We start from the raw sequence: 92,148 nt of genomic DNA on the forward strand, positions 1-92,148 counted from the left end.
CCACTACCGCGAAGCCGCGACCCTGCTCCCCGGCCCGGGCCGCCTCGATGGCGGCGTTCAATGCCAGCAGGTTGGTCTGCTCGGCGATGCCGCTGATGGTGGCCAGGATGCCGCTGATCTTCTGGGCATGGCCATCGAGCTCATGGATGGTCTGGCTGGCATCGGCTACCTCGTCCGCCAGACCTGTGATGCTGCGCTGGCTCTGGCCGACCTGGGACTGACCGGCCACCGCCAGTTTGACCGCATCCCCTGCGGTGGTGGCGGCAAACTCGGCGTTGCCGGCTATCTCCTGGGTGGCGGAGGCCATCTCGGTCACCGCGGTCGCCACCATGACGATCTCGTCCTGCTGCTCGCGCACCCGCTGGCTGCGAGCCTCGGCCCCCGCCGCCTGGGTCCGCGACTGGGCCGCCAGTTCGACGGTGACGTCCCGCAACCGGCTGACGATGCCGTGCAACCGGGCCACGAACAGGTTGAAGTTCTGGGCCAGCAGCCCCACCTCGTCCTTGCTGTTGGCCGTTATCTGTACCGTGAGATCCCCCTCGCCATGGGCGATGGCGGCCAGCGCCTTCGACACCCGGCCGAGATCGGCGAACAGGTAGTTGAACATGGCGATGAGCAGGGCGCTGAACACCAGCAAGAGCACCAGGGTCAGTCCCACCAACTGCCACAACAGGGTGGCAAACGGCGCTTCCAGCACCTCCTTGTACATCACCATGGCGAGCAGCCAGTCGGTACCGGGCACAGCTTGCACCGAGAGCAGTACCTCACGTCCGTCCAGGGTGGCGCCATGCAGCTGATTGCTGCTCTCGCCCCACTGGCGGAAGGTAGCGGCAGAGAGGCCGGGGGCCAGCTCTGCCACCGGCTTGAGGGCCAGATCCTTGTTCGGGTGACCGACGATGAGGCCGCTGCTGTCGAGCAGCATGGCGTACCCCTCCCCCTGCACCTTCATGGCCAGCACCTCGTCGATCAACGTATCGAGGGCCAGGTTGGCCCCCACGGCCCCCACCAGCGCCCCCTGATGCCGCACCGGCTCGGCCAGGGTAACCACCAGTTTCTGCATGGTCACGCTGACGTAGGGGGCGGTGACGATCAGCCTGCCCGCCTTGACCGCATCCTGATACCAGGGGCGCTCACGGGGGTCATAGTTGCCTGTGTTGAGGGAAGGATCCTGCCGCGTCATCACCCCCTGGGTGGAACCGAAGTAGGTGAGGCCAAAGCCGCCCGAGGTGTAGGCCTGCTTCAGGTGGGGCACCAGGGTCGCCTGGGGATTGTCGGCGATGACGGCGGTCAGGGCCTCGACCGCGTGCTTGCGATCCGCCATCCAGTTGCCGATGGCCACCGAGTGGGCATGGCCATAGTTGACCGCCTCGCTCTGGATGGCACTCATGGTGCGGGATTTGAGGGTGTGGAAGGCAACGATGCCGAGCAGGGCCGCCATCAGCAGCACTACCCCCAGGCTGGTCGCCAGCAGCTTGCCGCGCAAAGAGAGAGTCATGACTACGGATCCTTGTGGTGACGGGAGGCGAGAAATACCCCCATCTTGTCAGAGGATATCGGCGCGAACGAGGTGGGACTTTAGTGGATCCTTGTATTTTCATCTTTATCAACAAGGACGAGAGTGGCTCCAGACGCAACCAACCAAAAGAGGCCGCCCGCAGGCGGCCTCTGACATCAGCCCGGCAAGGGCTTACCTGACCCGGGCCAGGGCCGTATTCACCCTCAGGTTGGTCGCCTCCAGCCCGGGGGTCTGACCGTAGAAGTCGAACGCCAGCTCGACCCCGGGACGGAACACCAGGCAGTGGGTGGAGCCGCCGAAGTGGAACATGCCGAGCTGATCTCCCTTCTTCACTCTGTCCCCCGCCTGCACCGTGATCTCGCAGCTCGATACCTCGGCCATGCCCACCGGCACCACGCACATCAAGCCTATCTTGGGGTTGTCGGCCTCGATGAAGATGAGCGCCCGGGTCGCCACCGAGGTGAGGAAGGGCTGGGAGTTGTTGGGGGCACTGGGATCGGCACCGTCGGGATCCTGGAATCCCTGATACTGGTTGCCCAGATAGTAACTGCCGTTGACGACCCGCACCTTGCGGATGGTGCCGCTCACCGGGCTGTGCCAGCGGTGATAGCTCAGGGCGCTGAGGAAGGCCTGATAGACGGTGCCCCCCTCGAAACTGGGCGCAGTCTCATCAAAATCCAGCATGTTTTCCAGCGAGTAGGCCTGCCCCTTGAGCCAGAAGGGCTGGCCGAGGCTGACCCCGGTCTGCACCTGCAGGGGAGCCGATTCGCAGGCATTGACGATGACGTCCTCGTCCGCCGGGGACGACACGGGGCGCACGCCGGGGCGGAAGGTGCGGGTGAAAAAATCATCCCAGCTGGCGAAGCCCTCGTAGTCCGGCCGCCGGATCACATTCGAAGATCTGCTCGAAGCTATCCGGGGTCCGGTTGACCCCCTCACCCAGGGCACCGTCTGCCACCTGCACCATCTCCCGCTTGGCCAGCTCACCAAGCCAGGGCACCACCAGGGTGTCGGGATCCAGCAGGCTGGCCCGCTCTGTCAGCACATAGCGGGATGCCGGGCTCTGCAGGAACAGGGACCAGTAGCAGAGGATTTTCTTGAACTGCTGATTGATCAGGGCGTTGGAGAAGAACAGGTAGCCGGATCCCGTCGCCAGGGGCCAGTTGAGCAGGGCGTTGACGGGAAAGCCGATGAGGCCGGCGGGAGACTGGCTCTGCACATCCTGATACGCCTCCGGCGCCGTGGTCATGATGCCATTGAGCAGGATGAGGAACTCCTCGAAGGTGCGTACCTGGGCCTGACCCAGGGGAGTCTCGTGCTCCCGTTGCCACGCCTCCTCGAACATGGCCTGAGCCTGGGCCAGCAGCAGAGGCGTGCTGGCAACCAGGTTCTTCAGCTCGGCAATGGGCGGGACAAGCGCCCTGGGGGTGGCGGCGACATGGGCCCTGAGCCGCTGGAGCCAGCGGGCGACATGGGCCTGGTCCATCGGCATCCAGCCTCCGGGATGGGACTGGGTCAACTGGGTAGCAACTGCATTGTTCATGGTCTGCTCTCCTTGGCAGAGCCGCCCGCAGGGACGGCTCACACTGGTTTCTCCCCCATACACAACCATTGCGACCACCTAATGAGGTAGGGGAGATTTACCATGGCCAACCGGGTGATGCTATTGACACAAATAACAGTCAATAGCCACGGCTCGCCTCTGGGGACCATCAGCACCCATGATGACGCTGGAACGGCGATGCCCGCGGGCAAGCAGGCGATGAAAATCAGAGGAGAGAGAGCGAAGGCTGAATGGCGGGCACAAAAAAACCGACTCAAGAGTCGGCTTTTTTGGAAATTTGGCAGGGGCGGAGGGATTCGAACCCCCAACCATCGGTTTTGGAGACCGCTGTTCTACCAATTGGAACTACGCCCCTGCAACAAACGAGGCGAATTATACAAAGCCGGGATCAAAGGTAAAGGCTTTTTTTAGGATTGTGACGCGATTGCACGATTGCTGTACAACGAGGTCGATTTTGCTACCCCATGAAGGATAACTGGCTGTATTTGCAGCGGGAGCCAACTAGGAAAGTCACAGAATAGGGATTAGGGTAGAGGGTGAGCAGGGAGGTGCACATATGCTCAACTATCGACTATTGCAGCTGCTGGCCCCGCTCAACTTCAGGGATGAGCGCAGGACTGAGCCCCTGCCCGACTATCTGGCCCGGGTCGTCCCCCTGGTCCCCGCCATTCCCGAGAATGTGCTGGCTCAATGGATTTACCGCCATTGGCGCGGCTTTGAGTCCAACTGGAGTTTTCTCGATCTCGCCAGCCACCGGTTCGAGTGCGAGCACTGGCCCACCGACCGTATCATAGAGCAGATAGACTCCCGCCATATGGAGGTGATAGCACGCTGGCAGGAGCTCTTTTGCCACAACCGCTATGTGCGTCGCTCCTGGCTGGGCGCCGACATGCTGAGCCGGGGCAGCTGGCCCGAGCCCATCATAGTGCTCGCCTCCGGGGTCGACAGCCGTTATTCGGATGACCCGCTGCTGCCGCAACCTTATTGTCTGCTGGAGGGACACCACAGACTGGCCTATCTGCGCGCCATGGTCGCCGAAGGGGTGCCGCTGCAGCCCTGCCACCAGGTCTGGATTTGTCGACCCGTTCACGGCAGTTAAACGTTTTTTTGCCGATAAAATGCCTTGAAAATAAATTTTTGACAATTCAAAAACCAGCCCTATAATCGGTGCGGTTTTGAAAAAGGTCGGGACAGAACAATGCCGTTTTTGATGAGAAAAGCAGCCTTGCAGACGGGTGGAGCGCACCAGAGCGGCCCCGTTGTTTCCGGTTCCCGTCCCTCAGATCCCCCGTTTTTTTTGAAAAGAGCCCCTGTTTCAGGGGCTTTTTTTTGTGCCGGAAAAACCTTCATTGATGCCAAAGGGAATGCAGACGATGACCAATCCACTCTATAACAAACACGTCATCTCCATCTCGGATCTGACCCGGTCCGACATGGAACTGGTGGTCGCCACCGCACAGCGGTTGAAGGCCGAACCCGACAGCCGCCTGCTGAAAGACAAGCTGGTCGCCAGCTGCTTCTTCGAAGCCTCCACCCGCACCCGCCTCTCGTTCGAGACCGCGGTACAGCGCCTGGGCGGCAACATCATCGGCTTCGCCGACGGCGGCAACACCAGCGCCAAGAAGGGCGAGACCCTGGCCGACTCCATCAAGATCATCAGCTCCTACACGGATGCGGTGGTGATGCGCCACCCGAAGGAAGGGGCCGCCCGTCTGGCCTCCGAGTTCTCCCGGGTGCCGGTCATCAACGGCGGTGACGGCTCCAACCAGCATCCGACCCAGACCCTGCTCGACCTCTTCTCCATCCACGAGACCCAAGGCAAGCTGGACGGCCTCAACGTCGCCTTCGTCGGCGACCTGAAGTACGGCCGCACCGTCCACTCCCTGGCCCAGGCCCTGAGCCTGTTCAACTGCCGCTTCTTCTTCATCTCCCCGGAAGCGCTGGCCATGCCGGACTACCTCTGCGAGGAGCTGGAAGAGAAGGGCATCCGCTTCAGCGTGCACGAGACCATGGAAGAGGTGATGCCGGAGCTCGACATCCTCTACATGACCCGGGTCCAGAAGGAGCGCTTCGACGAGACCGAGTACAAGCACATGGCCGCCAAGTTCGTGCTGGAGCTGGCGACCCTGGAAGGGGCCAAGCCCACCATGAAGATCCTCCATCCCCTGCCCCGGGTCGACGAGATCGAGGTCGCCGTCGACAAGACCCCCCACGCCTACTACTTCCAGCAGGCGGAGAACGGGGTCTATGCCCGCCAGGCACTGCTGGCACTGGTACTGAACGAAACCGTCTAAGGGAAAGGGGAACATCATGTCTGACAAGAACCAACTGCAAGTCGAAGCCATCCGTCACGGCTCCGTCATCGACCACGTCCCCGCTGGCCAGGGCATCAAGATCCTCAAGCTGTTCCAGCTGATCGAGACCCAGGAGCGGATCACCGTCGGCTTCAACCTCAAATCCGGTGCCCTGGGCAAGAAGGATCTCATCAAGATAGAGAACACCCGGCTGACCGAACAGCAGGCGAACCAGCTCGCCCTGTTCGCCCCCAAGGCGACCGTCAACATCATCGAAGACTTCGTGGTGGTGAAGAAGCACCAGCTGGCACTGCCGGAGTTCATCGAAGGGGTCTTCCACTGCCCCAACTCCAACTGCATCTCCCACAACGAGCCGGTGGAGAGCTACTTCCGGGTGCGCGAGGTGAAAGGCGCGGTGCGGATGAAGTGCAAATACTGCGAGAAGTCCTTCACCCAGGACATCGTCAGCGAGCGTTACTGATGCCACCGCCTCCTGGCGAGGCTGGCACGAACGGATCTGATATTGGGCCCCGAGGGGCCCATTTTTGATGCGGGTCACAGCCTGTGCTGGCCCATTGGTTATAATTTGCCACCTCTGCCATGGTTAGCACCATGGATCCACTACCCGATACGCTCTCGTCAGTCGATCCCGCCAGTGTCACCGTACCCGTTCGCAGATCTCGCTGATGATAAAGCCAAAGGATACCTACCTTGGTCAAGACCCATCCCCATCCGGCGGAGCAGGAGACCGACACGGCGCAGCTCGATGCCTGTCGTCGCATCGTCGGCCAGCACTGCTTCAGCACCCAGGAAGAGATCCGCACCGAGTTGGCTCAGCAGGGTTTCGCCGACATCAGCCAATCCACCATTTCCCGCCTGTTGCGCCGCCTCGGCGTCGCCAAGGCCCAGAACGCCAGCGGCAAGAAGGTCTACACGCTAGTGGAGGATCAGCTGGAGCCCGCAGGCTGTCGCCGCTCGGTGCACGACATGGTGCGCTCCGTGGATCACAACCGCCAGCTGGTGCTGATCCACACCACCCCGGGGGCCGCCACCGTGGTGGCGCGCCTGCTGGATCGCCACGCCAACCCCGAGATCCTGGGGGCCGTGGCCGGCAACGACGTGGTGCTGGTCGCCCCGCGCCACGTCAGCCGTACCCGTCAGGCGCACGAGGCCGTGCTGCGCACCCTGGCCCAGGCCCGCTAGCCAGACAGCACTATGGCGACAACACAGAGGCGATCTTGGGTCGCCTCTGTGTTGTCCGGCATCGCAGGGCGCAGAGCGCGCAACGAAGAAGGGAGCCCGAGGGCTCCCTGTTTTCCATGACTGGCGGCCACTCTCGTCAGAGGCTGGCCCCCAGGCTCAGGCATACCACGATCAGCAGAGTCAGAATGCCGAGCAGCGGCGCCACCCATTTGAGCCAGCGCACATAGGGTACCTTGGCGATGGCCAGGCCCCCCATGACCACGGCGGAGGTCGGGGTCACCAGGTTCACCAGGCCGGAGGCGGATTGGTAAGCGGTCACCACCAGCTCGCGACCCACGTTGGCGAAGTCGGCCAGGGGCGCCATGATCGGCATGGTCAGCACCGCCAGACCCGAAGATGAGGGCACCAGGAAGGAGAGCACCACCTCCAGCGCGAACATCACGTTGATGAACACCACGGTGGAGAGACCGGTCACCAACCCCTCCGCGCTGTGCAATATGGTGTGGGTGATCATGCCGTTGTCCATCACCACCACGATACCGCGGGCGATACCTATGATGAGGGCCACGCCCAGCAGATCACGGGCACCGTCGATGAAGTTGCTGGTCAGCTCCTCTTCGCTCATGCGGGCGATGAGGCCCACTATGATGGCGGACGCCAGGAAGACGCCGGAGATCTCGGCCATCCACCAGCCCAGCACGGCCACCCCGTAGATCATCACGGCGAAGGCGGCGACGAAGATGCCCAGCACTATCTTGCGAGTCAGGGTGAACTCCAGCATCTCATCGCTCCGGTTGCCGAGGAAGTGGGCCCGGTTCTCCTCCCACTTGTCGGCCACCAGGGACTTGCTGGGGTCGTTTCTCACCATCTTGGCGTAACGCATCACGTAGGCAACGCACAGCAGCCAGCCGGCGACCAGCATGGCGATCCGCAGCCAGATGCCGTCGGTGAAGGAGATGCCGGCGGCGTTGGCGGCGATCACGGTGGCGAACGGGTTGATGGTGGAGCCGAGCGTCCCTATACCGGCGCCCAGCAGCACGGTTGCCGCCGCCACCACGGGGTCGAAGCGGGCGGCCATCATCACCGGCACCAGCAGGGTGTAGAAGGGCAGCGACTCTTCGGCCATGCCGTAGATGGTGCCCCCTGCGGCGAACAGCGCCATCAGGATGGGGATCATCCACTCCTCGCGGCCGCGCAGGCGGTCGGTGACGCGCTCGATACCGGCATCGATGGCGCCGGTCTTGGTCACTATGCCAAGGAAGCCGCCGATGATCAGGATGAAGAGGGAGACGTCGATGGCGCCTGCCTCATAGGTGTCGTGGTTGTAGAGACCATCGATGGGTGCCAGCAGCACGTCGACGATCCCCTGGGGATTGGCATCCACCAGCTGGTAGGTACCGGCCACCGGCACCTCCTTGCCGAGGGCTTCGTTCATGGCCATTTCATATTTGCCGGCCGGCACTATCCAGCTCAGGGCGGCGACGAACGCGATCAGCACAAACAATATGGTGTAGGCTGACGGGAACTTGAATTTTGTCATGGTCCAACATCCTTCTGTGGGGTGGTATCCATGCAGGCTGCGGGTAGGGTTAGAGGTATTATGCCGCTGTCACATGGTCGAAAAACCGGGGGTCGCCCCCCGGCACCACTACTGCGACCTCAGTCGCCCAGCGTAGCCACCATCACTGCCTTGATGGTGTGCATCCGGTTTTCCGCCTCGTCGAAGACGATGCTGTGCTCGGATTCGAACACGTCCTCGGTCACTTCCAGACCCTTCATGCCATATTTGTCGGCCACTTCCTTGCCCATGGTGGTCTCGTCGTTGTGGAACGCCGGCAGGCAGTGCATGAACTTCACATCCGGGTTCTTGGTGGCGTTGATGACGTCCATGTTGACCTGATAGGGGGTCATCAGCTTGACCCGTTGATCCCAGGCTTCCTTCGCTTCACCCATGGAGACCCAGACGTCGGTATAGAGGAAGTCGGCACCCAGCACGCCCTCTTTCACGTCTTCGGTCAGGTGAATGCGCGCACCTGTCTCTTCGGCGATCTGGCGGCACTGGGCAACCAGCTCCTCTTCCGGCCAGAAGGCTTTGGGCGCGACCAGGCGGATGTCCATGCCCATCTTGGCGGCGCCGACCATCAGGGAGTTGCCCATGTTGTTGCGGGCGTCGCCCAGGTAGGCGAACTTGATCTGATCCAGGCGCTTGCCCTTGCCGTGCTCCAGCATGGTCATGAAGTCCGCCAGGATCTGGGTCGGGTGGAATTCGTTGGTCAGACCGTTCCAGACCGGCACGCCGGCGTGGGCACCCAGCTCTTCGACTATCTCCTGGCCGTAGCCACGGTATTCGATGCCGTCATACATGCGCCCCAGCACACGGGCGGTATCCTTCATGGACTCCTTGTGGCCAATTTGGGAACCGCTCGGGCCGAGGTAGGAGACCTGGGCGCCCTGGTCGAAGGCCGCCACTTCAAAGGCGCAGCGGGTACGGGTGGAGGTCTTCTCGAAGATGAGGGCTATGTTCTTGCCGGTGAGGTGCTTGCGCTCATAGCCACCGTATTTGGCTTTTTTGAGGTCGATGGCCAGATCGATCATGTATTGGATTTCGCGCGGGGTGAAGTCCAGTAGTTTCAGGAAGTTACGGTTACGCAGATTAAAAGCCATGATGAGTTCTCTCTCTATTTGTTCAGACCAATTCGGGCAGTGTTGTTAACTACGCAGTGATTCAACGACTCAAGCATTCACGGTATGGGTGGCGACGATATTGGTGCCGGCTTCCCCCTTGAGGATGGCGAGGCCATCTTCCAGGGAGCCTATGCCGACCATGCCGCCGGTTGCCTTGACGAATTCACAGGAGGCTTCGACCTTGGGCCCCATGGAGCCTGCGTCGAACTTGACCCCGGCCAGCTCGTCCGGGCTGGTGACTCGCAGCGGGTGCTGGGTCGGCTTGCCCCAGTCCAGATAGACGGCATCGGCGTCGGTCAGGATCAGCAGGGCGTCGGCCTTGATCTGCTTGGCCAGGTAGGCGGCAGACATGTCCTTGTCGATGACGGCTTCGATGCCGGTCAGGCTCTGGCCATCCCAAGTCACCGGGATGCCACCACCACCGGTACAGATGATGAGGTGGCCCTGGGCGATCAGGGTTTCGATGGCATCGCCTTCGACGATGCGCCGGGGCAGCGGGGACGGCACCACGCGGCGAAAGAAGTTGCCGTCAGCCTTGACCACCCAGTGCTTCTCGGCCGCCAGGGCGCGGGCTTCAGCCTCTTCATAGACGGGGCCGATGAACTTGGTCGGATTGGCAAACGCCGGATCCTTGGGGTCGACCTGCACCTGGGTCAGCAGGGCGGTGACGTTGCGGCTCGGCATCAGGTTCTTCAATTCCTGGATCAGCATGTAGCCGATCATGCCCTGGGACTCGGCTCCCAGTACATCCAGTGGATAGGGGGAGACCTTGGTGTAGGCACTGTTCTGCAGGGCCAGCAGGCCCACTTGCGGGCCGTTGCCGTGCACCAGCACCACGTTGTACTCCTCGGCAATCCGGGCGATGGTCTTGGCGGCGGTGGCGATGTTCTTGCGCTGGATGTCGGCCTCGAGGGGCTCACCACGGCGGAGCAGGGCATTGCCCCCCAGGGCGACGACGACAGTTGGTTTTTTCATGGTCTGGTTCTCGTTTCGCTGGAGAAGTGGCGCCCGCCTCTGCCGGCGCCACACCTTGTTGTCAGATGCCGTCACGTTCCATCGGGCAGCTCATGCAGCGGGCACCGCCGCGGCCACGGCCCAGCTCGTTACCCGGAATGGAGAGCACTGTGATGCCGGCCTTGTCGTATTTCTCGTTGGTGTAGGTGTTGCCCTCGTAGCCCACCACCACGCCGGGGCGCACGGTCAGCACGTTGTTGGCGTCGTTCCACTGCTCGCGCTCGGCCTCGAAGCTGTCACCGCCTGTGGTGATGAGCTTGAGCTGATCCACCCCCAGCGCCTGCTCGATGGCGGTGACGAAGTAACCCTCTTCCTTGATCTTCATACCGGTGGCGCCACCCGGGGTCAGGCTCCAGCAGTTCACATCCTTGCGGATCACTTCCGGATAGACGGAGAAGGTGTCTATGTCCATGTGGGTCATGACGGTATCCAGGTGCATGCAGCTGCGGTGTTTCGGCAGTTCCATGGCGATGACCTGCTTGGCCTGGCCATGCTTGAACAGGCTGCGGGCCAGGTGTTCCACCCCTTGCGGCGTGGTGCGCTCGGACATGCCGATCAGCACGGCGCCGCGGCCTATGACCAGGACGTCGCCCCCTTCGATGGTGGCATTGTCATAGTCGCGATCCTCGTCACCGAAGTATTTGATGAAGTCCTGACCGGCGAACTGGGGATGCCAGCGGTAGATGGCCTTCACATGGTTGGTCTCGCGGCGGCGGGCGGCCTTGGCCATGGGGTTGATGGAGACGCCGCCATAGACCCAGCAGGAGGTGTCACGGGTGAACAGATGGTTGGGCAGTGGCTCTATGATGAAATCGCTCGGAGCGTGCATGCCCACCACCATGTTGACGCCGCTGAACGGCATCTCGCCGTAGGTCAGGCCGCCGGAGAGGATGCGGGCCAGCTCGCGATGGGGCATGTCCGCCAGGAAGCAGCGCACGTCATTGGCAAGGGAAGGTCCGAGACGATAATCGGAGATCTGATGTTGCAACAGCCAGGCCTTGGCTTCCGGCACATCCAGGGTCTCGGCCAGCAGCTTGGTCAGCAGGAACACCTCGACATTCTGATCCCGCAGCACCTGGGCGAACTTGTCATGCTCTTCACCGGCCCGCTCAACGGAGAGGACATCGTCAAACAGCAGATCCTGGCAATTGGAAGGGGTCAGGCGCTTGAGGCTGAGATTGGGGCGATGCAACATGACGCGGCGCAACTGGCCAACTTCAGAACCTACATAAAATTTGCTCATGGTTATATTCCGTCTCTTGGGGTCCATGCGAGTGATTGAATAGACTCCTTCTATTCTTTCTCATGGCTCAGGCGGGATATTCTTTATATAGGGTACTTGGCTTGTGCTCTATCCTGCCTATGCCTTTCGAGATAGAGGTTAGGCCTGCAAAAACACCAAAACTTAGAGATGGGTCACATTCAGTCCAGGTTGAATAAAATGCAGTGTGTTTGTTTGAAGCCACCGACATAACTGTCAATTCATCCAGCTCAGCCTCCGCATTCATATTCATTTATTCATCATTTTATTCTTTTCTTCGCAGTCACCCCCCTCCAGCAAACCAGTATCAAACAAGCAACAAAGGATAGCATTACCGTTTAAATACAATGAATTAGATATAAATTGGCGAGGTGCGCAGCTTTATATGCAAGCCTTTGCATTTTTCACTCGGAATCACGGGGAAGATGTCGGGATAAAAAGTCATCCCTGTGGGGTTTGGTGCATAGATATTTTCTTGTCCTGGATCAAGGCAAAGGGATCAGACCAACGGGGAGAGGCATGTCCGCCCCAGTCCCCAGGGGGCTTCGCGGCTGGCTATGCAATAAAATCGCATCTTGTCGGCGCGACGCTTCGCGACCCCCCTCTCAACTATTTTGAAACTTTTTTCATTAGTTGAATTTATGCCAAATCCTTGCGGTGAGGTCCGGCTCAACTTAACTAAAAAAGTGATCCGGATCACAACGGTATCCATATGACGTTAACGCTTCCGTCATCAATGTCATCAAGGAGAGCTCCATGAACATCAAACCCCTGCTTCTGCTCGTCGCCCTGGTTCTGCCCATGACCCCCACCCTGGCTCGGGCCGACGGCGCCCAGGCCATGCCGCTGGTGGTCTGCCATGTGGACAATAAGCCACAGATGCTGGTGCCCGAGTATGTCTGCATCTGGCACGGCGGGCGCCAGCACTACTAAGCAAGACAAGGGGAGGTTCGCCTCCTCTCTTGTCCCCAGCCTCTCTTTCCTTCTTCCCCTTTTCCGCTTCGCCGTTTCGACGCCAGACCAGGACCATATAGCCGCTCTGTCGCGGCCCTTGTCACGGATACCCCCAGATCTTCCCTCTGTTCCGATCACTGCCATGCACCTTCCCCGGCCTCTCTCCCGCCATCCTGAGCCAAGGGTGAGTCCAGGCGATCTGACCCGGCTTGGGCGAGCGCGAGGGGCGTGTAAGACATTCGCCATTCGTGGCGAGAGAGATCGCCCTGCCGCCAGGCTGTCATAATCGGATTGATGCGTGTTAAATGCGCCGGCAAGAATCATTAACCACATGATCTTGTTGATATAAAGTGCATTACATCGGCCAATGAGAACGAATCCATCAAAACGTTTTTCAGTATGGCGTTGTGGGCGGGTCGAAAATCCTTATAGTTACTCCTGCACGGACGCAGTCGAAGTCAATCAGGAAGATTGGCTGCCAGGGTTAGGCAAATGGACTCACCACAGGATGTGGTAAAGGACACCTCCCAGGACGGAGAAAGTGCGACGGGAATGGATGACTCGTCAGGCCATGATGGCTAAAGGACACCCCAAAGGATTGGGAAGGGGAAACCTAAAGGAAGAGGTATAGTCAGGGATTGCAGGGAGCAACTTCGTTCACGGATATGAACGATAAGACTATCGGGGGCGACGCAAGTCGCCCCCATCTTTTTGCCTCTTTTTTCGCCCATCCCCTGCCGCGACACCGATGCCGCAAACCGCCGGCATCCCATTGGCTTTTCCCCGCCCCCCTTCCTGCGACACCGATGCCGCAAGCCGCCGGCATCCCATTGGCTTTTTCCCGCCCCTTTTCCTGCGACGCCGATGCAGCGAGCCGCCTGCACCTGTTTATCCCCTTGTCAGCTCCTGCCACGGCGCCAATGAAAAGGGCAGCCTGGGCCGCCCTCTCGTCTCCTGTTGTCGATTTCCGCCCCATGGGGACGGCTGCCTCATGCCAGCCGAAAATGCGCCACTATCCGGCCCAGTCGGTCATAGGTCTGCCGCATCGCCCCCGCGCTCGCCACCGTGTCCTCGCCATTGCCCTTGAGCTGGCGGATCACCTCGGCGATGGCCGTCATGTTGCGATTGATCTCCTCGGCCACCGCGCTCTGCTGTTCGGCGGCGGTGGCAATCTGGGTGGTGAGGCCATTGATCGCTACCACCTCCCCCATCATCACATCGAGCGAGTCATTGACCCGGGTGGTGTTCTCGGCCGCACTCTGACAACGCTGACGCGTCAGCGACATGGCGTCGACCAGGCTCGCGCTGCCCCGCTGCAACCTGGTCAGCATGGTCTGGATCTCCGCCGTGCTCTGCTGGGTGCGCCCAGCGAGGGAGCGTACCTCGTCGGCTACCACTGCGAACCCACGGCCCTGTTCACCGGCCCGGGCCGCCTCGATGGCGGCGTTCAGCGCCAGCAGGTTAGTCTGCTCGGCGATGCTGCCGATGACCCCCAGCACCGAGCCTATCTGCTGTACTTCCTGCTGCATGGCCTGGACCGATCCCGCCGTCGCTTCCACCTCCGCAACCAGCGCCATCACGCTGTTCATGGCACCATCCACCACCTCCCGCGTCGCGTTCGCCAGCTGCTCGCTCTGCATGGTCAGGTGCGCCGTGTCGGCGGCGCTGCGGGAGACGGAGGCAGCGGTGGCGCTCATCTCGTTGACCGCGGTCACCACCTGCTCCGTCTCGTTGACATGGGTCATGAGCAGCTGCTGGGCGGTTCGGGTCTGGCCGGTCAGACCACCTATGTCGTCATGGAGCTGGCCGCTGGCCTGGCTCACCTCCTGCATCCTCTCCTGCAACTGGGCGATGAAGCGGTTGATGCCAGCGGAGATCTGGCCGAGATCATCCTTGCTGGTCACCGCCAGACGGCGAGTCAGATCACCATTTCCCTCACCGAGGGCCAGCACCAGCCCCTTGAGGGAGAGGATGGGTCGGTAGGCGAGGTTGAGCGCCACCATGGCCAGCGCCATCACCACCAGGGCGACGGCGAGCAGGGCCAGGGTGATCTTGCCATTGATGGCCTGGGTCATGGTGCGGATATAGTCGAGATCCACATAGCCGGTCAGGGTCCACTGGCTGCCACGAATGTCCAGCTGGTTGGGACGAGACTCGCTCTCTCCCTTGGGCTTGCTGCTGTAGAGCAGCTGGCCCTGGCTGTCGGCCAGCGCGAAGGAGCGCCCCTCCCCGCTCATCTCTGCCAGCAGGCGCTGGAATTCGCTCATGTCGAGGTAGTAAAGGTAGGCAGAGTCGGCACCTCGGGGCACCAATATGGTGATGACCGGCTTGCCATCCAGCTGCTCCAGCGGGCTGACGGTGATCCGGTTGTTGGCCTCGGGGATCAGCTTGCGCAGGGCATCGACCCTGGCCTTGTCGTTGATGACACCGTTCACGTCGAAGGCCATGTCGCCGATCACCTTGACGATGTTGTGAAAGCCGGTCTCTTCCAGGGTCTTCTTGACGTTGGTCACCCCGAAGTTGAGGTTGGCCGCCAGCAGGATTTTCTGGTTGATGTCCCCCGCCAGCTTCTCCTTGACCAGGGCTATCTGTTCATTGATGTTCTGGGTGGACTGGGTGCGGATGTAACCACTGATGAAGTGGTTCACACTGAGCCAGGCGGTGGCGATGGTGACCAGAATGGCCAGCAACAGGAGTGCATATATCTTGATCTTGAACGCCATGGAACCTCCAACAGAAAACGCAGGCTCAGCCTGCGTCTTCAACTTATCCCCTGTTTACTTCTTCTTGGCGTACTTCATCGAGTCCAGCGCCACCGCCAATATGATGATGCCGCCCTTGATGATGAACTGCCAGTAAGGGCTGACCCCGATATAGGTCAAACCGTAGTTGATCAGGGTGAAGATGAGCACGCCGGTGATCACACCCGCGACCGTTCCCACACCACCGGCAAACGACACGCCGCCCACCACGCAGGCCGCGATGGCGTCCAGCTCGTACATGAAGCCGAGGTTGTTGGTGGCACTGCCGACCCGGCCCGCCTCCAGCATGCCGCCGAAGGCATAGAAGACCCCGGCCAGGGCATAGATGATCACCAGGTTCACCGCCACGTTGACCCCGGAGACCTTGGCCGCCTCAGGGTTGCCGCCGATGGCGAAGATGTTCTTGCCAAAGCGGGTCTTGTTCCACAGCACCCAGACGAAGACGCTGGCGATGGCCGCGTAGAAGGTCAGGTACGACAGCTTGAAGCCACCTATCCGGATGAAGCCCTGGGCAAAGCTGGAGAAGCGGGGGTCGAAACCGGCCACCGGCGACGCCCCTACCGAGTCAAAGTAGAGGGAGTTGATGCCGTAGACGATGATCATGGTGCCCAGAGTGGTGATGAAGGGCGTCACGTTCAGGTAGGCGACGATCAGGCCGTTGACCAGGCCAATCAGGGCACCCACGGCACACACCAGCAGGATCACCGCCGGGATGGGCACCTCCCCCAGGCTGGGGAACACCTTGTTGACGTTGGTCAGGGCCTGCAACATGGTGGCGGCGATGAGTGCCGCCAGACCGACCTGGCGGCCGGCCGAGAGATCCGTCCCCTGGGTGATGATGATGCCCGCCACCCCGAGGGCGATGATGACCCGCACCGAGGACTGGGTCAGTATGTTGCTGAGGTTGGTGAGGCTGAGGAAGGAGGGTTCCTGGATCACGATGACCATGAGCAGCACCAGCAACACCAGATAGATGGCGTTTTCCTTGAGCGCCTGCATCAGATTGAAATTTTTAGCCGACTCCATAAATGTCTTCCTGTCTCTAGAGGTACAGAGATGCCAGGCGCAGTATCTCGCTCTGGTCAGTTTCTTTGGTGTTGACGATCCCGGCGACCCGGCCGTTGCTCATGACCAGGATGCGGTCGGTGATCCCGAGCAGTTCGGGCATTTCGGACGAGATGATGATGATGCCCTTGTCCTTCTTCGCCAGCTCCAGGATGAGCTGGTAGATCTCGAACTTGGCCCCCACGTCGATGCCGCGCGTCGGCTCGTCCAGCATCAGGATCTCCGGCTGGGTCAGCAGCCAGCGGCCTATGATCACCTTCTGCTGGTTGCCGCCGGAGAGGGAGCCAATCTGGGTCTGCTGGGTCGGGGTCTTGACCCGCATGGCGTCGATGACCCACTGGGTGTCGCTCTTCATCTTGTTGTTGCTGAGCAGCCCCATGGAACCCTTGTAGTTGTCCATGTTGGCGATCAGGGAGTTGAAGGCGATGTCGAGACGGGAATAGATGCCGGTGGAACGGCGCTCCTCTGTCACCAGGGCGAAGCCGTTCAGGATGGCCTCGTGGGCCGTATGGTTCGCCACCACCTTGCCATGGATCCTGATGATCCCCGCGCTGTGGTCGCGAATGCCAAACAGGGTCTCGACGATGTCGGTGCGTTTTGCCCCCACCAGACCGGCGATGCCGAGGATCTCCCCCTTGTGCAGGTTGAAGCTCACGTCCTGGATGGAGGGCTGGTTCTTGGCCGTCAGGTGCTCGACTTCGAGGATCACCTCTTTGGGCTGGTTGGTTTTTTCCGGGAAGCGCTGGGTCAGCTCGCGACCGACCATCATGCCGATGATCTGATCCATGGTCATGCCCTCGAGGGGCTGGGTCGCCACCCACTGGCCATCCCGCAATATGGTGATCTCGTCACAGAGCTGGAAGATCTCCTCCATCTTGTGAGAGATGTAGACGATGCCGCACCCCTTGTCCTTCAACTTGTTGATGATCTTGAAGAGGTGGTTGACCTCCTTCTCGGTCAGGGAGGAGGTGGGTTCGTCCATGATGACGATCTTGGCATCATAGGAGAATGCCTTGGCGATCTCGATCATCTGCATCTGGGACACCGACAGGGTGCCCACCTTGACCCGCGGGTCTATGTCGATGTCCAGCTCGTCGAAGATGCGTCTGGTGTCGTCATACATCTTGTGGTGGTCGACAAACCAGCCCTTGGTGGGGTAGCGGCCGAGCCACATGTTGTCCATCACGGTGCGCTGCAACACCAGGTTCAGCTCCTGGTGCACCATGGATACGCCGTTTTCCAGCGCCTCTTTGGACGAGGTGAAGTTGATCTCCTGTCCCTTGAAGAAGATCTTGCCCTGATCCTTCTCATAGATGCCGAACAGGCACTTGAGCAGCGTGGACTTCCCTGCGCCATTCTCGCCCATCAACGCATGCACAGAATGAGGACGGACCCGTAAATTGACATTATCGAGTGCCTTGACGCCGGGAAAGCTCTTACTGACGTCAATCATCTCCAACAGCCATTCTGATTGTTGCTGTGTTGTCATATCAGCCATCACATCTGGTTGAAGAGAGGGCAAGGGGGTCACCCTTGCCCTGGAGGAGGGGATTACTCGAATTGAGACAGGTTGTCTTTATCCACACCCACGTAGGCTACGCGCACGACCTTGTCGACTATGTTCCAGTTGGTGCCTTCGCCGGCTGGCTTGCCTTCACCCAGATTCCTGGTCAGATCGAAGGTGGCCTTGGCCTGGTTGGCCGCATCGTTCAGCACTGTACCCGCCATGGCACCGCTCTTGACCATGGCCAGGGCTTCCGGCAGGGCATCGACGCCGAACACAGGGATGGCGGTCTTGCCCTGGGCTTTCAGGGATTCAACAGCGCCCATTGCCATGCCGTCGTTGTTGGCGATGACCACTTCGATCTTGTTGGCGTTGGGGCCGGAGATCCAGGCGTCCATCTTGTCTTTCGCCATGGCGGTATCCCACATACCGGTATCCATGTGCAGCTGCTCTGTCTTGACGCCGCCGTCATTCAGGGTCTTGACGACGTAGGTGGTACGGGCTTCCGCATCCGGGTGGCCCGGCTCGCCCTTGAGCAGCACGAACTGGATGACGCCGTCCTTGTTCAGATCCCACTCGGGATGGGCAGCCCAGTGCTTGGCGATCAGCTGACCCTGGATGATGCCTGACTCCTTGGAGTCGGTGCCCACGTAGTAGGCCTTGTCATAGCTGGCCAGATCGGCTGCGCTCGGCTCCTTGTTGTAGAAGACCACGGGGATCTCGTCGGCACGGGCCTTCTCGATCACGACAGGGGCCGCCGCCGGGTCGACCAGGTTGATGGCCAGGGCTTTCACGCCCTTGGCCAGCAGCACGTCGATCTGGTCGTTCTGCTTGGACTGGTCGTTCTGGGAGTCATTCATCAGCAGCTCCACGCCGGGGTTGGCTGCCGCCTCCTTCTCGATGGCCTTGCGAACGACCGCCATGAAGTTGTCGTCGTACTTGTAGACGGTAACGCCCAGACGAGTGTCGGCCTGGGCGCTGGTCCCTGCGGTCAGTCCCATCAGCAGGGCGGCGACTGTCGTGATTTTTCTCATTGTTATGCTCCGATGTGTCTATCTGTTTTGTAGGAAAGCGGTACACCCACTGAACCGGTGTGACGTTAATGTAATCAGGTTGTTGTGATCCTTTCTGTGATCCTGACGACAAAATGAAAACGTTTACACTCTGTTACACAAGGCATTATTTGATATAAAACAAATGGTTATATTAAATTCGCCTCACCAGCCCCGCTGTCGTGGGCCGGGTTTGACCAGGAGGATAGGATTCATACTAGTACACAGTTCCAATGGTATCTCCCTGGCGTCAGCCAATATTCCGGGCGTACGCTCTGGCTCCAGGAGTCATCGCCCCCCACCCCCATGTGAAAGCCATCAAGGCACAGATGAAGCCCACCCTCCGCCACCAGATCGCTCTGATGGCGCGCCTCGGCCAACTGGGCCTGGCGATAGGGACTGAGGCTGAAGTGGAACCCCCCCTCCACCCTGATATCCCCCAGTTGCAGCTCACGCACCTGGCAGCGCAGACCGTTGTCCGTGGGGAAGATATAGGGGGTGTGCAGCTCGGCCAGGGGCAGCTGCCAGCGGCCGATATCGGCGCCGAGGCAACGATCCGGGTAATTTTCATGGGGGCCGCGCCCGAGCCAGTCGACCCGGTCGACCCCATCGACCAGCCAGAGCTGGGCGCCGATACGGGGCAGGGAGGGGATCGCCTCGCTCACCTGGACCTCGATGGCGATCGCCATGGCCCCATCCTGGCTGAAGCTGTGATGCCAGCGGCTCAAGATGAGCAGCCGCTCACCGACGAAGTAGCCATGCTCCACCCGCAGACCGGCCTCCCTCTCCCGCACAATGCCGAGGCAGCGATGTTCCAGATCATTGAGTCCCGCCTCCTGCCAGCGGGCAATCCAGGAGTGGGGATCCTGATGATCCGCCTCGCTGGTGCCTATGTCGTTGTCGAGCGGCGCCCGATAGAAGTGATCCGCCATAGCCCCCAGCAGGCGTTCATGGCCCGCTTTCTGCCAGCTGCAGATGCGACCACTGGCCTTGTCCAGCCGCCAGGTGCTGCCGGCGGTCTGGACCAGCCAGTGATCCGGCAACTCCCTCAATGGGGCGGGTGTCTGGGTGGCGGGCAGTGCCAGGGGCGTCCGCAACATACATTGCTGGCGCGCCACCTCGTGCCCCGCCTCGGACCAGGGAGTGGCAGTGCTCTGCACTATGGCCAGATCCAGCCAGGCGAGCGCCCCCGGCGCAAAGGCGGGCAATCGATCCAGCAGGGTGAGCGTCACGCAGCCACTCGGCCCCAGGGCGAGCTGGCACTCCCCCTGGCTCAGCACCACGCCGTCCTCCAGCAGCTGCCAGCGCAGCACTTCGTTGTCCGTCTCGCGAAACAGGTATTCGCTGCGGATCGCCACCGTCAGCGGCTGGCAGCCTTGCAGGGTCAGCACGAACGGCTGCTGGGCCCGCTTGGCCTCGAACAGGGCGGGATGGGGGCTGCGATCCGGGAAGAGCAGGCCATTGATGCAGAACTGACGATCGTTTTGCCGATCGCCAAAGTCGCCGCCATAGGCCCAGAAGTGGCGACCATCCTCGGTCAACTTGTCCAATCCCTGATCCACCCAATCCCAGACGAACCCCCCTTGCAGCCTGGGGTGATCGCGAAACGCCTGCCAATACTCGGCAAAGCCTCCCAGGCTGTTGCCCATGGCATGGGCGTATTCGCACAGGATCAGCGGGCGCTGCTCGCCGGGCAGGCCGATCCATTTGGCCAGCGCCCACTTGGGCACGGCCGGGAAGGGTTGATCCTGATGGGTGCGGGCATACATGGGGCAGATGATGTCGGTGGCCGGGGTGTCGGCGCCGCCCCCTTCGTACTGCACCGGGCGGCTCGGATCCGTGCCCTTGACCCAGGCATACATGGCATCGTGGGCCGGGCCGTAGCCGGATTCGTTGCCGAGGGACCAGATGATGACACTGGGGTGGTTGAAATCCCGTGCCACCAGGCGGGTGACCCGCTCGAGGAAGGCGCCACTCCAGGCTGGATCTCGCGCCAGCCGCCCCATGGGACTCATGCCATGGGTCTCCAGGTTCGCCTCGTCCACCACATAGAGGCCGAGCCGGTCGCAGAGCCGGTAGAATGCGGGGTGATTCGGATAGTGAGCGCAGCGCACCGCGTTGAAGTTGTGTCGCTTCATCAGGATCAGATCCTGCTCCATATCGGCCGGGGTCACCGCGTGCCCGGTGGCGGGGTGATGTTCGTGGCGATTGGCGCCGCGAATGAGCAGGGGCTGGCCGTTGAGACGCAGCAGCCCCCCCTCTATCTCCACCGCCCGAAAGCCCACGTCGCAGGCCTCGCTCTCGATGGGCTCCCCTCGTTCATTTTGCAGGGTCAGGGTCAGGCGATAGAGGTGGGGGGTCTCGGCGCTCCATTTGCGCGGCGCCGCCACCTCGAGCCAGAGCTCGGCACGATCGTCGTAAGCCCCTTTCTCATCGATGGCTCCGGTGCCGATCCGCTGGCACAGGGTCGCCACCCGCTCATCGCCGTCATAGAGATGCGCCGCCACCGACAGGCCGGCCACATCGGCCCCCTGCAATTCAATCTTGAGGCGAGCGTCCCGATAGCAGGCATCCAGCACCGGAGTAACCCGGACGTCCATCAGATAACGGGCCGGTTTATGCAGCAGGCTGACGGAGCGGAAGATCCCCGACAGCCACCACATGTCCTGATCCTCCAGATAGGAGCCGTCGGACCAGCGCAGTACCAGCACCGCCAGCCGGTTGCGGCCGCTGTGCAGGCAGGGGGTCAGATCGAACTCGGCGGGCAAGCGGCTGTCCTGGGAGTAGCCGACCCAGTGGCCGTTGCAAAACAGATGGCAGGCACTGCTCACGCCGTCCAGGGTGATCCGGATCTGGCCGCTGGCCAGCCAGTCGACAGGCAGACTGAACTCGCGGGAGTAACAACCGGTGGGATTCTGTGCCGGTACCCGGGGCGGATCGCAGGGGAAGGGATACTTGATGTTGGTGTAGATGGGACCGTCCGTCAGGGGCCGCGCCCCCGGATAGGCGGCATCCAGCTGCCAGTTGCCCGGCACCCGGATCAGGCAGGCATCGGCCAGGTCCTGGTGAAGCCACTGCTCGGGCACCCGCTCCGGGGCCTCGAACCAGGAAAAGCGCCAGTCGCCATCGAGGGACAAGCGGGAGCAGGAGGGCAGATCGGCACGCGCCGCCGCCTCGTCACGCCAGCTGGCGAGGGGGGTATGGGCCGCCAGTCGGTTGACCGATGTGATCCCCTGATGCTGCCAGTCCCGGCGCGCCAATATCTCCCTGAGCATGCTTCCTCTCTCCCTGGATCGTTCGTAAAACAGCCGCAGTGTAGTGGAGTTGTCCGAGGGAAAGGGGGATCTTTCTCACAAAGATGTAAACGATTACATTTAGTTTCAGGGGGAGTGACAGGGGCCGTGCGAGCACCGGGGGACGGCGACGGTGCCGTCATGGGTGAAACCAGGAGCAAGGAGGAGGCGCCCTGCCGCCCTCCTCAGGCAGGCGCGGGACAGTGCCACGACAGGGGTGAAACTCAGCCAGGCCAGGGACGCCGCCTGCCCCGCCGGAGGCGGCAGAGCTAGTGGCACTGATCCCGATCCCGGCCAGCACGGGGCCAGGATCGAAGACCCGTCAGTCTCGGGCGGGGGCGGCCGAGTGACGGTTGATCAGGGTCGGCGCATAGATGCGACTCTGCAACGTCTGTGTCTCGCCGGCCGCCAGTTGGAGCGCCAACTTGGCCGCCTGGGACGCCATCAGCTCGATGGGGTAGCGGATGGTGGAGAGCTTGGGTCTCAGGTATCTGGCATAGATGATGTCATCGAACCCCACCACTGAGACCTCCTCCGGCACCTTGAGTCCGTTGTCCGCCAGTACCGAGATGGCCCCTGCCGCCATGGCGTCGTTGTAGGCCACCACGGCCGTGATGGGCAGCCCCTTGGCGAGCAGGTTGAGCATGGCATGTTCTCCCCCCTCCTCATTGGGGGTGCCGCGCTCCACCCGTTCCGCATCCGCCGCCGCCCCGGCCTCGGCCAGGGCATCCCGATACCCCTGCAAGCGGGAGCTGGCATCCTCGATGGCGTGATCCGAACCGATGAAGGCGATGTGGCGATGGCCCAGCCCCAGCAGATGGCGGGTGGCGGTGGCGGCCCCCAGCCGGTTGTCGAGGGAGATGCAGCGCCCCTTCAGCGCGGGAATATCGCGATTGATCAATACCATGCCAGGCACCCGCAGGGCGTAATCGATCAGCTCCTCGTCCGAGAGCGCCTTGCTGTGCACCACCAGCGCCTCGCAGCGTTTGCCGATCAGCAGCTCGATGGCCCCCCGCTCCTGCTCGGCGTTGTGAAAACCATTACCCACCAGCAGGTGCAGACCCTGCTCCACCGCCACGGTACAGACCCCCTTGACCAGGGCGCCGAAGAAGGGATCCGCCACGTCGTTGACCACCACCCCCATGGTGTCGCAGGTGCGATTGACCAGGGCCCGCGCGTTGGCATTGGGGGTATAGCCAAGCTCGGCCATGGCCTGCAGTACCACTTTGCGCGAGGCGGCGCTGGCCTTGGGGGAGTCGTTCATCACCCGTGAAACCGTTGCCACCGACACCTTGGCAAGACGGGCGACATCCTTGATGGTACTCATGCTGTTTTCACTCTTTTCACTGTCCGCGGGCTGGCCATTATAACCAGCAATCCCTTTGATGACAGGGGCGGCACCACAGATTGTCGCGGCAGCTTGTTGCAATTAAGTGTAATCGTTTACACGAATTTGCCGGCCAGCTCACAGTTTGCCCATCGACGGCTCGGCTAGACTCCTGCTCACACCCGTCAAGCACAGGGCAGGGATGAAGACGCCGACCACGGACGACCGCGGCAGCCCGGGTCATCACCCACCTCGCACTGCCGGAAGATGAGGGGCGCCGCCCACGAGCGCGCCCTCTTCCCGACAACCCCATCTATATCATCAGCGAATGAGGAGTGATGATGTTCAATCCGGTTGATCACCCCCACCGCCGCTTCAACCCGCTCACCGGCCAGTACGTGCTGGTCTCCCCCCACAGGGCCAAGCGCCCCTGGCAGGGACAGGTGGAGAAGATAGGCGAGGCGCCCACCCAATCCCACGATCCCGACTGCTTCCTCTGTGCCGGCAACACCCGGGTCAGCGGAGACATCAACCCTGACTACCAGGGCACCTTCGTCTTCACCAACGACTTCGCCGCCCTGATGCAGGACACCCCGGCCACCGACGCGGCGCCGGATCCCCTGCTGCAACTGGAGGCGGCCCGTGGCACCAGCCGGGTCATCTGCTTCTCGCCGGACCACGGCAAGACGCTGCCCGAGCTGCCCCTGCCCGCCATCGAGGGGGTGATCACCAGCTGGATGAGCCAGGTGGCCGAGCTCTCTGCCCAGTGGGAATGGGTCCAGGTGTTTGAAAACAAAGGGGCCGTCATGGGCTGCTCCAACCCTCACCCCCATGGCCAGATCTGGGGCAGCGATTTTCTGCCCAACGAGATAGCCAGGGAGCAGGAGCGCCAGCAGGCCTGGCTGGCCGAACACGGCCGCCCCCTGCTGCTGGACTATGTGGCGCGGGAGCTGGCGGACCGCACCCGCATCGTGGTGGAGACGACCCACTGGCTGGCGGTGGTGCCCTTCTGGGCCGCCTGGCCGTTCGAGACCCTGCTCTTGCCCAAGGCCCATGTGCCCTCCCTGCTGAGCCTGGCCTGCGAGCAGCAACAGGATCTGGCGGTGGCTCTCAAGGAGCTCACCAGCCGCTACGACAACCTGTTCCAGTGCAGCTTCCCCTACTCCATGGGCTGGCATTTCGCCCCGCCCCGCTCCGATTGCCCCGAGGCCTGGCAGCTGCACGCCCACTTCTACCCGCCCCTGCTGCGCAGTGCCACCGTGCGCAAGTTCATGGTCGGTTTCGAGATGCTGGCAGAGACCCAGCGTGACCTCACCCCTGAGCAGGCAGCCGAGCGGCTGCGCGCCCTGAGCCCCCTTCACTACAAGAGCGCCCAAGCATGACCATGACCCCGTTTGAACGCGTGACCGAGGTTTTCATCCGTCACCACGGCCGCCTCCAGGATCTCACCGTCGGGGCGCCGGGCCGGGTCAACCTCATCGGCGAGCACACCGACTACAACGACGGCTTCGTGCTGCCCTGCGCCATCGACTACGAGACCTGCGTCGCCATCGGTCTGCGCAGCGACAACCTGGTACGGGTAATTGCCGCCGACTACGAGTGCGAGCGGGATGAGTTCGCCCTGGATGAGCCGATAACCCATCACCCCCACCAGCGCTGGAGCGACTACATCCGCGGCGTGGTCAAGCATCTGCAGGCGCGCGGCCAATCCCTGCGCGGCCTGGATCTGGTGGTCTCGGGCAACGTGCCCCAGGGGGCCGGTCTCTCCTCGTCCGCCTCCCTGGAGGTGGCCATAGGCCAGGCCTTCAAGGAGGCCCTGGGGCTGCCCATCAGCCAGGCCGAGCTTGCCCAAAACGGCCAGCAGGCGGAGAACCAGTTCGTCGGCTGCAACTGCGGCATCATGGATCAGATGATCTCCGCCTGCGGCGAGGTGGACCATGCCCTGCTGCTCGATTGCCGCTCCCTGGAGACCCGTCTCATCCCCATGCCGATGGATCTCGCCGTGCTCATCGTCAACTCCAACGTGCGCCGCGGCCTGGTGGACAGCGAGTACAACCTGCGTCGCCAGCAGTGCGAAGCCGCCGCCCGCCACTACGGGGTCAAGGCCCTGCGCGACCTCGACACCAGCCGCCTGGAGGCGGACAAGGCCGGGCTGGACGAGGCCTGTTACCGCCGCGCCCGCCACATAGTGGGGGAGAACGCCCGCACCCTGGCCGCCGCCGAGGCGCTCGCCTCGGGGGATCTGGCCCGCCTCGGCGAACTGATGGGTCAGTCCCACGCCGCCATGCGCGATGACTTCGAGATAACGGTGCCCGCCATCGACGGCCTGGTGCAGATCATCAAGGCCGAGATCGGCCGCGAAGGGGGCGTGCGCATGACCGGCGGCGGCTTCGGCGGCTGCGTGGTGGCCCTGCTGCGCCCGGAGCGGGTGCCTGCGGTCATCGCCGCCGTGGCTGCACAATACCCGGCCATCTCGGGGCTGGAGGCGGATTGCTACGTCTGCTCCGCCAGTGCCGGGGCAGGCAGACGATGAGCAGCCCCATGAACGCATTCACGCTGGAAAACGAAGAGGGGCTGCGCCTGCGCGGCATCGAATTTGGCGCCACCCTCACCTCCCTCACCCTGCCGGTGGCGGGAGAGCAACGGGAAGTGCTGCTGGGCTGCGCCGATGAGGCCTATGCCAGCCAGCAGGTGTGGCTGGGGGCGGTGGCGGGGCGCTTTGCCAACCGCATCGACGGCGCCGAGCTGGTGCGAGGGGACGAACGCTGGTCTCTCGACGCCAATCAGGCCCCCCACTGCCTGCATGGCGGGAGCGACGGATTCCATCGCCGCACCTGGCAGATCAGGGAGCAGGAGGCGGACAGGGTCAGGCTGGCGCTCCTCTCCCGGACGGGGGATCAGGGCTTTCCCGGCAACGTACGGGTGACCCTGGAGTACCGGCTGGAGCAGCGGGATCTGGTGGTGGAATTCAGGGCCAGCACGGACGCGCCGACCCCGGTCAGCCTCACCAGCCACGCCTACTTCAACCTGGATGGACATGCCGATGACGGCCATGTGCGATCCGATATTCGCCATCATGCCATCCGCCTCAATGCCGACCGTTTCCTGCCCACCGACCAGAGCGGATTGCCGCTGGCCATGGCGCCGGTGGAGGGCCCCTTCGACCTGCGTCGCGAGCGCCTCATGGGCCAGGAGTGGCTGAGCCATCCCCAGCAGCAACAGGCCGGAGGGTATGATCACGCCTTCGTGCTGAACGGCCCAGAACAGGCGTGGGCGGCCCGGGTGGTCTCGGGGGACAAGCGGCTGGCGATGGAGGTCTACACCAACCAGCCCTCGTTGCAGTTCTACAGCGGCAACTGGCTGGCCAACACCCCGAACCGGGGCGGTCGGCTGCATCGGGACCTCGACGGCTTCTGCCTGGAGGCGCAGCAGCTGCCGGACAGCCCCAACCGGCCCGAGCTCGGCGACCCCTGGCTGCTGCCTGGGCAGACCTACCGCCACCAGACCCGTTATCGCTTTATCGCCGCCGACTAGGCCACCCTTCGTCGCCACAGGGCAGAGTGCCCCTCTTCAAGCAGGAGTCGTTATGGATGACAGCTACCTCGCCGCGCCGGATCGGTACCAGCGCCAGGCCTATCGCCCCGCGGGTCGCCACGGCCTGTGCCTGCCCGCCATCGGTCTGGGTCTGTGGCACAACTTCGGCGCCGGGAGCGATCCCGCCACGGTGAAAGCCATGGTGCATCAGGCCTTCGATCTCGGGATCACCCACTTCGACCTCGCCAACAACTACGGGCCGCCGCCGGGCGCCGCCGAGCTGACCTTCGGCAAGCTGCTCAAGGACAGCCTGGCCCCCTACAGAGACGAGCTCATCATCGCCAGCAAGGCGGGTTATGTGATGTGGGACGGCCCCTACGGCGACGGCGGCAGCGCCAAGTACCTCTTCGCCAGCCTGCACCAGAGCCTGCGCCGCCTCGGCCTCGACTACCTGGACATCTTCTACCACCACAGGCCGGATCCCGACACCCCGCTGGAGGAGACCTGCCAGGCCCTGGCGCTCATGGTGCGCCAGGGCAAGACGCTCTATATCGGCCTCTCCAACTACCCGGCCCCGCTCGCGGCCAAGGCTGCCGCCCGACTGGCGGAGCTCGGCACCCCCTGCCTGGTCAACCAGCTCAAATACTCCCTGTTCCAGCGCGACATCGAGGCGCAGACGCTGCCGGTCTGCCGCGAACAGGGGATGGGGGTGGTCGCCTTCTCGCCCCTGGCGGGAGGCCTGCTGAGCGATCGCTACCTGGCGGGGATCCCGGCGGATTCGCGCGCCGCCAGCGCCAGCCCCTTCCTCAAGCCCGCTCAGATCACCGAAGAGAGGCTCGCCACCGTCCGCGCCCTGCACGTGTTGGCGCAGCAACGGGGCCAATCTCTGTCACAGCTGGCACTGCAGTGGGTGCTGCGCGATCCCGTGGTGAGCTGTGCCCTGATCGGCGCCAGCCATCCCCGACAGATAGCGAGCGCCGTCGACGCCCTGAAGCAGCCGCCGCTGGACGATGAGTTGCAACAAAGGATCCTGGCGCTGCTGGCGTGAAAGGCGGCCCGGGCAGGGCGGCCATGTCAGAAGGTGACGGGGCCGTCATGGCTGCGGACAACATGCTGCAAGCCGTGCCCTGCATGGCCCGCCAACGCCCTGTTCCGGTCCGGACAGGGCGCTGAAATCCCCAATATTCACTGGTTGCCCGCGGGATTTTCCGCCATCATTGGCCGCCCCGACCCTGCTCGGGGCTGATTTTATCCGGCTCCCATCAATCAAGAGATCTGTACCATGACCGAATCCTACGCCCTGTTTGTCGCCTTCGTGCTGGGCATAGTGGAAGGCCTGACCGAATTCCTGCCCGTTTCCTCCACCGGCCACATGATCATCGTCGGCCATCTGCTGGGCTTCGAAGGGCCCAAGGCCGCCACCTTCGAGGTGGTGATCCAGCTGGGTTCCATTCTGGCGGTGGTGGTCATGTTCTGGCGCCGCCTGTTCGGCCTCATCGGCATCCACTTCGGCCAGAAACCAACCCAGGGCCAAGCCACCCTGACACTGATTCATGTCATGCTCGGCATGCTGCCCGCCGTGGTCGTCGGGCTGGCCATCCACAGCTGGATCAAGGCCCATCTGTTTGGCCCAGAGACTGTGATGTACGCCCTGGTGGCCGGCGGCATACTGCTGATCATCGCCGAAAAGTTCCGCCCGGCGGTACGTTCCGAAACCCTGGACGATATCAGCTACAAGCAGGCGTTCGGCATAGGCCTGTTCCAGTGTCTGGCCCTCTGGCCCGGCTTCTCCCGCTCCGGCGCCACCATCAGCGGCGGCATGCTGATGGGCATCAGCCGCCACGCTGCGGCCGAGTTCTCCTTCATCATGGCGGTGCCCATGATGATGGCGGCGAGCGGCCTCGACCTCTACAAGAGCCGCGACTTCCTCTCCATGGCGGACTTCCCCATGTTTGCGGTGGGCTTCGTCACCGCCTTCGTGGTCGCCATGGTCGCCATCAAGACCTTCCTGGCCCTGATCCGTCGCCTCGACTTCATCCCGTTCGCCATCTACCGCTTCGTGGTGGCCTTCGCCGTCTACCTGGTGTTCGTGGCCTGATCCCGAGGGATCGCCTCATGAAAAAAGGGACCTTTATGGTCCCTTTTTTGTTGCCCGACTTTTTTGTCGCCTGGCACGGCTCAGTAGAGGTGCTGGCTGATGCCGTTGAGCAGCCGTGACAGCCCCTTGGTGAACTGCACCGGGGCATCCTGCACCGTGTAGCAGAGGCAGCCGTCCGGCGTATGCGGGCTGTGGGCGTGACGGGCATCGCGCCAGATGAAGTCCCCCGCCTGATAGCAGGTGTCACCATCTTGCATGTTGCCCGCCAGCAGCAGGGTCAGCTCATAGCCCTGGTGAGTGTGCTCTGGGATGCGACCACCGGCCTCGATGTGGAGCAGGCTGGCGCGAGCGCCCATCTCGTCCAGCGGCAGGCTGTGCTGGCGGATGGCGCCAATATGGCGCCATTTGGGGGCATGATGGCGTGCCAGCACCCGGGGCAGGCGGTATGAGTGACCCCCTACCTGCAAGACGGGCGGAGGGGGCGCTGTCCGGGCGAGATCGGCCACCGTCGCCACCGGCTGCTCCAGTATGTCCGCCAGCATGGCATCAAACCCGGCCTCGGTGGGCTCGTCCCTCGTCGCGGACTGCGTCGGTGCATCGTCCACCAGGTAGGCGTTCGCCAGCTCCTCTTCCCAGCCATGCAGGCGCAGGGCACATTCGGGGCAGAGCTCGCAATGGGCGGCCACCCCGACGGCCAGGGGCAAGGGCAGCTCGTCGGCGGCGAAGGCGCGCAACATGGGGTCGCTCGGATGGATCTTAATCATGGCCTTGCTCCACTTGCTCTTTCAGTTTCTGTAATGCCAGCCGCAGCCGGGACTTGATGGTGCCAAGGGGCACGCCGAGCCTGTCGGCCAGCTCCTGCTGGGAGAGCTCCTGCAGATAGATGCCGCGCACCACCTGCTGCTGGGGCTCGGGCAATTCGCCGACATGATGCGCCATCTGGCGGGTCAGCACCGCATCCTCACCGCCGCTCAGGCACTCCTCCTGGGCCCGGAATTCCAGCATGGGCCACAGATCTTCGGCGCAGAGCTCCTCCTTGCTGGCACGACGGCGGCGCAGCATGTCGAAGCACTGATTGCGCATCACTGTGTAGATCCAGGTGCTGGGGGCCCCCTTGTCCGGGTGATAGAGGCGCGCCTTCTGCCACACCAGCAGCATGGTCTCCTGCACCAGCTCCATGGCATTGGCCTCGCTGCCGAGATGGCGCAGACCGTAGTGACGGATCCGGGGGGCGAAATGGTGGAACAGGGCGGCGAAGGCCACCTTGTCGGCGGTCTCGGCGACCCGGATCAGCTGAGTCTTCAGATCCGGGGAGCCTGGGGCTGTGTCCATCTGGGGTGAGATCCTGCTGTGAACCGATTGTGATTGGCCAGTATATGCCATGGCGCCTAACCCTGAATGGGAACGTATCCAGCTATACGCTCGGAAACGGGACCCGGATCACCCTGCCTGACAGGATCAGTGACTGGTCACCAGCAGGTTGCTGAGCAGACGCAGGGCGGGACGGTAATCCTCGCAGGCCATCAGCCACTGCTTCTGCTCCGCCGGAATGGGCAGCACCTCAATCCAGCGCTGGGCGACCCAGCAGGCATCGTCCCAGGCCGGCTCGTGATAGAGGGCGGCATATTCGGGGTAGTCGCTGAAGACCTCCCGCAGGGCCTGGGCCAGATTGCGCTGATCCTGCGGCAGGCGACCACCCTGCCAGGGCGGCAGCGGCTGCGCGTCACACACCCTCAAGCCATCTCCCTCCTGCCAGAGATCCCGGATCCGCAGCCGCTCCACCCCCTGCACCTTGATGCCGAGCAGGCCGTCGGGCAGGCGATCGAAGTCGATGATCCGCACCCGGGTGGCGATGGGGTACATGTTGCGCAGGGCATCGGGCTGGCGGGGATCCAGCATGCAGAGGGCGAACTCCCGCGTCTGGGCCTCGGCGATCATCCGCAGGTACCTGGGCTCGAAGATGCGCAGGGGCATGACGCCGCCGGGCAGCAGATGAGCAGAGAGGGGGAAGAGCGCCAGTTGCATGTCGGTATCCAGTTTCGTGTGCCTTCTTCTGATACGACTACAGAAACGGGCCAGATCATTCAGACCAAGTGGGAATAAAAACCCTGTTTCTATTAGGGGAAAATAGCCTGGACAAGCCGCTTCCATATGCAGTAGAAATGGTTAAGTCGCAGACGACAACGCAATATTCTGCAAACCTGCGCACCACACAGTGAAATATCCGCCGCCCCGGCAGTGGAGGGTCATTCCTATAGTTTTCTCGGCCCGATGCGGGTAAAATTCACGCCCTTATATATCAGTCATATTTCGACGCATAACCTCGGTGGTCAGTCATGAAAGAGCATATTCATCATCTACTTGAACAGACGGTAGCCAATCTCAAATCCGCTGGCATCCTGCCGGCGGAGCTGGAAGCCCGCGTGCTGGTAGATCGATGCAAGGACAAGGCTCACGGCGACCTGGCCACCAACCTCGCCATGCTGCTGGCCAAGCCGGCGGGCAAGAACCCCCGCGAGCTGGCCGCGGCCATCATAGAACACCTGCCCGCCTCGGACCTCGTCGCCAAGGTCGAGATCGCCGGCCCCGGTTTCATCAACTTCTTCTTCAACCAGCAATGGCTGGCCGGTCAGGTCGATGCCATGGTGGCCAGCGCCAACGCCAACGTTAAGCTGCCGACGCCGCAAACCGTGGTGGTGGATTACTCCGCCCCCAACGTGGCCAAGGAGATGGCGGTGCACCACATCCGCAGCACAGTCCTCGGTGACGTGGCGGCCCGCGCCCTGGAGTTCCTCGGCCACAAGGTGATCCGCGCCAACCACATCGGCGACTGGGGCACCCAGTTCGGCATGCTGATCGCTTATCTGGAGAAGATGGAGAACGAGCACGCCAGCGACATGGAGCTCAAGGATCTGGAAGCCTTCTACACCCAGGCCAAGCGCCTGTATGACGAAGACGACGCCTTCGCCGAGCGCGCCCGCAACTATGTGGTCAAGCTGCAGGGCGGCGATGAGTACTGCCGTACCATGTGGAAGAAGCTGGTCGACATGACCATGGCCCAGAACCAGCGCAACTACGACCGCCTCAATGTCTCCCTGACCAACAAGGACATCATGGGCGAGTCCATGTACAACGACATGCTGCCCGCCATCGTCACCGACCTGAAGGCCCAGGGGCTGGCGGTCGAGAGCGAGGGCGCCACCGTGGTCTTCCTCGACGAGTTCAAGAACAAGGATGGCGAGCCCATGGGGGTCATCATCCAGAAGAGCGATGGCGGCTTCCTCTACACCACCACCGACATCGCCTGTGCCAAGTACCGCTACGAGACCATGGGCGCCGAGCGGGTCATGTACTTCATCGACTCCCGTCAGCACCAGCACCTGATGCAGGCCTGGACCATCACCCGCAAGGCGGGCTATGTGCCGGAATCCGTGCCCCTCGAGCACCACGCCTTCGGCATGATGCTGGGCAAGGACGGCCGCCCCTACAAGACCCGCTCCGGCGGCACCGTCAAGCTGGTCGACCTGCTCAACGAAGCGGAAGAGCGCGCCAGCGCCCTGCTGGAGAGCCGCAACAGCGATCTGTCCGCCGACGAGAAGGCCGAGGTGGTCCACGCCATCGCCATGGGGGCGGTCAAGTATGCGGATCTCTCCAAGAACCGCACCACGGACTACATCTTCGACTGGGATTTGATGCTGTCGTTCGAAGGCAACACGGCCCCTTACCTGCAGTACGCCTACACCCGGATCCAGTCCATCTTCCGCAAGGCTGGCGTCGATGCCACCCAGCTCGGCGGCAGCGTCCAGCTCAACGAGGATGCCGAGCTGACCCTGGCCCAGAAGCTGATCCAGTTCTCCGACGCGGTCAACGGCGTGGCCGAGCGCGGCATGCCCCACCTGCTGTGTACCTACCTGTACGAGCTGTCCGGCAACTTCATGACCTTCTACGAAGCCTGCCCGATCAACAAGGACGGGGTCGACCCCCAAGACCGTCAGAGCCGCCTGCTGCTGTGCGCCGCCACCGCCAAGGTACTCAAGCTGGGCCTGGGCGTGCTGGGTATCCACACCCTGGAGCGCATGTAATTCATGGCGACACGGGATTATGTCGGGAGTGGCTCGCGGAGACGGGCCGGTGGTCGCAACGCCAAGAAGGCGCCGCCTCGCCGCCGTTTTCCGCTGATCCCCGTCCTGCTGGCGGGGGGCCTGGTCGCCGGTTTTGGCGCCTTCCTCTACCTCATCAATGGCAAGGGGGATGACGCCCCCACCATCGAAGAGCAGGTGCGCGCCAACAAGCCAAAAGCCAAGGGACATGAACTGCCCCAGGAGAAGTGGAGCTATATCGAGCGGCTTGAGAACAAGCAGGTCGACATCATAGAGCCGCCCCCCCAGCCCGGAGTACTGCCCCCGCCACCGGCGGCAACCTTGACCCTGCAGCCCGAGAAGCTGGCCAAGCCGGTTGCGACCAACATACCCCAGCCGGGCACCCCCATTGGCCAGGTAGCGCCCAAGCCGACCGGCGCGCCGGTTGCCAGCGCCCAGGTGCAGGTGATCGATCGCAAGGCAGAACGGGAGCGGATGGAGCGGGAGCTGCGCGCCGAACTGGAGCGGGAGCGGGCCGCCAAGGCCCAGCCCGCCCCGACGGCGAGCGCAGACACGGGGCGCTACATGATGCAGTGCGCCGCCCTGCGCTCCCAGGATTCCGCGGAATCCCTCAAGGCGCGCATCGCCTTCGGCGCCGGCCTCTCCTCCAGCCTGCAGGTGGTGAACGGGGCCAACGGCGCCGTCTACAAGGTGATGGTGGGCCCCTTCAACGGCAAGGCCGCCGTCGATGCGGCCAACCGCAAGCTGCAAGGCTCCGGCATCAGCGGCTGCATCTCCAGAAAGGGTTGATGAGCGCCGCGCATTCACAGGGCCGAGTGGCAACATCCGGCCCTGTTTCTTTTGGCGCCATCCTGTCCCCGCCCGATCCCTCCTCCGCGATCCGTGCATGGCACAGGCTTGAAAAGCCCGTTTGCCATCCCCATCTTTTCCTCCATGCACAGTCAGGCCGTCATTCGGCTCAAGCGAGGTAAGTAAAGTGACTACCATAGTTTCCGTCCGCCGCAACGGCCAGGTCGTGATCGGCGGTGATGGCCAGGTCTCCCTCGGCAACACCGTCATGAAGGGCAACGCCCGCAAGGTTCATCGCCTCTACAACGGCAAGGTGCTGGCAGGTTTCGCCGGCGGCACCGCCGACGCCTTCACCCTGCTCGAGCGCTTCGAAGCCAAGCTGCAGGCCCACCAGGGCAACCTGGAGCGCGCCGCCGTGGCGCTGGCCAAGGACTGGCGCACCGATCGCGCCCTGCGCCGCCTCGAGGCACTGCTGGCGGTGGCCGACGAACACAAGTCCTTCATCATCACCGGCAACGGTGACGTGGTGCAGCCGGAACATGATCTGATCGCCATCGGCTCGGGCGGCAACTTCGCCCAGTCCGCCGCCATCGCCCTGCTGGAAAACACAGATCTGGATGCCAGGACCATCGTCGAGAAGTCCCTCAAGATTGCGGGCGACATCTGCGTCTTCACCAACGGCAACCACACCATCGAAGTGCTGGACTACAGCGCCAAGTAAGCGCCCCCATTCTCCAGGGGCGGCCACGCCGCCGCCCCCGACACAGGAATCCCATCATGTCCGAGATGACCCCGAGAGAAATCGTCCACGAGCTGGACCGTCACATCATTGGTCAGGCCGACGCCAAGCGCGCGGTGGCCGTCGCCCTGCGCAACCGCTGGCGCCGGATGCAGCTCTCTGAGGAGATGCGCCACGAAGTGACCCCGAAAAACATCCTGATGATAGGCCCGACCGGGGTCGGCAAGACCGAGATCGCCCGTCGCCTGGCCAAGCTCGCCAACGCTCCCTTCATCAAGGTGGAAGCGACCAAGTTCACCGAAGTGGGCTATGTGGGCAAGGAAGTGGACAGCATCATTCGCGATCTGACCGATGTCGCCATCAAGCTGGTGCGCGAGACCGAGATGGAGAAGATGAAATATCGCGCCGAGGAAGCCGCCGAGGAGCACATCCTCGACGCCCTGCTGCCGAACCCGCGCAACAGCTGGGGCGAGGAGGAGAAGGCCGACAACTCCAACACCCGCCAGATCTTCCGCAAGAAACTGCGGGAAGGTCAGCTGGATGACAAGGAGATCGAGCTGGATCTCGCCGCCACCCCCATGGGCGTCGACATCATGACCCCGCCGGGCATGGAAGAGATGGCCAACCAGTTGCAAGGGCTGTTCCAGAACCTGGGCCAGCAGCAGAAGAAGAAGCGCAAGATCAAGGTCAAGGAGGCCATGAAGGCGCTGATCGAAGAGGAGGCGGCCCGCCTGGTCAACCCGGAAGAGCTGAAGCAGAAGGCCATTGCCGCGGTCGAGAACAACGGCATCGTCTTCCTCGACGAGATCGACAAGATCTGCAAGCGTGGCGAGAGTTCGGGCCCCGATGTCTCCCGCGAAGGGGTGCAGCGCGACCTGCTGCCCCTGGTCGAGGGTTGCACCGTCAACACCAAGCACGGCATGGTCAAGACAGACCACATACTGTTCGTCGCCTCCGGCGCCTTCCAGGTGGCCCGGCCGTCGGATCTCATCCCCGAGCTGCAGGGTCGTTTGCCGATCCGGGTCGAGCTGACCGCCCTCACCACTCATGACTTCGAGCGGATCCTGACCGAGCCGAACGCCTCCCTGACCGATCAGTACCAGGCGCTGATGGCCACCGAAGGGGTCAAGATCGAGTTCACCCAGGACGGCATCCGCCGTCTGGCCGAGGCGGCCTGGCAGGTCAACGAGCGCACCGAGAACATAGGTGCCCGTCGTCTGCACACCGTGATGGAGCGGCTGATGGAAGACATCTCCTACGATGCCTCCGAGAAGTCCGGCGAGACCTTCGTCATCGACACCGACTACGTCAACGCCCACCTGGGTGCCCTGATCGAGGACGAGGATCTGAGCCGTTATATCCTGTAACAGCCTGGTCGAAGGTTGGGATTTCGAGCGGTTTCATCCTGCAACAGTCCGATCGAGGACGAGGACTCAAGTGGTTTAATCCTGGAACAGACTGATCGAAGACGAGGAGCCGAGCGGTTTAATCCTGCAACAGACCGATCGAGGACGAGGATCCGAGCGGTTTAATCCTGCAACAGATCGATCGAGGACGAAGACCCAAGCGGTTTCATATCCTGCAAGCTCGCCCCTCCCGATGAAAACGCCTCCCTCCGTGGAGGCGTTTTTATTTCCCCACCCCCCCTCACGCAGCAGTGCAGCTCTTGTTCATTCCCGCCGAACTCTGCTCAAAAAAAGATCTTCCTTATTCTTCGCCGATGATTTATACATACGTATAAATCAGTTCTAAATCTGCACGACTTCAGTCACAGGACAACAGCAAGATGCACCCGACCCGTCAAAAGCTGCTCGATACCGGCCTTGCCCTCGCCGCCGACAAGGGGCTGCGCGGCCTCACGGTACGCGAGCTGGCGACGGCGGCCGGGGTGAACCTCGGCTCCTTCGTCTACCACTTCGGCAACCGCGACGCCTTTATCGACGAGCTGGTGGAGCTCTGGTACAGCCCCCTCTATGACGAACTCAAGGCGGTGGCGGCCAAGGGCTCCTACCCTTCGGCCATCGCCACCTTCGAGGCAACCGTGGAGGCACTGATTGGACTGGTGGCGCGCCAGCGCGGCTTCATCAACCACCTGTTTGGCGATGCCCTGGCTGGCGAGAGCGCCGCCCAGCGCTTTCTGCTGAGCCTGCCGCGCCGCCACCCCCTGCTGCTGCTCGAGCAGATTCAGAAGGCGCAGGCGGAAGGCTCCCTGGTGCCCGGCCACCCCATCCAGCTGATGATCTTCATCATGGGCTCGGTGGGCCTGCCCCTGGTGATCGCCGGCAGCGGTCGCCAGCTCGACTGGCTACCGCCGGAAGCCGCCCCCTTCCTCTCCCAGATAGACAATCCCGAGGCCGCACGGCAACGACTGACATGGGCCCTGCGCGGCCTGCGCCCCACCGACATGCAGGAAGGAGAAGCGGTATGAAACAACGCATCGCCATGACAGCTCTGCTGCTGGCCGTTCTCCGTGGCGGCCTCGGGTGGCAGAGCCACCCTCAAGGAACATCCCTATGAAGCAACGCATCGCAATCGTGGCTCTGCTGCTGACCCTGATCGGTGGCTATCTCTGGTGGCAGGGGCGCCCGGCCGATGGCTCCATCCTCTACGGCAACGTCGACATCCGCGATGTGAACCTGGCGTTCAGAGTCGGCGGCAGGGTCAGCGAGGTGCTGGTCGATGAGGGGGACAAAGTGACAGCAGGCCAGCTGCTGGCTCGCCTCGATCCGGCGCCGCTTATCCACAGCCGCGACAGCGCCCGGGCCAACCTGGCTGCGCTCAGTGCTGCCAACGCTTTGATGCACAAGGGGTATCGCAGCGAAGAGACGGACCGTGCCCGGGCCGCACTGGCAGCCGCCGAGGCCGCCGCCCTGGAGGCCGACCAGCAGTGGCGTCGCCAGAGCGCCCTGGCGGCGACCGGCGCCATCTCCCGCGGCCAGCTCGACAGCGCCCGCTCCCAGCGGGATCAGACCCGGGCCCAGGTAAGTGCCGCCCGCGAACAGCTGGCCCAGCTCGAGACCGGTTTCCGCCCCGAGGAGATCGCCCAGTCCGACGCCGAGCTGGAAGGGGCCAAATCGGCACTGGCCAGCGCCGAACTGGCGCTGGCGGATGCGGCCCTGACCGCCCCGAGCGACGGCATCCTCCTCACCCGCGCCGTGGAGACGGGCAGCATGGTGCAGGCGGGTGCCACCGCCTTCAACCTGTCGCTCACCACCCCGGTCTGGGTGCGCGCCTATGTGGAAGAGCCCTGGCTCGGCCACTTCCCGAGCGGCGCCAAGGTGACCCTCACTACCGACTCTCGGCCGGACCAGCCCTATCAAGGGGTGGTGGGCTTCGTCTCCCCCAGCGCCGAGTTCACCCCCAAATCCGTGGAGACGCCGGATCTGCGCACCCACCTGGTCTACCGGCTGCGCATAGTCGTGCAGGATCCTGACTCTGCCCTGCGCCAGGGGATGCCGGTCACCGTCAGGCTGGCACCATGAGCGTCGCCATCCGGCTCGAGGGGCTCACCAAGCGCTTTGGCGAGCGGGTGGCTCTCAACGCCATCTCGGCCACCATTCCGAGCGGCGGCATCACGGGCCTGGTGGGTCCCGATGGCGCAGGCAAGAGCACATTGCTGCGCCTGCTGGCCGGCCTGCTGGTGCCGGAGGCGGGGCAGAGCCGGGTGCTCGGGCTGGATCCTGTGCAGGAAGGGGATGCCCTGCGCCAGCGCCTCGGTTACATGCCCCAGCAGTTCGGGCTCTACGAGGATCTGAGCGTACTGGAGAACCTCACCCTCTATGCCGACCTGCGTGGCGTACTGGAGCCGGAACGCACACCCACCTTTGCGCGGCTGCTCGCCTTCACCGATCTCGCCCGCTTCACCGCCCGCCCGGCGGGCAAGCTGTCTGGGGGAATGAAGCAAAAACTCGGGCTCGCCTGCGCCCTGCTCGGTCAGCCCGAGGTGTTGCTGCTGGACGAACCCGGGGTCGGGGTCGACCCCATCAGTCGCCGTGCCCTGTGGCAGATGGTGCGCGAGCTCGCTCAGGGGGGGATGACGGTGCTCTGGAGCACCGCCTATCTGGATGAGGCCGAGCTGTGCGATCACGTGCTGCTGATGGCGGACGGCACGGTGCGCACCAGCGGCACCCCGGCGATACTCATGGGCGCCATGGCGAGCCGCTGCTGGCTGCTGGAGGCGGGGCAACTGGATGGCCGGGAGCGACGCGCCCTGCTGCGTCGCGCCCTGGCCCACCCGGCGGTGATGGACGGCGCCGTGGCCGGCGAGCGAGTGCGCCTGCTGCTGCGCCCCGATGCAGTGCCGCCCCCCCTCGGTGAGCTGGGGCTGGCCGAGGGGGCCTTTGTGCCGACGCCAGCACGGCTGGAGGATGCCTTTATCGATCTGCTCGGCGGCGGGCCGGGCGGGGAGTCGAGCCTGGCGAGCGGGATGCGCGAGGCCAGTCTGCCCGAGGGCGTCTCCCCCGAGGCGGTGATCGAGGCTCGCCGCCTCACCAAGCGCTTCGGTGACTTTGTCGCCACCGACGATGTCAGCTTTGCGGTGCGCCGCGGCGAGATCTTCGGCCTGCTCGGCCCCAACGGGGCAGGCAAGTCCACCACCTTCAAGATGGAGTGCGGCCTGCTGCGCCCGAGCGAGGGTCAGGCCCTGGTGACCGGCATCGATCTCGCCCGCAGCCCGTCGGCGGCGCGCCAGCATCTGGGTTACATGGCCCAGAAGTTCTCCCTCTACAAGCAGCTCACCGTGGCCCAGAACCTGTCGTTCTTCGCCGGTATCTACGGCCTGTTCGGCCGTGCCCAGCAGACGCGCATCGACGCCATGGTGGAGACCTTTGCCCTCGGCCCCTGGCTCGATCAGAAGGCGGAATCCCTGCCGCTGGGCCTGCGCCAGCGTCTCTCGCTGGCCTGCGCCCTGCTCCACGAGCCGCCGCTGCTGTTTCTCGACGAGCCCACCTCAGGGGTCGATCCCGTGACCCGGCGGGAGTTCTGGTCCCACATCAATGCCCTGGCCGACCACGGGGTGACAGTGCTGGTAACCACCCACTTCATGGACGAGGCGGAGTATTGCGACCGCATCGCCCTCATCTATCGCGGCAGGCTGCTGGCACTCGGCACCCCGGACGAGCTCAAGGGGCTGGCCGCCAAGGACACCACCACTGCCTTGCCAACCTCTTCATTGCCCACCATGGAAGAGGCCTTCATCACGCTAGTCGAGCGGGCCAGCGAGGAGAACCCATGAGCATCAACCGCCGCCGTCTGCTGGCCCTGTGCCGCAAGGAGTCGCTGCAGATCGTGCGCGACCCGAGCAGCATACTGGTCGCCTTCATCATGCCCGTGGTGCTGCTGGTGGTGATGGGCTACGCCATCAACCTGGACGTGGACCACCTGCGCCTCGGGGTCTGGCGCGCCGACGGCGGGGCGCCGGCGATCCGCTTCGAGCAGGCCCTGCGCGGCTCGACCGCGCTGGAGGTGCACGGGGGTGCCAGCAAGGAAGCGCTGCTGGGGAGCCTGGAGCGCGGCGAGATCCGGGGCCTGCTGGTGATCGATGAGGGCTTCTCCCGCGCCCTGGCCGGCCAGGGGGGCAGCGCGCCGCGCATCGTCCTGCTCACCGACGGATCCGAGCCCAACACCGCGAACTTCGTCACCAACTATGTGCAGGGGATCTGGCAGGGCTGGCTCCTCATTGAGGGCAAGCCCCAGAGCCAGCCGGTGGAGCTGCGCACCCGCGCCTGGTTCAACCCGGCGCTGGTGAGCCGCAACTTCCTGGTGCCGGGCTCCATTGCCGTGGTGATGACCATCATAGGCGCCCTGCTCACCTCCCTGGTGGTGGCCCGGGAGTGGGAGCGCGGCACCATGGAGGCCCTGCTCGCCACCCCGGTGACCAAGGCCGAGCTGCTGCTCTCCAAGCTGCTGCCCTACTACGGACTCGGCATCGCCGCCATGCTCATCTGCCTGCTCTTCTCGGTGGCCGTGATGGGGGTGCCCTGGCGCGGCTCGCTGATCTCCCTGTTCGTGCTCACCAGCCTGTTTCTCGGCAGCGCCCTCGGGCTCGGGCTCTTTCTCTCCACCGTGATGCGCAGCCAGTTCAACGCCGCCCAGGCGGCCCTGACGGCGGCCTTCCTGCCGGCCATGATGCTCTCTGGCTTCGTGTTCGAGATCGCCAGCATGCCGCCTCTGCTGCGGGCCATCACCCACCTCATTCCGGCCCGCTACTTCGCCAGCTCCTTGCAGACCCTCTACCAGGCGGGCAACGTGCTCTCCATCCTGCTGGTCAACGGCGTCTGCCTGCTGCTGCTGGCCGCCTTCTGGCTGGCCCTCACCGCCCGCAAGACGCGGCGCACCCTGGAGTAACCATGCTGACTCGACTCTGGTGGCTGGTGCGAAAAGAGCTCTCCATCCTGCTGGGCAACACCCAGGGACGCTTCCTGCTCATCATGCCGGTACTGCTGCAGACCGCCCTCTTCCCGTTCGCCGCCACTCTGGAGGTGACCGGCAACACGCTCGCCATCTACGACCAGGACGGGGGTGCGCAGAGCCGGGAGCTCATCGAGCGCCTCACCCATATGCCCGCTTTCACGACCGTGCTGCCGGTGGCGGGCGAGACCGGGGTGACGGCGGCCATCACAGAACAGCAGGCCCTGCTGGCGCTGGTCATCCCCGCCGATTTCTCCCGCCGGCTGGCCCGGGGAGAGAGTGCGCCGCTACAGCTCATCGTCGATGGGCGCCGCTCCAACGGCGGCCAGGTGGCGGCAGGCTACATCAGCCAGGTGATCGCCCGCTGGCAGAGCGAGGGGCGCGGCGCCCCCGAGCTGCTTGTGCGCCACCTCTACAATCCCAACATCGAGTTTCGCTGGCACGTGCTCCCCTCCCTGGTGGCCATCATCACCACCATAGGCTGCCTCATCGTCACCGCGCTCTCGGTGGCGCGGGAGCGGGAAGAGGGCACCTTCGACCAGCTGCTGGTCTCTCCCCTCACCCCGGGCTGGATCATGGCGGGCAAGGCGGTGCCCGGCATCCTGGTGGCGGTGGGCCAGGGTTGCATCGTCGCGCTGGCGGCCCGCTTCGTCTATGCGGTGCCGTTTTCCGGCAGCCTGACCCTGCTGCTGGCGGGCATGATCTGCTACGGCCTGGCACTGGCCGGTATAGGGCTCTTCATCTCGTCCCTCTGCTCGACCCAGCAGCAGGCGTTCCTCGGGGTCTTCTCCTTCATGGTGCCGGCGGTGATCCTCTCGGGCTACGTCTCGCCAGTGGAGAACATGCCGCAAGTGTTCCAGTGGCTCGCCGCCATGGATCCCCTCAGCCACTTCATCGTGCTGCTCAAGGGGGTGTTTCTGAAGGGGCTCGGCTGGTCGGCCGCCTGGCCCCTGCTCTGGCCCCTGCTCGCCATCGGCGGCACCAGCCTCTCCTTGGCGCTCGCTCTGTTTCGCCGCCATATCGCCTGACATCGTCAGGCAGTCCGCAACGGGGCGCCCCGGTGAAGGGCGCCCTCGTGAATGAGATAAGTTTTCGTCTTTTCCGCCAGCCGGATAAGACCCCGCTTCCCTTCCCTGTCCCCCTCCCGGGCCACTCCGGCCTGGCACATGAATGCGCCTTGCATATACCCATTTATGTATATGGTTGAATTTCATTGAGTTACCCCTGAAGGGATATATAAATGGACACTTGATTTGCATCAATTGCCCGCCCCCGTCGACTCGGTAGCCTAGCCTCAGATTGATGTTTTATTACTCCAAACTTGAGGCAACCATGAGCAAAGTCAGACTGGTCGTTGTGGGCAACGGCATGGTGGGGCACCGCTTCATCGAAGAGTTGATCGAGCGGGCCGAGCCGGGCCGCTACGAGATCACCGTCTTCGGTGCAGAGCCCCGTCCCGCCTACGATCGCGTCCATCTCTCCTCCTACTTCTCCCACCACACCAGCGAAGATCTCTCCCTCGTCAAACCCGGTTTCTACGACAAGCACGGCATCCGGTTGCTACTCGGCGAAGCGGTGAAAAAAATCGACAGGGCCAACCGCGAAGTGCACTCCAACAAGGGCTCTGTGGTCGGTTACGACAAGCTGGTACTGGCCACCGGCTCCTACCCCTGGGTGCCGCCCATCCAGGGCAGTCAGCACCACGAGTGTTTCGTCTACCGCACCATCGAGGATCTGAAAGCCATCCGCAGCGCCGCCAGAAGCGGCAAGAGCGGGGTGGTGATCGGGGGCGGTCTGCTCGGCCTCGAAGCCGCCGGCGCCCTCAAGGCGCTCGGTCTCGAGACCCACGTGGTGGAGTTTGCTCCTGTGCTGATGGCCGAGCAGCTCGACGGTCAGGGCGGCCAGCTGCTGCGCCGCAAGATCGAATCCATGGGTGTGCAGGTGCACACCAGCAAGAGCACCAGCGAGATCCTGATGCACGGCGGCCGCGACGCCCAGCACCGCCTCGCCTTCGCCGATGGCACCGCCCTGGAAGTGGATGTGGTGGTCTTCTCCACCGGCATCCGCCCGCAGGATACCCTGGGCCGTTATTGCGAACTGGCCATAGCCCCGCGTGGCGGCGTAGCTGTCGACGATCACTGCCTCACCTCCGACCCCGACATCTACGCCATCGGCGAGTGCGCCGCCTGGCAGGGTCGCTTCTTCGGGCTGGTGGCGCCCGGCTACAAGATGGCCCAGATCACCGTCGACCATCTGCTCGGCGGCAACAGCCGTTTCGAGGGGGCGGACATGAGCGCCAAGCTCAAGCTGCTCGGCGTCTCTGTCGGCTCCATCGGCGATGCCCACGGCCGCACCCCGGGCAGCCACAGCTATGTGTTCCAGGATGACCAGGCCGGGGTCTACAAGAAGATAGTGGTGAGCGAAGACAACAGCCGACTGCTCGGTGCCGTGCTGGTGGGTGACGTGGATGACTACGGCAACCTGCTGCAGATGATGCTCAACACCCTGCCGCTGCCGAACCACCCGGACACCCTGATCCTGCCTGCCTACGCCGGTGCCAAGCCGACCCTGGGGGTGGATGCCCTGCCTTCCACCGCCCAGATCTGCTCCTGCTTCGACGTCTCCAAGGGCGACATAGCCCAGGCGGTGGCCGAAGGTCACACCACCCTGGCCGCCATCAAGCAGCACACCAAGGCTGGTACCGGCTGCGGCGGCTGCGTGCCCCTCATCAGTCAGGTGCTCAACGCCGAGCTAGTGAAGCAGGGCATCGAGGTCAACAACCACCTCTGCGCCCACTTCCCCCACTCCCGTCAGGAGCTGTTCCATCTGATCAGGGTGGAGGGGATCAAGAGCTTCGACGAGCTGCTGGCCAGGCACGGTCAGGGTCATGGCTGCGAGGTGTGCAAACCGACCGTCGGCTCCATCCTCGCCTCCTGCTGGAACGAGTACGTGCTGAGCCCGCTCAATACCCAGCTGCAGGACACCAACGACATCTTCCTCGGCAACATGCAAAAGGACGGAACCTACTCGGTCATCCCGCGCATGGCCGGCGGCGAGGTGACCCCGGAAGGGCTGCTGGCGGTGGCCGAAGTGGCCCGCGACTACAAGCTCTACACCAAGATCACCGGCGCCCAGCGCATCGGCCTGTTCGGGGCCCAGAAGGATGACCTGCCCGCCATCTGGCGCAAGCTGCTGGCGGCGGGTTTCGAGACCGGTCAGGCCTACGCCAAGGCGCTGCGCATGGCCAAGACCTGCGTCGGCAGCACCTGGTGCCGCTTCGGCGTGCAGGACAGCGTCGGCCTCGGGGTCTTCCTCGAAAACCGCTACAAGGGGATTCGAACCCCGCACAAGATGAAGTTCGGCGTCTCCGGCTGTACCCGTGAGTGTGCGGAAGCCCAGGGCAAGGATGTCGGCATCATCGCCACGGACGCGGGCTGGAACCTCTATGTGGGCGGCAACGGCGGCATGAAGCCGCGCCACGCCGATCTGCTGGCGTCTGACCTCGACCGCGAGACGCTCATCAAGCTGATCGACCGCTTCATGATGTTCTACGTGACCAGCGCCGACAAACTGCAGCGCACCTCGGTCTGGCTCGGCAACCTGGAAGGGGGCGTCGACTACCTGCGCGAAGTGATAGTCCACGACAAGCTGGGGCTGGCCGACACCCTGGAGCGCGATATCCAGCGCCTTATCGACAGCTACGAGTGCGAATGGTCGCGCACCCTCAACGAAGAGGAGGCACTCAAGCGCTTCAGCCACTTCATCAACAGCGACAAGCGCGACCCGGACGTTCAGTTCGTCGCCGAGCGCGCGCAGCACAGGCCCGCCACCCCGGCCGAGCGCATCCCCGTCTACCAGATCGAGGTGGAAACCAAATAATGAAACTTGCCTGCCAACTCAATGACATCCTGTCGGGCTGCATGGACGTTTGCGCCCTGCTCGATAGCCAGTTCATCTAACTCGAGGTGGAGATTAAGCGATGAAACTTGCCTGCCAACTCAACGACATCCTGCCGGGCTGCATGGACGTTTGCGCCCTGCCCGATAGCCAGTTCATCCAACTCGATGTGGAGATTAAGCGATGAAATTAGCCTGCCAACTCAACGACATACTCCCTGGCACCGGCGTCTGTGCTCTGATCGAGGGGCGTCAGATCGCCCTGTTCCGCCCGAGCGCGGCCGCCGAGGTGTTCGCCATCGACAACCGGGATCCCTTCTTCGCCGCCAACGTGCTGTCGCGTGGCATCGTAGGTGAACACGAGGGTGAGCTCTGGGTCGCCAGCCCGCTCAAGAAGCAGCGCTTTCGCCTGAGCGATGGCCACTGTTTCGACAACCCTGCGATGTCGGTGCAGAGCTATCCCGTTGAAGTGCGTGATCAGCAGGTCTGGGTCGCCGTCTAAAGCCAAATTCACTCTCTTTCGGGCTGCCTGAGGGCTGCCCTTTCAAGGACTCACAAGATGTACACGGAAACCATCAACAAGTGCGCCGCCAACGCGGCCCGCATCAACCGCTTCGAGCGCAGCGACAAGCTCGGCTTCTGGCTCAGCTCCGCCATGGCGGGGGCCTATGTGGGCCTGGGCATCATCCTCATCTTCACCCTCGGCAACTTGGTGGAGCCCACCGTGCGACCGCTGGTGATGGGGGCCACCTTCGGCATCGCCCTGACCTTAGTTGTCATCGCCGGCTCCGAGCTGTTCACCGGCCACACCATGTTCCTCACCTTCGGGGTTAAGAGCGGCAAGATCGCCATGACCGATCTGCTGCGCATCCTGCCGCAGACCTGGGCGGGCAACCTGCTCGGCTCCGTCGTCGTGGCGCTGATCTACTCCTACGGCGGCAGCCTGCTGCCGGACGCGGGCAGTCTGGCCCACAAGGTGGCGCTGGCCAAGACCCTGGCACCGGCCCTGACCCTGTTCATGAAGGGTGTGCTGTGCAACTGGCTGGTCTGCCTCGCCATCTGGATGGCGCTGCGCACCGAAGGGGCCGCCCGCTTCATCGCCATCTGGTGGTGCCTGCTGGCCTTCATCGCCTCCGGCTACGAGCACTCCATCGCCAACATGACCCTGTTCGCCCTCTCCTGGTTCGGCGCCCACTCCGAGGCCTACACCCTGGGCGGCATCGGCCACAACCTGCTGTGGGTGACGCTCGGCAACACAGTCTCCGGCGCCCTCTTCATGGGCCTCGGCTACTGGTATGCCACCCCCAAGGCTGAGCGCCCGGTTGCAGTGAGCGAGACCACCAGCACCGCCAACCAGACCCGAACCGCCTGATCCGGAGGCCCCATGGACTACCTGCCCATCTTTTGCCGACTCGACAACAAACCCGTGCTGCTGGTCGGCGGCGGCGAGGTAGCACAGCGCAAGGCGCGCCTGCTGCTGGATGCCGGTGCTCGCCTCACCGTCGTGGCGCCCGAGCTCGACCCCGAGCTGGCTGAACTGGCTGCCAACGGGAACATCGAATGGCTGGCCGGTGAATTTGCACCGCAGCAACTGGCGGGCAATTGGCTGGTGGTGGCCGCCACCGATCGGCGCGAAGTGCATGCGCTGGTCTACCAGAGCGCCAATCAGGCGGGGATCTTCGCCAATGTGGTGGATGACCCGAAACGCTCCAGCTTCATCATGCCGTCCATCATCGACCGCTCGCCGCTGATGGTCGCCATCTCCTCCGGCGGCAAGGCCCCGGTGCTGGCCCGCTTGCTGCGGGAGAAACTCGAGGCCCTGCTGCCGCAACATCTGGGTGCCGTCGCGGCCTTCGCCGGCAGCCTGCGGGAGCGGGTCAAGGCGCGCTTTGCCAGCATGGGGGAGCGGCGTCGCTTCTGGGAGCGGCTGCTCGGGGCCGACCGGCTCGGGCAGGCATTGGCGCGGGGCGATCACGCCTCTGCCCACCAGCTGGCCGACAACCTGTTTGCCGACGAGAGCAAGGCTCACGGCGAAGTCGTGCTGGTGGGGGCAGGCCCCGGCGATCCCGGCCTGCTCACCCTGCACGCCCTGCGCCAGATGCAGCAGGCGGACGTGGTGGTCTATGACCGCCTGGTCTCGGACGAGGTGATGGCGCTGGTGCGCCGCGACGCCAAGCGCATCTTCGTCGGCAAGCAGGCGGGCAACCACTGCGTGCCCCAGGAGGGGATCAACCAGCTCTTGCTGGAGGAGGCGAAGAAGGGGCAGCGGGTGGTGCGGCTGAAGGGGGGCGACCCCTTCATCTTCGGCCGCGGCGGCGAGGAGCTGGAGACGCTGGTGGGCAGCGGCATCGGCATCCAGGTGGTGCCGGGGATCACGGCGGCCAGTGGTTGCGCCGCCTATGCCGGCATTCCCCTCACCCACCGGGATCATGCCCAGAGCGTGCGCTTCGTCACCGCCCACGGCAAGGGGGGCGCCCGGGATCTCGACTGGCCGTTGCTGGCAAAAGACAAGCAGACCCTGGTGTTCTATATGGGGCTTTCGTCATGCGCCACCATCCGCGAGCAGCTGCTGGCCCACGGCAAGGGGGGCGACACCCCGGTGGCGCTCATCGAGCGCGGCACCCAGCCAAGCCAGCGGGTCATTCGCGGCACCCTGGATCAGCTGCCCGAATTGGCGGTGGGAGTCGAGAGTCCGGCGCTGATCATGGTGGGATCCGTGATAACCCTGGCGGACAAGCTCGCCTGGTTCGGGGAAGCGGCAAGGCAGAGGGCATCGGCCTGATGAGGTCTGGATAGGGGCAGGGCGCGGCGCCAGCAGCCGGGTGACGGGCGCGCCAGCCATTTGTTGTTCAAGGAATATTCATTGAAATGCCAGGCTCAGTCCTTATACTGGATCCACCTGTTTCCAGCGGTGGACTGACACAATGGAATACAACACTTCAGAACTGTGCGACATCTATCAGGACATGGTCGATGTGCTCGAACCCATGCTCTGCTCCTTCGGCGGACGCGCCTCCTTCGGTGGTGTCATCACCACGGTCAAATGCTTCGAATCCAACGGTCTGATCCGTGAGATGGTCAAGGAAAACGGCGTCGGCCGCGTGCTGCTGATCGACGGCGGCGGCTCCATGCGCCGGGCGCTGATCGACGGCGAGATCGCCACCACGGCGGCGGAGAACGAGTGGGAAGGGATCGTCTGCTACGGCTGCGTACGCGAGGTCGACGTGCTGGAAGATCTGGATATCGGCATCCAGGCCCTGGCCGCCATCCCGGTCGGTGCCGATCGCAAGGAAGTGGGTGAAACGGATCTGCCGGTCAACTTCGGCGGCGTCACCTTCCTGCCGGATGACCACCTCTATGCAGATACCACAGGGGTGATCCTCTCCCCGGATCCGCTGGATATCGAATAGGCCGTGCCCGGCCCGAAGAGATGGGAGCCGCTGGCTCCCATTTTTTATGGGAAAATGGCGGTAAAAGAGGGAAAACAGCGGAAATTGGGCAAAAAAAGAGGGCCAGAAATACTGGCCCTATAACTGGAAGCAATGTGAGCAATGTCGTGCTTTCACAAGAAGTCACCATGTTGGAACGAATGGGGCCTATCCCGGAACGCAAGTTAACAATAATCATTCTCATTTGACTTGGCAACTCTTATTTCTCCGATCTTGCAAAAAAATTGACCACCCTGGGGGTGGTCAATATCCATGCCGGAGTCGTCAGGCAACAATCAGATGCCGGAGGTCGCCGACAATCCCTCACCATGGGCAGAACCCACCAGCTTGCGACTGAGATAGCGCAGCAGGACGCCGTAGAGCGGCACGAACAGGCCGAGGCTTATCAGCAGCTTGAAGACATAGTCCACGGTCGCTATCTCGACCCAGTGTTCAGCCATGAAGGGATCCGTGCTGCGCCAGAAGGCGATGCTGAAGAAGGCCAGGGTATCGACCAGGTTGCCGATCAGGGTCGAGGCGGCCGGCGCCACCCACCAGGCCCCGCGCTGCCGCAGCCGGTTGAACACCACCACGTCCATGAACTGGCCCACCAGATATGCCATAAAGCTGGCCAACGCTATCCGGGCAACAAAGAGATTGAACTCCGCCAGCTGACCCATCCCCTGATAGCTACCCTCGAAGAACAGCACGGAGAGCACATAGGAGACCGCCAGCGCCGGCAGCATCACCCTGCGGATGATGGCGCGGGCCAGGCCCGGGCCGAATATCCGCACCGTCAGATCGGTCGCCAGAAAGATTAAGGGGAAACTGAAGGCACCCCAGGTGGTGTGAAAGCCAAAGAGGGTGATCGGCAGCTGCACCAGATAGTTGCTGCTGGCGATGATCAGGATGTGGAACAAAGCGAGGCGCGTCAGCGCCGTCTGGTGCTGAGCAGGGGTCAGATTCATATTGTGACCTTTTTGGTTAATGGGGTTAGGGAACCCATAGCGCCACCATGGCGCTAATCGAGGGGCGGCATTATACGCCCCCACCGCCATAGTTCAATCCTTGTGCTGTCGCGCCAGCCAGCCCAGGGTCGCCCTCCCCTCCCCGTCGTCGGCACTCAGCCAGCAGCCGCTGTGATGTTCGAAGTGCAGCCAGAGGCGACACTCCTCGAACGCCAGCTGCCAACAGTGGCGATCGGCGCCGCTGTCCCGTTGCAAGGCAGAGAGCTCCCACTCGGCCAGCAGACCCTGTGCCAGGACGGGGAAGCTGTCCCAATCCAGGGCTGGATGGCCCAGCAACAGTATGCCGGCCTCCTCATCCCAACCCATCACATGCCAGTGCATTGACATGGCGATCCTCCTCTGGTCCGTACCCGACTCAGCTGCTGCATGAGAGCGCCTCCCCCAGATACCAGTCAGGATGCGGGGTGGCAAACGCCTCGAACTCGGGCTGCTCGTCATAGGGATGCTGCAACGCCGCATAAAGCCGCTCAAACGGCGCCATGTCACCTCGCTCTGCGGCCTCGATCACCCCCTGGGCCAGGGCATTGCGCAGCACATACTTGGGATTGACGGCATCCATCCGCGCCTTGCGAGTCGCGTCCTCGCTCCCCTCCCGGGCCAGGCGCGCCCGATAGGCATCGAGCCAGCCCTGCCAGGGGGTGGCATCCGGCAGCAACGTCAGCAGGGAGGCAGGCCAGGGCCCGCTCGCCTCGACCAGGGCGAGGCGACGCAGGAAGAGGTGGTAATCAATCTTGTCCGCCGCCAACTGCTGGAACATCTGGCGGAACAGGGCGGGGTCTTCATCCTCCCAGGTCTCCAGGCCAAGCCTGGCGCGCATCAGCTCGGAGTAGTGCAGCATCAGCTGATGCTCGTACTGGCCGAGGGCCGCAGCCAGAGCCTCCCCATCCACATGATCCGCCAGGGCCTGGGCCAGCTTCTGCAGGTTCCAGTAACCCACGGCTGGCTGCTGGCTGAGGGCATAGCGGCCACCGCTATCGGTATGGTTGCAGACAAAATCGGGCTCATAACCGTCGATGAAGCCGTAGGGGCCGTAATCCAGGGTCAGCCCCAGGATGGACATGTTGTCCGTGTTCATCACCCCGTGGGTAAAGCCGACCGCCTGCCACTTGGCGATGAGGCGGGCGGTACGGCGCACCACCTCGGCGAACAGCTCGGCGCCGCTCTCCAGTTCGGGGAAGTGGTGACGCAGCAGATAATCGATGAGAGCCGGGATCTTCTCCCCCTGGCCGCTCCAGGCGAAGTACTCGAAGTGACCGAAACGCAGGTGACTGGGCGCTGTGCGCAGCACTGTCGCCCCGCTCTCGACCTGCTCCCGGTAGACGGGTTCGTCACTGCCCACCAGCACCAGTGCCCGGGTGGTGGGGATGCCGAGGGCATGGAGCGCCTCGGAGGCCAGGTATTCGCGGATGCTGGATCTCAGCACGGCGCGGCCATCGCCGAAGCGGGAAAACGGCGTCTTGCCCGCCCCTTTCAGGTGCAGATCCCAGCGTTGGCCATCGGGGGCCTGCTGCTCTGCCAGCAGCAGGGCGCGGCCATCTCCCAGGCGCGGGCTGTAGCCGCCGAACTGATGGCCCGCATAGACCTGGGCCACCGGCTGCATGCCCGGCAACGGCTGCCCCTGGCCGCAGCAGGCCAGCCACTGTTCATCGCTCACCTCCCCCAGCCCCAGCTCGCCGAGCAGCGGGCGGTTGAGGTGCAGCAGGCGCGCGTTGGCCAGGGGCTGGGGCGCCACCGGCTCGCAGGCCCAGGGTAATTCGGTGGCAAAACTATTGATCAGCTTCATGGTGGTGCGATTCGTCCCTGCGTATGCTCGTGTCACTCTGTTATACCGCCGTCGGCCGTTTCCGGCTAACGGGGGATGGTTCTATTTCATTTCAAGGAGAAGAAGATGCAAAGATGGGTATATGCCCTGCCCTTGCTGGCACTGGCGTGGGGGCAGCATGCCAGGGCGGCCGATATCGAGGCGGGCAAGGCCAAGGCGGCGGTCTGCGCCGCCTGTCACGGGGTAGATGGCAGGGCCCAGATCCCCCACTATCCCCATCTTGCCGGTCAGAATGCTGCCTATCTGCTGAAACAGATGAGTGCCTTCAAGGAGGGCAGCCGTCAGGAGCCGCTGATGGCCCCCTTCATGGCGATGCTGACCGAGGCAGACATGGAGAATCTGGCGGCCTATTACGCCAGCCTGAAATAATTCACGGCGTCCGGCCAACGGGCGCCATCCTCTGATGTGCCACCCTTCAGACCTGAGTCTGCCGGATCGATGATGCTTCGCTAATCGACCCTACCGACGGCAGTAGTCGATGATCAGATCCATGAAGGCTTCGCCGAAGCGTTCCAGCTTGCGCTGGCCGACGCCATTGACCGCCAGCAGCTCCGCCTCTGTCATCGGCATCAGCTGGGCCATCTCCACCAGGGTGGCGTCGTTGAACACCACATAGGGGGGCACCTCCTCCTCCTCGGCGATCTGCTTGCGCAGGGCCCGCAGCTCCTTGAACAACCGCTTGTCGTAGTTGGCGTTGTCCAGCAGGCCGCTGCGTTTCTCCTTGCGGCTGGAGATGGGTTGCAGACGCGGCACCGCCAGGGCCAGCCTCACCTCGCCGCGCAACACGGGGCGGGACGCCTCCGTCAGCTGCAACACCAGGTTGCGGGTGATGTTCTGGGTCAGCAGCCCCTTGTGGATCAGCTGACGGATGACGCTCATCCAGTATTCGTGACTCTGATCCTTGCCGATGCCGTAGGTCGACAGCTTGTCGTGACCATGATCCTTGATGCGCTGGTTGAGAGAGCCCCTGAGCACTTCCACCACATAGCCCACCCCGAAGGCCTGCCCCACCCGCCAGACGCAGGAGAGCGCCTTCTGGGCATCTTCGGTACCGTCATAGCTCTTGGGGGGATCCAGGCAGATGTCGCAGTTGCCGCACGGCTTGTCGTTGTACTCGCCGAAGTAGTTGAGCAGTACCTGGCGGCGGCAGGTCTGGGCCTCGGCGAAGGCCGCCATCACATTGAGCTTGTACTGCTCCACCTGCAGCTGCTGGGGGTTCTCGATGTTGTCGAGCAGGCGACGTACCCGGCCTATGTCGCCGGGATCATAGAGCAGCAGCGCCTCGGCCGGGGTGCCGTCCCGCCCGGCCCGGCCCGTCTCCTGGTAGTAGGACTCGATATTCTTGGGCACGTCATAGTGCACCACGAAGCGCACGTTGGGCTTGTCTATCCCCATGCCGAACGCCACCGTCGCCACCACTATCTCGACATCATCCTTGAGGAAATCTTCCTGGGTGCGCTGGCGCTGTTCGAGGGGCAGACCGGCATGGTACGGAGCCGCCTTGCTGCCGTGGCGCACCAGGCGCTCGGCTACCTCCTCCACCCGGTTGCGGCTGGAGCAATAGACGATGCCGCAGTTGCCCTTCTGGCCCTGGACATAGCGCAGCAGCTGCTCAGCTGCCTTGAACTTCTCCACCAGGCTGTAGCGGATATTGGGTCGGTCGAAACTGGCGGTATGGACGAAGGGATCCTGCAGTTCGAGGCGATGCAGGATATCGCGCCGGGTCGCCTCGTCGGCGGTGGCGGTAAGGGCCACCACGGGCACCTGGGGGAACCACTGCTTGAGCCGGCCCAGGGCCGCATACTCGGGGCGAAAGTCATGACCCCACTGGGAGACGCAGTGGGCCTCGTCGATGGCAAACAGGCCGAGGGGCTGCTCGGCCAGCCTGTCCATGAATTCGTGTTGCAGCAGCCGCTCGGGGGAGACATAGACAATCTTGATCTCGCCCCGGCGCATGGCGGCAAAATGCTGGATCAGCTCCTCCCGGCTTAGGGCCGAGTTGATGTAGGCCGCCGCCACCCCGTTGGCCCGCAGGGTGTCGACCTGATCCTTCATCAGGGAGATGAGGGGGGAGACCACCACCCCCAGACCGGGCCGCAGCAGCGCCGGGATCTGGTAGCAGAGCGACTTGCCGCCGCCGGTGGGCTTGAGCACCAGGCCATCGCGGCCCGCCACTATCTGCTCGATGATATCGAGCTGACCCGGCCTGAACTGCTGATAGCCGAACACCGCCTGCAGCAAGGCAAGAGGCGTGTCGGGCAGGGTTTCGGCGATGACGGTCATGGGCTCTCCTTTGGGGTCGCCATTCTAAAGCAGCCGTCGCCCACAATAAACCTGCCATTGCGACTGTTAACAATGTGTTGCAGACTGGTTGGAGTTTTTACTCGGCTTGACCAGGGATGGATCGATGAAGCAGATGATGAAGAAGATGGCGCTCAGTGGCATTGCCAACCTGTTCGCCGAACGGATGCCGTTCAACAAGCTGATCGGCATGGAGGTGACCCACTACGACTTCGACAGGGTCGAGCTGCGCATCAAGATGGATGACAAGCTGGTCGGCAACCCCTTTCACCACATACTGCACGGCGGCGTGACCGCCACCCTGCTGGACGTGGCGGGCGGCATGATAGTCGCCGCCTCCTGCATCGACGAGCTGGAGGAGTTCTCCCCCAGCTACCTCAAGGAGCGTTTCTCCCGTCTCGGCACCATAGACCTGAGGGTCGACTACCTGCGCCCCGGCCGTGGCGAGCTGTTCATCGCCACCGCCCACATCATACGGGCCGGCAGCAAGGTCGCGGTTGCCCGCATGGAACTGCACAACGAAGCGGGCACCCACATCGCCTTCGGCACCGGCACCTACCTGGTGGGCTAAACGCCGAGACTGCATAAAAACCGAACTTTTAATCAATCTTTAATCATTGGATTAATTACCCCCTCACCATCATCCGGTCCATACTGGAGGTCGGGATTGTGATGCAGATAGGGAGAGATTGATGAGTGCGAGTCTGGCGGTCGCTTCACCCAGTGTCTTGTTGCAGCAACTTGAATCCATGCGCAACGAGGTGCAGATACCCGAATGTCGTCACTGGCTTGAACAGGAGCTTCAGGGTTATGCCCCGGACGCTCAACTGCCCTGGTACCGCATCATCGCCTGTCGGCAACGTGGTCACTTCTTGGATCTGAACACAGGACGCTATCTGACTTGCCATATCGGCAGTCAAACGCTGTGCCAACGCGATTTGGCCCATATTCAGTTCATCTATGCCCGCGCACCTGCCGCTCACTACCTGTTGCACCCCAGTTCCGATATAGAGCCTTGGCCCGACGATCTCAAGGAGCAATACCAGGCCTTGCTGATCCCTGGCTACCTCTGCCTGCAAGCCTGGCACGAGCCCGTTTCTTCCTTGCGGTTACGCTTGATGGAGGGTATTGAACAGTTCATCAACGAGTACCCCAAACACGCGGCTCTGCAACCTCAACACAGCTTCAAGGCGTTGCAGCACAGTCATTGGCATATCTGAGAGAGCGCCCGGCGCGCAAGGAGGGCACCATAGACAAGACCCATAGCGAGCTAGTGACAATCTGAAAGATCACGGGATCAGCAACAGATCTCACCCAGGGCCACCGAGCGGTGGCCCGCTTTTTTATGGCGAGCCACCCTCTGACAAGAGGAAGAAGAGGGAGAGAGGGGAAGACGACTGCCCATGAAGGACCCATACCGGCGTTCAGAATGCGAAAAGGCCGCTCTGTTGAGCGGCCATTTTCTAATATGGTCGGTGTGAGAGGATTCGAACCTCCGACCCCTTCGTCCCGAACGAAGTGCGCTACCAAGCTGCGCTACACACCGATGTCTGCGGGGCGAGAATTTACCTAAACACCGCACTGGGCACAAGTCTTTTTTCAGTTGAGCCGCAAAAAAAGCGCCATTCGCTCAACTCTTGGGCGATTCGGGCCATGTGCTGGAAAAACCTGTCCGCTCCGCGACTTGGCGCCGCCTTATTGCAGCAGACGGAACTCCGCCGGCCCCAGCAGCCGGCGACTCCAATCCGCCACCCGGCCGTGCTCCAGCCAGTGAGCCGCATGCTGCCGCCAGCCCGGTGACAAGGCCTGGGTGTCGGTCAGCAACAACAGATCGTCTTCGTTGCGTACCCCGTTGAACAGGATGTCGGCGCAACGCTTCACACTCAGACCTGGATAGGGACGATCGACCAGGGTCAGATCGGCATCGGGGACCACCATGCCCTCCTCCAGCACCCGCATCAGCCAGCCGCAGCGACCGCTGAGCTGCATCACCTGGGAGAGCTGGCCATAACCAAACCGCAGATTGAGCTTGAAGCAGGGAGAGCGTGGCTGACTGATCTGGATCAGCGCCTCGCCGAGCCGGTAGACATCGCCGATGCAGGCCTGGCCCTCGGTCAGGCCGAGACCGGACAGGTTCTCGCCAAAGGCAGCCGGTTGCCAGGCGATGGCGGGTTCGGGCAACGCCATGGCCTGTTGCCAGGTCTGCCACCAGAGATAGTGCTCAGCAGGGTAATAGTGCAGGGCGCGTTCCATGCCGCCGTGGTGACGTGTATCGCTCTGCTCGTCTCCGTCCAGCCCCACAAAGGAGCAGAAAACGGGATCCGTGACGATGGACTTGTGGATGGCACTGGTGAGGGTCGGGGTCAGCGCCGAGCCCTGGCCACGAAAGAGGGATATCCGCATTCTCATCCTCCTGATTGACGAGAGAATGCGGATATTATCAGACTCAGGTCACCGACTGCATCTGCAGCATCTGGGAGATTTCCGCCCGGCGCCGCTTCTCGGCGCGGGCCATCAGGAACCAGCTGGTGAAGGTGAACAGCGACACCGACAGCAGAATGAGACTGGCCACCGCGTTGATCTCGGGTTTGACCCCCAGGCGCACCGCGGAGAACACCTCCATCGGCAGCGTGGTGGAGCCAGGGCCTGAGACGAAGCTCGCCAGCACCAGATCATCCAGCGACAGGGCAAAGGACATCATGCCACCGGCCGCCAGGGAGGGGGCTATCATGGGGATGGTGATCAGGAAGAACACCTTCCATGGTTTGGCCCCCAGATCCATGGCCGCCTCCTCGATGGAGAGATCCAGCTCCCGCAACCGCGCCGATACCACCACGGCCACATAGGCGGTGCAGAAGGTGGTATGGGCGATCCAGATGGTCATCATGCCTCGCTCGGCGGGCCAGCCCACCAGCTGGGCCATGGCCACGAACAGCAGCAGCAGCGACAGACCCGTGATCACCTCCGGCATCACCAGGGGGGCGGTGACCATGCCGCCAAAGAGGGTACGTCCCTTGAAGTTCGGGATCCGGGTCAGCACGAAGGCGGCGACCGTCCCCAGGGCCACGGCGGCGATGGCGGTGTAGAAGGCGATCTCCAGGGAGCGCATCACAGCCGTCATCAGCTGGGTGTTGTCGAGCAGGCCGAAATACCACTTCAACGACCAGCCGCCCCAGACGGTCACCAGCTTGGAGGCGTTGAAGGAGTAGATCACCATGATGACCATGGGCAGGTAGATAAACAGCAGACCCGCCACCAGTATCAGACTGGGAAAATTGATGCGTTTCATGCTTTACCCTCCAGCTCTTTGGCCTGGTTGCGGTTAAAGAGGAATGACCGGGGCAGGATCAAAAGTTCAGTCTTCATGCCTTGCCCTCCAGCTCTTTGGCCTGGTTACGGTTAAAGAGGAATGACCGGGGCAGGATCAAAAGTTCAGTCTTCATGCCTTGCCCTCCAGCTCTTTGGCCTGGTTACGGTTAAAGAGAATGATGGGGACGATCAGCACCGCCAGCATCACCACCGCCAGGGCAGAGGCCACCGGCCAGTCACGGTTGTTGAAGAACTCCTGCCACATCACCTTGCCGATCATCAGGGTCTCGGGGCCGCCGAGCAGCTCGGGGATGACGAACTCGCCCACCACAGGGATGAACACCAGCATGCAGCCGGCAATGATGCCGTTCTTGGAGAGGGGCACCGTTATCTTCCAGAAGCTGTTGATGTTGCTGGACCCCAGATCGGAGGCCGCCTCCAGCAGGCTCATGTCATGCTTCACCAGGTTGGCGTAGAGCGGCAGTATCATGAAGGGCAGGTAGGAGTAGACCACGCCTATATAGACCGCCAGGTTGGTATTGAGGATCTGCAGCGGCTCGTCGATCAGCCCCAGGCTCAGCAGGAAGCCATTGAGCAGACCGTTGTTGCTCAAGATCCCCATCCAGGCGTAGACACGGATCAGGATGGCGGTCCAGGTCGGCATCATGATCAGCAACAGCAGTACCGTCTGGTTCTCCTTGTTGGCCCGGGCGATGGCATAGGCCATGGGATAGCCGATCAGCAGGCAGATGAGGGTGCTGAAGAAGGCCATCTTGAGGGAGCCCAGATAGGCGGCCAGATAGAGCTCGTCGTCGCCGAGCAGCACATAGTTGCCCAGATTGAGCAAGATGGTGAGCTGATCATCGGCCCAGCTCACCACATCCGTGTAAGGCGGTATGGCCACGTCCGCTTCGGCGAAGCTTATCTTCACCACTATGATGAAGGGCAGCAGGAAAAAGAGGAACAGCCAGAAGAAGGGGATGCCGATCACCAGCCGGCGCCCCCCCAATCGCTTCATTCGTCTCAATGCCATCATGATTGCAGCACCACGCCACTGTCATCTTCCCAGTAGAGGAACACCTGATCATCCCAGGTTGGCCGCTTGCCGTGGCGTTCGGCATTGGCGATGAAGGCCTGCACGATTTTGCCCGAGGGCAACTGGATGTGATAAACGGAGTGACCGCCCAGATAGGCGATGTCATAGACCAGCCCCTTGGTCCAGTTGAAGTCGGGGTGTTCGAGATCGGCCGGCTTCTGGGTGCTCATCAGCAGCTTCTCGGGACGCAGGGCGTAGGTCACCTTCTTGTTCTCGGCCCGGGAGCTGATGCCGTGCCCCACATAGATGGGCTGCTCCAGATCGGCGCAGGCGATGGTGGCGTGGTCCTGCTCGTCTTCCACCAGCAGGCCGTCAAACAGGTTGACGTTGCCGATGAACTCGCACACCAGGCGGCTGGCCGGGGTCTCGTAGATGTCCATGGGGCTGCCAATCTGCTCGATGCAGCCCAGGTGCATGATGGCGATGCGCTCGGCCATGGTCATGGCCTCTTCCTGATCGTGGGTCACCATGACACAGGTCACCCCGACCCGCTCGATGATCTCCACCAGCTCCAACTGCATCTGGGAGCGCAACTTCTTGTCCAGCGCCCCCATGGGTTCGTCCAGCAGCAGCAGCTTGGGACGCTTGGCCAGGGAGCGGGCCAGGGCCACCCGCTGGCGCTGGCCACCGGAGAGCTGGTGCGGCTTGCGCTTGGCGTACTGGTTCATCTGTACCAGCTTGAGCATCTCCTCCACCCGGGCATCTATCTCCGCCTTGGGCAGGCCATCCTGCTTGAGGCCGAAGGCGATGTTCTGGGCCACCGTCATGTGGGGGAACAGGGCATAGGACTGGAACATCATGTTGATGGGGCGCTCATAGGGCGGCATGTCGGTGATGTCGACCCCATCGAGAAAGAGCCGTCCCTCGGTCGGGCGCTCGAAGCCGGCCAGCATCCGCAGCAGGGTGGATTTGCCGGAGCCCGATCCCCCCAGCAGGGCGAAGATCTCCCCCTTGTTAATGGTCAGCGAGACGTTGTCGACCGCCAGGGTCTCATCGAACTGCTTGCTGATCCTGTCAATTTTTACCAGCACCTCCTTGGGTTGCTGGCTGCCCTCGAGGGCTTTCTTATAGGCACTGGAGGCTATTGCCATTACCACTCACTCCCGACTTGAAATAGTGACCAGAGGGTCATTCCATAAAGCAACTGGCGCCCGGGCGGGCGCCATGGTTAAGTGCCGGACTTGATTTTTGTCCAGCTCCGGGTCATCAGGCGCTGTATCGCGCGGGGATGCGCCTCCTGCACATAAAGCCGCTCCAGCACCGCCTGGGGGGGGTACACGGACGGGTTGTCACGCACGCTCTCATCCATGAAGGGACCCGCCTTGGCATTGGGGTTGGCGTAGCCCACGTAATCGCTCACCTTGGCGATCGCCTCCGGGGTGAGCAGATAGTTGATCAGGGCATGGGCCTCCTTCACATTGCTGGCGTCGCTCGGGATCGCCAGCATGTCGAACCAGAGGTTGCCCCCTTCCTTGGGAATGCTGTAGGCGATCTGGATCCCCTTGCCCGCTTCCTCGGCCCGGGAGGCCGCCTGCAACACGTCTCCCGAGAAGCCGGCGGCGACGCAGATGTTGCCGTTGGCCAGATCCGAGATGTACTTGGAGGAGTGGAAGTAGGTGACATAGGGCCTGACCGCCAGCAGCTTCTGCTCCGCCAGCTTGATGTCGGCGGGATCATGGCTGTTGGCATCCTTGCCCAGATAGTTGAGCACGGCCGGGATCATCTCGTCGGCAGAGTCGAGGAAGGCCACCCCGCACTGGGTCAGCTTCTTCATGTTTTCCGGCTCGAACAGCATCGCCCAGGAGTCTATCTTGTCGACCCCCAGCACCTGCTTTACCTTGTCGACGTTATAGCCGATGCCATTGGTGCCCCACAGATAAGGGATGGCGTACTGGTGGCCCGGATCCACCTTGTCGAGCTGACGCATCAGGGTCGGCTCCAGGTTGACCATGTTGGGCAACTGGGACTTGTCCAGCTTCTGGAAAGCCCCCGCCTTGATCTGCTTGGCGAGAAAGTTGTTGGACGGCACCACCAGGTCGTAACCGGTGCGCCCTGTCAGCAGCTTGCCTTCCAGGGTCTCGTTGGAATCGAACACGTCATAGACGGTATCGATGCCGGTCGCCTTCTGGAAGTCACTGAGGGTGGTCTCACCTATATAGTCAGACCAGTTGTAAAAATGCACCACCGGCTGGGCCAGTGCCGCGTTCGCCAACCCCAGCGTCAGGGTCATGGTTATCATCTTGGAAATATGCACGTCTTAACTCCTTTATGTCCTTGGAAATTGAGATTCCGCATCCATACGGCGTCTATGTCTGCCCACTCCCGTGGGTGCCCTCCCGGCCAAACGGCGGACCGGGAGGGGTATTGCGGTTACTTGCCGGATTTGATCTTGGTCCAGCTGCGGGTCATCACGCGCTGTACCTTGGCCGGCAGATCCGGGAAGGTGTAGATCTTCGCCAGGGTCTCGTCACTCGGGTAGATGCCCGGATCGGTGCGGATGGCCTCGTCCACCAGTGGCGTCGCCGCCTTGTTGCCGTTCGGGAACTGCACAAAGTTGGTGATGTTGGCGATCACTTCCGGCTTCATCAGATAGTCGATGAAGGTGTGGGCGGCCTCGGTATTCTTGGCATCCGCCGGGATGGCGATCATGTCGAAGAAGCTGCCTGCCCCCTCTTTCGGGATGGTGTAGGTCAGCTTCACGCCATTGTTGGCTTCCACCGCCCGCGCCTTGGATTGCTGCAGGTCACCCGAGTAGCCGACGGCCACACAGATGTTGCCGTTGGCCAGATCCGAGATGTACTTGGAGGAGTGGAAGTAGGCGGTGTAGGGGCGAATGGAGAGGAACAGCGCCTCGGCCTGCTTCAGCTCCTTCGGATCCTGACTGTCTGGCTGAAAGCCCAGGTATTTCAGGGCGGCCGGCAGCATCTCGGTCGGTGAATCCAGGAAGGAGACACCGCACTCTTTCAGCTTGGCCATGTTCTCGGGCTTGAACACCAGATCCCAGGAATCGACCGGCGCATCCGCCCCCAGGGCCGCCTTCACCTTGTCGATGTTGTAGGCATAGCCGATGGTGCCCCACAGGTAGGGAATGGAGTACTGGTTGCCCGGATCGCTCGGTTCGAGCGCCTTGAGCAGGGAGGCATCCAGGTGCTGCCAGTTCGTCAGCTTGGCCTTGTCCAGCTTCTGGAACACGCCCGCCTTGATCTGCTTGGCCAGGAAGGGGTTGGACGGCACCACTATGTCATAACCCGAACTGCCCGCCAGCAACTTGGCTTCCAGCACTTCGTTACTGTCGAACACGTCATAGACGACCTTGATGCCGGTCTCCTTCTGGAAGTTCTCCAGCGTATCCGGCGCGATATAGTCGCTCCAGTTATAGACGTGCAGAACCTGGTCATCGGCCATGGCCCCGGCACTGAACATCCCCAGCGCCATGGACGCGGCCAGCATTCCCGTTTTGAAAGACATCATCCTTGTCTCCTAAGCAAATGTATGCGCACGACCATCGGGCCAGGTGCCTCCTAGCCTGCCAGCGCTTCCGCCGTCAGATCCAGACTGCGCCTGGCCAGATCGATCAATTCATCAACCTGTTCCTCGGTGATGACCAAGGGGGGCGATATGATCATGGTATCGCCGACTGCTCTCATCACCAAGCCATTGTTAAAGCAGAACTCTCGACAGGTCATCCCCGCATTGGCCGAGGCCGGGAAGCGGGTATTCGTCCCCTTGTCCTGCACTATTTCCAGCGCGGCCACCAAGCCCTTGCCCCGGGTTTCCCCGACGATGGGATGATCGGCCAACTCGCGCCAGCGCCGCTGCAAATAGGGGCCGATATTATCATGCACTCGCTTAACTATGCTCTCGTTTTGCATAAGGGTAATGTTGGCGATGGCCACGGCGCAGGCGACCGGATGGCCGGAGTAGGTGAAGCCGTGGTTGAACTCGCCGCCCTGCTCGATCAGCACCTCGGCAACCCTGTCACCCACCATGACGGCTCCCATCGGCAGATAGCCTGAGGTGATCCCCTTGGCCAGGCACATGAGATCCGGTTTGATGCCAAACCCTTCGCTGGCAAACCAGTGGCCGGTACGGCCGAAACCGCAAATCACCTCGTCGGCGATGAGCAGGATGCCGTACTTGTCACAGATGCGCTGGATCTCGGGCCAGTAGCTGTCGGGAGGAATGATGACGCCGCCGGCCCCCTGGATGGGTTCGCCGATGAAGGCTGCCACCTTGTCCACCCCCAGCGCCAGGATCTTCTCCTCCAGCTGGCGGGCTCGCGCCAGCCCGAACTCGTGGGGGCTCATCCCCTGACCCTCACCGAAGTGATAGGGCTGATCGATGTGCTCTATGCCCGGGATCGGCAAGCCGCCCTGGGCGTGCATCCCCTTCATGCCCCCCAGGCTGGCTCCCGCCACCGTCGAGCCGTGATAGGCGTTGTGGCGGCTGATGATCACCTGCTTGTCCGGCTGCCCCTGGCAGGCCCAGTAGTGGCGCACCATGCGCAGCACGGTATCGTTGCACTCCGAGCCCGAGCCGGTGAAGAAGACATGGTTGAGGTGGGGTGGCGTCACCTCGGCCAGCAGGGTGGCGAGCTGCGCCGCGGGCGGGTGGCTGGTCTGGAAGAAGAGGTTGTAATAGGGCAGCTGCTGCATCTGGCGGGTGGCGGCGTCCACCAGCTCCTGGCGGCCATACCCCAGGTTGACGCACCACAGGCCCGCCATGCCGTCGAGGATCTTGCGCCCTTCGGAGTCTTCGAGATAGACCCCCTGCGCCCCGGTGATGATGCGGCTGCCCTTCTGGTTCAGGGCCTGAAAATGGGTGAAAGGGTGTAGATGGTGGCTGGCATCCTGTTGCTGCCACTCCCTGGTATTGGACATGAAATGCTCCTCGGTTCCTTCGATATGAGCAGGGGAAGCCGCGGCTTCCCCCAAAGCAGGGTCAGACGTTCAGCAGCAGGAACTCTCGCTCCCAGCGGCTGATCACCCCGAAGTAGGTCTCGTACTCCTTGCGCTTGACCGCGACGAAAGCCTGGACGAAACGCTCCCCCAGCATCTCCTTGATGGGGTCGCACTGTTCCAGGTGGCTCAGGGCCTCCTCCAGGGTGCGGGGCAGGCTGTAGGGCAGGTCATAGGCGCTGGTCTTCATCTCGGGCAGGGGCTGCAGCCGCTCCTGGATGCCGAGATAGCCGCAGGCCAGGGTGGCGGCCAGGGCCAGATAAGGGTTGGCGTCGGCCCCGGCGAAGCGGTTCTCGACCCGGCGCGCGTTGGCATCGGAATAGGGCACCCGCAGGCCGCAGGTGCGGTTCTCCACCCCCCACTGCACGTTGCGCGGGGCGCTCTCGCCGAAGGTGAGACGGCGATAGGAGTTGACGTTCGGTGCCAGCAGGGCCGTCACCGCCGGGGTGTATTTCTGCAAGCCGGCGATGAAATGCAGGAAGAGCTCGGTGTGTCCGCCATCCTCGGTGCCAAACAGGTTGCGCCCCTCTCCATCCACCAGGCTCTGATGGATGTGCATGGCGGAGCCCGGCTCGTCGCTCATGGGCTTGGCCATGAAGGTGGCGTAGATGCCGTGACGATGGGCGGCCTCGCGCATGGTGCGCTTGAACAGGAACACCTGATCGGCGAGATCGATGGCGTCCCCGTGCAGGAAGTTGATCTCCATCTGGGCGGCGCCGGACTCGTGCACCAGGGTATCCACCTCCAGGTTCTGGGCCTCGCAGTAGTCGTACATGTCTTCGAAGATGGGGTCGAATTCGTTGACCGCATCTATGCTGAACGACTGGCGCGCCGTCTCCGGGCGGCCGTTGCGGCCAATGGGGGGCACCAGGGGATAGTCGGCATCCTCGTTGCGCTTGACCAGGTAGAACTCCAGTTCGGGGGCCACCACCGGCTTCCAGCCCTGCTTGTCGAAGCAGGAGAGCACCCGGCGCAGCACGGAGCGCGGCGCTATGTCGATCAGGTTGCCGCTGGTGTCAAAGCAGTCGTGGATCACCTGGGCGGTGGGCTCCAGCGCCCAGGGCACGAAGCGAATGGTGTTGGGGTCGGGGAAGAGATGCATGTCCCGCTCCAGCGGATCTATCATGCTGTCGTCGTCCGGGTAGTCGCCGGTGACGGTCTGGATGAAGATGACTTCGGGCAGGCGCATGCCCCCCTCACGCAGAAACTTGCTGGCCGGAATGATCTTTCCCCGGGCGTTGCCGGTGAAATCCGGGATCAGGCACTCCACTTCCGTGATGCGGTTGGCATCCATCCAACCCTTGATACTGTCCATGTTAAACCCCGACTTGACGGTTGCCGTTGGCAGGAGTGTCTAATATATGGAACACCCCTGTTGCAGATATGTAATGTCCGCCTCCATAAAAGCCCGCCGTTGTGGCGCCTGTCAAGGTGCTCTGTTTAAAAAAGCACAAGTCATTGTCTGAATAACGGCCATATCGATACAAAATACTAAACACCCTACCAGGAACAGGCAGGGGCACATCTCCCCGCCGACGCGGCTCGTCGCAGCCCGCCATCCTCAGTCAGAACCCGTCTTCTCCCCGCCGATTATTTGCAAGGGCGCACACTCTTCGCGCACTGTGCTTTGCTTGCTGGCGTTTTTTTGGTACAAGGCCCGCCCTGATTTGCACGCTTTTCGTCACCATCTGCGGCAAATCGAGGACACAGGGCTTGGACTGGATGCAGACCGCCCCCATAACTACGGAAAATTGGGTTAGTAAACTGACTGGTAAACCTTATGTGTGATTTCATGACAGAAGACCAACTGGCCTACTACACGGGACAGATAGAGGGGCACATCGCCGAGCTCGAAGAGCGCCTCAACTCCCAGGCCAGCCAGGCCATCGCCACCGATACCAACGAGATGGCCGATGAAATTGACCGGGCCAGCATCGAAGAGGCCCGCCGCCTGGAACTCAATCGCATCGAGCACGACAAGCTGCACCTGCGCAAGCTGAGGGCGGCGCTGCGCCGCATCAACGAAGGTGACTTCGGCTATTGCGAGTCCTGTGGCGAGCAGATCGCCCTCAAGCGTCTGCAGGCTCGCCCGGAGTCCCGTTACTGCCTCGAGTGCCAGAGCACCAAGGAGTTCAACGATACTCACGTGTTCCGCCGCGTCGCCTGATGCGAGCGAGGCTCCCGGCTGCCAGCCGGGGGCCTGGCCATGTGGCCATTCTCACCCGACTCCCTCCCGATTTGTCCATGCCGCCGCCCTGGCACGAGGCGATGACCCGTTATTCTGTTAGACTCCGGACTGTTTTCAGGTTGCTTCAGGAGTGCACACAGTGAAATGGCTCATCACCCTGTGTCTGTGCCTGCCCTTGCTGGCGCAGGCGCAAGATCTCGTGGTCAAGATCCCCAAACGTCCCGTCAATCAGCTGGACGGCGACTACCAGCTCAAGTTGCTGGATCTCGCCCTGCGCCACGCTGGCCAACCGTTTAGGATAGAGCAGGTCGATGTGGATCTGAACCAGTTCACCCTGCAACAGCAGCTGCGGGAGGGCAAAACGATCAATGTGTTCTGGATGGGAACCTCCAGCGCCCTGGAGTCGGCCCTGCTGCCCGTGCCCGTGCCGCTGTTTCGCGGCCTCGAAGGCTTGCGGATCGCCTTCATCCACGAGAAGGATCAGGAGAAGTTCAGCCAGATAACGAACCTGGAGCAGCTCAGGAAGATGCGGGCCGCCCAGGGCATCGGCTGGGCCGACAACCGGGTCTATCAGGAGGCGGGCATCCCCACCTACATGACCCGCTTCACCAACCTGTTTCGGCTGATGAACGATGGCGGCCGGCTCGACTTCTTCCCCCGCAGCCTGGTGGAGATCTTCGCCGAGCAGCGGGAGCTCGCCAGCCAGTATCCCAACCTGGTGGTGGAGCAGCACCTGCTGATCCGCTACCCCTTCGCCGAGTTCTTCTTCGTCAGCCCCCAGCACCCCAAGCTGGCCAAGGCGCTGACCCGGGGCCTGGAGTCCGCCTATGCCGACGGCAGCTTCCTGCGCTTCTTCCGGGAGAGTCCGGCCATCCGCTCCGCCCTGGCCAGCGCCAACCTGGCTGGCCGCACCACCATACAGCTGGCCAACCCCGACATGACCCCCTTGCTGCGCAGCATTCCGGCCCACTACTGGGACTATCCTCCCGTGCAGGGTCAATGAGGCCCAGTCCCTGGCGACAAGGGATCAACCCGCGCCATGGCAGCGCCGCCCTGTCCCTTGCCCCGCACCGCTCACGGTGCGCGCCGCCCCCTTCATCCGCCCCGACAAGGAGAGAGACATGCGTTTGCTGACCCCCCTGCTGAGCTGCGCCCTGCTGCTGCCCGCCCTGGTCCACGCCAAGGCCGACACCATCGGCGAGGTGAGCACCGCCTTCAAGTTGCTCGGCCCCAACCACAAGATAGTGATAGAGGCCTTCGACGATCCTGACATCGCCGGCGTCACCTGCTACCTGGCCCGCCCCAAGACGGGGGGCGTCAAGGGCGGCCTCGGCCTGGCCGAAGACCCCTCCCACGCCTCCCTCTCGTGTCACCAGACAGGTCCCATCGCCGTGCCGGACAAGCTCAGGCAGGGGGAAGAGGTGTTCGACGTCAACACCTCCCTGGTGTTCAAGGAGCAGAAGGTGGTGCGCTTCCTTGACAAGAGCCGGGGCAGCCTGGTCTACCTCACCTACAGCACCAAGCTGATCGATGGATCCTACAAGAGCGCGGTCAGTGCCGTGCCCATCATGCCCTGGGGCTGAGCCGCCGGGCCTGTCACATTCACATCAAGGAAGTTGCATATGTATCGGACCATATTGGTGACCGGCGCCACCAGCGGCATAGGGTATGCCCTGGTCGAGGAGCTGACCCGGCTCGGCTACCAGGTGTTTGCCACCGGCCGCAATCAGGAGGCCCTAACCCGCCTCAAGCAGGCGACGGGCTGCCTGGGGGAGACCGCGGATCTGGCCGACCCCGCCGCCCTGCTCGCGCTCTACGCCAGTGCCGAGCAGGCCCTCGGCCCCATCGACGTGCTGGTCAACAACGCCGGCATGAACAGCCGCAAGGCTCCCCTAGTGGAGACCAGCCTGGAGGAGTTCGACCAGCAGTACGCCATCAACCTGCGCGCCCCCTATCTGCTGGCCCGGGAGGCCCTCAAGTCGATGCAGCCCCGTGGCCGTGGCTACCTGATCAACGTGGTGAGTACGGTCGCCAAGCGCAGCAGCGAAACCATGGGCATCTACACCGCCATGAAGCAGGGCCTCGCCGGCCTGAGCCAGGTGATGATGAAAGAGGCCCAGCCCCACGGCATCAGGGTCACCACCCTCTTTCCGGGCGGCACCGACACGGGTTTTCGCCCCCAGGCCAGGCCGCAATACATGCAGCCCGCCAGCGTGGCGCGCACCCTGGTCCATCTGCTCACCCTGCCGGAAGACGTGGTGATGCACGAGATGACCTTCCGCCCGCCGGTGGAGCTGGAGTGAGTCTGGGCCGCCGCCCCCGGCATCCCGCCTTGTCTGGCCGATGCTTATCCTGAGGCGACCCGCCGTTCGTCCCGGGGACGGCCCGGCGCCGGTTTCTGGTGCCGCGCCCGCCGCCTTGTTGTAAATTAACCACAACCCTCACGTTGTTGGAGAACCGCCATGCGCGTTGCCCTATTCAGTACCAAGAGTTACGACAAGGAACACTTTCACCAGGCCAATGAGCAATACGGCTTCGACCTGGAATTTTTCGATGTGCGGCTGGAGGCCAAGACGGCCCGTCTCGCCCACGGCTTCCCCGTGGTGTGCCTGTTCGTCAACGACGATGCCGACCGGGAGGTGCTGACCGAGCTGGCCCAACACGGCACCCAGGTGATCGCCCTGCGCTGCGCCGGTTACAACAACGTGGATCTGGTGGCCGCCAGGGAGCTTGGGCTGAAAGTGGTACGGGTGCCCGCCTACTCCCCCGAGGCCGTCGCCGAGCACGCAGTCGGCCTGATGATGACCCTCAACCGCCGCATCCATAAGGCCTATCAGCGCACCCGTGACGCCAACTTCTCCCTGGAAGGGCTGGTGGGCTTCAACATGTATGGCCGTACCGCCGGCATCATAGGCACCGGCAAGATAGGGATCGCCACCCTGCGCATCCTCAAGGGCTTCGGCATGCGCCTGCTGGTGAGCGACCCCTACCCGAACCAGGCGGCCATCGATCTCGGCGCCGAGTACGTGGACATCGACACCCTGCTGCGTCAGTCCGACGTCATCAGCCTGCACTGCCCCCTGTTCAAGGAGAACTACCACCTGCTCAACCAGGAGGCCTTCGCCAAGATGAAAGACGGGGTGATGATCATCAACACCAGCCGGGGCGGCCTGCTCGATGCCAACGCCGCCATCGAGGCCCTCAAGACCTCCCGCATCGGCGCCCTGGGGCTGGACGTCTACGAGGAGGAGGAGGATCTCTTCTTCGAGGACAAGTCCAACGAGGTGATCACAGACGACGTGTTCCGCCGCCTGTCGGCCTGCCACAACGTGCTGTTCACCGGTCACCAGGCCTTCCTGACCCGCGAAGCCCTGCACGCTATCGCCGACACCACCCTGGGCAACATTCAGGCTATCAGTCAGGATGGACGCAGCGACAACGAAGTAGAGTCCTGAGCCCGCTTCGCCGCCAGCACCGCCCCTCCTGCCTGTTTCCAATATCCTGCGCCGACTTGTGAGAGTCGGCGCAATTCGTTAGGCTGTCCGGCCCCTTTTTGCACAGGAGCCCGCCCCCCATGTTTATCGGATTCGATTACGGCACATCCAACTGCGCCGTCGCCGTGATGGAGCAGGGCAATCCCAGGCTGCTGCCCCTCGGCGCCTCCCACTATCTGCCCTCCACCCTGCACGCCCCGCATCGGGATGCCATCGCCGGCCTGCTGGCCGAAGGCCTCTGCCCGGCCCAGCAGCAGGGCTACCTCAAGCTGCGGGGCACCATGGTCCAGCGTGCCCAGTCGGTGCGTCGCCAGATGCGCGACGAGGGGCTCATCGACGAGCTCAGCTTCGGCGCCGCCGCCCTGGACCGTTATCTGGAGGCACCGGACGAGGGTTACTACATCAAGTCGCCCAAGTCCTTCCTCGGCGCCTATGGTCTCAAGCCGCCCCAGATCGCCCTGTTCGAGGACATCGTCTGTGCCATGATGCTGCATGTGCGCCAGCAGGCGGAGCAGCAGCTCGGCCAGCCGGTGCGCAGCGCCGTGATCGGCCGCCCGGTCAACTTCCAGGGGCTGGCCGGGGAGGATAGCAACCGCCAGGCCATCGCCATCCTCGGCGAGGCGGCCCGTCTGGCCGGGTTCGAGCAGGTGGCGTTTCTCTATGAACCGGTGGCGGCCGGTTTCGAGTTCGAGGCGCGCCTCACCCAGGATGCCGTGGTGCTGGTGGTGGATATCGGCGGTGGTACCACGGACTGCTCCATGCTGCGGATGGGGCCGAGCCATCGTCACCGGCTCGAGCGTGACGACGATCTGCTCGGCCACAGTGGCCAGCGCATCGGCGGCAACGACTTCGACATCCGCCTCACCGTCGAGGGCATGATGCCGCTGCTCGGCATGCACGAGACCCTCAAGACCGGCAAGCCGCTGCCCCATCCCCTGTTCTGGGATGCGGCCGCCATCAACGACGTCAGCGCCCAGAGCCGCTTCTACAGCCTGGAGACGGCGCGCTCCCTGCAGGATCTGCAGCTCGACAGCGCCCCCGACAGCAAGCTGCCCCGCCTCGCCCGGCTGCGGGCCCACAAGCTCAGCCACCAGCTGGTCTGGCGTGCCGAGCAGGGCAAGATCCAGCTCTCGGACCAGGAGCACAGCCAGCAGCCGCTCACCGAGCTGGAGCGCGGGCTGCACGCCCAGCTGCACCGCGATCAGCTGGCCCAGGCGTCTGCCCCCCTGCTGGAGAAGATAGGAGAACTGATGGATGACGCCATCCAAGCCGCCGGGGTGGCGCCTGACCGCGTCTTCATCACGGGAGGCAGCGCCCGATCCCCCCTCATCAAGGCCTATATCAAGGACAAGCTGCCCAACCTGCCGGTGGACGGCGGCGATGACTTCGGCTCGGTCGCCTCGGGTCTGGCCCGTTATGCCGAACGGCTGTTTGGCGCCTCGCGCGGCTGATCCGCCCCGAAGTCCCATCCAGAAGAGGCGGTGACCCAGGGTCGCCGCCTCTTTTCTTTGCCCGAGGTCATGGGCCGGAAGGCACGGGCCGGCAGTCATTGACCGAGAACCAGGCCCCATCGGCGCCGGATTGGCCCATATTCCGACCCTGCCGACTCCCCTACGGCCCCGGGACGACAGAAGCGGTCGGGGAGGCGCCCCCGGCCCCTGCCCCCCCGGGCCCGGCGACGCTATCCTTGAGACTCCCACTACCGGAGCCCTCCCATGTACAGATTTTTGCTGCTGGTGCTCGCCCTGCTGTTGCTTGGCGGTTGCAGCTCGGCCCCCCAGTTCAGCCGCCAGGACCTGATGCACCATCACTGGGTGCTGGACAGACTCGATGATGAGCTCATTGAGCTCCCTGCCCGCAACCGACCGGATTTCGAGATAGGCGAGCACTTCACCGTCAACGGCATCGCGGGATGCAACCGCTACTTCGGCCAGGGCCACCTCAAGGGGGACAGGCTCAAGGTCAGCAACCTGGGCAGCACCAGCATGGCCTGTCCGCCCCCCCTCGACACCATAGAGCAGGCGGTGCTCGACACCCTGCAACAGGGCGCCACCCTGACGGGAGACACCCAGCGGCTGATCCTGCAGGGAAAACGGCACCGTTTGGAATACAAGTTGCGAGACTGGGTCTACTAAACCGCCCCAAGACCACGAAAGGGACGCCACAAACAGGAACAGGGCCCTTGCCTGTGGCACAATATGGGCAGTGCACGCAACGGAGGCGGCCCCCATGTCGATGGATCACCTGTTTGACAAGATCAAGCAACTGCCCACCATACCCCAGCTGCTTCACGAGCTGATGCAGAGCTTCGGCGACGAGAATGCCCAGATAGACAAGATTGCCGCCCGGATCGCCATGGATCAGGTGATCAGCGCCAAGGTGCTGCGGCTGGCCAACTCCGCCGCCCTGCGTCGGGGCCATGACATCACCTCCATCGAACAGGCGGTGATCCGCCTCGGCTTCAACCGGTTGCGCTCCCTGGTGGTGGCTTCCGGCATCATTGGCAGCTTCAAGGCGCCTCCCAGCTTCGACAAGCATGCCTTCTGGACCGAGACCTTCCGGGTCGCCACCATAGCACGGCTCCTGGCCCAGCACGCCAGGGAGATGGATCCCGAGACCGCCTTCACCTGTGCCCTCATCCACAACATCGGCGAGCTGCTGATCCAGAGCACCCTGCCCGAGGAGGCCGAACTCATCCATCTGGCGGTGCAGCAGGGGACCAGCCGGGTCGATGCCCAGCGCCAGATGCTGGGCTACGACTATGCCCAGCTTGGCGCCGAGCTGGCCCGACGCTGGCAACTGGCTCCCGCCTTCGTCACCGCCATCGCACAGCAGCTCGATCCCCTGGCCCACCAGCCCGTCAGCCGGGATGCCGTGCTGATCCGGCTGGCGGTTTTCGTCTCCTTCGCCTGGCATGCCGGGGTTCCGGCCCAGACCATCATAGCCCGTTTCCCCATGCCCCTGGCCGAGCCCCTGGGACTGGATACCAGCCGGCTGGCCGCGCAACTCGAGACCCTTCACGAGCAGGGCAACCCCCTCGACGAACTCCTGACCCAATGAACGACATGACCCAAGATATCCCGTTTCTGTTTCACCCTCAGGCGGCCCCCTGGTTCCAGGAGGAGTCCGACTCCCTGCTACTCACCCTGTTCTGCGAAGAGGGGGCCCGGATCCACGAGGTCTGGCTGCGCCACGAGCCGGACAACGAGGAGTACCTGCTGGCCATGACCCGGGTGGCGACCCGGGAGCGGCTGGGGATCTGGCAGGCCAGACTGCCCCTGGCCCTGGGCCAGGATCTGCAACTCTATTGCTTCAAGTGCCTCACCCATGAGGGTCAGTGGTGGCTGCACGGCGCCGGCATCAGCCCCGCCATGCCGCCCCGCGAGCAACATTTTCGCTTCAACACCCGTCACCAGCCGCCGGCCTGGGTACAGGATCAGGTGTTCTACCAGATCTTCCCCGACCGCTTCTGCAATGGCGACCCGTCCCTGAGCGTGCGCCATCACGAGTACGAGTACGGCGGCAAGGCCGTCATCAGCAAGGCCTGGGGCGAGCCGGTCAGCCAGCAGGGGGAAGGCACCGCCAGCAGCGAGTTCTATGGCGGCGACCTGGCCGGCATCGACAGCAAACTGCACTATCTGCAATCCCTCGGGGTAACGGCGCTCTACCTCAACCCCATCTTCGCCTCGCCGAGCAATCACAAGTACGACACCCAGGATTACTACCGGGTGGACCCCCATCTGGGCAGCAACGAGCGACTGGCCGAGCTGACCCGCCACCTGCGCCAGCGCGGCATGAAGATCATCCTGGACGCCGTGGTCAACCACACCTCGACCCAGCACCCCTGGTTCTGCCCGCCCAGGGGGGCCATGGGCAATCCGGATTCGGCGTTTCGCAAGTTCTATACCTTCGATCAGGAGGGGGACTATGTGAGCTGGAAGGGGATCCGCAGCCTGCCCAAGCTGGACTTTGCCAGCGAACAGGTGCAGGACGCCGTCTACCGCGCCGAGGACGCCATATTGCGTTACTGGATGCGCCCGCCCTACCAGATAGACGGCTGGCGCTTCGACGTCATCCACATGCTGGGAGAGCGGGGCACCGCCGAGGGCAATCCTGGTCACGTGCGCGCCATTCGCCACACCCTCAAGCAGGAGAACCCGGAGGCCTATGTGCTCGGCGAGCACTTCTTCGAGGCGAGCCAGTGGTTGCAGGGGGATCAGGAGGATGGCGCCATGAACTACTATGGCTTCGCCCACCCGATCCGCGCCTTCCTGGCGGGGCAGGACATCGCCTACCACCCCATACGGATCAGCGCCGCCGAGCTCGATGGCTGGCTCAAGCAGGCCCGGGCCCATATCCCGTTCAAGAACCAGCTGGCCCAGCTCAACCTGCTGGACAGCCATGACACGGCCCGCTTCCTGCACCTGCTGGGAGAAGACAGACAACGCATGATGCTGGCCGCCACCCTGCTGCTCACCTATATCGGCGCCCCCTGCATCTACTACGGCGACGAGGTGGGGCTGTCAGGGGGCAACGACCCGGACTGCCGCCGCTGCTTCCCCTGGGACAGCACGGCCTGGGACCATGTGCTGCACGAGCACTATCGCCGCCTCACCCAGATCCGCCGCCAGCGCCCCTCCCTGCGCCGGGGTGACGCCCAGACCCTCTACGCCGGGGCTCACAGCTATGTGTTCGCCCGCACCCTGCAAAGCGATCAGGTGGTGGTGGCCTGCAACCGCCACCCCACGGAGCCCCGCACCATCAGCCTGCCCCTGTGGCAGACCGCCAGCCCCGCCAGCCGCTTCACCGACGCCTTCAACGGCGACAAGTTCGAGGTGGTGCAGGGGGAGGTGCAACTCACCATCCCGGCCAACTCGGCCCGGGTGCTGCTGTCGAGCTGATCCTCGTGGCGATGTGATGAGAGTGATGAGAGTGATGAGAGTGATGAAGAAATAATATGAAATTTATCAGTTTCTTAGCGGCTTAATCGCCGTTACTCGCTGAGCCATGTACCATGGGGGCTTATCGAGCCCCTGTTGCCATATCAGTGCCTGGGCGCGCGGCTCGGAGGCCACGCCAGATGAACGATGGTTTTCGAGCAAAAACAACGTAAACGACACCGGGCTGAGGCCGGTGCCGGGTGCATGAATAAACTACCAATATCATTCTCTGCCGTTAGCTTTCAGGCATCGCTGAATATTTCAACATTGTCATATGTCATGCCGCAGCCATGCATTGTCTCAAATATTTCCTTGTAGAAACTTGATGCTACGACCAGATTATTGATATGCGTATCTTTAATGTCGCCATAATAGTTTACATGCAAGTTTACGCCAGGAATGGTAAGGTTTGATTTTTTCAAATCGCCATCAACAACAATTATCCTGGTATTATCCAGAATATCTCTATCAATACCGTTTAAAAGTATGACAGATGCAGAACCAGCACCCCACCAGAAAACCGTTTCTTTCCCTCTAAGGAAATCATTCACCCTGTTACGATACGACTCACAATGAAGTTTCACTCTCGCCAAGTCAGATATATACCCCGCCTTATCAAACTCCATATCGAACTCACGATACAATGTGTTTTCATGCTTGGCAAAGACCACTCTCAGGCTGTCATTCTCAATGCAACAGTCTATTATTTTTAAACCGTTGTCACGAGACAACCTCTGCATGAAATAGACATTGTAATAGAACAGATGTTGCACATGGAAACCGCCAAAGTCAGGCACTTCAATGACAATTTTCCCTGTCTCGTTCAATGTCCGCGACATCAGACTGAAGATTGAGAAAGGATCCTCAAAGTGCTCGAACACATGCATCAGGTAATAACCATCAACTTTATGTTTGGCATGGCTGGCATCGAAATATCCTTTTATGACGTTGAGCCCTAATGCCTTTGCGCTATCGGCCTGAGGACCAGGCTCAATACCGGTCAGATTTGAAAAACCCATATCCGTGAGCTTTTTCAGAAGATACCCTTCTGAGCAGCCAACCTCTATTATTTCATCATCAACACTGAAGTGATTTATGATAGTACCAATCATTCCATCGTACTTGGTTGCCCCAATGTTATTCAACGGGGAAATATATGAGTAGTTGTCATATATTTCTGTCAGTTCTTCCGAGGATAATTTTTTCGATGCAAAGCCGACCAGGCAATCCTGACAAGCACTGACCTGCAGCTCTGCCACCTTCACGGGAAAATCACCAGAATATGCAGATAAAATCGTCGGCATTTTCCGTTCAAGGAAAACAAATGTATTATCACCATGACAATATGGGCATTTCATTATTTTCTCCTCACAGCATAACCAGGATAGATGGCGTGTTTTTCCATGCCACGCCCTGGTACTGATATTCGATAGTGCTCTGCCATATGAGGACCTGGATACTCATTGCCCCATACACCCGAAATCAATGCTTTCTCAATGCCCATGTTCAGAAACCGAACTGTGTCGACGCAGCAATCCTGCGTCCACAAGAGATCTGGCGATGGGCGCTACCCGCCAAAATGGTACATCAATGATCTCGGCAATCTCGAACAGGGTCAGATGGCCGTCGCTATACGCCAGTAAATTCATCATGTCCCGTACTTGCACCCCTGAATCACGGGTTGAAAGATTCGGATAGAGACCACGCTTACCTAGCTGGGGCTCACCCAGCACAGTCACTTGATAGCATTCATTCCACTCCAGGCACTCTATGGCTCGGCGCAACGCCAAAAAGCTGCCCGCCAGACCCACCGGAGTGACCAGGGACAGATCATCCAATGAGGTGTGATATTCACCATAACAGCCGTATTTACTGCGCATCATGGTGGTGATTGGCAAGTCAATGCCAGGGGCACAGAGCTGACGCTCGTTGGAGCCTCGATCAAGATAGCTATAAACCCTGTAATCAGGATCCGTATGCCCCAAAACATGGCGAGCAATGCGATCGGCCAGAGAGTTTTCCTGCCGAGAGGGCAAGAAAGAGTAACACCTCTCGTCCCCCATGCAGGTCAGGTTGAAACCGGCCACGGTATGGCGCTTTAAGTGATCTAGATGGCGGGATAAATAGACAATGGCCCCCAGCGTCTCTGGCACCAGCATCAATCGATAGCTATAACGGCGTCTAGGCAACGAGGCGAGCCAAGCCATCAAGAATATCCCCACCCCTGGACCGGACAGTTCATTGTTGGCCATTGAAGGGTGACAGATATAACTGGACAGCAAGATCTCCTGCTCGCTCTCTCCTGGCAACACCCAGTCGGCATAAGTCAGTGAGCCTGGCTGCAACGTTGCATCGATCACCACCTCATAGTGCCCCTCCGGTAGCGCCTCTCGTACTTTATGGGGCAAACAAAAGCCCCAGCGACGCTGATAATAAGAAGTGACATAGGGGATGGCATCCGGTAATTCAGGCAATGAATACAAGTGTGCCTGTAGTTCTGCCAAGGAGAGAGTACAGCGCACCGGCTCGGAATAACCCACCAGATGCAGGTTGTTATCCTTGAAGTCAACCACCTTGTGTCCATCAGGACCTTTGATGTAGGCCGCTCTGACATTCCACTCATCCGGCACGGTCCAATCGAAAAATTGACTGCCACTGGCGACTTCATGGATCTGCAGTTCAGGTAAACAATGCTCACGAAGCAGGGCCAATGTTTGCCTTACACCCTCCCCCGTCAAACTGCGGTTGAGTGGAAACAGCAGGGTCAACAAACGATGCAATTGCTCACCGATTTGAGTCTGATCATTCCAGTCTGCGGGCAGATAACCAATGTCATTCACAGGTATCACACGATTCCCTCAATCAACTCGACGATATGCCCCAGCGGGCTTAGAAAAAACTGGACATGAGACCCACCAAAGGCGATGGCAGGCTGGCTGGGCCCCAGGGGAAGGTGACGCTGTTCACGCAGTCTGGCGGCGCTCTCCGGCAGACTGGCCACCCGATAGGCAAGATGATTGATCACATTGCGCCGGCTCTTGAGCACCTGGGTCACCGGGCTCTCCTCACCTGCGGGGGCGACCAGCTCGTAACACAGGCCATGGTCATCATGCACGAACTGAACCCAGACCCGTTGCAGCGGGTCTTCCACCGCCACCGAGAAGTGGCTCAGCCCGAGCACGTCGCGGCAATAAGCCTCACCGCTGGCCAAGTCAGGCACCACCAGTCCGATGTGATCAAACTGCATGGGGTTCTCCTCCCGCCTGGATCAAGGCATATGGCGCCATCGTCAGCAAGTCATCGGCGGCCCGCATGAAATCGCGACACGATACCGCCCAGACCGGCACCCGCTGGCACAGCGCCTGGCGCCAGGCGCCCCGCTCCTGCAGCACGGCCACCAGACGGGAAAGGTCGATCTCGCTGGCCAGCGTCAGATCGCGCACATAATAGTCGGCCTGCCAGTCGCGCAAGGTGCCGTCAACGCACACCTGCCCCTCGAACAGCTTGTGATAGCGGTAGGCAACGGCAAGCCGCTGCTCTACGTAGTGGGTGAAGGTGATGCGGTCAGGGTGACAACCCAGTCCCAGCAGCCAACCGTCCTGCTCCGCCAGCCAGCCGAACGGGCTCTCCTGACCGAAACAGTCGTGACACTCCCTGGCCACCAGCGCTGGCCCCTCAGGGCCGCTGATCGCCATGCTGAAAATGGGATCCCGCGTGCGCACCACCCCTTCGCGCTGCCGGAACAGCTCCGTCATCAGCCCCACCTTGCTCGGGGTCAGTGCAGGATCGAAGCACTCTCCAGCCATCGGACTGTAGCTGAAGGTCGGCACCAGCAGATGACCGTCCAGCCACTGCTCGAGGCATGTCCAGAATGCGGTGATGCCCGCCGCGTTGCCCATGCCGGCAAACTGGGCCACCACCATGGCATCCGAGTGCACCATCAGCGCCCCCCCTCTCGGGAGGCCCAGCTCGGTCAGCACCTGCTCGAGCGCCTGCTTCACACGGCGACTCCTTTGCGAAGCAGAGCCTGTCTGATGTCATCCAGGCTTTTCAGCTCGGCCAACTCATCCGGTTCGAAACGCACGGCATAGTGTTGCTCGATCAGCAACAGCAGGTTGAAGTGGCCCAGAGAATCCCACTCGGGAAAACTGCCGAGGGCTGACTGCTCGTTGATGCTGGCCTGGGGGAACTGCTGGCGTACCAGCGCGATAAGTTCATTCATTGGCGTAAAACTCCAAATACGGGAGAGAAAGAGAAGGAAGATCCAGACTGAGAAACACCTCATCCACCAGCGGTATCAATCCTGCTGGAGTGGTTATCGGCCGGGTTGGCAGGGTCGCCAGAAAATCCCGTGCCGGCTGATTGCGTTCCGTGGCAACCAGACTGATGACCAGCTCCGTCACTCCTTGCGCGAGCAAACGGCTCGCCAGTTGTGCCAACAGCCAGTACTCAAAGCCACGCCCCAGCACCCGGCAACTGATGGCCAGGGTATCCAGCAATACCTTGCCGTCATCGAGCGGGCGTACCACCAGCAGGGCCGTCATGCCATGATCGGCAAACTTGTCTCGCAAGCTGGCCAGCCAGACCTCGCCCCCTTCGGTAGCCAGTCGGGCCAGCTCTGCCGCCTGATAGCGACGGGCAGAAAGATTGAACTGATTGGTCTTCTGGCTGAGCTGTTCGGCTCGCAACTGATTGCCCGAGGAGAGCGGCTGCCAGCCACCATGCAATGCCAGCAGCTGCAAGAAGGCGTGTTCATCCCCCAGTTGTCGGAGCTCCACCTCTGCCTGAGCCTGCGCCTGATAGGAGCGCTGGCGCAGGCCGTCATCCCGGCTCTGGTGGCGACTGCACAGGGCTGGCAGCGTCATCAGGGCATCCGGCCATGTCCAGAGGTCGGCCGGAGGGGTGACCACCATCACCTCGGGGCAGTTGGCCCGCACCTCGGCCCGCTCCAGTTCGCTGTCATCCCAGAACACCAGGCTGTCCAGCCCGACATTGAGCCGTGCAGCCAGTCGCCGCAGCCCCTGGGATTTGGGCCCCCAACCGATGTCGGCGGCAACGATGTGATGACGGGCCAGCACCATGCCCTGGTGTTCATCAAACAGTTGCCACACATCATCGGCCAGATTCTTGGAGCAGAGCGCCAGCATGATGCCCTGTTCGTGCCAATGACAGGCCGCCTGCTGGAAGGCCTGGTAGAGTCGCCCCATCCCGTCCTGCCCCAGCAGGACGCCACCGACCCCGTCTTCGCCAACCACGCCGCCCCACAGGGTGTTGTCACAATCGAGCACCAGCACCTTGTGGGCGGCTCGCTGCAACCGCTGCAGCAAGGGGGTCATCCACTGCGCCAGACTGGCCAGACCGGCCATGGAGAAGGGGCAGGACATCAGATAGAGGTTGCGCCGATCGAAACAGTGCTGGCGGCCATGCTGTTGCAGCCAGAGTGGCAAGTGCAGGTCATCCAGACCGGGCTGTTGCTGTCGCAGGCAGGCAAGCTGCCGTTCGAATTCTCGTGCCAGCAGAGCCAGCGCGCCTGGCACCGGGCCGTATACGGAGAGCGGCGCATGGCTGCATGCCCCGACCAGCAGATGGTCCTGCGGGCGGCGTTGCAGATGCAACGAGAGAGGCTGGCAGAGTGATTGCACGAAGGCGGCCACCGCCAGCTGTTGTTCCTCTTCCGGCAAGCGCCCCCATGCCAGCAGCGTCCGGGTGGGCACCAGATCCTCCCACAACCAGACAATGATGTGGGTCTGGGGAGCGGCATCGACGGGCTGGTTCATCAAGACCTGCAACCACTGGCCATGGGGGGCTACCTGCACCTCGCCATATTCAGCCAGGGTTCGCCACGCCAGGTTGCCCGGCATCAAGAATGAGCTGCCACTGAGATGAATCATAAAGATGACCTCCTCCACTCAATCATTGGCATCTCCCGAAAAATCGAGTTGCATCATTGTCTTTGATACTTATCAACATAAAAAGCCATGTTAGCCATACCCATCAGTAGTTGATGCTGACGTAGGGGACCTCGGGCACATTCCAGGCCTGCTTGAGGTAGACGGTGAGCACGAAGAAGAAGTTCGCCAGCAGGTTGGCGAACCGGGCCAGTATGGGGTCATAGCCGACACCGCTCTCCTCGAGGCGCACCAGCAGGCGCACCACCTTCTTGCTGGCGCAGCGGCACAGGTGCAGGGCCGGGATCGGCTGGGGGCCTCGGGGCAGCACGAAACCGGTCACCCGGCCGCGGCTCGCCTCGTTGTAGTGATCGTAACGCCCCTTGAGCCAGTCCAGATCCGCCTCGAAGATGCCGAGCCTGCCGCGTACCGAGCCGTTGAGGTTGTAGATGAGCCGTTGCAGGGTATCGAGATCGGCGAGGATGGCCGCCTCCCCCTCGCCGGGGGGCGCCGGCAGCATGGCCATGACAACCCCCACCTGGCAGCAGAGCTCGTCGGTCGCTATCTCGTAGTCGCACTGCAACTGGGTCTCGTAGATGAAGGGGTAGCAGAGCTCCCGTATGTCTTTCGGGCGTTTGTGGCTGCGCTGGCGCGCGGCAGGGGCGCTGGCCTGCGCCTCGTCGGGGCCGGATTCGGGCTGCTGATCCATGGGGTTCTCGCTCGCGGGGAAAGTCGCAGTGTGCCAGCCGGGGGCGCCTCAGGCAAACAGGCGCGCCCGACCGGCAAAGGCAGGGCGGCTACCGTGCCAGGCAGACGATAGATATCCAGCCGGCAACGGTGGGGTCATCCGGGCTCAGACCGTTCCCAATAGACGGTAGGCATCGAGCAGACGGCGGTTGGTGGCGGCGAAACGGGCGCCTTGTTCCCCGTCATCGCCCCGCGCCGCCAGCACGGCCGGGGTCAGCGCCTGCTGCTGACCCTGCGCCAGCACGCCGTCGGCCTGCTGCTGCCAGTCGGCCAGCCTGGGCAGATAGTCCGCCAGGGGCGCCAGGCTCTGCTGCAAGGCGCTGTTGCCCTGATAATGCTGGCCCAGCCGACTCGATTGCTTGAGGCGCAGGGAGTAGGCCACCAGCTGACCGTCATCCAGCCCGGGCAACTGACCGGCATCCAGGCTCTGATCCAGCTTGCCGTGGAAGAAGCTGTCTGCCAGCGAGTCGAGCCCCTTGACCAGATCGCCGATGGCCGCCAGCTCGGCATCCCCCAGGTTCCCCTCGAGGGAGAAGCTGAAGTTCTGGCTCAGCTTGAGGCTGAACTGGCTCGCATCCCCCTGCTCCCGTGACTTGAGCTGCCAGCTGTCATTGAAGCGCAGCAGCACCTTGTCCCCCTCCCTGGTCTCTATTTCCAGGATCCCCTGCTGGCGACTGGCCATCTCCGCCGACTTCATGTCCAGATCGGACACCTGGCCGAAGAAGGTCTGCTCGAACTCGTCCAGCCCCTGCTGGATCAGCTTGTAGCTCTGATCGATGCCGGTCTTGACGTCCTCGTTGTCGGTCGCCGTGTCGCCAAGCTGCTTGCGCGCGTCGGCGAAGCCCATTTCCACCCCCTTGCGGGCCTGGGCCATCATCTCGGTCAATTGGTCATCGGACTTGCCGTCGGCCCGCGCCGCGCCGAGGCGGCCGCTGACGAACTGCAGCACATTGTCCGCCACCGCCTGGAAGTCAAACAGGGTCTGCGGGGTGATCTCCTCCGGCGGCTCGGCCCTGGGCGCCTGATAGCCCTTGCCGTTGAGCTGCAGGTGGAACTGCAACGCCTGCTGTACCAGGGCCTGGGCCCAGCGGGGCGCCCGGCTCAGGATCACCTCCTCGTCCAGCCCCTTGCCGCCAGTCTCGCGCGCACGCTCAGGCTTGCCCCCGGCCTCGCTCTCCCTGCCGTGGCGCACCTCGTCGCTGCGCGCCTCCCCTTTCATCCCTTTGGGCTGACCTGCCCCCACGCCATCTAGCCGCATCCCCTGCTCCTCGTGCAATTCCAGTTAGCCGCTTATCGGCCTGACTGGCGACTTCTTGACCATAAAAAACTGGACAATCTACCCCTGACTTTTAAAATCAGGCCCCTTTGGGTGGCCTTGAGTCACCCCCAGGTTTCTGTCCGGCCCCGCCGGCGTGCATCAGAGGTATGTCATGACCCCATCCGAGCGAACCCCGGCCGCCTATCAGGCCCAGTTGGCGGCCAAGGCGCAGCGCCTTCAGGCCCTGTTTGCCGGCTTCAATCCCCCCGCCATCGAGGTTCACGCCTCTCCCGCCGAGCACTACCGGATGCGCGCCGAGTTCCGCCTCTGGCACGAGGATGACGATCTCTATCATGTGATGTTCGATCAGGAGACCCGCCAGCGTATCCGGGTGGATCAGTTCCCGGCCGCCAGCGCCCTGATCAACCGGGTGATGCAACCCCTGCTGGACGAACTGCGGCCGGTCAAGGCGCTGCGCTTCAAGCTGTTCCAGATAGACTATCTCTCCACCCTCTCCGGTCAGCTCGTCATCACCCTGCTCTACCATCGCCGTCTCGATGGCGACTGGCAGGCCGCAGCCGAAGGACTGAGAACCAGCCTGCAGGCCCAGGGCTTCGACGTGCGCATCATTGGCCGCGCCCACAAGCAGAAGATCTGCCTGGGGGACGAGTTCGTGGTCGAAACCCTCAAGGTACAGGGGCGCGAGCTCATCTATCAGCAGGTGGAGAACAGCTTCACCCAGCCCAACGCCGAGATTAACCAGCTGATGCTGGGCTGGGCCCTGGACGTGACCCGAGGTAGCGAAGGGGACTTGCTCGAGCTTTACTGCGGCAACGGCAACTTCTCCATCGCCCTGGCCCAGAACTTTCGCAGGGTGCTGGCCACCGAGATCGCCAAGCCGAGCGTGGCTTCGGCCCAGTACAACATCGCCGCCAACGGGGTGGACAACCTCATCATACTGCGCATGTCCGCCGAGGAGTTCACCATGGCGATGCGCGGCGAGCGCAGCTTCAACCGGCTGGAGGGAATAGACCTCGCCGGTTACCAATGCAACACCATCTTCGTCGATCCGCCCCGCGCCGGCCTGGATGAGGCCACGGTCCGCCTGGTGCAGGAGTACGACAACATCCTCTACATCTCCTGCAATCCGGACACCCTGATCGACAACATGCAGGCCCTGGGGCAGACCCACGAGGTGGCACGGCTCGCCCTGTTCGACCAGTTCCCCTGGACCCATCACATGGAAGCGGGTGTCTACCTGCGTCGCAAGGGCTGACACGCCCAGCGGCCCGAGTCCCCATACGAGAAGGGGCCCCATGATGGGGCCCCTTTTTCATGCCGTTTGGCGGCGGATCTGGGTGTCGCTCACCCTGACCCCGCCCTGTCACTCCTGCATATAGTCTGCCGGCAGGGCGATGCGGGCCACACCGGATGCCACCGCCGCCAGCGCCACGGCGCGGGCCACCCGGGGCAACAGGCGGGCATCCATCGGCTTGGGAATGACGTAATCCTTGCCGAAGGTCAGCGTCTCCACCCCGGCAGCGGTCAGCACCTCGGCCGGCACCGGCTCCTTGACCAGGGCGCGGATCGCCTCCACCGCCGCCACCTTCATGGCGTCGTTGATGCGGCTGGCACGGGCATCCAGCGCACCGCGGAAGATGAAGGGGAAGCAGATGACGTTGTTGATCTGGTTCGGATAATCGGAGCGACCCGTGCCCATGATGAGATCACCGCGCACCGAGTGCGCCAGGGCGGGCTTGATCTCGGGGTCCGGGTTGGAGCAGGCGAAGATCACCGGGTTGGGGGCCATCAGGGCCACCGCCTCGGCGGGCAGCACGTCCGGGCCGGAGACGCCGACGAACACGTCGGCCCCGTCGATGACATCCATCAGGGTGCGCAGTGGGGTGTCGTTGGCGAAACGCTGCTTGTACTGGTTGAGATCGGTACGAGCGCTGTGGATCACCCCCTGGCGGTCCAGCATGAAGATGTTGTGCGGCTTGGCCCCGCAGGTGATCAGCAGGTCCATGCAGGCGGTGGCGGCGGCCCCCGCCCCCATGCAGACGATGCGGCTGTCGCCGATCAGCTTGCCCTGTACTTCCAGGGCATTGAGCAGGCCGGCGGCGGTGACGATGGCAGTACCGTGCTGGTCATCGTGGAACACGGGAATGTCGCAGCGCTCGATCAGCGCCCGCTCAATCTCGAAGCACTCGGGGGCCTTGATATCCTCCAGATTGATGCCCCCGAAGGTGTCGGCGATGGCCGCGACCGTGTCGATGAACTGGGCGCTGGTCTCGTGCTTCACCTCGATGTCGATGGCGTCGATGCCGGCGAAGCGCTTGAACAGCAGGGCCTTGCCCTCCATCACCGGCTTGGAGGCCAGCGGCCCCAGGTTGCCCAGCCCCAGGATGGCGGTGCCGTTGGAGATGACGGCCACCAGGTTGCCCTTGCCGGTGTAACGGTAGGCATCATCCGGGTTGGCGGCGATCTCGCGCACCGGTTCGGCCACGCCAGGGCTGTAGGCCAGTGCCAGATCGCGGGCGGTCTCGGCGGGCTTGGTGAGGGCGATGGCAATCTTGCCGGGAATGGGTTGGGCGTGATAATCGAGCGCTTGCTGACGCAGATCGGACATGGGGACCCCGAGGCAATATTTGAATAAGTAGGGAAAGGGTGGCTCGCCTGAGGCGAGGGGCTAGGATCATAAAGAAAAGCCCCGGGCTTTCCCAGCAGAAAATATCGCCAATTCGCTGTTAAGCGGCCACTCAACAGAGTTGTGTGCTGACGAAAACTAACCCCTTGGTGGTATATGTAGTTTCAGTCCATCACAGGAATACCGACCAGTGCCTCCCCCTGGCGTGCGATCGCCTCCGTCATCCCCTGGAAGATGAAGAGGTGGAACGGCAGCATGGCGAGCCAGTAAGCCAGTCCCCAGGCGCCCTGAGGATGCCAGTGGGCCCTGATCGTCATCCGGGTCAGGCCTGAGGGTTCCGGCGCCATGATGAACTCGAGCCGCCCCACGCCTGGCGCTCTCATGTTGAACAGCAAGGCCAGGCGGCGCCCCTCTTCGACGCCGATGATCTGCCAGGAGTCGAGCATGTCCCCCTTCACGAAGCGATCCGGATTGGTGCGCCCCCGGGTCAGGGCCGGGCCACCCACCGCGGCATCCATCCACTCCCGGATGGCCCAGAGGCTGTTCATGTAGAAGTAACGCTGCTCTCCTCCCAGTCCTTGCAGCACCTGCCAGAGCGCCTCTGGCGGCGCCAGAGAGAGCGCGCTGCCAGAAGCGACCCTGTCATAGAAACCATACTCGGGATGGCGCCAGCGCAGCCCCAGGGGCGTTTCCTCCCCCTGCTGCTCGGCACCCAGCGTCTGCTCCAGGGCCAGGCTCTCCGTCAGCGCCTCGTCGAAGCCGAGCAGGTGCTGGGGCAGCAGGGCCCGCAAGGGACCGTCATCCGCCGGGATGTCGTGCTTGAGCCCCCCCACCAGCGCCTTGGCAATGGGCTGGGGCACAGAGGTGGCAAACTGCAACCACCAGGCGGAGAGGCGCGGCGTCAGCAAGGGGATGGGGATGATGGGACAGCGCTTGCCGATGTGGGCGGCGAACGTCTGCAACTGCTGCTGGTAACTGAGCAGCTCGGGACCCACGGCGTTGAGCACCTGGCCATCCACCCCGTTGAGATCCACCAGCCCGCCCAGATAGTGCAACAGATTGGACAGCGCGATGGGGGGAGTGCGCGAGCGAACCCACTTGGGGGTCACCATCATGGGCAGGTTGAACACCAGATCCCGCATCACCTCGAACGCGGCGGAGCCAGGGCCTATGATGATGCCAGACCTCAGCTCCACGGTCGGCACCCCGGAGGCGCGAAACAGCTCGCCACAGTGGCGGCGGGAGTTGAGGTGACGGCTGTTGCACTGCTTGGGCTGAATGGCACCCAGATAGATGATGCGTCGTACCCCGGTGGCGCGGGCAGCGGCGGCGAAATTCTTCACCCCCTGCTGCTCGAGGCGATGAAAGTTGGCTCCTGCCCCCATGGCGTGGACCAGATAGAAGACGGTATCCACTCCCGCCAGGGCTGCGGGCAGGCTGTCTGGCTTGAGCACATCGGCCAGGCGAAACTCGACCCCGGCGGGCAGGCGGCAGGGGTGGCGCGCCCCGGCGATCACCCTGTGACCCGCCTCCTGCAGATAGGGCACCAGGTGGGAACCTATATACCCGGCGGCCCCCATGACCAGACATGTACGCATGCGTGCTTCTCCCCTTGGCTGAACCCCCACCTTAGGGCAATCCGGCCCGATACAGAACGCCGGGCAACAAAAAAGGTGCCCGATGGGCACCTTTTTCAGAATTCGTCAGAAGTAGAATTACTTCTTGGCAGTCAGGCCACCGAAACGCTTGTTGAACTTGTCTACACGGCCGCCGCTAGACACTTCTTTCTGCTTGCCGGTATAGAAGGGGTGGCACGCGGAGCACACGTCCAGGTTCAGATCTTTACCCAGGGTAGAGAAAGTGTTGATGACGTTACCGCAAGAGCACTTGGCGGTGATGGCTACGTACTCGGGATGGATACCAGCTTTCATGGACAACCTCAATTATCAGGCCGTGTCGCTATCCGATCTTCTGTCGGACACCACACGATTGTTGAACACAGTTTCAAAGGCTGCGAATAATATAGGAAATGCCTGATGGCAGGCAAGTGGCTTCGCAGAAAAAATAGGCAATCTTTGGTGGATTCATCGCAAACGCTTGATCTGGTTCGTGTCGCAGTGCCGGTTCCCCTCCGCCGCCATTTCGATTATCTCTCACCCCTCCCCCTGCCCGCTCCCGGCTGCCGGGTCGAGATCCCGTTCGGCCCCCAGACACTGGTCGGTCTGGTGGTGGATCACCCGGCCGAGAGCCTGGTGCCACGCGCCAAATTGAAGCCCTTGAAGCGGGTACTCGACACGGTTCCTGTGCTCGGGCCCGACATACTGGCGCTGATGGCCTGGAGTGCCAGCTACTACCAGCATCCGCTGGGGGAAGTGCTGCCTCACGCCCTGCCGGTGCTGGTGCGCAAGGGGGAGCCCGCCGCCTACCGGGAGCTGGAGTTCTGGTTCGCCACCGAGGCGGGCATGACCCTGGATCTGAACGAGCTCAAGCGGGCGGCCAAGCAGCAGCAGGCCCTCGCCCTGCTGCGCAAGGGGCCGCAGACGCCGTCTGCCCTCAAGCAGGAGGAAATTTCGAGCGCCACCCTCACCGCGCTGGAGAAGAAAGGCTTGCTGGAGAAGCGCAGTCTGGAGCCGAGCCATGACGGCGACTGGGCCACTCATTTTGAGCCGGGAGAGGGACTGCGTCTCAACGGCGAGCAGGCGCTGGCGGTGGCCGCCGTCACCAGCCAGAGCGACAGATTCGGCGCCTTCCTGCTGGACGGCATCACCGGCTCCGGCAAGACAGAGGTCTACCTGAGCATCCTCGAGCCCCTGCTCAAGGCGGGCAGGCAGGCCCTGGTGATGGTGCCGGAAATAGGACTCACCCCCCAGACCATCAATCGCTTCCGGCGCCGCTTCAACGTGCCCGTGGTGGCCATGAACTCCGCCATGAACGACAGGGAGCGGCTCGATGCCTGGCTGGCCTGTCGCGACGGCGGCGCCGCCATCCTGATCGGTACCCGCTCCGCGGTGTTCACCCCGTTTCACAACCTCGGCATCATCATCATCGACGAGGAGCACGACGGCTCCTTCAAGCAGCAGGACGGCTTTCGCTACCACGCGCGGGATCTCGCCGTGATGCGGGCCCATCGCGCCGGCATCCCCATCCTGCTCGGCTCGGCGACCCCGTCCCTGGAGACATTGCACAACGCCCGCAGCGGCAAGTATCACCACCTCAGCCTGACCCGGCGTGCCGGCAACGCCCAGACCGCCCGCCAGGTGATCCTGGATATCAAGAGCGTGCGGCTGCAGGCCGGCCTCTCCCCCCAGCTGGAGCAGCTGATGGCGGAGCATCTGGCGGCGGGCAATCAGGTGATGCTGTTTCTCAACCGCCGTGGCTATGCCCCTGCCCTCATCTGCCACCAGTGCGGCTGGAGCGCCGCCTGCGAGCGCTGCGATGCCTGGTACACCTGGCATCAGGCCGGACGGCGGCTGCACTGCCACCACTGCGACAGCGTGCGTCCCCTGCCCCACCACTGCCCGGAGTGCGGCAGCAGCGAGCTCATCGGCTCCGGGGTCGGCACCGAGCAGCTGGAACAACTGCTCACGACCGTTTTCCCCCAATATCCGGTGGTGCGCATCGATCGGGACAACACCCGTCGCAAGGGGGAGCTGGAGACCCACCTCGGCGACATCAAGGCAGGCAAGTACAAGATCCTGATTGGCACCCAGATGCTGGCCAAGGGGCACCACTTCCCGGATGTGACCTTGGTGGGTCTGCTGGATGTGGATGGCGCCCTGTTTTCCGCCGATTTTCGCGCCGCCGAGAAACTGGCCCAGCTCTACACCCAGGTGGCGGGCCGGGCCGGTCGCGCCAGCAAGCCGGGGCTGGTGGTGCTGCAGAGCCACCATCCGGAACACGCCCTGCTGCAGGATCTGACCCAGAACGGCTACGGCCACTTCGCCGATACCGCGCTCAAGGAGCGCCGCCTGCTGGGGCTGCCGCCGTTCAGCCATCAGGGGCTGTTCCGTGCCGAGGCCAACGGCCGGGACGAGGTGCAGCTGTTTCTCGCCCGTCTCGCCGATACCCTGCGCAGCGCCCGCTATCCCCAGGTGCAGGTGCTGGGCCCCATCAGCGGCTTCATGGAGCGCAAGGCCGGGAAGTTTCGCATGCAGTTGCTGGTGCAGGGGCCCAGCCGGGCGCCATTGGCCCAGTTGCTTGACTGGGCGGTGCAGGAGCTGGAGGGCTGGCCCGAGACCAGGAAGGTGCGCTGGAGCCTGGATATCGACCCTACCGAGCTGAGCTGAGTCCGGCTCGGTGGGACCGGGTGGACGCCGGCCCCGTCACCCATTGACTATGCTCAAGGGCCGACACCACCCCTGTGGTGAGTTTGCTCAATCGATTGACCCATTACTGACATCTGATACGTATATAGCTCTCTTTCGAGTAGCCAATCCAGACAAGGAGTCAGAGCGTGATCCCAGCCAGCCTCAGCACCGCCGCCGGCGAGCTGCCCGAACCGACCCGCACCCCGCTGTTGAGCGGGACGGACCCGGAAGCCAAGCGCCGCGAACTTCTCGGCTATTTCTGCCAGACCTTCGATCTCTACGACAGCCTGTTCGATTGCCTGGCCGACCCCAGAGCCTGGTTCAACAAGGCCATCTCCCTGCGCCACCCCCTCATCTTCTACTACGGCCACACAGCGGCCTTCTTCATCAACAAGCTGTTGGCCGCCCGCCTCATCGACCAGCGCATCGACCCCCAGATCGAGGCCATGGTCGCCATCGGCGTCGATGAGATGAGCTGGGACGACCTGGACGAGGCGCACTATGACTGGCCCTCGGTCGAGCGCTTGCGGGCCTACCGCGCCAAGGTGCGCAGCCGCGTCATCGAGGTCATCACCCGCATGCCCATCACCCTGCCCATCGACTGGCAGAGCCCGGCCTGGGTCATCCTGATGGGGGTGGAGCACGAGCGGATCCATCTCGAGACCTCGAGCGTGCTGATCCGCCAGCTGCCCCTGGCCTGGGTACGCGAGCAGCCTCACTGGCCTCCCTGCCGGCAGGCGCGCCACCAACGAGACGAGGTGCCAGCCAATACACTGCTGCCGGTGTCGGGAGGCACAGTCGAGCTGGGCAAGCGTGACGATACCTATGGCTGGGACAACGAATATGGTCATCGCCGGATCGAGCTGGAGGCGTTTCAGGCCAGCCGACTGCTGGTCAGCAACGCTGAATATCTCGCCTTCGTGCGGGATGGCGGTTATCAGACACCAACCTGGTGGGATCAGGAGGGGTGGGGCTGGAACCAGTTTGCCAGGGCCCAGATGCCCAGCTTCTGGCTCGGCGACCCTGCCGACCCAGACCGGTTGCAGCTGCGACTGATGACGGAGGTCGTGACCATGCCCTGGGACTGGCCCGTCGAGGTAAACCAGCTCGAGGCCGCCGCCTTCTGTCGCTGGAAGTCGGCCCAGACCGGACTGCCCATCCAGCTGCCGAGCGAGGCCCAGTGGGCTCTGCTCAGAGAAGGAGTACCGGGAGATCAGCCCGACTGGCACAGGGCGCCCGGCAACATCAACCTGGCCGGCTTCGCCTCTCCCTGCCCGGTGGATCTCTTCCCCCAGGGCAAGTTCTGCGATCTGGTCGGCAACGTCTGGCAGTGGACCAGTAGCGCCATCGATGGCTTCGAAGGCTTTCGGGTGCACCCCCTCTACGATGACTTCTCCACCCCCACCTTCGACGGCAAGCACACCCTGATCAAGGGGGGAAGCTGGATCTCCACCGGCAACGAGGCGCTCAAATCATCCCGCTATGCCTTTCGTCGCCACTTTTTCCAGCATGCGGGCTTCCGCTACCTGGTATCCCGCCATCAGGAAACCATGCCAGTGAACCCTTACGAAACCGACGCGCTCGTGGCGCAATACCTCGATTTCCAGTACGGACCAACCCGCTTCGGTGTACCCAACTACGCCAGGACCCTGGCAGAGATCGCCTGCGAGCTTTGCCCGAACCATCAGCGCGCGCTGGATATCGGCTGTGCCACCGGCCGCGCCAGCTTCGAGCTGGCTCGCCACTTCCAGCATGTGGACGGGGTGGACTACTCGGCCCGCTTCATCGATGTCGCCCTCAGCCTCGCGAAACAGGACAGCTTCCGCTACGCCATGACGCTGGAGGGAGACCTGATGGAGTATTGCGAGGCGCGGCTCTCCCAGCACGATCTGGGCCCAGCCCAGGCAGAGCGCATCCATTTCAGCCAGGGGGATGCCTGCAACCTCAAACCCAAATACGACCATTACGATCTGGTGCTCGCCTCCAACCTGATCGACCGGTTGCGGGAGCCCGCCCGCTTCCTCCGTGATATCGCCCCTCGCCTGCGCAGCGGCGGCCTGCTGCTGCTGACCAGCCCCTACACCTGGCTGGAAGATTACACCCCCAAGGCCAACTGGCTCGGGGGCGTACGGGAGAATGGCGAGGCCCTGACCACCTACCAGGCACTGCAGCGACTGCTGGCGGCCGAGTTCGAGGAGCTGGCCTCACCCAGGGATATCCCCTTCGTCATTCGCGAGACGGCCCGCAAACACCAGCACACGGTGGCCCAGCTCACCGTTTGGCGCAAACGCTGACCGGGCGGCAAACGCAAGAGGGAGGCCCATGGCCTCCCTCTCTTTTATCCGGGCGTCTTACTCCTCCTGGCTCGAGACCTGGAGCACGGCCTCCTGCTCGCGGTAGCGACGGGCCAGCACGGCACACACCATCAGCTGGATCTGGTGGAAGATCATCAGCGGCAACACCATGACACCGACACTGGCGGCCGGGAACATGACGTTGGCCATGGGCACCCCATTGGCCAGGCTCTTCTTGGAGCCGCAGAAGACGATGGTGATCTCGTCTGCCCGGCAAAAGCCGAGACGCCGACTGATCCAGATGTTCCAGCCCAGCACCAGGGCCAGTAATACGCAACTCAGCAGCACTATGCTGGCGAGATCGTACCAACCCACCTGATGCCAGATCCCCTGCACCACGGCCTCGCTGAAGGCCACATAGACCACCAACAGGATGGAACTCTGATCCAGCTTGCCGATGAGCGGCCTGTGACTGTCGACCCAACGCCCGATCAGAGGGCGGGAAAGGTGACCCACCACGAAGGGCAGCATCAGTTGCATCATGATGGCCTGGATGGAGTGCCAGGTGTCCACCTCGGCACCCTGCACATCGATCATCAGGCCCACCAGTACGGGAGAAAGGAAGATACCCAGTATGCTGGAGGCCGAGGCACTGCATACCGCCGCCGAGACATTGCCGCCGGCCATTGAGGTAAAGGCAATCGCCGACTGCACCGTTGCCGGCAAGGCGCAGAGATAGAGAAAACCCAGATAAATGGCCGGACTCACCCATTGAGGAACCAGTGGCGTGAGCAAAAGCCCCAACAAGGGAAACAGCACGAAAGTGCTGGCCATCACCACCAGATGCAGCCGCCAGTGGCCCAGACCAGAGAGCAGATTCTGGCGCGACAGCTTGGCGCCGTGCATGAAGAAGAGCAGTGCCACCGCCAGCTTGGTCAGCAGCCCAAACCAGACGGCCATCTGACCTTCACAGGGAAAGAGAGAGGCCAGGGTGACCACCAGGATCAGCACGCAGGTAAAGGGATCAAGGCGCACAAACAGTCTCCATCAGAGTCGCTTCATCCCGGATGAAGCGAGAAGGCAGGGGCATGGCCCGGGTGAGAAGGGCTCAGCTTACTCCACCCGGTCAGGGTGGAAAAGAGAAGAGGATAACGCAGCCAGAATGAGAGAAGGAGCTAGGGGGCAGAAAGCAAAAAGGCCTCCCGAATGGGAGGCCTCTTCTAAATAGGTGCCTGACAGTGTCCTACTCTCGCATGGCGAATGCCACACTACCATCGGCGCTACCGCGTTTCACTTCTGAGTTCGGCATGGGATCAGGTGGTTCCACGGCGCTATTGCCGTCAGGCAAAAGCTTTACTACTTAATAATGGTGCTGATACCCAGAG

General features: G+C 62.8%; 77 protein-coding genes, 2 tRNA genes, 1 rRNA gene and 1 pseudogene. 39 read left to right on the plus strand and 42 right to left on the minus strand.

Translation table 11 applies throughout. The features are described 5' to 3' along the window. The 3 genes and pseudogenes from BN1119_RS11515 to BN1119_RS11525 all read right to left on the minus strand — a co-directional run. Positions 1-1,495 (minus strand): methyl-accepting chemotaxis protein (locus BN1119_RS11515; RefSeq protein ID WP_041997938.1); only part of this gene is annotated, 1,495 nt, incomplete at its 3' end. Positions 1,496-1,687: 192 nt separating this feature from the next. Further along, positions 1,688-3,059 (minus strand): annotated as a pseudogene (locus BN1119_RS21090) (phophatidylserine decarboxylase associated domain-containing protein). A 299-nt stretch (positions 3,060-3,358) separates the two neighbouring features. Then, positions 3,359-3,435: transfer RNA gene (locus BN1119_RS11525), tRNA-Trp, on the minus strand. Positions 3,436-3,636: 201 nt separating this feature from the next. On the opposite strand from BN1119_RS11525, the gene BN1119_RS11530 reads away from it, so the two are divergent. From BN1119_RS11530 to BN1119_RS11545, 4 genes are all read left to right on the plus strand, one after another. Then, positions 3,637-4,179 carry a hypothetical protein gene (locus tag BN1119_RS11530; protein WP_041997940.1) on the plus strand — a complete coding sequence of 181 codons (543 nt, stop codon included), beginning with the start codon at positions 3,637-3,639 and terminating at the stop codon, positions 4,177-4,179. A gap of 274 nt (positions 4,180-4,453) precedes the next feature. Then, complete coding sequence (gene pyrB, locus BN1119_RS11535; RefSeq protein ID WP_010676005.1) at positions 4,454-5,374, plus strand: aspartate carbamoyltransferase; 921 nt, start codon at positions 4,454-4,456, stop codon at positions 5,372-5,374. 16 nt (positions 5,375-5,390) lie between these two features. Continuing rightward, positions 5,391-5,855, plus strand: coding sequence for an aspartate carbamoyltransferase regulatory subunit (pyrI, locus tag BN1119_RS11540; protein WP_041997942.1), 465 nt, complete (start codon positions 5,391-5,393; stop codon positions 5,853-5,855). A 230-nt stretch (positions 5,856-6,085) separates the two neighbouring features. Then, on the plus strand, positions 6,086-6,577 hold the full coding sequence (locus tag BN1119_RS11545; RefSeq protein WP_041997944.1) for an arginine repressor: 492 nt from the start codon (positions 6,086-6,088) through the stop codon (positions 6,575-6,577). A gap of 136 nt (positions 6,578-6,713) precedes the next feature. Here BN1119_RS11545 and BN1119_RS11550 read toward each other — a convergent pair whose 3' ends face one another. The 4 genes from BN1119_RS11550 to arcA all read right to left on the minus strand — a co-directional run bounded on the left by BN1119_RS11550 (position 6,714) and on the right by arcA (position 11,519). After that, positions 6,714-8,117 (minus strand): YfcC family protein, encoded by a 1,404-nt coding sequence (locus BN1119_RS11550; protein WP_041997946.1) that lies wholly within the window; start codon positions 8,115-8,117, stop codon positions 6,714-6,716. Positions 8,118-8,236: 119 nt separating this feature from the next. Further along, positions 8,237-9,241 (minus strand): ornithine carbamoyltransferase, encoded by a 1,005-nt coding sequence (argF, locus tag BN1119_RS11555; RefSeq protein ID WP_041997948.1) that lies wholly within the window; start codon positions 9,239-9,241, stop codon positions 8,237-8,239. A gap of 69 nt (positions 9,242-9,310) precedes the next feature. Then, positions 9,311-10,237: a carbamate kinase gene (gene arcC / locus BN1119_RS11560; protein WP_041997950.1), complete on the minus strand. Its 927-nt coding sequence runs from the start codon at positions 10,235-10,237 to the stop codon at positions 9,311-9,313. 61 nt (positions 10,238-10,298) lie between these two features. Next, positions 10,299-11,519, minus strand: coding sequence for an arginine deiminase (gene arcA, locus BN1119_RS11565; RefSeq protein WP_041997952.1), 1,221 nt, complete (start codon positions 11,517-11,519; stop codon positions 10,299-10,301). 774 nt (positions 11,520-12,293) lie between these two features. On the opposite strand from arcA, the gene BN1119_RS20695 reads away from it, so the two are divergent. Then, the gene (locus BN1119_RS20695) at positions 12,294-12,470 is read left to right on the plus strand and encodes a hypothetical protein (RefSeq protein WP_167335472.1); all 177 of its coding nucleotides are present in this window, start codon (positions 12,294-12,296) and stop codon (positions 12,468-12,470) included. Positions 12,471-13,480: 1,010 nt separating this feature from the next. Here BN1119_RS20695 and BN1119_RS11570 read toward each other — a convergent pair. The 6 genes from BN1119_RS11570 to BN1119_RS11595 form a co-directional block, all read right to left on the minus strand. After that, complete coding sequence (locus BN1119_RS11570; RefSeq protein WP_041997954.1) at positions 13,481-15,214, minus strand: methyl-accepting chemotaxis protein; 1,734 nt, start codon at positions 15,212-15,214, stop codon at positions 13,481-13,483. Between the two features lie 54 nt (positions 15,215-15,268). Beyond that, complete coding sequence (mglC, locus tag BN1119_RS11575; protein ID WP_041997956.1) at positions 15,269-16,279, minus strand: galactose/methyl galactoside ABC transporter permease MglC; 1,011 nt, start codon at positions 16,277-16,279, stop codon at positions 15,269-15,271. Positions 16,280-16,295: 16 nt separating this feature from the next. Beyond that, entirely contained in the window at positions 16,296-17,816 is a 1,521-nt protein-coding gene (gene mglA, locus BN1119_RS11580; RefSeq protein WP_041997958.1) for a galactose/methyl galactoside ABC transporter ATP-binding protein MglA, read from the minus strand. Positions 17,817-17,869: 53 nt separating this feature from the next. Beyond that, entirely contained in the window at positions 17,870-18,856 is a 987-nt protein-coding gene (gene mglB / locus BN1119_RS11585) for a galactose/glucose ABC transporter substrate-binding protein MglB (RefSeq protein WP_041997961.1), read from the minus strand. A gap of 230 nt (positions 18,857-19,086) precedes the next feature. After that, a complete protein-coding gene (locus BN1119_RS11590) occupies positions 19,087-22,149 on the minus strand; it encodes a beta-galactosidase (RefSeq protein ID WP_041997963.1) in 3,063 nt (1,020 codons plus the stop codon). Positions 22,150-22,489: 340 nt separating this feature from the next. Then, positions 22,490-23,494 carry a substrate-binding domain-containing protein gene (locus tag BN1119_RS11595; protein ID WP_041997964.1) on the minus strand — a complete coding sequence of 335 codons (1,005 nt, stop codon included), beginning with the start codon at positions 23,492-23,494 and terminating at the stop codon, positions 22,490-22,492. Between the two features lie 341 nt (positions 23,495-23,835). Between BN1119_RS11595 and BN1119_RS11600 the strand changes: the two genes are divergently transcribed. From BN1119_RS11600 to bacA, 5 genes are all read left to right on the plus strand, one after another. Continuing rightward, the gene (locus BN1119_RS11600) at positions 23,836-24,876 is read left to right on the plus strand and encodes a UDP-glucose--hexose-1-phosphate uridylyltransferase (protein WP_041998087.1); all 1,041 of its coding nucleotides are present in this window, start codon (positions 23,836-23,838) and stop codon (positions 24,874-24,876) included. A gap of 2 nt (positions 24,877-24,878) precedes the next feature. After that, the gene (galK, locus tag BN1119_RS11605; RefSeq protein WP_041998090.1) at positions 24,879-26,027 is read left to right on the plus strand and encodes a galactokinase; all 1,149 of its coding nucleotides are present in this window, start codon (positions 24,879-24,881) and stop codon (positions 26,025-26,027) included. After that, entirely contained in the window at positions 26,024-27,028 is a 1,005-nt protein-coding gene (gene galM / locus BN1119_RS11610) for a galactose-1-epimerase (protein WP_041997966.1), read from the plus strand. The genes galK and galM overlap by 4 nt, the downstream gene beginning before the upstream one ends. Before the next feature lie 52 nt (positions 27,029-27,080). Beyond that, a complete protein-coding gene (locus BN1119_RS11615; protein WP_041997968.1) occupies positions 27,081-28,076 on the plus strand; it encodes an aldo/keto reductase in 996 nt (331 codons plus the stop codon). A gap of 234 nt (positions 28,077-28,310) precedes the next feature. Further along, positions 28,311-29,126, plus strand: a complete 816-nt coding sequence (gene bacA / locus BN1119_RS11620) for an undecaprenyl-diphosphate phosphatase (RefSeq protein WP_041997970.1) — start codon at positions 28,311-28,313, stop codon at positions 29,124-29,126. An 80-nt stretch (positions 29,127-29,206) separates the two neighbouring features. Here the strand turns inward: bacA and BN1119_RS11625 are convergent, their stop codons facing one another. The 3 genes from BN1119_RS11625 to BN1119_RS11635 all read right to left on the minus strand — a co-directional run bounded on the left by BN1119_RS11625 (position 29,207) and on the right by BN1119_RS11635 (position 31,151). Beyond that, positions 29,207-29,890, minus strand: a complete 684-nt coding sequence (locus BN1119_RS11625) for a ChrR family anti-sigma-E factor (RefSeq protein WP_041997972.1) — start codon at positions 29,888-29,890, stop codon at positions 29,207-29,209. After that, positions 29,883-30,458, minus strand: a complete 576-nt coding sequence (locus BN1119_RS11630; protein ID WP_041997974.1) for a sigma-70 family RNA polymerase sigma factor — start codon at positions 30,456-30,458, stop codon at positions 29,883-29,885. The genes BN1119_RS11625 and BN1119_RS11630 overlap by 8 nt, the downstream gene beginning before the upstream one ends. Positions 30,459-30,584: 126 nt before the next feature. Further along, on the minus strand, positions 30,585-31,151 hold the full coding sequence (locus tag BN1119_RS11635) for an LON peptidase substrate-binding domain-containing protein (protein WP_041997975.1): 567 nt from the start codon (positions 31,149-31,151) through the stop codon (positions 30,585-30,587). A gap of 311 nt (positions 31,152-31,462) precedes the next feature. Here BN1119_RS11635 and argS point away from each other — a divergent pair, with 311 nt between their 5' ends. The 14 genes from argS (at position 31,463) to rraA (ending at position 48,468) form a co-directional block, all read left to right on the plus strand. Then, positions 31,463-33,208, plus strand: coding sequence for an arginine--tRNA ligase (argS, locus tag BN1119_RS11640; RefSeq protein WP_041997977.1), 1,746 nt, complete (start codon positions 31,463-31,465; stop codon positions 33,206-33,208). 3 nt (positions 33,209-33,211) lie between these two features. After that, on the plus strand, positions 33,212-34,015 hold the full coding sequence (locus tag BN1119_RS11645; protein ID WP_041997979.1) for an SPOR domain-containing protein: 804 nt from the start codon (positions 33,212-33,214) through the stop codon (positions 34,013-34,015). Positions 34,016-34,202: 187 nt separating this feature from the next. After that, entirely contained in the window at positions 34,203-34,736 is a 534-nt protein-coding gene (hslV, locus tag BN1119_RS11650) for an ATP-dependent protease subunit HslV (protein WP_025328697.1), read from the plus strand. A gap of 56 nt (positions 34,737-34,792) precedes the next feature. Beyond that, positions 34,793-36,121: an HslU--HslV peptidase ATPase subunit gene (gene hslU / locus BN1119_RS11655; protein WP_041997982.1), complete on the plus strand. Its 1,329-nt coding sequence runs from the start codon at positions 34,793-34,795 to the stop codon at positions 36,119-36,121. Between the two features lie 419 nt (positions 36,122-36,540). Further along, positions 36,541-37,182: a TetR/AcrR family transcriptional regulator gene (locus BN1119_RS11660; protein ID WP_041997985.1), complete on the plus strand. Its 642-nt coding sequence runs from the start codon at positions 36,541-36,543 to the stop codon at positions 37,180-37,182. Between the two features lie 85 nt (positions 37,183-37,267). Beyond that, positions 37,268-38,236 (plus strand): secretion protein HlyD, encoded by a 969-nt coding sequence (gene hlyD, locus BN1119_RS11665; RefSeq protein WP_041997987.1) that lies wholly within the window; start codon positions 37,268-37,270, stop codon positions 38,234-38,236. Further along, entirely contained in the window at positions 38,233-39,987 is a 1,755-nt protein-coding gene (locus BN1119_RS11670; protein ID WP_041997989.1) for an ATP-binding cassette domain-containing protein, read from the plus strand. The genes hlyD and BN1119_RS11670 overlap by 4 nt, the downstream gene beginning before the upstream one ends. Further along, entirely contained in the window at positions 39,984-41,099 is a 1,116-nt protein-coding gene (locus tag BN1119_RS11675) for an ABC transporter permease (RefSeq protein ID WP_041997991.1), read from the plus strand. The genes BN1119_RS11670 and BN1119_RS11675 overlap by 4 nt, the downstream gene beginning before the upstream one ends. A gap of 2 nt (positions 41,100-41,101) precedes the next feature. After that, positions 41,102-42,190 (plus strand): ABC transporter permease, encoded by a 1,089-nt coding sequence (locus BN1119_RS11680; RefSeq protein WP_041997993.1) that lies wholly within the window; start codon positions 41,102-41,104, stop codon positions 42,188-42,190. 304 nt (positions 42,191-42,494) lie between these two features. Then, on the plus strand, positions 42,495-45,041 hold the full coding sequence (gene nirB / locus BN1119_RS11685; protein WP_041997995.1) for a nitrite reductase large subunit NirB: 2,547 nt from the start codon (positions 42,495-42,497) through the stop codon (positions 45,039-45,041). Between the two features lie 201 nt (positions 45,042-45,242). Continuing rightward, positions 45,243-45,560: a nitrite reductase small subunit NirD gene (nirD, locus tag BN1119_RS11690; protein WP_041997997.1), complete on the plus strand. Its 318-nt coding sequence runs from the start codon at positions 45,243-45,245 to the stop codon at positions 45,558-45,560. 57 nt (positions 45,561-45,617) lie between these two features. Beyond that, a complete protein-coding gene (nirC, locus tag BN1119_RS11695) occupies positions 45,618-46,430 on the plus strand; it encodes a nitrite transporter NirC (RefSeq protein ID WP_041997999.1) in 813 nt (270 codons plus the stop codon). A 12-nt stretch (positions 46,431-46,442) separates the two neighbouring features. Beyond that, entirely contained in the window at positions 46,443-47,840 is a 1,398-nt protein-coding gene (gene cysG, locus BN1119_RS11700) for a siroheme synthase CysG (RefSeq protein WP_041998001.1), read from the plus strand. Between the two features lie 142 nt (positions 47,841-47,982). Next, positions 47,983-48,468: a ribonuclease E activity regulator RraA gene (gene rraA, locus BN1119_RS11705; protein ID WP_041998003.1), complete on the plus strand. Its 486-nt coding sequence runs from the start codon at positions 47,983-47,985 to the stop codon at positions 48,466-48,468. Positions 48,469-48,782: 314 nt separating this feature from the next. Here rraA and BN1119_RS11710 read toward each other — a convergent pair whose 3' ends face one another. From BN1119_RS11710 to BN1119_RS11720, 3 genes are all read right to left on the minus strand, one after another. Further along, entirely contained in the window at positions 48,783-49,454 is a 672-nt protein-coding gene (locus BN1119_RS11710; protein WP_041998005.1) for a 7-cyano-7-deazaguanine/7-aminomethyl-7-deazaguanine transporter, read from the minus strand. A gap of 93 nt (positions 49,455-49,547) precedes the next feature. Beyond that, the gene (locus BN1119_RS11715) at positions 49,548-49,835 is read right to left on the minus strand and encodes a DUF3630 family protein (RefSeq protein WP_041998007.1); all 288 of its coding nucleotides are present in this window, start codon (positions 49,833-49,835) and stop codon (positions 49,548-49,550) included. Between the two features lie 34 nt (positions 49,836-49,869). Then, on the minus strand, positions 49,870-51,297 hold the full coding sequence (locus BN1119_RS11720) for a protein adenylyltransferase SelO (RefSeq protein ID WP_041998009.1): 1,428 nt from the start codon (positions 51,295-51,297) through the stop codon (positions 49,870-49,872). Positions 51,298-51,402: 105 nt separating this feature from the next. Between BN1119_RS11720 and BN1119_RS11725 the strand changes: the two genes are divergently transcribed. Further along, positions 51,403-51,705: a c-type cytochrome gene (locus BN1119_RS11725; protein ID WP_041998011.1), complete on the plus strand. Its 303-nt coding sequence runs from the start codon at positions 51,403-51,405 to the stop codon at positions 51,703-51,705. Between the two features lie 90 nt (positions 51,706-51,795). Here BN1119_RS11725 and recQ read toward each other — a convergent pair whose 3' ends face one another. After that, a complete protein-coding gene (gene recQ / locus BN1119_RS11730) occupies positions 51,796-53,619 on the minus strand; it encodes an ATP-dependent DNA helicase RecQ (protein WP_041998013.1) in 1,824 nt (607 codons plus the stop codon). A gap of 124 nt (positions 53,620-53,743) precedes the next feature. On the opposite strand from recQ, the gene BN1119_RS11735 reads away from it, so the two are divergent. Beyond that, complete coding sequence (locus tag BN1119_RS11735) at positions 53,744-54,208, plus strand: thioesterase family protein (RefSeq protein ID WP_041998015.1); 465 nt, start codon at positions 53,744-53,746, stop codon at positions 54,206-54,208. Between the two features lie 121 nt (positions 54,209-54,329). Beyond that, positions 54,330-54,857 (plus strand): AbiTii domain-containing protein, encoded by a 528-nt coding sequence (locus BN1119_RS11740; protein WP_041998017.1) that lies wholly within the window; start codon positions 54,330-54,332, stop codon positions 54,855-54,857. A gap of 249 nt (positions 54,858-55,106) precedes the next feature. On the opposite strand, the gene BN1119_RS11745 is transcribed toward BN1119_RS11740, so the two are convergent. The 9 genes from BN1119_RS11745 to BN1119_RS11785 all read right to left on the minus strand — a co-directional run bounded on the left by BN1119_RS11745 (position 55,107) and on the right by BN1119_RS11785 (position 64,315). Then, positions 55,107-55,183: transfer RNA gene (locus tag BN1119_RS11745), tRNA-Pro, on the minus strand. Positions 55,184-55,332: 149 nt separating this feature from the next. Next, complete coding sequence (locus tag BN1119_RS11750) at positions 55,333-56,040, minus strand: MOSC domain-containing protein (RefSeq protein ID WP_041998019.1); 708 nt, start codon at positions 56,038-56,040, stop codon at positions 55,333-55,335. Between the two features lie 43 nt (positions 56,041-56,083). Further along, positions 56,084-56,926, minus strand: coding sequence for an ABC transporter permease subunit (locus tag BN1119_RS11755; RefSeq protein ID WP_041998021.1), 843 nt, complete (start codon positions 56,924-56,926; stop codon positions 56,084-56,086). Between the two features lie 150 nt (positions 56,927-57,076). Further along, positions 57,077-57,982, minus strand: a complete 906-nt coding sequence (locus BN1119_RS11760) for an ABC transporter permease subunit (RefSeq protein ID WP_041998023.1) — start codon at positions 57,980-57,982, stop codon at positions 57,077-57,079. Further along, entirely contained in the window at positions 57,979-59,133 is a 1,155-nt protein-coding gene (potA, locus tag BN1119_RS11765; RefSeq protein WP_041998025.1) for a polyamine ABC transporter ATP-binding protein, read from the minus strand. Before potA ends, BN1119_RS11760 begins: the two co-directional genes overlap by 4 nt. 77 nt (positions 59,134-59,210) lie before the next feature. Then, positions 59,211-60,281, minus strand: a complete 1,071-nt coding sequence (locus BN1119_RS11770) for a polyamine ABC transporter substrate-binding protein (RefSeq protein WP_408748172.1) — start codon at positions 60,279-60,281, stop codon at positions 59,211-59,213. A gap of 131 nt (positions 60,282-60,412) precedes the next feature. Continuing rightward, entirely contained in the window at positions 60,413-61,510 is a 1,098-nt protein-coding gene (locus BN1119_RS11775; RefSeq protein ID WP_084205435.1) for a polyamine ABC transporter substrate-binding protein, read from the minus strand. A gap of 53 nt (positions 61,511-61,563) precedes the next feature. Continuing rightward, on the minus strand, positions 61,564-62,922 hold the full coding sequence (locus BN1119_RS11780) for an aspartate aminotransferase family protein (protein ID WP_041998031.1): 1,359 nt from the start codon (positions 62,920-62,922) through the stop codon (positions 61,564-61,566). A 61-nt stretch (positions 62,923-62,983) separates the two neighbouring features. Next, complete coding sequence (locus tag BN1119_RS11785; protein ID WP_041998033.1) at positions 62,984-64,315, minus strand: glutamine synthetase family protein; 1,332 nt, start codon at positions 64,313-64,315, stop codon at positions 62,984-62,986. A 465-nt stretch (positions 64,316-64,780) separates the two neighbouring features. On the opposite strand from BN1119_RS11785, the gene BN1119_RS11790 reads away from it, so the two are divergent. From BN1119_RS11790 to malZ, 9 genes are all read left to right on the plus strand, one after another. Further along, the gene (locus BN1119_RS11790) at positions 64,781-65,167 is read left to right on the plus strand and encodes a TraR/DksA family transcriptional regulator (protein WP_041998035.1); all 387 of its coding nucleotides are present in this window, start codon (positions 64,781-64,783) and stop codon (positions 65,165-65,167) included. A 160-nt stretch (positions 65,168-65,327) separates the two neighbouring features. Further along, positions 65,328-66,191 (plus strand): hypothetical protein, encoded by an 864-nt coding sequence (locus BN1119_RS11795; RefSeq protein ID WP_041998037.1) that lies wholly within the window; start codon positions 65,328-65,330, stop codon positions 66,189-66,191. Between the two features lie 118 nt (positions 66,192-66,309). Continuing rightward, positions 66,310-66,771: a CreA family protein gene (locus tag BN1119_RS11800; protein WP_041998038.1), complete on the plus strand. Its 462-nt coding sequence runs from the start codon at positions 66,310-66,312 to the stop codon at positions 66,769-66,771. Positions 66,772-66,810: 39 nt separating this feature from the next. Further along, entirely contained in the window at positions 66,811-67,491 is a 681-nt protein-coding gene (locus BN1119_RS11805) for an SDR family oxidoreductase (protein WP_041998040.1), read from the plus strand. 159 nt (positions 67,492-67,650) lie between these two features. Beyond that, a complete protein-coding gene (locus tag BN1119_RS11810) occupies positions 67,651-68,643 on the plus strand; it encodes a 2-hydroxyacid dehydrogenase (protein ID WP_041998043.1) in 993 nt (330 codons plus the stop codon). A gap of 119 nt (positions 68,644-68,762) precedes the next feature. Further along, on the plus strand, positions 68,763-70,133 hold the full coding sequence (gene yegD / locus BN1119_RS11815) for a molecular chaperone (protein ID WP_041998045.1): 1,371 nt from the start codon (positions 68,763-68,765) through the stop codon (positions 70,131-70,133). 264 nt (positions 70,134-70,397) lie between these two features. Beyond that, the gene (locus BN1119_RS11820) at positions 70,398-70,817 is read left to right on the plus strand and encodes an META domain-containing protein (protein WP_041998047.1); all 420 of its coding nucleotides are present in this window, start codon (positions 70,398-70,400) and stop codon (positions 70,815-70,817) included. Between the two features lie 94 nt (positions 70,818-70,911). Further along, on the plus strand, positions 70,912-71,742 hold the full coding sequence (locus BN1119_RS11825) for an HDOD domain-containing protein (RefSeq protein WP_041998050.1): 831 nt from the start codon (positions 70,912-70,914) through the stop codon (positions 71,740-71,742). A 5-nt stretch (positions 71,743-71,747) separates the two neighbouring features. After that, complete coding sequence (gene malZ / locus BN1119_RS11830; protein ID WP_041998052.1) at positions 71,748-73,583, plus strand: maltodextrin glucosidase; 1,836 nt, start codon at positions 71,748-71,750, stop codon at positions 73,581-73,583. Between the two features lie 281 nt (positions 73,584-73,864). Here the strand turns inward: malZ and BN1119_RS11835 are convergent, their stop codons facing one another. From BN1119_RS11835 to BN1119_RS11870, 8 genes are all read right to left on the minus strand, one after another. Next, complete coding sequence (locus BN1119_RS11835; protein ID WP_084205430.1) at positions 73,865-74,980, minus strand: class I SAM-dependent methyltransferase; 1,116 nt, start codon at positions 74,978-74,980, stop codon at positions 73,865-73,867. A 135-nt stretch (positions 74,981-75,115) separates the two neighbouring features. After that, entirely contained in the window at positions 75,116-76,462 is a 1,347-nt protein-coding gene (locus BN1119_RS11840) for a DUF4910 domain-containing protein (RefSeq protein ID WP_244463732.1), read from the minus strand. Positions 76,463-76,467: 5 nt separating this feature from the next. Then, a complete protein-coding gene (locus BN1119_RS11845; RefSeq protein WP_041998058.1) occupies positions 76,468-76,869 on the minus strand; it encodes a VOC family protein in 402 nt (133 codons plus the stop codon). Beyond that, the gene (locus BN1119_RS11850; RefSeq protein ID WP_041998060.1) at positions 76,859-77,623 is read right to left on the minus strand and encodes an AAC(3) family N-acetyltransferase; all 765 of its coding nucleotides are present in this window, start codon (positions 77,621-77,623) and stop codon (positions 76,859-76,861) included. The genes BN1119_RS11845 and BN1119_RS11850 overlap by 11 nt, the downstream gene beginning before the upstream one ends. Continuing rightward, complete coding sequence (locus tag BN1119_RS11855) at positions 77,620-77,844, minus strand: acyl carrier protein (RefSeq protein ID WP_041998062.1); 225 nt, start codon at positions 77,842-77,844, stop codon at positions 77,620-77,622. Before BN1119_RS11855 ends, BN1119_RS11850 begins: the two co-directional genes overlap by 4 nt. Further along, complete coding sequence (locus tag BN1119_RS11860; RefSeq protein ID WP_041998093.1) at positions 77,837-79,519, minus strand: HAD-IIIC family phosphatase; 1,683 nt, start codon at positions 79,517-79,519, stop codon at positions 77,837-77,839. Before BN1119_RS11860 ends, BN1119_RS11855 begins: the two co-directional genes overlap by 8 nt. Positions 79,520-79,616: 97 nt before the next feature. Next, complete coding sequence (locus BN1119_RS11865; protein WP_084205431.1) at positions 79,617-80,219, minus strand: ATP--cob(I)alamin adenosyltransferase; 603 nt, start codon at positions 80,217-80,219, stop codon at positions 79,617-79,619. Between the two features lie 144 nt (positions 80,220-80,363). Continuing rightward, positions 80,364-81,515 carry a DUF5610 domain-containing protein gene (locus BN1119_RS11870; protein ID WP_041998064.1) on the minus strand — a complete coding sequence of 384 codons (1,152 nt, stop codon included), beginning with the start codon at positions 81,513-81,515 and terminating at the stop codon, positions 80,364-80,366. A 172-nt stretch (positions 81,516-81,687) separates the two neighbouring features. On the opposite strand from BN1119_RS11870, the gene trmA reads away from it, so the two are divergent. After that, on the plus strand, positions 81,688-82,791 hold the full coding sequence (trmA, locus tag BN1119_RS11875; protein WP_041998066.1) for a tRNA (uridine(54)-C5)-methyltransferase TrmA: 1,104 nt from the start codon (positions 81,688-81,690) through the stop codon (positions 82,789-82,791). A 108-nt stretch (positions 82,792-82,899) separates the two neighbouring features. Here trmA and BN1119_RS11880 read toward each other — a convergent pair whose 3' ends face one another. The 3 genes from BN1119_RS11880 to rpmE all read right to left on the minus strand — a co-directional run bounded on the left by BN1119_RS11880 (position 82,900) and on the right by rpmE (position 86,093). Beyond that, positions 82,900-84,144, minus strand: coding sequence for a malic enzyme-like NAD(P)-binding protein (locus BN1119_RS11880; protein WP_041998068.1), 1,245 nt, complete (start codon positions 84,142-84,144; stop codon positions 82,900-82,902). A 182-nt stretch (positions 84,145-84,326) separates the two neighbouring features. Then, positions 84,327-85,760 carry a DUF2867 domain-containing protein gene (locus tag BN1119_RS11885; protein ID WP_041998070.1) on the minus strand — a complete coding sequence of 478 codons (1,434 nt, stop codon included), beginning with the start codon at positions 85,758-85,760 and terminating at the stop codon, positions 84,327-84,329. A gap of 117 nt (positions 85,761-85,877) precedes the next feature. Beyond that, positions 85,878-86,093, minus strand: a complete 216-nt coding sequence (gene rpmE, locus BN1119_RS11890) for a 50S ribosomal protein L31 (protein WP_041998072.1) — start codon at positions 86,091-86,093, stop codon at positions 85,878-85,880. Between the two features lie 147 nt (positions 86,094-86,240). On the opposite strand from rpmE, the gene priA reads away from it, so the two are divergent. Both priA and ovoA read left to right on the plus strand, forming a co-directional pair. Then, positions 86,241-88,448 carry a primosomal protein N' gene (priA, locus tag BN1119_RS11895; RefSeq protein ID WP_041998096.1) on the plus strand — a complete coding sequence of 736 codons (2,208 nt, stop codon included), beginning with the start codon at positions 86,241-86,243 and terminating at the stop codon, positions 88,446-88,448. A 167-nt stretch (positions 88,449-88,615) separates the two neighbouring features. Further along, positions 88,616-90,763 carry a 5-histidylcysteine sulfoxide synthase gene (ovoA, locus tag BN1119_RS11900; RefSeq protein WP_041998074.1) on the plus strand — a complete coding sequence of 716 codons (2,148 nt, stop codon included), beginning with the start codon at positions 88,616-88,618 and terminating at the stop codon, positions 90,761-90,763. A gap of 57 nt (positions 90,764-90,820) precedes the next feature. On the opposite strand, the gene BN1119_RS11905 is transcribed toward ovoA, so the two are convergent. Both BN1119_RS11905 and rrf read right to left on the minus strand, forming a co-directional pair. Further along, on the minus strand, positions 90,821-91,798 hold the full coding sequence (locus BN1119_RS11905; protein WP_041998076.1) for a bile acid:sodium symporter family protein: 978 nt from the start codon (positions 91,796-91,798) through the stop codon (positions 90,821-90,823). Between the two features lie 195 nt (positions 91,799-91,993). Continuing rightward, positions 91,994-92,108: ribosomal RNA gene (rrf, locus tag BN1119_RS11910) — 5S ribosomal RNA — on the minus strand. Between the last annotated feature and the right edge of the window lie 40 nt (positions 92,109-92,148).

This window comes from Aeromonas bivalvium, assembly GCF_000819765.1.
Classification (GTDB): domain Bacteria; phylum Pseudomonadota; class Gammaproteobacteria; order Enterobacterales; family Aeromonadaceae; genus Aeromonas; species Aeromonas bivalvium.

What these genes read in the sequence shown, in the direction of transcription:
- BN1119_RS11530 (WP_041997940.1), top strand. Translation starts at nt 3,637, where the DNA reads ATGCTCAACTATCGACTATTGCAGCTGCTGGCCCCGCTCAACTTCAGG.
- pyrB (WP_010676005.1), top strand. Translation starts at nt 4,454, where the DNA reads ATGACCAATCCACTCTATAACAAACACGTCATCTCCATCTCGGATCTG.
- pyrI (WP_041997942.1), top strand. Translation starts at nt 5,391, where the DNA reads ATGTCTGACAAGAACCAACTGCAAGTCGAAGCCATCCGTCACGGCTCC.
- BN1119_RS11550 (WP_041997946.1), bottom strand. Translation starts at nt 8,117, where the DNA reads ATGACAAAATTCAAGTTCCCGTCAGCCTACACCATATTGTTTGTGCTG.
- argF (WP_041997948.1), bottom strand. Translation starts at nt 9,241, where the DNA reads ATGGCTTTTAATCTGCGTAACCGTAACTTCCTGAAACTACTGGACTTC.
- arcC (WP_041997950.1), bottom strand. Translation starts at nt 10,237, where the DNA reads ATGAAAAAACCAACTGTCGTCGTCGCCCTGGGGGGCAATGCCCTGCTC.
- arcA (WP_041997952.1), bottom strand. Translation starts at nt 11,519, where the DNA reads ATGAGCAAATTTTATGTAGGTTCTGAAGTTGGCCAGTTGCGCCGCGTC.
- BN1119_RS20695 (WP_167335472.1), top strand. Translation starts at nt 12,294, where the DNA reads ATGAACATCAAACCCCTGCTTCTGCTCGTCGCCCTGGTTCTGCCCATG.
- BN1119_RS11570 (WP_041997954.1), bottom strand. Translation starts at nt 15,214, where the DNA reads ATGGCGTTCAAGATCAAGATATATGCACTCCTGTTGCTGGCCATTCTG.
- mglC (WP_041997956.1), bottom strand. Translation starts at nt 16,279, where the DNA reads ATGGAGTCGGCTAAAAATTTCAATCTGATGCAGGCGCTCAAGGAAAAC.
- mglA (WP_041997958.1), bottom strand. Translation starts at nt 17,816, where the DNA reads ATGGCTGATATGACAACACAGCAACAATCAGAATGGCTGTTGGAGATG.
- mglB (WP_041997961.1), bottom strand. Translation starts at nt 18,856, where the DNA reads ATGAGAAAAATCACGACAGTCGCCGCCCTGCTGATGGGACTGACCGCA.
- BN1119_RS11590 (WP_041997963.1), bottom strand. Translation starts at nt 22,149, where the DNA reads ATGCTCAGGGAGATATTGGCGCGCCGGGACTGGCAGCATCAGGGGATC.
- BN1119_RS11595 (WP_041997964.1), bottom strand. Translation starts at nt 23,494, where the DNA reads ATGAGTACCATCAAGGATGTCGCCCGTCTTGCCAAGGTGTCGGTGGCA.
- BN1119_RS11600 (WP_041998087.1), top strand. Translation starts at nt 23,836, where the DNA reads ATGTTCAATCCGGTTGATCACCCCCACCGCCGCTTCAACCCGCTCACC.
- galK (WP_041998090.1), top strand. Translation starts at nt 24,879, where the DNA reads ATGACCCCGTTTGAACGCGTGACCGAGGTTTTCATCCGTCACCACGGC.
- galM (WP_041997966.1), top strand. Translation starts at nt 26,024, where the DNA reads ATGAGCAGCCCCATGAACGCATTCACGCTGGAAAACGAAGAGGGGCTG.
- BN1119_RS11615 (WP_041997968.1), top strand. Translation starts at nt 27,081, where the DNA reads ATGGATGACAGCTACCTCGCCGCGCCGGATCGGTACCAGCGCCAGGCC.
- bacA (WP_041997970.1), top strand. Translation starts at nt 28,311, where the DNA reads ATGACCGAATCCTACGCCCTGTTTGTCGCCTTCGTGCTGGGCATAGTG.
- BN1119_RS11625 (WP_041997972.1), bottom strand. Translation starts at nt 29,890, where the DNA reads ATGATTAAGATCCATCCGAGCGACCCCATGTTGCGCGCCTTCGCCGCC.
- BN1119_RS11630 (WP_041997974.1), bottom strand. Translation starts at nt 30,458, where the DNA reads ATGGACACAGCCCCAGGCTCCCCGGATCTGAAGACTCAGCTGATCCGG.
- BN1119_RS11635 (WP_041997975.1), bottom strand. Translation starts at nt 31,151, where the DNA reads ATGCAACTGGCGCTCTTCCCCCTCTCTGCTCATCTGCTGCCCGGCGGC.
- argS (WP_041997977.1), top strand. Translation starts at nt 31,463, where the DNA reads ATGAAAGAGCATATTCATCATCTACTTGAACAGACGGTAGCCAATCTC.
- BN1119_RS11645 (WP_041997979.1), top strand. Translation starts at nt 33,212, where the DNA reads ATGGCGACACGGGATTATGTCGGGAGTGGCTCGCGGAGACGGGCCGGT.
- hslU (WP_041997982.1), top strand. Translation starts at nt 34,793, where the DNA reads ATGTCCGAGATGACCCCGAGAGAAATCGTCCACGAGCTGGACCGTCAC.
- BN1119_RS11660 (WP_041997985.1), top strand. Translation starts at nt 36,541, where the DNA reads ATGCACCCGACCCGTCAAAAGCTGCTCGATACCGGCCTTGCCCTCGCC.
- hlyD (WP_041997987.1), top strand. Translation starts at nt 37,268, where the DNA reads ATGAAGCAACGCATCGCAATCGTGGCTCTGCTGCTGACCCTGATCGGT.
- BN1119_RS11670 (WP_041997989.1), top strand. Translation starts at nt 38,233, where the DNA reads ATGAGCGTCGCCATCCGGCTCGAGGGGCTCACCAAGCGCTTTGGCGAG.
- BN1119_RS11675 (WP_041997991.1), top strand. Translation starts at nt 39,984, where the DNA reads ATGAGCATCAACCGCCGCCGTCTGCTGGCCCTGTGCCGCAAGGAGTCG.
- BN1119_RS11680 (WP_041997993.1), top strand. Translation starts at nt 41,102, where the DNA reads ATGCTGACTCGACTCTGGTGGCTGGTGCGAAAAGAGCTCTCCATCCTG.
- nirB (WP_041997995.1), top strand. Translation starts at nt 42,495, where the DNA reads ATGAGCAAAGTCAGACTGGTCGTTGTGGGCAACGGCATGGTGGGGCAC.
- nirD (WP_041997997.1), top strand. Translation starts at nt 45,243, where the DNA reads ATGAAATTAGCCTGCCAACTCAACGACATACTCCCTGGCACCGGCGTC.
- nirC (WP_041997999.1), top strand. Translation starts at nt 45,618, where the DNA reads ATGTACACGGAAACCATCAACAAGTGCGCCGCCAACGCGGCCCGCATC.
- cysG (WP_041998001.1), top strand. Translation starts at nt 46,443, where the DNA reads ATGGACTACCTGCCCATCTTTTGCCGACTCGACAACAAACCCGTGCTG.
- rraA (WP_041998003.1), top strand. Translation starts at nt 47,983, where the DNA reads ATGGAATACAACACTTCAGAACTGTGCGACATCTATCAGGACATGGTC.
- BN1119_RS11710 (WP_041998005.1), bottom strand. Translation starts at nt 49,454, where the DNA reads ATGAATCTGACCCCTGCTCAGCACCAGACGGCGCTGACGCGCCTCGCT.
- BN1119_RS11715 (WP_041998007.1), bottom strand. Translation starts at nt 49,835, where the DNA reads ATGCACTGGCATGTGATGGGTTGGGATGAGGAGGCCGGCATACTGTTG.
- BN1119_RS11720 (WP_041998009.1), bottom strand. Translation starts at nt 51,297, where the DNA reads ATGAAGCTGATCAATAGTTTTGCCACCGAATTACCCTGGGCCTGCGAG.
- BN1119_RS11725 (WP_041998011.1), top strand. Translation starts at nt 51,403, where the DNA reads ATGCAAAGATGGGTATATGCCCTGCCCTTGCTGGCACTGGCGTGGGGG.
- recQ (WP_041998013.1), bottom strand. Translation starts at nt 53,619, where the DNA reads ATGACCGTCATCGCCGAAACCCTGCCCGACACGCCTCTTGCCTTGCTG.
- BN1119_RS11735 (WP_041998015.1), top strand. Translation starts at nt 53,744, where the DNA reads ATGAAGCAGATGATGAAGAAGATGGCGCTCAGTGGCATTGCCAACCTG.
- BN1119_RS11740 (WP_041998017.1), top strand. Translation starts at nt 54,330, where the DNA reads ATGAGTGCGAGTCTGGCGGTCGCTTCACCCAGTGTCTTGTTGCAGCAA.
- BN1119_RS11750 (WP_041998019.1), bottom strand. Translation starts at nt 56,040, where the DNA reads ATGCGGATATCCCTCTTTCGTGGCCAGGGCTCGGCGCTGACCCCGACC.
- BN1119_RS11755 (WP_041998021.1), bottom strand. Translation starts at nt 56,926, where the DNA reads ATGAAACGCATCAATTTTCCCAGTCTGATACTGGTGGCGGGTCTGCTG.
- BN1119_RS11760 (WP_041998023.1), bottom strand. Translation starts at nt 57,982, where the DNA reads ATGATGGCATTGAGACGAATGAAGCGATTGGGGGGGCGCCGGCTGGTG.
- potA (WP_041998025.1), bottom strand. Translation starts at nt 59,133, where the DNA reads ATGGCAATAGCCTCCAGTGCCTATAAGAAAGCCCTCGAGGGCAGCCAG.
- BN1119_RS11770 (WP_408748172.1), bottom strand. Translation starts at nt 60,281, where the DNA reads ATGATAACCATGACCCTGACGCTGGGGTTGGCGAACGCGGCACTGGCC.
- BN1119_RS11775 (WP_084205435.1), bottom strand. Translation starts at nt 61,510, where the DNA reads ATGTCTTTCAAAACGGGAATGCTGGCCGCGTCCATGGCGCTGGGGATG.
- BN1119_RS11780 (WP_041998031.1), bottom strand. Translation starts at nt 62,922, where the DNA reads ATGTCCAATACCAGGGAGTGGCAGCAACAGGATGCCAGCCACCATCTA.
- BN1119_RS11785 (WP_041998033.1), bottom strand. Translation starts at nt 64,315, where the DNA reads ATGGACAGTATCAAGGGTTGGATGGATGCCAACCGCATCACGGAAGTG.
- BN1119_RS11790 (WP_041998035.1), top strand. Translation starts at nt 64,781, where the DNA reads ATGTGTGATTTCATGACAGAAGACCAACTGGCCTACTACACGGGACAG.
- BN1119_RS11800 (WP_041998038.1), top strand. Translation starts at nt 66,310, where the DNA reads ATGCGTTTGCTGACCCCCCTGCTGAGCTGCGCCCTGCTGCTGCCCGCC.
- BN1119_RS11805 (WP_041998040.1), top strand. Translation starts at nt 66,811, where the DNA reads ATGTATCGGACCATATTGGTGACCGGCGCCACCAGCGGCATAGGGTAT.
- BN1119_RS11810 (WP_041998043.1), top strand. Translation starts at nt 67,651, where the DNA reads ATGCGCGTTGCCCTATTCAGTACCAAGAGTTACGACAAGGAACACTTT.
- yegD (WP_041998045.1), top strand. Translation starts at nt 68,763, where the DNA reads ATGTTTATCGGATTCGATTACGGCACATCCAACTGCGCCGTCGCCGTG.
- BN1119_RS11820 (WP_041998047.1), top strand. Translation starts at nt 70,398, where the DNA reads ATGTACAGATTTTTGCTGCTGGTGCTCGCCCTGCTGTTGCTTGGCGGT.
- BN1119_RS11825 (WP_041998050.1), top strand. Translation starts at nt 70,912, where the DNA reads ATGTCGATGGATCACCTGTTTGACAAGATCAAGCAACTGCCCACCATA.
- malZ (WP_041998052.1), top strand. Translation starts at nt 71,748, where the DNA reads ATGACCCAAGATATCCCGTTTCTGTTTCACCCTCAGGCGGCCCCCTGG.
- BN1119_RS11835 (WP_084205430.1), bottom strand. Translation starts at nt 74,980, where the DNA reads ATGAAATGCCCATATTGTCATGGTGATAATACATTTGTTTTCCTTGAA.
- BN1119_RS11845 (WP_041998058.1), bottom strand. Translation starts at nt 76,869, where the DNA reads ATGCAGTTTGATCACATCGGACTGGTGGTGCCTGACTTGGCCAGCGGT.
- BN1119_RS11855 (WP_041998062.1), bottom strand. Translation starts at nt 77,844, where the DNA reads ATGAATGAACTTATCGCGCTGGTACGCCAGCAGTTCCCCCAGGCCAGC.
- BN1119_RS11865 (WP_084205431.1), bottom strand. Translation starts at nt 80,219, where the DNA reads ATGGATCAGCAGCCCGAATCCGGCCCCGACGAGGCGCAGGCCAGCGCC.
- BN1119_RS11870 (WP_041998064.1), bottom strand. Translation starts at nt 81,515, where the DNA reads ATGCGGCTAGATGGCGTGGGGGCAGGTCAGCCCAAAGGGATGAAAGGG.
- trmA (WP_041998066.1), top strand. Translation starts at nt 81,688, where the DNA reads ATGACCCCATCCGAGCGAACCCCGGCCGCCTATCAGGCCCAGTTGGCG.
- BN1119_RS11880 (WP_041998068.1), bottom strand. Translation starts at nt 84,144, where the DNA reads ATGTCCGATCTGCGTCAGCAAGCGCTCGATTATCACGCCCAACCCATT.
- BN1119_RS11885 (WP_041998070.1), bottom strand. Translation starts at nt 85,760, where the DNA reads ATGCGTACATGTCTGGTCATGGGGGCCGCCGGGTATATAGGTTCCCAC.
- rpmE (WP_041998072.1), bottom strand. Translation starts at nt 86,093, where the DNA reads ATGAAAGCTGGTATCCATCCCGAGTACGTAGCCATCACCGCCAAGTGC.